This is a genomic window from Cellulosimicrobium cellulans (assembly GCF_016921195.1).
Classification (GTDB): domain Bacteria; phylum Actinomycetota; class Actinomycetes; order Actinomycetales; family Cellulomonadaceae; genus Cellulosimicrobium; species Cellulosimicrobium cellulans_F.
In genome coordinates, this window is the sequence record NZ_JAFGYF010000007.1 from 57,319 (window position 1) to 172,373 (window position 115,055).

The following is a 115,055-nucleotide window of genomic DNA, read 5'->3' on the forward strand; positions in this document are numbered from 1 at the left end:
TTCTCCGTGCCGTCGTGAGCACCGGCGGCGCCGTGGTGTCGGAGGTCCCGCCGGGCTCCGTGCCCAGCCGGGTCCGCTTCCTGCTCCGCAACCGGCTCATCGCGGCGTTCGCGGGCGCGACCGTGGTCGTGGAGGCAGCGTGGCGCTCCGGGTCGTTGAGCACGGCGGTGCGCGCCGCCGAGCTCTCCCGACCGGTCGGCGCCGTCCCCGGGCCCGTGACGTCCATGGCGTCGACCGGCTGTCACCGGCTCCTGCGTGACGGCGCCGCCGTGTGCGTCACCGACGCCGACGAGGTCGCCGAGCTTGCCGGGGTGCTCGCGCGGGACGCGGCACCGGCGGCGCCGGTCGCGGGGACGCGCAGGGAGCCCCGCGAGGCCGCGTACGACGGGCTCGACGCCGTCGAGACCCGGACGTGGGACGCCCTGCCGTTGCGCTCGGGCGCACCGACGGACGCTGTCGCCCGGACGGCCGGGCTCGCCGTCTCGGAGGCCCTCGGTGCCCTCGGGCGTCTCGAGATCCGAGGCCTGGCCGAGCGGACGGCCGGCGGATGGCGACGCGTGCGCGCGGAGTGAGGAGGCCGGCCAGGTGCGGCGCGGCGGCGGGATCGGGGCGAGGAGGTGCGGAGTGCCTCCGGCGGTCCTGCGGCAGCGCGCGCGAGACTGGGGGAATGACCCGCTCGACCTGTCCCGACGACGCCGCCGACGCGCCGGGCGCGCGCCGGCCCGGCGCCCTGCCGCCCGCGCTCGACGCGGCGCTCGCGGACTTCGGGACGCATCTCGAGGTCGCGCAGGGCTCGTCCGCGCACACGGTGCGCGCGTACACGGGCGACGTCGAGGCGCTGCTGGGCCACGCCGCCTGCCACGGCGCGACGTCGCCGCAGGACGTCGACCTCGCCGCTCTTCGCGCCTGGCTGACCGAGCAGTCGGAGCGCGGGCTGTCCCGCGCGACGCTCGCACGGCGTGGCGCCGCGGCACGCGCGTTCTTCGACTGGGCGCGCCGGACCGGCCGCGTCACGGCGGACCCCGCCGCACGCCTCGCGAGCCCGCGCGTCCCGCGCACCCTGCCGACCGTGCTCACGGCCGACGCCGCCGGACGACTCCTCGACGCCGCCCGGGAGGCGGCGGGCGAGGGCGACCCGGCACGGCTGCGCGAGTGGGCCGCCGCCGAGCTGCTCTACGGGGCCGGGATCCGGGTGGGCGAGCTCGTCGGGGTCGACGTGGACGACGTGGACCTGTCGCAGCGGGTCGTGCGGGTGCTCGGCAAGGGGGACAAGGAGCGGGTCGTGCCGTTCGGGGTCCCGGCGGCTCGGGCCGTGACCCGGTGGTTGGACGCCGGTCGGCCGGCGCTCGCCGCGGAGCGGTCGGGTGCGGCGCTCCTCGTCGGGGACCGCGGCGGTCGGTGGGGGCAGCGGCAGGTGCGCGACGCCGTGCACCGGCTCGCGCTCGCAGCCGGGGTCGACGACGTCGCCCCGCACGACCTGCGGCACAGCGCCGCGACGCACCTCCTCGCGGGCGGCTCCGACCTGCGCAGCGTGCAGGAGATCCTCGGGCACTCGTCGCTCGCGACGACGCAGCGCTACACCCACGTGACGGCCGAGCGGCTGCGCAGCTCGTTCGAGCAGGCCTTCCCGCGCGCCTGAGCGCCCGCCGCGCTCGCGTCACGGCTCGCCGAGCGGGAGGAGCACGATCGGTGGACGCTCGCCGAGCATCGCGAGCGGGTCGACGTAGCGGTCGCCCCGCCGGACGCCCCAGTGCACGCAGGTGTCCGCGCAGTGGCTCGCGACGGCAACGCCGTCGGGGACCTGCACGGTACCGACGACGTCCCCCGCGGCGACGCGCGTCCCCCGGGGCGCCGACGCGGTGACCGGCTCGAGCGACGTGCGCAGGCCGTCGTCGTGCGTGACGACGACCACGCCGCGCCCCGCGACGGGACCGGCGAACGTGACGACCCCCGGCGCCGGGGCCAGGACGGGTTCCCCGGCGGCGGCGGCGAGGTCGACGCCCCGGTGACCGGGCAGCCAGTCCTGCAGCGGCGGGTCGAACGGCGCGAGCACGCCCAGCGCGTCCGGTGCGCGGTCGAGCGGCGGCACCCAGCCCGGAGACGCGGCCGAGTCGACCTCGGCACTCCCGCCCGTCGCGGCGGACGCCACCGGGGCGAGGACGAGCAGGAGCGCGGACACCGCGAGGGCGGCCGCACGTGGTCGGGTCGTCGCGGGGGTACGGTCGAGAGCCATCGCGCCAGGGTGCCCGACGCGAGCCCGCGTCGGTCGGCCCGGTGCTGCGACCTGTGGACGACGGGCACCGGTGGAGCCACGGGCCGGCGGCTGTGGTCGGCCCTGCCGTCGGGTAGACTTGCCGCTGCGACCGGCGCGTTCGCCGTGCCCGGCCCGAGGTGATCATCTCGGCCGAGGACGGGGCCGGTCGACTTCGCGCGTCACGTCCTCGCCCGTCCCCCGGTTCTGCCGGTCCGGGCGGGGCCGCGTCCGGCGTCGGTCCTGCCCGCACCTGCTCGACGGTGCGTCGCAGGCGTCGGCACGGGTGGCGCCAGGGGTGCGACCACCAGGGTCGTCACCGACAACCGCACCGCGGCCCGTCCTCCGGGAGGGGTCGCCAGAAGCGTGCGCGCACCGGGTGGATCCCGGGCCGCACGGCGAAAGGACGTGTCATGGCCGTCGTGACCATGCGCCAGCTCCTCGAGAGCGGTGTCCACTTCGGGCACCAGACCCGCCGTTGGAACCCGAAGATGAAGCGCTTCATCTTCACCGAGCGCAACGGCATCTACATCGTCGACCTCCAGCAGTCGCTGTCGTACATCGACCGCGCGTACGAGTTCGTCAAGGAGACCGTCGCGCACGGCGGCTCCATCCTGTTCGTCGGCACCAAGAAGCAGGCCCAGGAGCCCGTGGCCGAGCAGGCCGCGCGCGTCGGCATGCCCTACGTGAACCACCGCTGGCTCGGCGGCATGCTCACCAACTTCACCACGGTGCACAAGCGTCTCCAGCGCCTCAAGGAGCTCGAGGAGATCGACTTCGACGACGTCGCGGGCTCCGGCCTGACCAAGAAGGAGCTCCTCGTCCTGCGTCGCGAGAAGGACAAGCTCGCCCGCACGCTCGGCGGCATCCGCGACATGGCGAAGGTCCCCTCCGCCGTGTGGATCGTCGACACGAACAAGGAGCACCTCGCGGTCGACGAGGCGCGCAAGCTCGGCATCCCGATCGTCGCGATCCTCGACACCAACTGCGACCCCGACGTCGTGGACTACAAGATCCCGGGCAACGACGACGCCATCCGCTCGGTCACGCTGCTCACGCGCGTGATCGCGGACGCCGCCGCCGAGGGTCTGCTCCAGCGCCACTCGGGCCGCTCGGGCTCCGAGGCCGAGGCGGGCGCCGAGGCCGAGCCGCTGGCCGAGTGGGAGCGTGAGCTCCTCGCCGGTGCCGAGCAGCAGCTCGAGGCCGACGAGGCGGCGGCCAACGCCGCGGCGACCGAGGGCGCCTCGGGCGCCGAGGAGGCCGTGGCGCCGGGTGCGGACGCCGCTCCCGCCGTCGAGGCCGCGGCCGACGCCGCCGCGACGGAGACCGGCGCGGCCGAGGCCGACGAGTCCAAGTGACGTCCCGGGGTGCGCGGCGGGCGACCGCCGCGCACCCCGTGCCGTCCCCCCGGCGCACCGGCACCCCGCGGTGCCCAGCACGTACCCGTGACGAAGAACCCGTGACGAACCACGAGTGAGGAACCACCATGGCGAACTACACCGCCGCTGACATCAAGGCCCTGCGCGAGCGCACCGGCGCCGGCATGCTCGACGTCAAGAAGGCTCTCGACGAGGCGGACGGCGACGCGGAGAAGGCGCTCGAGATCATCCGCGTCAAGGGTCTGAAGGGCGTCGCCAAGCGCGAGGGCCGCTCGACCTCCGAGGGCCTCATCGCCGTCGACATCCGCGACACCGAGGGTGGGCAGGTCGCGACGCTCATCGAGCTCAACTCCGAGACGGACTTCGTCGCGAAGAACGACACGTTCATCTCGCTCGCGGACCGCGTCCTCAAGGCTGCGGCCGACGCCGGCGCGCGCGACGCCGAGGCGGCGCTCGCCGCGGACGCGGACGGCGAGACCGTCCAGCAGGTCATCGACAACCAGGCGGCGACGCTCGGCGAGAAGATCGTCCTGCGCCGCGTGACCCGCGTCGCGGGCGAGCGCGTCACCGCGTACCTGCACCGCACCGCGCGGGACCTGCCGCCGTCGATCGGCGTCGTCGTCGCCACGGACGCCGCGGGCGAGGCCGTCGCGAAGGACGTCGCGCAGCACGTCGCCGCGATGTCCCCGACGTACCTGTCGCGCGACGAGGTCCCGGCCGAGACGGTCGAGAACGAGCGCCGCATCGCCGAGGAGACCTCGCGCAACGAGGGCAAGCCCGAGGCCGCGCTCCCGAAGATCGTCGAGGGTCGTCTCAACGGCTACTTCAAGGACGTCGTCCTCGTCGACCAGCCGCTCGCGAAGGACCCCAAGAAGACGGTCGGCCAGGTCGTCTCCGAGGCCGGCGGCACCATCACCGAGTTCGTGCGGTACCGCGTCGGCGCCTGACGCCCCCGTCGGCCCGGTCCCGTCGCCCGTGAGGCGGTGGGACCGGGCCGACCGCGCACCCGGCCCCGGGCGCGCGACGACCGGCGTCGTGCCGCACCATCGGGTGGGACGACGGCGGAGAAGGACCACCCCGCCCCACCGGGCCAGGACGAAGGACAGGTGTCGACAGTGACGGCAGGCGAGCAGACCACGCCCCGCGAGGGGACCGAGCACCGGCGGGTGCTCCTCAAGCTGTCGGGCGAGACGTTCGGCGGCGGGCAGATCGGTCTGGCGCCCGACGTCGTGCAGCGCGTCGCCCAGGAGATCGCGGACGCGGTCGCCCAGGGCGTGCAGGTCGCCATCGTGGTCGGCGGCGGGAACTTCTTCCGCGGCGCGGAGCTCTCCCAGCGCGGCCTGGACCGCGCGCGCGCCGACTACATGGGCATGCTCGGCACCGTCATGAACTGCCTCGCGCTCCAGGACTTCCTCGAGCAGGCGGGGGTGAAGACGCGCGTGCAGACCGCCATCACCATGGGGCAGGTCGCCGAGCCGTACATCCCCCTGCGGGCGATCCGCCACCTCGAGAAGGGCCGGGTCGTCATCTTCGGCGCCGGTGCGGGCATGCCCTACTTCTCCACCGACACGGTCTCCGTGCAGCGCGCCCTCGAGACGCACTGCCAGGAGGTCCTCATGGGCAAGAACGGCGTGGACGGCGTCTACACGGCCGACCCGCGCAAGGACCCCTCGGCCACGAAGCTCGACCACCTCACGTACACCGACGCGCTCGTCAACGACCTCGGGGTCATGGACGCGACGGCGCTGAGCCTGTGCCGTGACAACGACGTACGCATGCGCGTGTTCGGCATGAGCGAGCCGGGGAACGTCACCCGTGCCCTGGTCGGCGAGAATATTGGGACACTGGTCACGACCGACTGACGCCGTCGCCGCCCTCGGGCGCAGCGACGCGGCGGACCCCGTACGACCCCACCGACGAACGACGAAGGAGCACTGGTGATCGACGAGACCCTCCTCGAGGCCGAGGAGAAGATGGACAAGGCCGTCGAGGTGGCCAAGGAGGACTTCGCCGCGATCCGCACCGGCCGTGCGAACGCCGCGATGTTCAACAAGATCACGGTCGACTACTACGGCGCGCCGACGCCGCTGCAGCAGCTCGCGTCGTTCACGGTGACCGAGGCGCGCACGATCCTCGTCTCCCCGTTCGACAAGAGCTCGATCACGGCGGTCGAGAAGGCGCTGCGCGACTCCGACCTCGGCGTGAACCCCTCGAACGACGGCAACGTCGTCCGCGTCGTGCTGCCCGCCCTCACCGAGGAGCGGCGCCGCGACTTCGTGAAGCTCGCGAAGTCGAAGGCGGAGGACTCGCGCGTGTCGATCCGCAACGTGCGCCGCCGCGCCAAGGAGGAGCTGGACCGCATCGCGCGCGACGGCGAGGCCGGCGAGGACGAGGTCGCGCGCGCCGAGAAGGAGCTCGAGAGCCTCACCAAGGCGCACGTCGACCAGGTCGACGCGCTGCTCGCGGGCAAGGAGAGCGAGCTGCTCGAGGTCTGAGCACCTCCTGCGGCGAGCTCCTCCACGCACCGATGACCGACACCTCCTCGACGGCCGCCGGCGACGGCACCGCCGCGGCGCGTGCCCCCAAGGCGGGCCGCAACCTTCCCGTGGCGATCGCGGTGGGCCTCGGCCTGCTCGCGCTCGTCGCGGCGAGCCTCGCCTTCCGGCCCGAGTTCTTCGTGCTGCTCGCGACCGTGGCGGTCGGCGCCGCGCTGTGGGAGCTCGCCCAGGCGTTCAAGCGCCGTGAGCTTCATCTGCCGCTCCTCCCGCTCCTCGTGGGCACGGTGGGCATCCTCGTGTCCTCGTACTACTCGGGTCCCGAGGCGCTGCTCGTCTCGTTCATGCTCACGGTCGCGGGCGCGGTCGTGTGGCGGGTCATCGACGGCTCGGGCACGGCGGCGGTGCGCGACGCCGCCGCGGCGACGTTCGCGGCGGCCTACCTGCCCTTCATGGCCGGCTTCGTCATGCTCATGCTCGCCGCCCCCGACGGGCGCATCAGGGTCCTCATCTTCATCCTGCTCGCCGTCGCGAACGACGTCGGCGGGTACGTCGCGGGCGTCCTCTTCGGGCGCCACCCGCTGGCCCCCTCGGTGAGTCCCAAGAAGTCCTGGGAGGGGCTCGCGGGCTCGTTCGTCCTCGCGACGGCGGTCGGCGTGGTCGGGGCCGTCGTGGGCCTCGGGGCGAGCCCCCTCGTCGGCGTCGCGCTCGGCATCCTCGCCCCGCTCACGGCGACGGTGGGCGACCTCGCCGAGTCGATGGTCAAGCGCGACCTAGAATTGAAGGACATGGGGTCGCTCCTGCCGGGCCACGGAGGCATCCTGGACCGGCTCGACTCCATGCTCCTCACCGCCCCGTTCGTGTACGTGCTCCTCGCGCTGGCCGTCTGACAGCCCGTCGACGGTCCTCTCGCACCGCGGAGCGACCCGTCCGCACGACCCCCCCACGCTTGGACCTCCCCATGACCGTCCGTTCCGTCCGCCCCTCCGCGGAGTCGAAGCCGCTCCCGCTCGTCATGACCGCGCCGCGGCGCGGCAAGCCGCCGCGGCACTTCGCCGACCTCGCGCCCGAGGAGGTGCGCGACGTCGTCGTCGAGCTGGGGGAGAAGCCGTTCCGTGCCAAGCAGCTCGCGACGCACTACTACGCGCACCTCACGCGCGACCCGGAGGCGATGACGGACCTGCCGAAGGCGACGCGCGACGTGCTCACGGACGCGCTCTTCCCGCCGCTGCTCACGGCGGCGCGCCGCATGGAGGCCGACGGCGGGACGACCGTCAAGACGCTCTGGCACCTCTTCGACGGCGCCAAGGTCGAGTCGGTGCTCATGCGCTACCCGCAGCGCTCCACGCTCTGCGTGTCGAGCCAGGCGGGGTGCGGCATGGCGTGCCCGTTCTGCGCGACCGGGCAGCTCGGCCTGACGCGCAACCTGTCCGTGGCGGAGATCGTCGAGCAGGTGCGCTCCGCGGCCCGGTCGCTCGCCGACGGCGAGATCCCCGGCGGCCCGACGCGCCTCAACAACCTCGTGTTCATGGGCATGGGCGAGCCGCTCGCCAACTACAAGGCCGTCATGGGCACGGTGCGCCGTCTCGTCGCACCCACCCCCGACGGTCTCGGCATGTCGGCGCGCAACATCACGGTGTCGACCGTCGGGCTCGTCCCCGCGATGCGCAAGCTCGCCGACGAGGGGATCCCGGTCACGCTCGCCCTGTCGCTGCACGCCCCCGACGACGACCTGCGCAGCGAGCTCGTGCCGATCAACACGCGGTGGAGCGTCGACGAGACGCTCGACGCGGCGCGCCACTACTTCGAGGTCACGGGCCGGCGCGTGAGCATCGAGTACGCGCTCATCAAGGACATGAACGACCACGCGTGGCGCGCCGACCTGCTCGGCGAGAAGCTCGACGCGCGCGGCCGTGGCTGGGTGCACGTGAACCCGATCCCGCTGAACCCGACGCCGGGCTCGATCTGGACGGCCAGCGACCCTGCCGTCGAGGCGGAGTTCGTGGCACGATTGCGCGGTCACGGGATCCCGACGACGATCCGTGACACCCGCGGCAGCGACATCGACGGTGCCTGCGGGCAGCTCGCTGCAGAGGAGGACGAGTGAGTTCGCTGTTCACCACGGTGTCGAAGACCCGGAACGGGTACGACCCCGAGGAGGTCGACGACTTCTTCGAGCACGCCCGCGACGTGTACGAGGGTCGCGTCCAGGATCGGCTGACGAGCACCGAGATCCAGGCGTCGGTCTTCGACCTGGTCCGCGGCGGGTACGACACGCACGAGGTGGACGCCGCGCTGGACCGCCTCGAGGGCGCGTTCATCGCGCGCCAGCGGGCGGAGTACGTCGCCGCGCACGGCCAGCAGGCCTGGATGAACGCGCTCGCCGAGCGCGCGCGGACGCTCTACGGGCGCCTCGGCCGACCCGACGGCGAGAAGTTCGCGCTCGCGGAGCGGGGCAAGCCGGCGTACGACATCGACGACGTCGACGACCTGTGCGACCGGCTCGTCGCCTACTTCGACCGGCAGGTCCCGATCACGGCGGCGGAGATCCGCTCCGCGACGTTCGGCCGCGCCCGCGGTCGCGACGGCTACGCGGAGGGCCCGGTCGACGCGTTCTTCGCCCGCGCCATCGAGGTCCTGCTCGGCGTCGAGTGACGACGACGCCCACCCCTCGCCGCGCGTGAGCCCCGACCCCCGGACGTCCTCGAGCCCGTGGGTGCGGCGCGCCACGGAGTGGCTGAGCGAGGTCAACGCCCGGCACCCCTGGAACCACAACGAGCACTTCCACGGCTGGGTCGAGCGGCGCGTGCCGCGCGACGCCCGGGTCGTGCTCGACGTGGGTTGCGGCGCAGGCGTCCTCCTCGGCAGGCTGCGTCGCCGGGCGGACGAGGTCCACGGGATCGACGCCGACGCCGGCATGGTGGCCCAGGCCGGCGCGCGGCACGACGAGGACCCCGCCATCACCGTGCGGCGACTCAGGTTCGACGACGTCCGCTCGCCCGACGACGTCCGCACGCCTGACGACGTGCGCACGCCCGACGCGTGCGGCTCGCCGGGACGCCGGGCGGGCCCGGCCGACACCGCAGGCGGTGGCTACGACGCGGTGACGATGGTCGCGGTGCTGCACCATCTCGACCTCGACGAGGCGCTCCGGCACGCCCGCAGCCTGCTCGCCCCGGGTGGCCGGCTCCTCGTCGTGGGGCTCGCGCGCGTGGCGTCGGCGCGCGACCTCGCGGTCGACGTCGCGTCCGCGTTCCTCAACCCGCTCGTGGGCCTCGTGAAGCACCCCCGTCGAGCCCGGCCCGGCGACGCCGGGCCCGACGCTCCGGGCATGCCCGTGCGGGACCCGCGGCACTCGGTCGACGAGATCGCGCGCACGGCCCGGGCGCACCTGCCCGGGGTGCGGGTGCGCCGTCGGCTCTTCTTCCGGTACACGCTCGAGTGGACCGCCCCGCGGTGACGGGGCCACGACCGGCACGGTGCCCGCGCACCGCCCGCGGCCTGGGAGGATGGGAGCCATGCCCGACGGACCTGCACCCACCCCCCGCACCGTGACGATCCTCGGCTCGACCGGGTCGATCGGCACGCAGGCGATCGACGTCGTCCGGACCCACCCGGACCGGTTCCGCGTCGAGGCGCTCTCGGCGGGCGGTGGCGACGTCGACCTGCTCGCGCGCCAGGCCGTGGAGCTCGGGGTGCGCGCGGTCGGGGTCGCGGACGAGAGCCGTGCGGCGGCGCTCCGGGCGGCGCTGGCCGGAGCCGGACCCGGCCAGGGGGACGTCCCGGAGGTGCTCGCCGGACCCGACGCCGCGGCCGAGCTCGCCGGGCGGGGGAGCGACGTCGTCCTCAACGGCGTCACCGGCTCCGTCGGGCTCGGCCCGACGCTCGCCGCGCTGCGCGCCGGGTCCACGCTCGCGCTCGCGAACAAGGAGTCGCTCGTCGCCGGGGGAGCGCTCGTCCGCGCGGCCCAGCAGCGCCCGGACCAGATCGTCCCGGTGGACTCCGAGCACTCGGCCATCGCGCAGTGCCTGCGCTCCGGGACGAGAGCCGAGGTGCGGCGCCTGATCCTCACCGCGTCGGGCGGTCCCTTCCGCGGCTGGGACGCCGACGCGGTCAAGGCGGCCACGGTCGAGCAGGCGCTCGCGCACCCCACCTGGGCCATGGGGCCGGTCGTCACCGTGAACTCCGCGAGCCTCATGAACAAGGGCCTCGAGCTCATCGAGGCGCACCTGCTCTTCGACGTGCCCGCCGACGACATCACGGTCGTCGTGCACCCGCAGTCCGTCGTGCACTCGATGGTCGAGTTCGTCGACGGCTCGACGATCGCGCAGGCGTCGCCCCCCGACATGCGCCTGCCCATCGCGCTCGGGCTGTCGTGGCCCGACCGGCTCGACCCCGTGACGCCGCCGTGCGACTGGACGGCCGCGACGTCGTGGACGTTCGAGCCGCTCGACGACGCCGCGTTCCCCGCGGTGAGCCTGGCGCGCGCCGCCGTCGCGGCGAGCGCGACCCACCCGGCCGTGTACAACGCGGCCAACGAGGAGGCCGTCGCGGCGTTCCTCAGCGGACGCGCAGGTTTCGGTGACATCGTGACCACGGTCGAGCGCGTGCTCGCTGCGCACGACGGAACTCCCGCGGACGCGCTGACGTTGGAGCACGTGGTGGAGGCCGAGGCGTGGGCGCGCACGCGCGCCCACGAGCTGCTGGACCGCCGGTGACGAGCGACCGTCGCGGCGGGGCGACCGCCCGCGACGTCGAGAGGGAGCAGAGGGAACGATGGCCACGCTGATCGGCATCCTGGTGATCGTGGTCGGGATCGTCGTCTCGATCGCGCTGCACGAGGTCGGGCACATGGTGCCCGCGAAGAAGTTCGGCGTCCGCGTGAGCCAGTACATGGTCGGGTTCGGCCCGACCCTGTGGTCGCGCACCAAGGGCGAGACCGAGTACGGCCTCAAGGCGATCCCGCTCGGCGGCTACGTGCGCCTCGTGGGCATGTACCCGCCCGCGCCCGCGGGCTCCCGTCCCCGCGGCAGCGGGTTCTTCTCCCAGGTCGTGGCCGACGCGAGGGACGCCAGCACGGAGGAGATCCGCCCGGGCGAGGAGCACCGCGCGTTCTACAACCTCTCCGCGCCCAAGAAGGTCGTCGTCATGCTCGGCGGCCCCTTCATGAACCTCCTCATCGCGTTCGTCCTCATGGCGATCGTGTGCGTCGGCATCGGCCTGCCTGCGGTCACGACCACGGTGGGCTCGGTGAACGCGTGCGTCCCGTCCGCCGTGACGGCCGAGGAGCAGGAGTGCGCCGCCGGCGCCGCCCCGTCGCCGGCCGCCGCCGCGGGCCTCGAGCCGGGCGACACGATCGTGGCGTTCGACGGCGAGGACGTCACCTCGTGGGACCAGCTCTCCGGCATGATCCGCGGCGCCGCCGGGCAGGCGACGCCGGTCGTCGTCGAGCGCGACGGCGAGCGGGTGGACCTCACCATCACGCCCGTCGACGTGGAGCGCCAGGTCGTGGCCGAGGACGGGACGCCCGTCGTCGACGACGACGGCGAGCCGGTCACGGAGCCCGCCGGGTTCGTCGGGTTCGCGCCGACCGTCGAGCGGACGCCCGCCGGGATCGGTGTGGCCGCGGAGGCCACGTGGCAGCAGGTGAGCGGCACGGCGGGGATCATCGTCACCCTGCCGGTCAAGGTCTACGAGGCGGCTCAGGCCGCGTTCACCGACGCGCCCCGCGGGCAGGACTCCGTGATGAGCGTCGTCGGGGTCGGCCGCGTCGCGGTGGACGTCGCCGGCGCGGAGAGCCCGGTGCTCGACCGCGTCGTCACGATGCTGCTGCTGCTCGCCGCGCTGAACGTCGCGCTGTTCGTCTTCAACCTCATCCCGCTCCTGCCGCTCGACGGCGGGCACGTGGTCAACGCGCTCTACGAGGGCGCCAAGCGCACGGTCGCGCGCGTCCGCGGTCGCCCGCGGCCGGGGCCGGCCGACCTGGCGCGCATGATGCCGGTCGCGTACGTGATGTTCGTGGTCCTCGTCGGCGTCGGCGCCCTGCTGATCCTCGCCGACATCATCGACCCCGTCCGCCTCACGTAGCCGCGGCGCGTGGAGGGGCCGCGAAGATGTGCGGGACCGAGCGGGAAGGTGACGTCCCGGACAGCCTGGCGGTGCCGCGTCGGACGCCCGGCGGGGGATACTAGGGGCGTGAGCGTACCCATCAGTCTCGGAATGCCTGCCGCGCCGCCGCCGGTCCTCGCGCCGCGACGCAAGAGCCGCAAGATCAAGGTCGGCAAGGTGGACGTCGGCGGCGACGCGCCGATCAGCGTCCAGTCCATGACGACGACGCCGACGACGGACATCAACGCCACGCTCCAGCAGATCGCGGAGCTCACGGCGTCGGGCTGCGACATCGTGCGTGTCGCGGTGCCGAGCGCGGACGACGCGCTCGCGCTGCCGGCGATCGCCAAGAAGTCGCAGATCCCCGTGATCGCGGACATCCACTTCCAGCCCAAGTACGTGTTCGCGGCGATCGACGCGGGCTGCGCCGCGGTGCGCGTGAACCCCGGCAACATCCGCAAGTTCGACGACCAGGTCAAGGAGATCGCGAAGGCGGCGTCGGACGCGGGCGTGTCGCTGCGCATCGGCGTGAACGCCGGCTCGCTCGACCCGCGCCTGCTCGCGAAGTACGGCAAGGCGACGCCCGAGGCGCTCGTCGAGTCGGCCGTGTGGGAGGCGTCGCTCTTCGAGGAGCACGGCTTCCACGACTTCAAGATCTCCGTCAAGCACAACGACCCGGTCGTCATGGTGCGCGCGTACGAGCTGCTCGCCGAGGCGGGGGACTGGCCGCTGCACCTCGGCGTGACCGAGGCGGGCCCGGCGTTCCAGGGCACGATCAAGTCGGCGACGGCGTTCGGCGCCCTGCTGAGCAAGGGCATCGGCGACACGATCCGCGTCTCGTTGTCGGCGCCGCCGGTCGAGGAGGTCAAGGTCGGCAACCAGATCCTCCAGGCGCTCAACCTGCGCCCCCGCAAGCTCGAGATCGTCTCGTGCCCGTCGTGCGGCCGCGCGCAGGTGGACGTGTACTCGCTCGCCGAGAAGGTCACGGCCGGTCTCGAGGGCATGGAGGTGCCGCTGCGCGTCGCGGTCATGGGCTGCGTCGTCAACGGCCCGGGCGAGGCGCGCGAGGCCGACCTCGGCGTCGCGTCGGGCAACGGCAAGGGGCAGATCTTCGTCAAGGGCGAGGTCGTCAAGACGGTGCCTGAGTCGTTGATCGTGGAGACGCTCATCGAGGAGGCGCTGCGCATCGCGGAGACCATGACGCCGGAGAACGACGCGCAGGCCGGCCCGCCGGTCGTCACGGTCGGCTGACGCCCTCGTGAGCCGCTGGCGCCCGTCCGTCCCGGCCCTGCGAGCTCGCGCGCGGGGCGGATCGTCGGACCGGGCGCGCGTGCTCGTCGACGCGGACGTCCCGGAGGCGCTCGCGGTGTGCGCGGGCGACCCGGTCGCGTCGACGCTCGCGGCCGCGCGGCTCGCGGTCGCCCAGCAGGCGGGCCTGCACGCGGCCGGCGGCCAGGCGTGGGGGTTCCCGGCCGTCGGCCCGCTCGAGGCGGTGTGCTGGGCGGGTGCGAACCTCGTCCCGGTGGTGCCCGTGTCGCTCGACGCGTCGCGTGCGCGGGCGGCGGTCGCGGCGTTCGCCGAGCTCGCACGGCACGCGGGGCGGCGGTCGTCGTCGGTCGTGGGCGAGCGCGACGCCGTCCTCGCGCTGTGGGAGCTGCTCGCGCCGCACTGGCCGTCGCCGCGCGAGATCCGGGCGAACCAGCCCTCGCTCGCGATCGACCGCGAGCCCGACGTCGAGCCCGACCCCGGGGTCCGGCGCTCCGTCCCCGCCGAGGTCCCGGTCGTCCTGCCGGCGTGCGTGCGGATGTTCACCGAGGAGGTCGGCTACTCGCCGGTCGAGGGCGGCGGGCGCGCGTACGAGGAGCGCGTGCGGTCGCTCGTGCTCGCCGGCCGGTCGTTCGTCCGGCTCGCGGGGAGGGACGGCGCGCCGCACGTCGTCTTCAAGGCCGAGCTCGGCGCGGTGACGCCGCACGTCGCGCAGGTCCAGGGCGTGTGGGTCGACCCGCGGTACCGCGGACAGGGCCTCGCCGCGCCGGGGATGGCCGCCGTCGTGCACCTCGCTCGCCAGGGCTCCCCGGCCGAGACCACCCGCGGGGCCGCGCCGCCCGTCGTCTCGCTGTACGTCAACGACTACAACACGCGCGCCCTCGCGACGTACCGCCGCGTCGGGTTCGAGCAGGTCGGCACGTACGCGACCGTCCTCTTCTGACGAGCCACGACCGGTGCGCTACCTGAGCAGGCGCGACATCCGCCGGTCGGCGAGCACCTGCCCGCCCGTCTGGCACGTCGCGCAGTACTGCAGGCTGCGGTCCGCGAAGCTCACCTCGCGCACGGTGTCCCCGCACACGGGGCACGGCAGCCCGGTGCGCCCGTGGACGCGCATCCCCGCGCGCTTGGCGTCCTTGAGCTCGGCGGCCGGCTTGCCGGACGACGCCGCCACGGCCTCGGCGAGCACCTCGCCCACGGCAGCGTGCACCCGGGCGACCTCGTCCGGCGTGAACGAGCGCGTGAGCTTGAACGGGCTGGTCCGCGCCGCGTGCAGGATGTCGTCGGAGTAGGCGTTCCCGATGCCGGCGATCGACGACTGGTCGCGCAGCAGGCCCTTGACCTGCTGGTTGCGCGCCGCCATGAGCTCACCCAGGGCCTCGGGCGTGAAGCCCGGGTCGAGCGGCTCGATCCCGAGCGTCTCGATCGCCCGCACCTCGTCGGGGCGCCGGACGACGTGGACCGCGAGCCGCTTGCGCGTGCCCGCCTCGGTGAGGTCGAAGCCCGAGCCGTCGTCGAACCGCACGCGCAGCGCGAGCACCGCCGCCTTCCCGCCGCCGCTGCCACCGAGCCGGGGACGGACCGGCGTCGTCGGCGCCTTCTCGGACCACCGGAGCCATCCCGCCCGGGCGAGGTGGAAGACGAGGTGGATCTCCTCGTCGGGCCCCGGGGAGGGCGGGCCACCGACGGGCTGCGCGAGGACGAGGTCGAGCCACTTGCCGTGCCGGCGCGCGCCGGCGACGACGCGGCCGACGAGCGCGCCGACGGGCGGGTCGAACGTCTTGAGCGCGGCGATCTGGGCGACGTCCGCGGCGACGACGGTGCGTCCGGTCGCGCGGTCGTCGAGGAACCGGACCAGGGCCTCGACCTCGGGCAGCTCGGGCATGGGAACATCCTCCCCGCCGGTAGGGTGGGGCGCATGTCTTCCGTCACGTCCGGCGCGCCCGCCGCGGCCTCCACCCGCGTCCGGGGCGCCGACCTCCTGCGCCTGTCCACCCTGTTCGTCCGGACGCTGCGCGAGGACCCGGCCGACGCCGAGGTCGCGAGCCACAAGCTCCTCGTGCGAGCCGGCTACATCCGCCGTGCCGCCCCCGGCATCTACACCTGGCTCCCGCTCGGGCTGCGCGTGCTGCGCAAGGTCGAGGACGTGGTCCGCGAGGAGATGGCCGCGGCGGGCGCGCAGGAGGTGCACTTCCCGGCGCTGCTGCCCAAGGAGCCGTACGAGGCGACGGGTCGCTGGACGGAGTACGGACCCAACATCTTCCGGCTCAAGGACCGCAAGGAGGGCGACTACCTCCTCGCGCCGACGCACGAGGAGATGTTCACGCTCCTGGTCAAGGACCTGTACTCGTCGTACAAGGACCTGCCGCTGACGATCTACCAGATCCAGTCCAAGTACCGCGACGAGGCGCGCCCCCGCGCGGGCCTCATCCGGGGTCGCGAGTTCGTCATGAAGGACGCGTACTCGTTCGACACGACGGACGAGGGCCTCGAGCGCTCGTACGAGGTGCAGCGCGCCGCGTACCGGCGCATCTTCGACCGGCTCGGTCTCGAGTACGTCATCGTGGCCGCGACGTCCGGCGCCATGGGCGGCTCGCGCTCGGAGGAGTTCCTCACCCCGACCGCGATCGGCGAGGACACGTTCGTGCGCTCGCCCGGGGGCTACGCCGCCAACGTCGAGGCCGTCGTGACGCCCGTCCCGGAGGCGGTCGACTACGCGGACGCCCCGGCCGCGCACGTCGAGGACACCCCGGACACCCCGACGATCGAGTCGCTCGTCGCGCTCGCGAACGCGCGCTTCCCGCGCCCGGACCGCGAGTGGACGGCCGCGGACACGCTGAAGAACGTCGTGCTCGCCCTCACGCACCCGGACGGACGCCGCGAGGTCGTCGTCGTCGGGCTGCCGGGCGACCGCGAGGTGGACCTCAAGCGCGTCGGCGCGGCGTTCGAGCCGGCCGAGGTAGAGCCGGCGACGGACGCGGACTTCGCCGCGCACCCCGAGCTCGTCAAGGGCTACATCGGCCCGCAGGTCCTGGGCCCGAACGTCCGGAGGGACGCGCCGACGGAGGTCGCCGAGGGCGAGGTGCCCGAGCGGCACTCCGTGCGCTACCTCCTCGACCCGCGCGTCGTCGCGGGGACGCGCTGGATCACCGGTGCGAACGAGCCGGGCCGGCACGTGTTCGACCTCGTCGCCGAGCGCGACTTCTCCGCCGACGGCACCGTCGAGGCCGCCGAGGTGCGCGCGGGCGACCCCGCGCCCGACGGCTCGGGCCCGCTCGAGCTGGCGCGCGGCATCGAGATCGGCCACATCTTCGCCCTCGGTCGCAAGTACGCCCAGGCGCTCGGCCTCACCGTGCTCGACGAGAACGGCAAGCAGGTCGTCGTGACCATGGGGTCGTACGGCATCGGCGTGACGCGCGTGCTCGCGGCGCTCGCGGAGGCCAACCACGACGACGCCGGGCTCGCGTGGCCCGCGCACGTCGCGCCCGCGCACGTCCACGTCCTCGCGACGGGCAAGGACGCGAGCGTGTTCGACGAGGCGGAGCGCCTCGCGACCGAGCTCGCCGCCCGGGGCGTCGAGGTGATCTACGACGACCGCCCCAAGGTCTCGCCGGGCGTGAAGTTCAAGGACGCCGAGCTCCTCGGCGTGCCGCTGCTGCTCGTCGTGGGACGCGGCCTCGCCGACGGCGTCGTGGAGGTCCACCCGCGCGCGGGCGAGGCGGTCGAGGTCGCGGTCGCGGACGCCGTCGAGCACGTCACGGCGCAGGTGGCCGAGCTCCTCGGCTGACACGAGGCACGATCGGAAGGCGCCCCGGTCCCGGCACACGGGCCGGGGCGCCGTCGTCCCGGTGCGAGGGGTGGCGGCCGTGCGCGGCACGCGGACCGCGTGCCCGAACCCGGACGGTGGACGGCGCCCGCACCGCAGAGGCCGTGGGCGAGGCTCAGCCGGCCGACTGCTCCGGGAGCCCGGGGAGGGCGACGGGGGCCTCGCCCCACGCGACCGCGCTCGCCCACGAGTCGACGAGGAGGGCGACCGCCTCGGCCCGGGACGCAGGCGCAGCCATGGCGACGAGGCTCGCGTACGTCTGCGCGAGGCCGGACTCGACCTGGCGTGCCAGGGCGGCGACGTCCGCGTCGTCCGGGAGCACGTAGGCGACGCGACGGGGGTCCTGCGCGGTGCCGTCCGTCCCGGCGACGAGGGCCCAGGCCTGGCCGCGCGCCCGGTGCTCGGCGGCGCGCGCGACCGCCGCCGTCCGCGCGTCGTCCTCGGACTGCGCCGCGCGCACCTCGTACGCGTACCCGGCGGCGTCCTCCGTCTCGACGAGCGTCGCGAGGTCCGCGGCGCCGATCCCGGCCGGGGCCTCCTCGACGGGCGGGGCCGTCGTCACGAGCTCGTCGGCCGCAGCCGACCCGGTGAGCGCGGCGAGGCGCTGCGCCGAGACGTGCTCCGAGGCCGCGACGGACGCCAGGAGCCGCGCGAGCCCGGCGTCCGTCGACGCGTCGGCGGACGCGCTCGTGCGCCGCGCGGCCTCGACGAGCGCGACGACGACGTCGTCGGTCGTGACGGCGCCGTCGCCGGGGCCGTCCGTCGGGCCGTCCGTCGTGGCGTCCGTGGTGCCTGGTGCGTCGTCGGCCGTCTCGTCGGCGCCCTGCGCCGGGGCGGTCGTCGTCGAGCCGTCGTCCGGGCGGTCGAGGTCGTCCAGGCCGGAGTCGTAGACCCCGCCGAGGGCGTCGACGTGCCGCGCCGCGAACGCGGCGACCTCCTCGAGCGTCGCGAGGGTCGCCGGGTCGGTCACACCGGGCGTGACGTCCGCCACGAGGCCGGCGACCGTGAGCGCGTCGTCCACCGCGCCGGCGCGCAGCACCTCGACCGCGTCGGGGGAGGGCTCCGCGGGCGGCGGGGTCTCCAGCCGGACGCCGCACCCGGCCGCCAGGACGCCCGTCGCGAGCACCGTGAGGACCGCGAGCAGCCGGCCGCGGGGCCGGGGCGTCCGGCGCGGGCGGGAACGGGTCGCGGCGGGCACCGCGGTCGCGTGGGGGCTCATCGAGGGCGATGATGTCACGTCCGGGGGCCGTGAGTCGTTAGGCTGGTCCCCGGTCGAACGTCCCGACGAGCGGATCGTCGGGAGATCCCGAGACAACAACACACCGGTCGTCTTCCGTACCCGGCGTGGGACACGGACAGGAGCTGAGTCATGGCAGGGCAGGCGGGCGGTCAGCCCGGCAAGGCATCCGGAGGCGACGCGGCCACGCACGCGCTCCGCGAGAGCGTGCGCGAGGCCATCGAGCCGGTGGTCGTGGAGGCGGGTCTCCACCTCGAGGACGTCACGGTGTCCCGCGCCGGCGCCCGGTCCGTGGTGCGCGTCGTGCTCGACCTCCCCGACGACGTCGAGGGCAACCTCGACCTCGACACGGTGGCGGAGGCGACGCGCCCGATCTCCACGGCCCTGGACGCCGTGGACCCGCTCAGCGGCGCGTACACGCTCGAGGTCTCGACGCCCGGCACCGACCGACCGCTCACCGAGCCCCGCCACTTCCGGCGCGCCCGTGGTCGGCTCGTGCGCCTCGTGCTCGCCGACGGCGGCACGGTCGAGGGGCGCCTGCGGGCCGGGTCCGAGGTCGACCCCAACCTCGTCCTGGACGTGCCCGGCGCGCGCGGTGCCGTGACGGAGCGCGTCGTGCCGCTGGCCGAGGTGGTCCGCGGGCAGGTGCAGGTGGAGCTCAAGCGCGCCCTCGAGGCGGACCTGCCCGAGCTCGACGAGACCGACGGCTCGACCGACGACACGACCGCCCGCGACGAGGAGGCCTGACGATGGACGTGGACATGAGCGCGCTGCGCCTGCTGGAGCGCGAGAGGGACATCAGCCTCGACGTCCTGGTCGCCGCGATCGAGCAGGCCCTGCTGTCGGCCTACCACCGCACCCCGGACGCCTACTCGCGCGCCCGGGTCGAGCTCGACCGCAAGACCGGGCACGTCACGGTGTGGGCGCGCGAGGAGCTGCCCACTGCGGAGACCGACGACGAGGGCGCCCCGCGCGGCCCGGTCGAGTACGGCCCGGAGTTCGACCACACGCCCGCCGACTTCGGCCGGATCGCGACGTCGACCGCCCGCCAGGTCATCGTCCAGCGTCTGCGCGACGCCGAGGACGACCAGATCCTCGGCACGTTCCGCGGCAAGGAGGGCGAGGTCCTCGCGGGCGTCATCCAGCAGGGTCGCGACCCGCGCGTCGTCCTGGTCGACGTCGGCGGCACGGAGGCGGTCCTCCCGCCGCACGAGCAGGTCCCGACGGAGGAGTACGTGCACGGCGAGCGCCTGCGCGCGTACGTGCTCGAGGTCGCCCGGGGAATGAAGGGCGCGCAGATCACGTTGAGCCGGACGCACCCGAACCTCGTGCGCAAGCTCTTCGAGCTCGAGGTCCCGGAGGTCGCCGACGGCTCGGTGGAGATCACGGCCATCGCGCGCGAGGCGGGGCACCGCACCAAGGTCGCCGTCCGCTCGCGCGTCCCCGGGCTCGGAGCCAAGGGCGCGTGCATCGGGCCCATGGGCTCGCGCGTGCGCGCGGTCATGGCCGAGCTGCACGGCGAGAAGATCGACATCGTCGACCACAGCGACGACCCCGCACGGTTCGTCGCGAACGCGCTGTCGCCGGCCCGTGTGTCGTCGGTCACGGTCGTCGACGAGGCGGCTCGGGCCGCGCGTGTCGTCGTCCCGGACTTCCAGCTCTCGCTCGCGATCGGCAAGGAGGGGCAGAACGCCCGCCTGGCCGCGAAGCTCACGGGGTGGCGCATCGACATCCGCTCGGACGAGGGCGGCGCCCCGGCCGAGGGGACGGACGGTGCCGCTCCCGCAGGTCCCCGCGCTGCCGACCGGTAGCCGCGGGGCATGGGACGGTCACGGATGACGGACCGGCGCGGTAGACTGTCATCGACCGGGCCGCGAGCCCGCACCTCGACCATGCCCCCGGACTCCACGACCCGCCCCGTTCCCACGGGATCGGGTCCCGTCCGCACGTGCGTCGGGTGCAGGGAGCGCGACCTGCGGTCAGCTCTCCTCCGTCTGGTCCTCGACCGGTCCGGCGCGGGCACCGACGAGCCACGGCTCGTGGTGGACGCCGGGCGGTCGCTGCCGGGTCGCGGTGCGTGGCTCCACGCGTCGACCCGGTGCCTCGAGACGGCGGAACGCCGGCGGGCCGTCCCGCGGGCCCTGCGTGTCGCCGGGCCCCTCGACCTCGCCGCGGTCCGCGCCGCGATCGAGGCCCGTCCGGGAGAGCGCCTCTGAGCCATGCGTCACGGCCCCGTCCGTACGGGGTCGCAAGCACGACACGTCGACAAGGAAGCGGGTTAGAAGCCGATGGGCACCCGATGAGTACCCAGCGATGAGCACCCAGCACTAACGACGGTCCTCCCTGTCCGGGGCGGACCGAGACAGGAGAGTTGTGGCAAAGGTCCGCGTCTACGAGCTCGCGAAGGAGCTCGGGGTGGAGAGCAAGACCATCATGACCAAGCTGACGGAGCTCGGTGAGTTCGTCCGCTCGGCCTCCTCGACCATCGAGCCACCGGTGGTCCGCAAGCTGCGCGACGCCTTCCCCGCCGGGGGCGGCGGCGCGAGCAAGCCCGCGGCGGCGCCCGCCCCCGCGCGTCCGGCCGCGCCCAAGCCGGCCCCGAAGCCCGAGGTCAAGGCCGAGCCGGCCGCACCGAAGGCGGAGGCGTCCGCCCCCCAGCCGGCGGCGCCCGCCCCGGCGAAGGCCGAGTCCGCGAAGGAGCCCCAGGCTCCGGCCCCCGCCGCTCCGGCACCCAAGGCGCCGGCGCCCCAGGCCCCCGCGGCCGAGCGTCCCGCCCCCCAGAAGCCCACCGCCACGCCCAAGCCGGGTGGCGGCCAGAACGCCCCCGGCCCCCGTCCGGGTGGTTCGAGCGCGCGCCCCGGCGCCCCGCGCCCGGGCAACAACCCGTTCGCCTCCAGCCAGGGCATGCCCCGGCAGGGCGGCGGACCGCGTCCGGGTGCCCCGCGCCCGGGCAACAACCCCTTCGCGTCGAGCCAGGGCATGCCCCGGCCCGGCGCGCGTCCCGAGCGCACCGAGGGTGCGGCGGCGGCGTCCGGTGAGCGTCCGGGCGGTCCCCGTCCCGGTGGCCCCCGCCCGGCTCCGCGCCCTGGCGGCCCGCGTCCGAACCCGGGCATGATGCCCGGTCGTACCTCGATCGGTCGCCCCGGGGAGCGTCCTGCGCCCGGCGGTCGTCCCGGTGGGGGCGGCGGTCGTGGGGGCGGCGGCTTCGGCGGCCGCCCCGGTGGCGGCGGCGCTCCCGGTGGTGGCGGCGGTTTCGCCGGTCGCCCCGGCGGCGGCGGTCGCGGTGGCGCGGGTCGTGGCTCGACGCAGGGCGCCTTCGGGCGCGCCGGCGGTCGGCCGGTCCGTGGGCGCAAGTCGAAGCGCGCGAAGCGCCAGGAGTTCGAGCAGATGCAGGCGCCGTCGCTCGGCGGCGTGCAGGTTCCCCGCGGGAACGGCTCGACCGTCGTGCGGCTGCGTCACGGCTCCTCGCTGAACGACTTCGCCGACAAGATCGACGCGAACCCCGCGAGCCTCGTCACCGTCCTCTTCCACCTCGGTGAGATGGCGACCGCGACGCAGTCGCTCGACGAGGACACGTTCGGCACGCTCGCGGCCGAGCTCGGCTACGTCATCGAGATGGTCTCGGCCGAGGAGGAGGACCGCGAGCTGCTCGGGTCCTTCGACATCGACCTGGACGCGGAGCTCGAGGCCGAGGGCGACGACGAGCTCGTGGCTCGTCCGCCGGTCGTCACCGTCATGGGCCACGTCGACCACGGAAAGACCAAGCTCCTCGACGCGATCCGCCAGACGGACGTCGTCGCGGGCGAGGCCGGCGGCATCACCCAGCACATCGGTGCGTACCAGGTGCGCCACGAGCACGAGGGCACCGAGCGCGCGATCACCTTCATCGACACCCCGGGTCACGAGGCGTTCACCGCCATGCGTGCCCGCGGTGCGCAGGTGACGGACATCGCGATCCTCGTCGTGGCCGCGGACGACGGCGTGATGCCCCAGACGATCGAGGCGCTGAACCACGCCCAGGCGGCGAACGTGCCGATCGTCGTGGCGGTGAACAAGGTGGACAAGGAGTCGGCCAACCCGGCCAAGATCCGCCAGCAGCTCACCGAGTACAACCTGGTGGCCGAGGAGTACGGCGGCGACACCATGTTCGTCGACGTGTCGGCCAAGCAGAACATGGGCATCGACGACCTCCTCGAGGCCGTCCTGCTCACGGCCGACGCCTCGCTCGACCTGCGCGCGAACCCGGACAAGGACGCACGCGGTGTCGCCATCGAGGCGAACCTCGACAAGGGCCGCGGCGCCGTCGCGACCGTCCTGGTCCAGTCCGGCACGCTGCGCGTCGGTGACGCGATCGTCGCCGGCACGGCCCACGGCCGCGTCCGCGCGATGTTCGACGAGCACGGCAACGCCGTGACCGAGGCGGGCCCCGCCCGTCCGGTCCTCGTGCTGGGTCTCGCGTCCGTGCCGAGCGCGGGCGACACGTTCCTCGTGGCGCCCGACGAGCGCACGGCACGCCAGATCGCCGAGAAGCGCGAGGCCGCCGAGCGCGCCGCACTCCTGGCCAAGCGCCGCAAGCGCATCAGCCTCGAGGACTTCACGCAGGCGCTCCAGCAAGGCAAGGTCGAGACCCTCAACCTCGTCCTCAAGGGCGACGTGTCCGGTGCCGTCGAGGCCCTCGAGGACGCGCTGCTCAAGATCGACGTGGGCGACGAGGTCGAGCTGCGCGTCATCCACCGCGGTGTCGGTGCGATCACGCAGAACGACGTCAACCTCGCGACGGTCGACAACGCGATCATCATCGGCTTCAACGTGAAGTACGGCGAGCGCGTCGAGGACCTGGCCGAGCGCGAGGGTGTCGACGTCCGCTTCTACTCGATCATCTACCAGGCGATCGAGGACGTGGAGGCCGCGCTCAAGGGCATGCTCAAGCCGGAGTACGAGGAGGCCCAGCTGGGCACCGCGGAGATCCGCGAGATCTTCCGCTCCTCGAAGTTCGGCAACATCGCCGGTTCGATCGTCCGCTCGGGCGAGATCCGCCGCAACGCCAAGGCCCGCGTCCTGCGCGACGGCAAGATCATCGGGGACAACCTCACGGTCGAGTCGCTCAAGCGCTTCAAGGACGACGCGACCGAGGTCCGCGAGGGCTTCGAGTGCGGTATCGGACTGGGCTCGTTCAACGACCTCCAGGTCGGCGACACGATCGAGACGTTCGAGATGCGGGAGAAGCCGCGTTCCTGACGCTCGTCACGCCCGGGGGCGGTCACGGTTCGTGGCCGCCCCCGGGCGTTCGTCTCCCGGAGGTCCCGCCCGGCTGACGGGCACCGTTCGGCGTACGGTCGTCGGGACCGGAGCCGGAACGCTCGGCACGAAAGGAAGAAGCCATGGTCGACCACCCTCGGGCGAGGAAGCTCGCCGACCGCATCAAGGAGATCGTCGCGCAGCTGCTCGACACGCGGATCAAGGACCCGCGCCTCGGGTTCGTCACGGTGACGGACGTGCGCGTGACCGGTGACCTCCAGAACGCGTCCGTGTTCTACACCGTGTACGGCACCGACGAGGAGCGGGCCGGGACGGCCGCCGCGCTGGAGAGCGCGAAGGGGCTCATCCGGTCCGAGGTCGGCAAGCAGACGGGGATCCGCCTGACGCCGACGATCGAGTTCCACCTCGACTCCGTCCCCGAGACGGCGGCGCACCTCGACGCCGCGCTCGTCGAGGCGCGCCGACGCGACGCCGAGCTCGCGGCCCTGCGCGAGGGCAAGGCCTTCGCCGGGGAGGCGGATCCCTACCGCTCCTCGGAGGACGCGGACGCCGCCGCCGACGACGACCGGGCCTGAGCACGTGGGCGGACGATCGCCCAGGGAGGACCGTCGTGAGCGGCGGCCCGTCGCGCCCGACGGTCTGGTCGTCGTCGACAAGCCGGGCGGCTGGACGAGCCACGACGTGGTCGGTCGCGGACGCCGGCTCGCGGGCACGCGCAAGGTCGGCCACGCGGGCACGCTCGACCCCATGGCGACGGGCGTGCTCGTGCTCGGGGTCGGCCGGGCGACGAAGCTCCTCACGTACGTCGTCGGCGCGGACAAGGACTACGACGCGACGATCCGGCTCGGCGCGAGCACGACGACCGACGACGCCGAGGGCGAGGTCGTCGCGACCGCGGACGCGTCCGGCGTCGGGCGCCCCGACCTGGACCGCGCGATCGCCGACCTCACGGGGGAGATCCTCCAGGTGCCGAGCACGGTGAGCGCGATCAAGGTCGACGGGAAGCGCGCCTACGCCCGGGCGCGGGCGGGCGAGGACGTCGCGCTCGCGGCGCGGCCCGTCGTCGTCTCGCGCTTCGAGGTCCGCGACGTCCGTGCGGTCGCGCCGGGGAAGCCGTCGGGCCTGCCCGACGGCGCGTCCCCGGCCCTGGACGTGGACGTCGCCGTGACCGTCTCGTCGGGCACGTACGTGCGCGCGCTCGCGCGCGACCTGGGGGCGGCGCTCGGCGTCGGCGGGCACCTCACCGCCCTGCGACGCACGCGCGTCGGCGGGTACGGGCTCGACGTCGCGGCGACGCTCGAGGAGCTCGAGGCGCAGGCCGACCGCGACGGCGTCCTCGCGACGCTGCCGCTCGCCGACGCTGCGCGCGCGACGTTCCCCGTGCGCGAGCTCACGCCGGAGGAGGCCACGGCGCTGTCGTACGGGCAGTGGATCCCCGGGACCGGGGCGCCCGGGACCACGGCGGCGATCTCCCCGGCCGGCGAGCTCGTCGCCCTCGTCGAGGACACGCGCCGCGGCGGCGCGGACCTCGCGAGGCCCGTGCTCGTCCTGGCGCCTGCCTGACGCCCTCGGTTCGGCGCCGCGGCCGGGGCGTGGCAGTCTTGTCCAGCGGCGCCGACGACTCCCTGCCGGCGCACCCGACCCACCCCCTCACCGGAGGAGTTCTCGCGTGCACCTGTGGACGGACCTGAGCCAGGTTCCCCCGGGTTTCGGCCCGTCGGTCGTGACGATCGGCAACTTCGACGGCGTCCACCGCGGCCATGCCCAGGTGCTCGGCCGCATCGTCGACCTCGCGCGCGAGCGCCACGCGCGCGCCGTCGCCGTGACGTTCCACCCGCACCCGGCGGTCGTGCACCGCCCCGAGAGCGCGCCCGAGCTCATCACGGGCATCGCGGACCGGGTCGAGCTGCTCGCCGGGACGGGTCTCGACGCCGTCCTCCTCGTGGAGTACACGCTCGAGTTCGCGCGCCAGACCCCCGAGGAGTTCGTGCGGACGTATCTCGTCGACGGGCTGGGGGTGGGCACGGTCGTCGTGGGCCACGACGTGCGGTTCGGGCGCGACAACGCGGGCACGCTCGAGACCATGGTCGAGCTCGGGTCGCGGTTCGGGTTCGAGGTCGTGGCGATCGACGACGTCGGGCAGCACCAGGGCGTACCCGTCACGGAGGAGAGCGCGCCGGGCGACTCGCAGGTGCGCTGGTCGTCCACGGGCGTGCGGGCCCTGCTCGCGGCGGGCGACGTGCGCGAGGCGGCGCGGATCCTCGGCCGGTCGCACCGCGTGCGGGGCACGGTCGTGCACGGCGACGCCCGGGGCCGTGAGCTCGGCTTCCCGACGGCGAACCTCGGCTCGATCAGCGGCATGGTCCCGGCGGACGGCGTGTACGCGGGGTGGCTGGAGCGGCCGCAGCTCGCGGGCGCCGACCCCGAGCACGCCGACGTCCGGCTCCCAGCCGCGATCTCCATCGGCACCAACCCCACGTTCGACGGTGTCGAGCGCCGCGTCGAGGCCTACGTCCTCGACCGCGCCGACCTCGACCTGTACGACGAGGACGTGGTGCTCGAGCTCGTCGAGCGGCTGCGTCCCACGTTGCGGTTCGACGGCATCGAGCCCCTCGTCGCCCAGATGCACGACGACGTCGCGCGCGCCCGCGAGCTCCTCGCCGTCCGGGGCGGGGAGCAGGCCGCGACGCCCACGGGGGCCTGATCGTGGCGGCTCCCGCCCCGAGCCCTGCCCCCGTGCTGGAGGCGCGCGCGCTGCGCGTCGGCTACGCGGACGTCGCGGTGTGCGCGCCCGTCGACCTCGCCGTGGCCCCGGGCGACCTGGTCGTCGTCATCGGCGCGAACGGCAGCGGGAAGTCGACGCTCCTGCGCACGCTGCTCGGTCTCCAGCCCGCGCTCGGCGGCGCGGTGCGGGCGTTCGGGCGTGCCGTCGACGAGCGCGAGCGGGACTTCCGCGCGCGGGTCGCGGGCGTGCTCGACGACGACGCGTTCTTCCCCGCCCTGACCGTGCGCGAGCACCTCGTCCTCGTCGCGCGCGGGCACGGCGTGGCTGGTGCTGGCGCGGCCGTGGACGCGCTCCTCGACCGGTTCGGGATCGCGGAGCAGGCGGCGTCGCTGCCGTCGGCGCTCTCGTCGGGCCAGCGACGACGCTTCCTGCTGGCGTCCGGCTTCGTCCGGCCGCGCGAGCTGCTCGTGCTCGACGAGCCGGAGCAGCGCCTCGACCCCGGCATGCGCGAGCGGCTCGCGGGCCTGCTCGTCGACGACGCGCGCAGCGGCGTCGCGGTCGTCCTCGCGACGCACGACCCCGACCTGGTCGCGCGGACCGGTGCCCGTGGCCTGCTCGTCGGGGACGACGCGTGCGTCGCGCTCGAGCCGGCGGACACGCACGACGCGCTGCTGGCGGTGCGCTGACGGTGACCGGCGCGCACCCCGACGGAGCCCGCGGAGCGACCCGCGGTGCCGACCGCGACGACGGCCGCGACGACGGCCGCGACGGCGCGGTGCGCAGGCTGCGCACCGATCCCGACGAGCTGCTCACCGGCCGCGAGCTGCGGCGCCTGACCGCGCGCGCCGCGGCGGCGCGGGCCGATGCCGGGCCGGGGGAGATCGTCGTCGACGTCGCGTACGCGGTCGTGTCCGTCGCGCTCGCCACGGTCTGGGTGGTCGGGCTCGCCACGATGCTGCGCTCGTCGCTGGACACCGGCGCCGCGACCGGCTCGCAGCAGGTGCTCGGGCCGGGCGGGGTCCAGGCGCTCGGGACGGCCGCGCTGCTCGCGTTCCTCACGGGGACGGCCGTGCGCCTCGGTCCGGTGGGCGCGGGCAGCGCGGGCGTGCGCTGGTGGGCGCCCACACCGGCAGACCGGCGCGGGCTCGTCGTGCCGTCGTTCGTCCGAGCGGTGCTGCTCGGCGGCGTCCTCGGCGCGGTCGGGACCGCCGTCGTCGCGGTCGCCGCAGGGCTCGACGCCGGTGCGTCCCTGCGGGGCGCGCTCACGGGCGGCGTCCTCGGCCTCCTGCTGGTCTCCGTCACGGGCCTCGCCCAGCCGTCGCCCCGCGCGGCGGCGGCGCTCGCTCGTGCGAGCGACGTCGCCGTCGCGGCCGTGCCGGTCGTGGGCCTCGCGCTCGTCGTCGTCGGTCGCCCCGGGCTGCCCGCCCTCGCCGCGCCCCCGCTCGTCGCGGTCGGGCTCCTCGCGGTCGCCGCGGTGCTCGTGCTGCGCTGGTGGCGCGGACTGGAGTCGCTCGGCGCGACCGTCCTGCGCGCGCAGAGCTCGGTCGCGGACCAGGTGGGGGGCGCCGTGCTCTCCTTCGACACGCGCGATCTCGGCCGCGCCCTGCGCCGGGCGGGCGCGGCGCGCGTCCGCGTCCGGCGCCCGCGGCGGTTCGCGGCCGTGCGGGGCCCGTTCGGCGCGGTGGTCGCGGCCGACCTCGTGCTCCTCGGGCGGAGCCCCTCCGCGCTCGCGCAGCTCGTCGGCCTCGGCGCGCTGACCGTCGTCGCGCAGCAGGTCCCCGGCCTCGGCTCGGGGTTCGGCCTCTTCGCGGTGCTGGTCGTGGCCGGGCTCGGCGCCGCCGTGCTCGGTGCCGAGGGCGCACGTACCGCGGAGATGGCCCCCGTCGTCGACGCGCTCGTCCCGCTCGCCGCGCGCTGGACCCGCCTCGCCCGGGCGGTCGTCCCCACCCTCACGGCCGCCGCGTGCCTCCTCGCGGGCTCGGCACCGCTCGTCGTCGCGACGGGCGACGCGCGCTGGGTCGCCTTGGCCGCGCTCACCGCCGTCGTCCAGGGCGGAGCCGCCGTGCGCAGCGCCTACCGCGAGCCGCCGAACTGGGGCGGCCCGCTGCTCGCGACGCCCGCGGGCGGCGTGCCCACGGGTGCCGCCGCCGTCCTGCGCAAGGGTCCCGACCTCGCGGTCCTCGGCGCGGTCCCGCTCGGGGTCGCGCTCCTCGTGGGCACGGCGGGCTGGGTCGCCGTCGTCGCCCAGGCGCTCGCGGCCGTCGTGGCGCTCGCGGTCGCGACCCACGTGCGGGCGGTGCGCTGACCTCGACCTCCGCCGCGACCGCCGTACCCGGACGAGAGAGCACGTGCGGCGTACGAGGGGCCCCGCGCCCTGCGGGGCACCGCTGTCTCGGCTCCGGCGGCCTCAGACGGCTGCCGACGCCTCGACGAGGCGGCCGTCCACCAGGTGCACGCTGGCGGCGACCGGGCCGAGCGTCGCCTCGTCGTGCGTCACCAGATGGGCCACCGCGTCGAGCTCGCGCGCGAGCCGCACGACGAGCTCCACGACCTGCACGCCGCGGCCGTGGTCGAGCGCCGACGCGGGCTCGTCGACGAGGAGCGCCTGCGGGTCGTCCACGAGCCACGGCTGCTGGAACTCGATCGCGATGCGCCCGCGGCGCAGGGCCGCCGCCCGGTCCGCGGCGCGCCGGGACCGACGCCGACGCCGAGCACGGCGCCCGCGCGTGGCCGCCGTGCGCACCTCTCCGACGAGCGCGGCGCGCCCTCGCGCACCGCGGGGTCGCCGAGGCCCGACGGCGCGGCATCCTGCGCAGGTGGCCGGCGCCACGGGAGGCGCGTCCGGGGTCGGCCGACGTGTCACGGGTCCGGGCGCGCGGTCCCGCGGGCGGAGCCGGGCCGAGTCAGCACGTCCACCTGGTAAGATGGATGCGCCGTCTGACCGGCCGCGGATCCAGAGAGCCCGGGAGAACCGTCCCGGCGCACCGCGCAACGAACCCGAAGGAGAACCGTGCCGCTCGACACTGCCACGAAGCAGCGCATCATGACCGAGTACGCGACGAGCGAGGGCGACACCGGTTCGCCCGAGGTCCAGGTCGCGCTCCTCACGCAGCGCATCAAGGACCTCACCGAGCACCTCAAGGAGCACAAGCACGACCACCACAGCCGTCGTGGTCTGCTCCTCCTCGTCGGCCAGCGCCGTCGCCTGCTCGGCTACCTGCAGAAGGTCGACATCAACCGCTACCGCAGCCTCATCGAGCGCCTCGGTCTGCGTCGCTGACACGACACCGCCAGCCCGGTCCCTGCGGGGACCGGGCTGGTCTGGTGTGATGTACCCGTCACACCCCGGCTGAGCACCACCCAGCCGCACACCACCCACCGCGCCGCCGGCCTCTCGTTCGGTCCTCGGTAGTGGCTCACGGACCCCCACGGCCCCGTCCCGGACGGAGCCGGTACGGGAACCGCCGTGGACCTCGATCGAAGACCGCCGAGCGTCGAGTGCGACCGGAGCCCCCGCGCCACGCGCGCCGGGGCGCGGACCGGAACCCTCGACAGGGGCTACCCGGGCGGCGCTTCGAGAAAGGGAGGGCACCCGTGGAGGGTCCCGAGATCCAGTTCGCCGAGGCCACGATCGACAACGGTCGCTTCGGCACCCGCACCGTCCGGTTCGAGACCGGGCGCCTCGCCCGTCAGGCCGCCGGCTCCGTCGCCGCGTACCTCGACGACGAGACCATGCTCCTGTCGGCCACGACGGCCGGGAAGCACCCCAAGGACCAGTTCGACTTCTTCCCGCTGACGGTGGACGTCGAGGAGCGCATGTACGCCGCGGGTCGCATCCCCGGCTCGTTCTTCCGCCGCGAGGGGCGTCCCTCGACGGACGCGATCCTCGCGTGCCGCCTCATCGACCGCCCGCTGCGCCCGCTGTTCGTCAAGGGCCTGCGCAACGAGGTCCAGGTCGTCATCACGGTCCTCGCGATCCACCCGGACGACGCGTACGACACGCTCGCGATCAACGCCGCCTCGGCGTCGACGCAGATCTCCGGCCTGCCGTTCTCGGGCCCGGTCGGCGCCGTCCGCATCGCGCTCGTCGACGGCCAGTGGGTCGCGTTCCCCAAGTACTCCGACAAGGAGCGCGCGGTCTTCGACATGGTCGTGGCCGGGCGCGTCGTGGGGGACGACGTCGCGATCGCGATGATCGAGGCCGAGGCCACCGACGGTGCCTGGGGCCTCGTCAAGGACGAGGGCGTCGCCGCGCCGACCGAGGAGGTCGTCGCCGAGGGCATCGAGGCGGCCAAGCCGTTCATCAAGGCGCTGTGCGACGCGCAGTCGGCGCTCGCCGCCCAGGCCGCGAAGCCGGTCAAGGAGTACCCGGTCTTCCTGGACTACCAGGACGACGCGTTCGCCGCGGTCGAGGCCGAGGTCTCGACCGACCTGCGCGCCGCGCTCGCCATCGCGGACAAGCAGGACCGCGAGAACCGTCTCGACGAGATCAAGAACGAGATGGTCGGCAAGCTCCAGGCCGGGTTCGACGGCCGCGAGAAGGAGCTCTCCGCCGCCTACCGCGCGCTGCAGAAGAAGCTCGTGCGCCAGCGCGTCCTCACCGAGGGCGTGCGCATCGACGGCCGTGGGCTCGCGGACATCCGCACCCTGTCGGCCGAGGTCGAGGTGCTCCCGCGCGTGCACGGCTCCGCGCTGTTCGAGCGTGGCGAGACCCAGATCATGGGCGTCACCACGCTGAACATGCTCCGCATGGAGCAGCAGATCGACTCGCTCGGTCCGGAGACGCGCAAGCGCTACATGCACAACTACAACTTCCCGCCCTACTCGACGGGCGAGACCGGCCGGGTGGGCAGCCCGAAGCGCCGCGAGATCGGCCACGGCGCGCTCGCCGAGCGCGCGCTCGTGCCGGTGCTCCCGAGCCGCGAGGAGTTCCCGTACGCGATCCGTCAGGTGTCCGAGGCCCTCGGCTCCAACGGCTCGACGTCCATGGGCTCCGTGTGCGCCTCGACGCTCTCGCTCCTCAACGCGGGCGTGCCGCTGCGCGCCCCCGTCGCGGGCATCGCGATGGGCCTCATCTCCGACACGGTGGACGGTGAGACCCGCTACGCGGCGCTCACCGACATCCTCGGTGCCGAGGACGCGTTCGGCGACATGGACTTCAAGGTCGCCGGCACGCGCGAGTTCGTCACGGCCATCCAGCTCGACACGAAGCTCGACGGCATCCCCGCCTCGGTGCTCGCCGGTGCGCTGACCCAGGCGCGCGACGCGCGCCTGACGATCCTCGACGTCATCGCCGAGGCCATCGACGTGCCCGACGAGATGTCCCCGAACGCCCCGCGCGTCATCTCCGTGAAGGTGCCGGTCGACAAGATCGGCGAGGTCATCGGCCCCAAGGGCAAGATGATCAACCAGATCCAGGAGGAGACGGGCGCGGACATCTCCATCGAGGACGACGGCACCGTGTACATCGGCGCGACCGACGGCCCGTCGGCCGAGGCCGCCCGCGCGGCGATCAACGCGATCGCCAACCCGCACGTCCCCGAGGTCGGCGAGCGCTTCGTCGGCACGGTCGTCAAGACGACGTCGTTCGGCGCGTTCATCTCGCTCTCCCCGGGCAAGGACGGTCTGCTGCACATCAGCCAGATCCGCAAGCTCGTGGGCGGCAAGCGCGTCGAGAACGTCGAGGACGTGCTGTCCATCGGCCAGAAGGTCCAGGTCGAGATCGGGGAGATCGACCCGCGCGGCAAGCTCTCGCTGCACGCCGTGGTCGAGGAGGAGGCTCCGGCCGACGCCCCCGCGACCGAGGGCGCGGACGCCTGACGTGCCCTGGGACCTCCCGCTCGTCCCGGCGGGTGACGCCGGGGCCGAGCTGACCGCCGGGCAGGACGGCGCGACGATCCGTCGCTCCGTCCTGCCCGGCGGGGTCCGCGTGCTCACCGAGGCCATGCCGGGCCTGCGCTCGGCGACGGTGGGCGCGTGGGTCGGCGTCGGCTCGCGCGACGAGACCGACGGCCACTTCGGCTCGACGCACTTCCTCGAGCACCTCCTGTTCAAGGGCACCGCGCGCCGCTCCGCGATGGACATCGCCGAGGCGTTCGACGCCGTCGGCGGCGAGGCGAACGCCGCCACCGGCAAGGAGCACACGTGCTACTACGCGCGCGTGCTCGACGCCGACCTGCCCATGGCGGTCGACGTCATCGCCGACATGGTGACGTCCGCGCGCCTGGACCCCGACGAGCTCGAGACCGAGCGCGGCGTGATCCTCGAAGAGCTCGCCATGAACGACGACGACCCCTCGGACGTCGTGCACGAGGAGTTCGCGGCCGCCGTCCTCGGCGGGCACGCGCTCGGTCGCCCCATCGGCGGCACGCCGGACACGATCAACGCCGTCCCGCGCGACGCCGTCTGGGAGCACTACCGCTGGCACTACCGCCCCGAGACGCTCGTCGTCGCGGCGGCGGGCGGCGTCGACCACGACACGCTGGTCGCCCAGGTGGGTCGGGCGCTGCACGACGGCGGCTGGGCGCTCGACGCGGGCAGCGCGCCGCGTGCGCGGCGCGACCCGGCGGACCCCGCCCTGGTCGGCGTCGGGACCGAGGGCGTCGAGCTGTCGGTGCACCGGGCCGTGGAGCAGGCGAACGTCGTCGTCGGCGGCACGGGCCTGTCCGCGACCGACGACCGCCGCTTCACGCTCTCGGTGCTCAGCGCGGTGCTGGGCGGCGGCATGAGCTCGCGCCTGTTCCAGGAGATCCGCGAGAAGCGCGGCCTCGCGTACTCGACCTACTCGTTCGCGTCGGGCCACGGCGGTATCGGCACCTTCGGCCTCTACGCCGGGTGCGCGCCGTCGAAGGTCGACGAGGTCACGGCCCTGCTCCACGCCGAGCTCGACCGCCTCGCGGACGACGGCATCACCGGCGCGGAGCTCGACCGCAGCATCGGCCAGCTCTCCGGCGGCATGGTGCTCGGTCTCGAGGACTCCGGCTCGCGCATGAGCCGGCTCGGCAAGGCCGAGCTCGTCTACGGCGAGCTCCTGAGCGTCGAGGAGTCGCTCGACGCGGTCCGCTCGGTCACGGCCGACGACGTGCAGAAGCTGGCGGGCGAGCTCGCCTCGCGCCCGCGGTCCGTCGTCCGCGTCGGGCCCTTCGGCGGCTGATCCTCCGCCGGCCACGGCGTCTCGCGACGGCCGCCCTCCTCGCGGAGGGCGGCCGCCGTCGTGCTGTGGGCGGACCCACTGCCCGGTGCGGCGGACGGGCACCTGTCGGCCCGCGCACCGGCGATAGGGTGACGGGCGTGAGCGAGCAGAGCACCCCCGCGCCCGAATCCGCCCCGACCGCCCCCGGCCAGGAGCCCGGTCGCCCGCTGCGGGTCGCCGTCCTGGGCGCCGCCGGGCGCATGGGCGCCACCGTCTGCGGCGCCGTCGAGGGCGCGGCGGACCTCGAGCTCGTCGCGCGCCTCGACGCGGGCGACGAGGTCGCGGCCTCGACGCTCGGCGGCGCGGACGTCGCCGTCGACTTCACCGTCCCGTCCGCGACCGAGGCGAACGTCCACGCGCTGATCGACGCAGGCGTGCACGCCGTCGTCGGGACGACGGGCTGGACGGACGAGAGCCGCGGCCGCGTGGTCGCGCACCTCGGGCGCGCCGCCGCGGCCGGCGCACCCGGGCTGGGCGTGCTCATCGCACCCAACTTCGGCCTGTCGGCCGTCCTCGCGATGACGTTCGCCGCGAGGGCCGCGCGGTACTTCGAGTCGGCCGAGGTGATCGAGCTCCACCACCCGGACAAGGTCGACGCGCCGTCCGGGACCGCGCGGCACACCGCGGCCGCGATCGCCACCGCCCGGGCCGACGCGGGCCTGGGGCCGAGCCCCGACGCGACCGAGTCGGGCTGGGAGGCGCGCGGCGCCGACGTCGACGGCGTGCGCGTGCACGCGGTGCGCCTGCGCGGCCTCGTCGCGCACGAGGAGATCCTGTTCGGCAACGCGGGTGAGCAGCTCGTCATCCGGCAGGACTCGTTCGACCGCGTCTCCTTCATGCCGGGCGTCCTGCTCGGTATCCGCGAGGTCGTCGGCCGACCGGGCCTGACCGTCGGCCTCGAGAACGTGCTGGACCTGGCGTGAGCGCGCCCGGCGGTCCGGTCGGTCCTGATGCCGACGGCGACGACGGCGGTCCGGCGGGGACGACCGGGCGGTCGCGCGCCGTCCGGCCCTGGAAGGCGATCCTCGGCGCGGTGCTGGTCACGCTCCTGCTCGCGCTGTACGTGTGGCAGGTGGCCGGCCGTGCCGCCGCGCTGATCGGCACGGGCGAGCCGGTCGCCATGGTCATCGGCGCGGGCGTGCTCGTCCTGCCCCTGCTCGTGGTGGGCCTGGTCGGGCGCGAGTTCTCGCTCGCCGGGACCGTGCAGCGCATGGCCGACGACCTCGCCGCCCAGGGCCGGCTGCCGGTCGACGACCTCCCGCGCTCGCCCGGCGGGCGCATCGACCGGGACGCCGCGGACGCGGCGTTCGGCCCCTACCGCGACGCGGTCGACGCGGACCCGCAGAGCTGGGAGGCCTGGTACCACCTCGCGTTCGCCTACGACGCGGCGCGCGACCGCCGTCGTGCGCGCGAGGCGCTGCGCAAGGCGGCGGCCCTCTACCGCGCCCGGCGGTGACCGAGGCGGTCCACCGCGCCCCAGGTGCGGGCCTCATGGGCTGCCGCACACCTGGCGCCACTCGTCGGCGGGTCAGAGGCTGGTCCAGCAGTAGAGCCGGTGGCCCGCGTCGTCCGCCTGGACGCACAGGGTCGCGAGCCGGTGCAGGGCACCGGCCAGGTCAGCGGGGTCGGAGCCTTCCAGCTCCTCGGTGGCGGCCCAGCGTACGGCGACGGCGTCGAGGTCGGTCGGCGTCGCCGCGGCGAGCGCCGTCACGAGCTCCGCGGTGACCGCGACGACCCACGGGCCCTCGTCTCCCGCGCTCGCGACGAGCTCCCCGTGCCGGGGGTCGCGCTTCGCCTCGGCGTAGGGGCGGTCGGTGAGGAGGCCCGCGAGCGTGCCCAGCACGACGAAGGGGTCGATCCCCTTGAGCTCGACCGTGGGGAACACCGGCTGGTTCGTCAGCGGGTCGGGGCTGCTCGGGCCCCGACGTGCCGCGCTCCCGGCCTGCGCGTCGTCGGGTGCGGAGAAGTAGTCGGTGAGGATGCCCATGGCGGTCGATCCTCGCAGGTCGGGCGTCCGAACGGGTCACGACGGTGTCACGGCTGCGTGACGAACGGTCGCGCGAGCCCTCAGATCTCGGCCGTCCAGCGGCGCTCGACGACGTCGCGCACCCCGGTCGCGAGGGTGCGCGTCCGCCCGTCGGGCCCGAGCCCGGCGCCGGCGAGGAACGTCTCGCGCGCCGTGTCGCCGTCGAGCACCCAGGTGACGACCTCCGCGGAGCCGTCCCGCCGCAGCCGGTCGACCGCGGCCGCCAGGAGGCGCGACCCGTGCCCGCCGCGCTGGTGCTGCGGCTCGACCTCGAGCGCGAGCACCTGGCCGGGGGCGACCGCCGCGAAACCGACGACGTCCGCGCCCGCGCACGCGACGAGCACGCCGAACCCCGGCCCGGGCGGGGACGAGATCGCGGCGGCCCACTGCTCGCGCATGCGGACCGTGTCGAGCGCGTCGAGCACGTCGTCCCCGAGGACCTCCGCGTGGGACGAGCGCCAGGCCCCCACCTGGATCGCGGTCATCGCGACGTCGTCGCCGGGCACGGCAGGACGGACCGAGACGTCGGCGGTCTCGCGGAAGAGGCTCACGGGTCCACCCTACGAGACGCGGGCGGCGCCCCGGGCCGGCGGTCAGCCCCAGCCGAGGGCGCGCAGGCCCGCGGCCGTCGCGGCGGCGAGGACCACGACGACGATGAAGGGCGCGCGCAGCGCGAGCGCGACGGCGGCCACGCCGAGGGCAGGGAGCCGTGCGTCGACGACGAGCGCCTGCCCGTCGCCGACCGTCTGCACCGCGACGAGCGCGGCGAGGAGCGCCGCGGTCACGAGCGCTGCCGTGCGTGCCACGCGCTCGTCGGCGAGCCAGTGCTCGGGCACCAGGTGCCCCGCGAGCTTGAGCGCGAAGCACACCGCGGACGCGGCCAGCACGACGACCCACACGGTCGCTGACGTCATGAGGTCTCCTCTCCGCCGTTCCCGTTCCCGTTCCCGTTCGCGGACGGCGAGGAGGGCCCGGCCGCGGCGTGTCGGCGTCGTGCGTCCACCTGCCCGATGACGATCGCGACCGCGGCAGCCGCCAGCACCGGGACGCCGCCCGGCGCGACGGGGATGAGCAGGACCGCGACGAGGACGGCCGCCGCGGCGGTGAGCTGCATCGCGCGCGCCGCCAGCCGGGGCCACAAGAGGCCGAGGAAGGCGGCCGCCGCGGCGGCGTCGAGCCCCCACGCGCGCGGGTCGCCGAGCGCGTCGCCCGCGAGCGCCCCGACGAGCGTCATGGCGTTCCACAGCACGAAGATGCCGACACCCGTCCACCAGAACCCGGCCCGGACGGCGCGGCGCGAGCGCTGCGCGGTCGCGACCGCCGTCGACTCGTCGATCGTGAACTGCGCCGCGACGACCTTGTGCCACGACCGCAGCGCCAGCAGCGGGCCGAGCTGCGCCCCGTACAGGGCGTTGCGGACCCCGAGGAAGCCCGCGGTCGCGATCGCGGCGGTCGGCGCGCCGCCCGCGCCGACCACGCCGATGAGCGCGAACTGGGACCCGCCCGAGAACATGAGCAGGCTCAGCGCCATGGTCTGCGCGACGTCGAGCCCCGCGACCACGGACAGGGCCCCGAACGAAATGCCGTACAGACCCGTCGCGACGGACACCGAGACGGCCTGGCGGACCGCCGCGCGGACCTCGTCCTCGACCGCCTGCTCGACGGCGCCCTCCACCCCGACGACGCCGGCGGCCTCGGCGTCGAGAGCGGCGTCGCCGTCGGGGAAGGTGGCGTCGTCGGGCCGGCTCATGCGTGCGGGTCGGCCGGGCCCTCGCCCGCCGCGGCGGCGTTGGCCGCGCGCTGGTGCGCGGTGAGGGACATGCGGTCGATGAGGGCGAGCGAGAGCGCCGAGACGACGAACGCGAGGTGGATGATCACCTGCCACATCATGACGTCGCCCGTGATCCGGCCCGTGGACGACTCGATGAAGGTACGCAGCAGGTGGATGGACGAGATGCCGATGATCGACATCGCGAGCTTGGTCTTGAGCACGTTCGCGTTGACGTGGCTCAGCCACTCGGGCTGGTCCGGGTGGCCGTCGAGCCGGATGCGCGACACGAACGTCTCGTAGCCGCCGACGATGACCATGATGAGCAGGTTGGAGATCATGACGACGTCGACGAGTCCGAGGACGGCGAGCATGATCTCCTCGGCGCCGAACGCGTGCGAGACCATCTCGTGCGTCGCGGGGTCCTCGACCGTGTGCTCGCCCGTGAACCCGCCGACGATAAGGTGCCACAGCTCCTTGAGGAACTGCCAGACGTAGACGACCTGGGCCACGATGAGGCCGAAGTAGAGCGGTGCCTGGAGCCAGCGGGACGCGAAGATCATGTACCCGACGGTCGTGACGCGGGCGCTGGGCGAGGGGACGTTCGGGCTGATGGTCGACGCGGGCGACGAGGGCACGGGCGTGGGCTCTCCGGGAGTCGGTGGCAGGGGAGCGTCAGGCTACCAACGCGGGGTGACGACGCGACGATGCCGGTCACGCCCGCAGTCGCCCGAGCGAGGGGCGTCAAAGCGCCACGTAGACCGTCTCGAGGTACTCCTCCAGGCCCGCCTCGCCGCCCTCGCGGCCGAGGCCGGACTGCTTGACGCCGCCGAACGGCGCGCTCGCGTCGGACACCAGGCCCCGGTTGACGCCGATCATCCCGGCCTCGACCTCCTCCGACACGCGCACGGCACGGTCGAGCGAGGACGTGTACGCGTAGGCGGCCAGCCCGTACTCGGTCGCGTTCGCGAGCGCGATGCCTTCGTCGTCGTCGCCGAACGCGACCACGGGTGCCACGGGCCCGAAGATCTCCTCGGTGACGACGCGCGCGTCGGGGTCGACGCCGGACAGGACGGTCGGGGCGTAGAAGTACCCGGGCGAGCGCGGCCGGTCGGCGCCCGTGAGCACCTGCGCTCCGCCGTCGGACGCGGCGTCGACGAGCTCCGCGACCTTGTCCACGGCCTTCGCCTTGATGAGCGGGCCGACCTGCGTCCCGTCCTGGGCGCCCGGCCCGACGCGCAGCCCCTCGAACGCGGCGGCGAGGCGCTGCGCGAACTCGCGCGCGACGGCGTCGTGCACGAGGAAGCGGTTGGCCGCGACGCACGACTGGCCCGCGTTGCGCAGCTTCGCGACGAGCGCTCCCTCGACCGCGGCGTCCAGGTCGGCGTCCGCGAAGACGAGGAACGGCGCGTTCCCGCCGAGCTCCATCGACGTGCGGAGCACCTGGGGCGCCGCCTTCTCGAGCAGCGTGCGCCCGACGGCCGTCGAGCCCGTGAACGACAGCTTGCGCAGGCGCTCGTCGGCGAGGAGCGGCTCGGTGACGTCCGCGGCGCGCGAGGACGGGACGACGTTGACGACGCCGGTCGGCAGCCCGCGGTCGGCCAGCTCGGACCGGATGACCTCGGCCACGAGCGCCGTGGTCAGCGGGGTGAGCCGCGCCGGCTTGATCACGACGGTGCAACCGGCCGCGAGCGCCGGGCCGATCTTGCGGGTCGCCATCGCGATGGGGAAGTTCCACGGCGTGACGAGCAGCGCGGGGCCCACGGGCCGGCGGAAGACGAGCTGGCGGTTGCCGCCCGCGGGCGCGGTCCGCGCGAGCCCGTCGGCGCGCACCGCCTGCTCGGCGTACCAGCGCAGGAAGTCGGCCCCGTAGAGCACCTCGGCGCGTGCCTCCGCGAGCGGCTTGCCGCACTCGGCGGTGATGAGCGCGGCGACGTCGTCGGCCCGCGCGACCACCCGGTCGTAGACGGCGCGCAGCACCTCGCCGCGCTCCCGCGGGGGCGTCGCGCGCCACGCGGGCGCCGCCCGGTGCGCGGCGTCGAGCGCGCGCAGCGCGTCCGACGGGCTCGCGTCGGCGACGTCGAACAGCGACTCCTCGGTCGCCGGGTCCTCGACCTCGAAGGTCCGGCCGCCCTCCGCCGGACCCCAGTGGCCGTCGACGAGCAGCCCCGTCGGGACGTGCGCGACCAGCGCGGGGGAGAGGTTCGACGTCGAGGCGGGGCGGGACATGCTCCGAGTATCGCTCTCGGTGTCGCGGGGACGCACCCGGGCGGCGGTCGCGCGGTGCGGCCCCGGACGGGCGCGGTGCGGCGACGCGCCGCACGGTAGTTTGTGCACATGGTCCTTCCCGCCACCCCCGCGCGCCCGTTCGGTGCCGTCCTCACGGCCATGGTCACCCCGATGACGCCCGACGGCGCCGTCGACCTCGAGGCGGCGGCCCGGCTCGCGAAGCGCCTGGTGGACGACGGGAACGACGGCCTGGTGCTCAGCGGCACGACGGGCGAGTCGCCCACGACGCACGCGCCGGAGAAGCAGGACCTCGTGCGCGCCGTGGTCGACGCCGTCGGCGACCGGGCGGCGGTTCTCGCGGGCGCCGGGTCCAACGACACCGACCACGCACTGCGCATGGCCGAGCAGGCGGCCGAGGCGGGCGCCGACGGGCTCCTCGTCGTCTCGCCCTACTACTCGCGTCCGAGCCAGGAGGGCGTCTACCGCCACGTCGTGGCGATCGCGGACGCGACCGACCTGCCCGTCATGCTCTACGACGTCCCCGGACGCACGGGCGTGCGGATCGCGCCCGCGACGTACGCCCGGCTCGCGGCGCACGAGCGGGTCGTCGCGAGCAAGGACGCGACGGGCGACGTGTACGCGGCGGCCAAGCTCGCGGCTGCGACCGGGCTCGCCTTCTACAGCGGCGACGACGGCCTGCTGCTGCCGTTCCTCGCGCACGGAGCGGCCGGCATCGTCTCGGTCTCCGGGCACGCGGTGGCCGGGCCGTTCGCCGAGGTCGTGCGCCGCTTCGACGCGGGCGACCACGCGGGCGCGCTCGAGGTGTTCCTCACCACGACGCCCGTCATCGACGCGCTCAACGGCGCGGGCTTCCAGGCCGTGATGGCCAAGGCCGCCGTCGAGCTGCTCGGCGTCACCGACAACCGCTTCCTGCGCCTGCCGAACGTCGCGGCCACCGAGGACGACGTCGCGGTGGTGCGCGACGCCCTCGCCGCCGCGGGCGTGCTCGCGGGCGCGAGCACCGCGGCGCGCGCCGCCGCACCCACGAACTAGCGAGGGCAGGAGCCCTCGAAACCCCCGGCTCAGCCACGACAGGAGGCCCCGTGAGCCATCCCCACCCTGAACTCTCCCTGCCTCCCGAGCTCCCCACCGGAGGGCTGCGCATCGTCGCCCTCGGCGGGCTCGGGGAGGTCGGCCGCAACATGGCCGTCCTCGAGTACGACGGGCGCCTGCTCGTCATCGACTGCGGCGTCCTCTTCCCCGAGGACAACCAGCCCGGCGTCGACCTCATCCTCCCGGACTTCGACTACATCGCGGACCGGCTGGACGACATCGAGGCGATCGTCCTCACGCACGGCCACGAGGACCACATCGGCGCCGTCCCGTACCTGCTGCGCCTGCGCCGCGACATCCCGCTCGTCGGGTCGCAGCTCACGCTCGCGTTCGTCGAGGCGAAGCTCAAGGAGCACCGCATCTCGCCCGTGACCCTCGCGGTCAAGGAGGGGCAGGTCGAGCAGCTCGGCGTGTTCCGCTGCGAGTTCGTCGCCGTGAACCACTCGATCCCCGACGCGCTCGCGGTCGCGGTGACGACCGGCGCCGGGACGGTGCTGCACACGGGCGACTTCAAGATGGACCAGCTCCCGCTCGACGGGCGCATCACTGACCTGCGCGCGTTCGCGCGCCTCGGCGAGCAGGGCGTCGACCTGTTCATGGTGGACTCGACCAACGCCGAGGTCCCGGGCTTCGTCACGCCCGAGGTCGAGATCGGCCCCGTGCTGGACAACGTGTTCGCCGCGTCGGAGAAGCGCATCATCGTCGCGTCGTTCTCCTCCCACGTGCACCGCGTGCAGCAGGTCCTCAACGCCGCGCACCACCACGGGCGCCGCGTCGCGCTCGTCGGGCGCTCGATGGTCCGCAACATGACGATCGCGGCCGAGCTCGGCTACCTCCACGTGCCCGAGGGCGTGCTCATCGACCTCAAGAAGGTCGACTCGCTGCGCGACGACGAGATCGTGCTCATGTGCACGGGGTCGCAGGGCGAGCCCATGGCGGCGCTGTCGCGCATGGCCAACGGCGACCACAAGGTCCAGGTCGGGCACGGCGACACGGTGATCCTCGCGTCGTCCCTCATCCCGGGCAACGAGAACGCCGTGTTCCGCATCATCAACGGCCTCACGCGCCTCGGCGCGCGCGTCGTGCACGGCGGCAACGCCAAGGTGCACGTGTCCGGGCACGCGAGCGCGGGCGAGCTCCTCTACTGCTACAACGTGCTCAAGCCCAGGAACGTCATGCCGGTGCACGGCGAGGTCCGCCACCTCGTGGCGAACGGGGCGCTCGCGGTCCGCACGGGCGTGCCCGCCGACCGGGTCGTGCTGGCCGAGGACGGCGTCGTCGTCGACCTCGTGGACGGCAAGGCGTCGGTCGTCGGCGCGGTGCCGTGCGGGTACGTGTACGTGGACGGCTCGAGCGTCGGCGAGATCACGGACGCGGAGCTCAAGGACCGTCGCATCCTCGGCGAGGAGGGCTTCGTGTCCGTCTTCGCCGTCGTGGACTCCGCGACGGGCAAGGTGCTCGCCGGGCCGCAGATCCTCGCGCGCGGGTTCGCGGAGGACGACAAGGTCTTCGAGGACATCCAGCCCGAGGTCGTCAAGGCGCTCGAGGACGCGATCGCGGGTGGCGCGACGGACACGCACCAGCTCCAGCAGGTCATGCGCCGCGTCATCGGGCGGTGGGTCTCCAACCGTCTGCGGCGCCGCCCGATGATCGTCCCGGTGGTCGTCGAGGCGTAGCCCTCGCACCGCGCGGACCGAGGTCCCGGTGCAGGTCGGGGCGCCAGTATGCTGGCGCCCCGACCAGCGCAGGAGGCACTCGTGACCCACCCAGGCCCCTACGGGGTCCCGCCCCACGGGCAGCACCCCACGCCTCCGCCGGCGTACGGCCGGCGCGGGCCGGCGCCCGCGTACGGCCAGTACGCGCCGCCGTCGTACGGCCCGTACGGTGGGCCCCCGTCCGCCGGTTACGGCGACGTGCCGCGGCCGCCCGTGCCCGGTGGTCTCGCCACCGCCACGGCCGTGCTCGCGGTCGCCGTCACGGCCGTGCAGGTGCTGGCCTGGGCCACCTCCTTCGGAGCGGCGGGCGCGTTCGCGCGCGCCGCACGCGCGGGGACCCCGAGCGTCGACGTCTACACGGCCTACGACGCGGTCGGCCTGCTCCTCCTGCCCGTTCAGGTCGCGGCCGCCGTCGTCACGTGCGTGTGGCTCTGGCGGAGCCGCGTGCTCGCCGAGGCGGTCTCACCCGGCGTCCCCCATGCGCGGAGCCGGGTCTGGGTCTGGCTCGGGTGGCTGGTCCCCGTCGTCGCGCTGTGGTTCCCGTACCAGGTCGTGCGCGACGTCCGCCGGGCGACCGTCGCCGCGCCTCGCCCGGGGCTCGGCTGGTGGTGGGCGGGCTGGCTCACGTGGAGCGTCGCGTCGAACGTCGCCACGCAGGTGACGACCCTCTCCACGGCGGGACCTGCCGAGACGTTCTCGCTGCTGCCGGTCGCCGAGACCGTGGGAACGGTCGGCATCGTGCTGGCGCTCGTCTTCTGGGTGCGGACGGTGCGCGAGATCACGGCCGGGCAGCGAACCCTCGCCGGCGGCTGACCACCAGGCCGTCCTACGGCCCGGTACGCCGGACCAGGCCGGGGCCGACGGCGGCAAGCGTCGCGCCGTAGCGCGCGGCGCGCTCCGCGTCGTCGCCGGGCACGAGGCCGGCGAGCTCGAGCGAGACCATCCCGTGCACGAGCCCCCACAGGCCGAGCGCGACGTCGTCGGCGGTCGTCACGTCCGGCACGAGCCGTGCGACCGCGTCGCGCAGCACGAGGAACGTCGCCTCCTCGACGGCTCGCGGGCGGTCCGCGCCGGGCCGGACCCCGCGCGCGAACATCACGGCGTAGAAGTGCGGGTCCGCGAGGGCGAATCCCCGGTAGGCGCCGCCGAGCGCCGCGAGGTCGGCCACGGGGTCGTGGGTCCGCTCGACGGCCGCCAGGTGGGCCGCGAACCGCCGGAAGCCCTCCGCCGACACCGCGGCCACGAGGTCGTCGCGGCTGCCGAAGAGCGCGTACACGGCCGACGGGCTCGTCCCCGCGGCCGTCGCCACCGAGCGGACCGTCACGGCGCCCTCGCCGTGCTCGGAGATGGCTCGGGACGCCACGTCGAGGAGGCGGTCGCGCAGCGCGTCGTCGTGCAGTCGAGGTCGTGCCACGCGACGAGTCTAGATGTCTTGACACGCGTTTGCGAACGCTGTTCTATAACAGCGTTCGCAAACGCACGGCGCGCCGTGCGTCGAGTGTCCCGCCAGCCCAGGAGGTCCCGTGCTCGAGCTCACCGACGCCGCCCGCATCACCGCGGGCGTCGTCCTCCTCACGGTCGTCGGCATCGAGTCCGGCGGCGCGTTCCTCGTCAAGGTCGTCACGCGGCGCGTGCCGGCGACGGGCTTCCAGACGTCGTTCTTCCGGGCGGGGCACGCGCACGCGGGCGTGCTCGTGATCCTGGGACTCGTGTGCCTGCTGCTCACGGAGGCCACGGATCTCGCGGGCTTCTGGCGGTGGCTCGCGGCCACCGGGGTGCTCGTCGCCGCGATCCTCCTCCCCGCCGGGTTCTTCCTCTCCGCCGTGGGCCCGGGGCGCGACGCGCCCAACCGTGCCGTCGTGCTGCTCCCCGCGGGCGGCGTGGTCCTCGCCGCGGGCGTCGTGACGCTCGCGATCGGGCTCTTCCTCGGGTGAACCCGGTGGGGCTTCGGGCCTGGGCGGCGTCCCTCGGAGCGGTAGGGCGGCTTCAGCGCGAGCGCAGCGCCTCGAGCTGCGCGGCGTGCCACGCGTCGACGTAGCCCGTGAGCCGGCGGTCGTCGGGCGCGGTCCCGCCGCGGAGAGCCGCGCCCAGCGCGTCGAGGTAGGCGCGGTCGGCCGCGAAGCGTGCGGCGATCGCGGGGCGTCCGACGGCGGGGCTCCCGTGACCCGGGACGAGCACGTCCACGCCGCGCGCGGCGAGCTCGAGCGCGTCGAGCGCTCCCCGGTAGACGGCCACGGGGTCGCGGGCGTCCGTGTCGACGAGGGGCACCTCGACGTCGGACAGCATGTCGCCCGCCACGAGCACGCTCGCGTCCGGCGTGCGTACCACGAGCGCGCCGTGGCCCGGCGCGTGGGCGTCGTGCTCGACGACGGTCACCGTCCTCGGGCCGGTCGGTGCGGCGTCGGGCCAGGGGACCCGGCGTGCACCGCGGGGGAGCGGGGACAGCGCGCCCACGAGCGCGGGGTCGTGGCCGGGCGCCGCGGCCTCGGCCGACGCGAGCACCGCGGCGCGTTGCCGCCGCGTCGCGTCGGCGGTACGCGCCGTCGCCCAGCGAGGCGCGTCGCCGAGCCCGGGCGACCACAGCACGTGGTCCCAGTGCGCGTGCGTCGCGAATCCGGCGGTCACGCGCCATCCGCGTGCGCGCACGGCGGCGGCGAGCCCCTCGACCTCGGCGACCGTCACCGCCGGGTCCACGACCAGCGCCTCGCCGTCCGGCGTGGTGACGACGGTCGACGTCGTCGTCCAGATCGTCGCCGTCGCGACCCAGACCCCCGGCGCGGCCTCCACCAGGTCGCCGACCGGCGCTTCACCGGTCGCCCCGCCGGGGTCCTCGGCGCTCGGCCGGGCGGGCGGTGCGTCGCTCTGCACGGCGGGCGTGGGCTCGTGCACGGGTCCTCCGGTCATCGTCGATCATGGTCGTCGTTCTCGGGTCGTCGTTCTCGGGTCGTCGCGCGGTCGGTCGCGGGGTCGCGCGGCGGCAGCCCGGGCAGGACACGCGCCACGGGGTCCGCGTCCGTGCCGTCCCCCGCGGGTAGGTTAGGACCACTATGGCGACCCGCACGCCCCCGCAGGCACGTCGGACCGCGAGCAACCGCACGCCAGCGCCCCGCACCACGGCGCGCAGCGGTTCGTCCTCGGCCCGCGGCACGTCGCGCGCCGGGACGGGTCGGGGGAGGTCCACCTCCTCGAACGCGCGCCGGCCCGCCCGGCGACCGGTGTCGGGGCCGCCGTGGCCCGTCCGCGCGGTGCGCGCGGTCTGGCTCGGCGCAGCGCACGGCCTCGGGGCGCTCGTGCGCACCATCGGAAAGGGAGCAAGAGAGCTGGACCCGGCACACCGGCGCGACGGCGTCGCGTTCTTCCTCATCGCCCTCGCGGTCGTCGTCGCGGCCCGCGAGTGGTGGGGCATCGCGGGCACGTTCGGCAAGGTCGTGCACGGCGTCGTCGCGGGCACGTTCGGCCTCGCGGGCGTCGCCGTGCCCGTCCTGCTGCTCTGGCTCGCCGTGCGGATCATGCGGCACCCCGAGCGCGCGCAGGCGAACTCGCGCGTCGCGATCGGGCTCACGCTCATCGTCGTGTCGGTGTGCTCCCTCGTGCACATCTCGGAGGACCTGCCGGCGCCGCGCGACGGCTTCGAGCCGGTGCAGGACGCGGGCGGGATCGTCGGCTACCTCGCCGCGACGCCCGTGACCACGGGGCTCACGCCCTGGTTCGCCGTCCCCATCTTCCTGCTGCTCGGGTTCTTCGGGCTCCTCGTCGTCACGGCGACCCCGGTGCACCGGATCCCGAGCCGGCTGCGCGGCCTCTACGACGTGCTCACGGGCAACCACCGGGCGGACGACGAGGGGACGGACGCCGACGGGCTCGCGCTCGCGGAGGGCGTCTCGCGCCACGACGGCACGGACGTGCCGGCGGGTCGTCGCCCACGCAAGCCCCGGAAGACCAAGGCGCAGCGCGCGGCGGAGGCCGCCGAGATCGAGAAGCCCGAGGGCGGGTTCTCGGGCGACGAGGCGTTCGAGACGGCGGCGTTCCTCGACTACGAGGACGACTCTGCGCGCGGTCGGGGCAGGAAGCGCCGCGGGGACGACGCGGCGCCCGGCACCGCGCCGACCGAGGCGGTGCCGGCCGTCGGGCAGGGCACCGCGCAGGACACCGCGGCCGCCGCGATGGGCGCCGTCGCGCCCGACCCTGCGGACGGCGCGGGGAGCGTCCCGCCGCCCCCGCCCAGCAGCCCGCTGCCGCGCGGCGTGCAGCCGATGCTCGAGGGCGACACGGTCTACCTCCTGCCCAACGAGGACTCCCTCGTCAAGGGCGCGCCGCACAAGGTCCGGTCGGCCGCGAACGACCGGGTCGTCGAGGCCCTCACGCAGACCTTCGAGCAGTTCGAGGTCGACGCGAAGGTCACCGGCTTCACGCGCGGCCCCACGGTCACGCGCTACGAGGTCGAGGTCGGCCCCAAGGTCAAGGTCGAGCGCATCACGTCGCTCTCGAACAACATCGCCTACGCGGTGGCGAGCGCGGACGTGCGCATCCTCGCGCCGATCCCCGGCAAGTCGGCGATCGGGATCGAGATCCCCAACACCGACCGCGAGACGGTCGTGCTCGGCGACGTGCTCCGCTCGTCGGCGGCGCGGCGGACCGAGCACCCCATGGTCATGGGCGTGGGCAAGGACGTCGAGGGCGGCTACGTCGTCGCGAACCTCGCGAAGATGCCGCACATCCTCGTCGCGGGCGCGACGGGTGCGGGCAAGTCGAGCTTCATCAACTCGATGATCACGTCGATCCTCATGCGCTCGACGCCCGAGCAGGTGCGCCTGGTGCTCGTGGACCCGAAGCGGGTCGAGCTGACGATCTACGAGGGCATCCCGCACCTCATCACGCCCATCATCACGAACCCGAAGAAGGCCGCGGAGGCGCTCGACTGGGTCGTGCGGGAGATGGACGCCCGGTACGACGACCTCGCCGCGTTCGGGTACAAGCACATCGACGACTTCAACGCGGCGGTCCGCTCGGGCAAGGTCAAGCCGCTGCCGGGCTCTGAGCGCAAGATCGCCACGTACCCGTACCTCCTGGTCGTCGTCGACGAGCTCGCCGACCTCATGATGGTCGCCCCGCGCGACGTCGAGGCGTCGATCCAGCGCATCACGCAGCTCGCGCGCGCCGCGGGCATCCATCTCGTGCTCGCGACGCAGCGGCCGTCGGTCGACGTGGTCACGGGCCTCATCAAGGCCAACGTGCCGTCGCGACTCGCGTTCGCGACGTCGTCGCTCGCGGACTCGCGCGTCGTGCTCGACCAGCCCGGCGCGGAGAAGCTCATCGGCCAGGGCGACGCGCTGTTCCTGCCCATGGGCGCGGCCAAGCCCATGCGCGTCCAGGGCGCCTGGGTCTCGGAGTCCGAGGTGCACGCCGTCGTCGAGCACGTCAAGAGCCAGCTCAAGCCCGTCTACCGCGAGGACGTCACGCAGGCCGCCACCAAGAAGCAGATCGACGAGGACATCGGCGACGACCTCGACCTGCTGCTGCAGGCCGCCGAGCTCGTGGTGACGTCGCAGTTCGGCTCCACGTCGATGCTCCAGCGCAAGCTGCGCGTCGGGTTCGCCAAGGCAGGGCGCCTCATGGACCTCCTGGAGTCGCGCGAGATCGTCGGGCCGTCCGAGGGGTCCAAGGCGCGCGAGGTGCTCGTGACGCCGGAGGAGCTGCCGTCGGCGCTCGCGCTGATCCGCGGCGAGCCGGCACAGGAGGTCTTCGACGGCCAGGCGCCCGCCGCCGCGCCCGGTGGCGGCGCGGGGCACGACTACGGCGAGGGCACCGACGGGCACATGCCGCCGGTCGCGACCGACTACCACGACGGTGCGGACGTGGAGTCGGGCTGGCGCTGAGCCGGCACCAGGTTCGCCCCGTGCTCGCCCCGTGCCCGCCCGGAGCCGGCCCGCGGCGCCCGGTCGCGGTGCCGACGACGGCCGGGGCACCCCGGAGGACCCCCTAGGCTGGTGACGTGGTCACCGCCGTCCCCTCGCCGTGGAACTCCGCGAACCTCGTCACCATGGCGAGGATCCTGCTCGTCCCGTTCTTCGCGTGGGCGCTGCTCGTCGACGGTGGCGAGTCCGTCACCTGGCGGCTCGTCGCGACGGGCATCTTCGTGCTGGCGGCGACGTCGGACCGGCTCGACGGCTACCTGGCGCGCAAGTACGACCTCGTCACGGACCTCGGCAAGCTGCTCGACCCGATCGCGGACAAGCTGCTCGTCGGCACCGCGCTCGTGCTGCTCGCGTGGCCTCTGGGCGAGCTGCCCTGGTGGGTCCCCGCGGTCGTCCTGGCGCGCGAGCTCGGCGTCACGCTCCTGCGGTTCGCCGTCCTCAGGTACGCCGTCATGCCCGCGTCGCGCGGCGGCAAGCTCAAGACCGTGCTCCAGACGGTCGCGATCACGGTCTTCCTCCTGCCGCTGTCGCACCTGCCGGCGTGGATCGGCGTCGTGGCCTGGGTCGTGCTCGCCGCGGCGATCCTCGTCACGGTCGTGACGGGGCTCGAGTACGCGTACCAGGGCTGGCGGCTGCGGCGCGACGCGATCCGCGCGGCCCGCCTCGTCGAGCCGGGGCCGACGCCGGACGGCGCGTCGGCGTCGTGACCGCGACGTCGGGCGCGGGTGGGGTCGGGCGCGCCCCGCTGACGCCGGACGTCGCCGGTCTCCTCCGTGCCCTCGAGGCCCGGGGATGGACTCTGGCGACGGCGGAGTCGCTCACCGGGGGCCTGCTCTCCGCGACGATCGTCGACGTGCCGGGGGCCTCGCGCGTGCTCCGCGGCGCGGTCGTCGCCTACGCGACCGAGGTCAAGCGGTCCGTGCTCGGCGTCGACGGCCACCTCCTCGCCACCCACGGGGCCGTCCACCCGGACGTCGCCCGCCAGATGGCGGAGCGGGTACGGGAGGTGCTCGGCGCGGACGTCGGGGTCGCGACCACGGGAGTCGCGGGTCCCGACCCGCAGGACGGGCAGCCCCCGGGGACCGTGTTCGTCGCGGCGAGCGGCCCGGGCGGGACGCACGTCCGGTGCCTGCACCTCGACGGCGGGCGGGCCGACGTCCGAGCCGGCACCGTCGCGGCGGCGATCGACCTCGCGCGAGCCCTGGCGGACGGCGCGGTCCCGCGAGACCGCCGAGGGTGAAAACCACGGGTGAATCACGGTCGCCCGAGCGGCGTGCCGAGGCCCGGCCCGGGGCGCTCGTGGAGGGGTCGTGAACGTGCCGCGAGGGGTTCGACGGGCGGCCGGTCGCGGGAACAAGGCCCCACGTCGGGACGTTGCACAGCACGTGATCGCCAACAGGACCGTCAACCGACCGGTGGGCCGCACGGACAACGCGCCGACGGCACGTCCGACGCGCCGCACCGGAGACGTGAGCGGACCGCGGGCGGGGTACGGTAGGACGACCCCGTCACGCGGGGCAGTGAACAGGAAGACCGGCACGAGCAGTTCGCGCACCCAGGTGGGGGCCACTCCGGCTCCCGGGGGCGCACGGGACACGGAAGGGGGTCGCCAGATGATTGTTCTTCGACGAGAGATCGGGGACGTGCTGCGAGACGCTCGCCAGCGACAGGGGCGCACCCTGCGAGAGGTGTCCTCGGCCGCACGGGTCTCGCTGGGCTACCTCAGCGAGGTCGAGCGCGGTCAGAAGGAAGCGTCGTCGGAGCTCCTCGGCTCGATCTGCGAGGCGCTCGACATCCCGATGTCGTTGGTGCTGCGCGAGGTCAGCGACCGGGTCGCCGTCGCCGAGGGCCTGCTCATCCCGGACACCATCCCGGCCGACTTCGCGACCGCGGTGCTCGGACGGCAGAACCCCGAGGGCACGGCACGACGAGAGGACCTGCAGCCCGTCGGCTGACGGTCCGCGCCGGGGTCGCCCGGAGCAGGTGCCGGGGCAGCGACGCCGCGGTCACCGGTTCGCGGGCGGCGCCTGGCACGAGGGACACCAGAAGACCGGACGGTCGTACGGCGGCTCGTTCGCCGTACCTTCGACGACAGGCGTGCCGCACACGTGGCACGCCTTTCGTGTGCGCCCGTGCACGTGGCGCACGACGCCGGCGCGCGGGTCGAACCCGTGCCGCACGGTCCGCTCCATGAGCGCGCGAGCCGTGAGGAGGAGTCGTTCGAGGTCCGCGACGTCGCGCACGGGCGTCCAGGGGTAGACGTGCTCGGCGAAGAGCGACTCGGCCGTGTAGATCGTGCCGATCCCCGCGACGAGGTGCTGGTCGAGGAGGGCTTCCGCGACGGGGACGCCGGTCGCGGCCCGCTCCGGCCGGTGCCGGGGGCCGCTCCCGCCGGCCGCGTCGTCGGCCCGCATGCGCGCGACCGCCTCGGGCAGGCCGGTCTCCGGGAAGTCGTCGCCGAGCACGTCGGGTCCGAGAGGCCCGACGATCACCCGCTCGTCGGCGGTGCGCAGCACGTGCAGCATCCCGATGCGGTTCCCGAGGGCCGTCCACCACTCGTTCGCGAGCACCACGCGCACGTTCGGCTCCGCGCCGCGCGCGTCCCGCGCACCCGTGCGCGCGATGCGCCACGACCCCTCCATGCGCAGGTGGGTGTGCAGCGACCGGCCGTCGTCGAGGCGCGTGAAGAGGTGCTTGCCGTACGCGACGTTCTCGACGACCGTCCGGCCGGTCAGGACGACCTCGGCCGCGCTCGGCCAGCGCAGCTCGGCACGCACCAGGATCCGGCCGGCGAGGGCCTCGTCGAGCCGCGCGGAGACGAGCCGCAGGATGTCACCCTCGGGCACGGCGACACCCCCCGGCGGCGGCGCGGGGAGGGCGGCGCGCGCGACCCGCGCCCGGCGTCGTCACCTCAGGCCGCCCGCAGTCCGCGCGGGGTCGCGCGGAACCCGGCATCGAGGAGGGCGCGCACCGCGTCGTCGGCGGGGGTGGCCGTCGTGCCGGCGCCGGCCAGCGCCTCGACGCCGTCCACCCGCTGCACGACGACCTTGCCCAGCCGGCCGGCCCGGACCGCACGGACGAGCTCCGCGCTCGCCTCGGCGAGCCGGGGCCCGTCGACGAACGACAGAACGGACCGGCCCCCGCGCTCGACGTACAGCGCGAGGTCGCCGTCGCTGAGCACGACGACGGCGCCCGCCTTGCGCCCGGGACGGTGCCCACGCGAGGCGTCGGTGCCCGTCGTCGTGCTCGACGTCGCGGCGCTGCCGTGCGGCGACCCGTCGCCGGCCGGAGCCAGGACGCTCGCCGCTGCCGGTCCGCCGACGGCCGGTCGCGACGGCCACGGCAGCGCGGCGCCGTAGGGGTTGGCGGGGTCGGTCGCGGCGAGGAGGACGGCACCCGGGCGTGGACCGCTGCGCCCGGTCCGGGTGTCGTCGGGCGCCGGGGCGCCGGGCATCAGGTCGCCGTACGCCGCGGCGGGACCGTCGCCGGGCGCACGGCGGAGCCCGCGGGCTGCGGCCGCCTCGAGTGCGCGCTCGCGGTCCTGGCCGTCCGTCCGAAGCTGGTCGACCGCGCCCGGGAGGGCGAACTGCGAGCCGCCGAGGTGCTCGACGAAGTACCCGCGCCGCGCGGCCCCGGTCGCCTCCAGCTCGCTGAGGACCCGGTAAACCGCGCGGAACGATCCTGCCACGCCCTCGGCGGGCGCGACGGCGCGCGTGAGCACGCCGTGGCGGTCGAGCAGGACGCGCGCGAGCGCGTGCGCCCGGCGGGTCGGGTCGGCCTCGCGCGCGGGCAGCGCCGACCAGCGTCCGGCGCCCCCGCGCAGGGTGGTGTCGGGGGAGACCGGGGGGCGCAGCCCGGCGAACCGCCCGCGCCCGACCGGACGGGCGCGGGCCGCGGCGCGCGGGGCGCGATGGGCGCCTCCGCCGGCACCGAGCCGGGCGCGCAACGAGCCCAGCCCGTCGTTGGTCACGTGGCCGGACCACACGAGGTCCCACAACGCCTCGAGCGTCGGGCCGACGTCCGCGCCCGCCCGTTCCGCGAGCCGCGGGAGGAAATACCCGCCGGAGCCGTCGAGCAGGTCGAGCAGGGTCGCGTGCAGCCCGGTCTCGGGCGCCGGTCCGGGGTCGGGGAGCGTGAGGGGCGCCCACTCCGCGAGGTGCAGGCTGACGAGCCCGTCACCGCCACCGGACCCGGGCAGGGCCGCATGGCCGCACCAGACGACCTCTCCGGTCGTCGTCAGCTCGTCGAGCATCGTCGGGGTGTAGTCGGTGACGCGGGACGGCAGGACGAGCGTCTCGAGAGCCGAGGCGGGCACGGCTGCTCCGGAGAGCTGCTCGACGACGCGGAGCAGCCCGTCGACGCCGCGCAGCGCGCCGAGACCCTGCCACCGCGGGAGGAACACGCCCAGGGTCTCGGCCGGGACCGGCTCGACCTCGGCGCGCAGCGCCGCGAGCGAGCGGCGGCGCAGGACGCGCAGCACCTCGGCGTCGCACCAGTCGTCCCCGGTGCCGCCGATCGACTCTGGCCGCAGCCTCCCCCGGACGACGAGCCTCGCCGCCTCGAGCCGTTCGAGCGTCTGCACCACGACGGCGACGCCCAGGCCGAGGCGCGCGGCGAGGTCGGCGGCGGTGAACGGGCCGTGCGTGCGCGCGTGGCGGCGCACGAGGTCTCCCAGCGGGTCGGGGACCGGCTCCGTGAACACCTCGGGGATGCCGACGGGCAGTGCGACGCCCAGCGCGTCGCGCAGGCGTCCGGCGTCCTCGACGACCGCCCACCGCTGCGCCCGGTCGGCGTCGACGCCCGCGAGCCGGACACGCATCACGCGCCGCGCCGACTCGAGCTCGCGGAGCCATTCGGCCGCGGCGTCGCGCACGTCCTCCCGGGTGCGGGCCACGACCTCGGCGTCCGTGAGGGGCCCCAGCCGGCGCAGCACGTCCCACACGTCCTCGGCGTGCCGGGCCTGGCGCTCGGGCGCGAGCGAGCCGAGCTCGGCCTCGGTGCGCTCGATCTGCGCCGGGTCGAGCAGGTCGGCCAGCTGCGCCGCGACGCCGTCACCGCCCAGCAGCTCGGCGAGCAGGGTGGGGTCGAGGGACAGCGCCGCCGCGCGCCGCTCCGCGAGCGGGGCGTCGCCGTCGTAGAGGAACTGCGCGGTGTACCCGAAGAGCAGCGACTGCGCGAAGGGGGACGGGGTCGGGGTCGTGACCTCGACGAGGCGCACGCGCCCGGCGGCGAGGTCGCGCATGAGGTCGGTGAGCGCGGCGACGTCGAAGTCGTCCTGCAGGCACTCGCGCGCCGCCTCGAGCACGATGGGGAACTCGGGGTACTGCGACGCGACCGACAGGAGCTGGGCCGACCGCTGGCGCTGCTGCCAGAGCGGCTGCCGACGGTCCGGTCGCCGCCGGGGGAGCAGGAGCGCGCGCGCCGCGGCCTCGCGGAACCGGGACGCGAACATGACCGACCCGCCGAGCTCGTCGCGCACCGCGTCGAGCACGTCGTCCGGGTCGAGGAGCAGGTCCTCGACGGGTACGACGGGCGCGTCCGCGCCCAGACCGCCGTCGCTCGCCCCCTCCAGCCACGAGTCACCCGTGTCCGGCAGCCGCAGGACGATCCCGTCGTCGGCGTGCATCGCCGCGGCGTCGACCCCGTACCGCTCGCGCAGCCGGGCGGCGAGCACGAGCGCCCACGGCGCGTGGACCTTGGCCCCGTACGGCGAGTGCACGACGACGCGCCAGTCGCCGAGCTCGTCGCGGAACCGTTCGACCACGACCGTCCGGTCGTCGGGCACGCGTCCGGTCGCGACGCGCTGCTCGCGCAGGTAGGCGAGCAGGTTGTCGCTCGCCCACGCGTCGAGCCCGGCGGCGCGCAGCCGGTCGGCCGCGGCGTCGTGGTCGGCCGCGGCGAGCGCGTCCGTCTCGCGCACCCAGGCGCCGAGCGCCCGGCCGAGCTCGGCGGGCCGCCCGGGGGAGTCGCCCTTCCAGAAGGGCAGCCGTCCCGGGATGCCCGGTGCGGGCGTGACCAGCACGCGGTCGGGCGTGATGTCCTCGATGCGCCACGTGCTCGACCCGAGCGTGAACGTGTCGCCGACGCGCGACTCGTAGACCATCTCCTCGTCGAGCTCGCCCACGCGCTTGCCGCCGCGCGGCGCGCGCCCGCCCGCGGTGTCCGGGTCGCCCGCCACGCCGCCGGTCATCGAGCCGGTCGGGGAGTCCGTCGCGAGGAAGACGCCGTACATCCCGCGGTCCGGGATGGTCCCGCCGCTCGTCGCCGCGAGCCGCAGCGCGCCGGGTCGTCCCGTGAGCCGGCCCGACGCGCGGTCCCACACGATGCGCGCGCGCAGCTCGCCGAAGTCCTCGCTCGGGTAGCGTCCGGCGAGCATGTCGAGCACCGCGTGCAGCGACGCGTCGCCCAGGTGGGCGTAGGGGGCGCTGCGTCGCACGACGGTCGCCAGCTCCGCGACCGTCCACTCGTCGACCGCGACCATGGCCACGACCTGCTGCGCGAGCACGTCGAGCGGGTTCGCGAGCACGTGGAGCTCCTCGATGCCGCCGGTGCGCATGCGCTCGGCGACGACCGCGGACGGCACGAGGTCGCCTCGGTGCGTGGGGAACACCACGCCGTGCGACACGGCGCCCACCTGGTGACCCGCGCGACCGATGCGCTGCAGCCCCGAGGCGACCGACGGCGGGGCGCCGACCTGCACGACGAGGTCGACCGCGCCCATGTCGATGCCGAGCTCGAGGCTCGACGTCGCGACGACCGCGGGCAGCCGCCCGTCCTTGAGCTCGGTCTCCGTCCGCGTGCGCTCCGCACGGCTCATGGACCCGTGGTGGGCGCGCGCGATGACGGGCTCGACGCCCGAGCTCGCGCCCGACTGCGCCTGCACCTGCGCGGCCGTGATCGTGCCCGGGTCGAGCACGTCCTCGCCCTGGCGTTCCGCCCACACCTCGTTCATCCGTGCCGTGAGGCGCTCGGCCCCGCGCCGGGAGTTGGTGAACACGAGGGTCGAGCGGTGGTCGGCGACGAGGTCGACGACCCGCTCCTCGACGTGCGGCCAGACCGACGGACGCTGCGGCCGGACGTCCGGCGCCCCGGTCGGGCGGGACGTCGCCGGCCCGGACAGGTCGCGCTCGCCCGGCGGCAGAGGCGGAAGCGCGGTCCCGTCCGCCGCCCCGCGAGCCGCGCCCCGGCCCCCGGGCGCCTCCGTGCCCGGGCGCGCGCCGGCGTCGGGCACCAGAGCGGCAGTGCCGAGGTCCGCGAGGTCGGGGACGGGCACGACGACGTCGATCTCGATGCGCTTGGTCGCCGGGGGCTGCACCACGACGACCTCCCGGCCTCCCTCCGCCTCCGGGCGGTGGCCACCGAGGAACGTCGCGACCGCCTCGACGGGGCGGACCGTCGCCGAGAGGCCGATGCGCTGCGCCGGCGGGCGATCCTGCGCCTCGAGCAGCGCGTCGAGCCGCTCGAGCGACACCGCCAGGTGCGCGCCGCGCTTGGTGCCCGCGACGGCGTGGATCTCGTCCACGATGACGGTCTCGACCCCGCTGAGCCCCGCGCGCGCCTGCGAGGTCAGCACGAGGAACAGCGACTCGGGCGTCGTGATGAGGATGTCCGGCGGGTGCGTCGCCAGGCGGCGGCGCTCGCTCGTGGGCGTGTCCCCCGTACGGGTGCCGACGACGACGTCCGGCACCTCGAGCCCCAGCCGCACCGCCGCCTGGCGGATGCCCGCGAGCGGGGAGCGGAGGTTGCGCTCGACGTCCGCCGCGAGCGCCTTGAGCGGCGAGACGTACACGACGCGGCAGCGCTGCTCGCGCGCGACCTCGCCGGTGGGCGCGCTCATGATCCGGTCGAGCGACCACAGGAACGCGGCGAGCGTCTTGCCCGACCCGGTCGGCGCCACGACGAGTGCGTGCCGGTCGCTCGACACCGCGTCCCACGCGCCGGCCTGCGCCGCGGTCGGGGCGTCGAACGCGCCCGAGAACCAGGCGCGCGTGGGCGCGGCGAAACGCGCGAGCGGGTCGGTGGTCACGGGCCCATTCTCGCCGCGACCACCCACACGCGCCGCGCGACGGCGGACGGCCCCTGGCCGCGCGAGCCCGGCCAGGGGGCCGGACCGGCCGTCCGTCCGTGGGAGGCTGGTGCCGTGCGCTACCGCGAGTTCTCCGAGCTGGTCGACGAGGTGTTCGGCGCGTCCCTGGGGCGCGCCTACGTCCGCGAGCAGGTGCTGTCCGCGCTCGACGACCGGACGGCCGCCCAGGCGCTCGAGGACGGCGTCGAGCCGCGCGTCGTGTGGCACGCCCTGTGCGACGCGCTGGACGTGCCCGACGCGCGACGCTGGGGCCACGACGACCACCGCCAGGCTCCGCCGCGCCGCTGATGCCCGCCGGTCGGCCGGGGAGCGCCGAGGGGCGCGACGGGCCGCGGGCCACGATGATGACGGCATGAGCGCTCCCGCCCCCGGCCGTGCCGCGGTCCGCGTCACCGTGGCCGACGTGCGCGGAGCCGTCTGGTCGCTCGTCTCGACCGCCGCCGGGCTCGGCCTCGCGATCTGGGTCGTCCCGGGGGTCGAGGTGACCAACCTGTGGTCCCTCCTCCTCGCGGCGCTCGCCGTCGGCCTCGGGGACGTGCTCCTGCGCCCCGTCCTGCGCCGGATCGCGCACCGGTCCGGCGCCGTGGGCGCGCTCGTGTCGGGCGTGCTGACGCAGCTCGCGGTCGCGTGGGCGGCGCTGACGTACCTGCCGGGGTTCCGGAGCGGCTCGTGGGTGGACGTGCTCGCGGTGCTCGTGATCGCCGCGGTCCTCATGGCGCTCGGGCGATGGGTCGTCGGGGCGAGCGACAACGAGTACGTCCTCGGCGACCTGCTCCGGCGGGCGCGCCGGCAGGCCGGCGTGCCCCGGCGCGATCCGAGGGCGGCGGGGGCGACCGAGCGACCGGCGGGCCTGCTCGTCGTCCTGCTCGACGGCGTCGCGCGTCCCACGCTCGACTACGCGCTCCAGGCCGGGCTCGCCCCGACGCTCGCGCGCTGGCTGGGCAGCGGGAGCCACCACCTCACGACGTGGTGGGCGCGCGTCCCCGCGACGACGCCCGCCTCCACGATCGGCCTCCTGCACGGCTCGACCGAGCACGTGCCCGCGTTCCGCTGGTGGTCGCGCGCGCTCGGGCGGCTCGTCGTGACCAACCGGCCTGCGGACGCGGCGGCGGTCGAGGCGCGCACGAGCGACGGTTCCGGGCTCCTCGCGGGCGGGGGAGTCGCCGTCTCCACGATGTTCTCGGGTGACGCGGCGACGAGCCTGCTCGTCATGAGCCGGGCCCGCGAGGGTCTGGGGCCGGGCCAGATGTTCGTGCACTTCTTCGCGAGCCCGTTCGTGCTCGTGCGCGCGGTCGTCGTCGCGCTCGGCGAGCTCGTCAAGGAGCTCTACCAGGGCTGGCAGCAGGCCGTGCGGGGCGTCGAGCCCCGGGTGTCGCGCCTCGGGTGGTACCCGGTGCTGCGCGCGGTGACGAACGTCGTGCTGCGCGACCTCAACACGACACTCGTCGCGGAGCAGCTCGTGCGCGGCGCGCCGGTGGTGTGCGTCGACCTCGTCGACTACGACGAGATCGCCCATCACGCCGGGCCGCTGCGCCCCGAGTCGCTGCGCGCGCTGGAGGGGCTCGACCGCGTCGTCGGGCTCTGGGAGCAGGTCGCCGCGGTGGCCCCGCGCCGCTACGACGTCGTCGTGCTGTCCGACCACGGGCAGTCGCTCGGCTCCACGTTCGAGCAGGTCGAGGGCCGGTCCTTCCTCGACGAGGTCCGGCGCCTCATGGCGCTCGGGCGGCCCGGCGGCGCGGCCCGCCCGGACGACGACCGCGTGCGGGACGGCGCCGCGTCCGCCCGGGGAGAGGGGCGGCGTCGGGCGACGGCCCCGGACAGCGAGGCGTGGGGCCCCGCGAACACGGCTCTCAACGCCCTGCGGCCCGGGGCGTCGGGCGACGAGGCCGCAGGCCCGGGGCGCATGATGGTCGGCCCGGACCGGACCGAGCGGCGCCCGGGTGGTGCCGAGGACGCCGCGGTCCCCGAGCTCCCCGAGGTCGCGGTCGTGGGGTCGGGCAACCTGGGCATGGTCTGGTTCCCGCGCGAGCCGCGTCGCCTCACGGGCGACGAGATCCGCGAGCGGTGGCCGGGGCTGCTCCCGGGGCTCGTCGCGAACGCGGCCGTCGGCGTCGTCGTCGAGCGCGGGGCGGGTGGGCAGGTGCGGGCGCACGGGCGCGGCGGCTCGCGCGACCTGCGGACCGGGGAGGTCGTGGGCGAGGACCCGCTCGCGGGCTACGGGTCACGCGCGGCGGCGGACCTGCTGCGCGTCGCCGGGCTGGATGACGCGGGCGACCTCGTGCTCGTCTCGCGCGTGGACGAGGTCGGGATGGTCCACGCGTTCGAGGGCCTGGTCGGGTCGCACGGCGGCCTCGGCGGGGCGCAGAACCAGGCCGTGCTGCTGCACCCCGTGCGCCTCGCGGTGCCCGACGACGAGCTCGAGGACGTCGACGGCACCCCGATGCTCGTCGGGGCGGAGGCGGTGCACCGCCGGCTCGTCGCATGGCTCACGGACCTCGGGGTACGGCCGCCGGTGGCCGAGGACGCGCCGGGCCGGGGGAGCGGCGCGTGAGCGTCACCGTGACGTGGCTCGGCCACTCGAGCGCGGTCCTCGACCTCGCCGCGACCGCCGACGGGCCGAGGGTGCGGCTCGTGACCGACCCACTCCTCCAGCGGCACGCCGGGATGCTCCGCCGGCGCGGCGAGCAGCCGGCCCCGGTGTGGCGGGGCAGCGACGCCGTCCTGCTGTCCCACCTCCACCACGACCACGCCGAGCTGCGGTCGCTGCGGCTCCTCGGCGACGTGCCCGTCCTCACGGCGCGCGCGAACGCGCGGTGGCTGCGGGGCAAGGGCCTGCGCGGCGTCGGGCTGGGCGAGGAGTGGCACGCCGTGGGGCCGCCGGGGGCCGGGGTCGACGCGCGGCTCGTCACCGCGGTGCACGGGCACCGGCCGATGCCGCACCGGCCCAACGCCGCGAACGGTCACCTCGTGCGGACCGCAGGTCCCGCCGCCCTGCGCGTGTGGGTGGCGGGCGACACCGAGCACCACCCCGGGATGGTGCACCTCCCGGCGCTCGCGGGCGGTCCGGTGGACGTCGCGCTGGTGCCGGTCGGCGGGTGGGGCCCCCGGCTCTCGGGCGGGCACCTGGGCCCCGTGCAGGCCGCCCGCGTGTGCGCCGAGGTCGGCGTGCGGGTCGCGGTCCCGGTGCACTGGGGGACGCTGCACGCGCCCGGCGGGCAGCACCTCCCGCGCGGCTGGATGGACCACGCGGGCGCGGCGTTCGAGGCAGCCGCGCAGCGCGAGGCGCCGGGGACGCGCGTCGTGGTCCTGCGCCCGGGGGAGTCGTGGTCGTCCGACGACGCGTGAGCGGTGCGGTCGTGACACGCCGGGACGGGTACCCGGGTCGAACAGGTGTTCGGCTAGAGTTGTGCACAGGGCGCGCTCCGGCGGGTCCAGGACGCCGGTCCGGCACGACGGTCCACAGGCTCGAGGGTCGCCGGAGCCGTGTGTCGGTGGCTGCCCGTAGCGTCGGGCCACAACGAACAGATGAACGTCGAACCGAAGGTGGACTGACATGCCCGCACCCGCAGACCGCGAGAAGGCGCTCGAGGCAGCCCTCGCCCAGATCGACCGGAGCTTCGGCAAGGGCTCCGTGATGCGCCTCGGCGAGGAGGGCCGCGCCCCCGTCGACGTGATCCCCACGGGGTCGATCGCGCTCGACATCGCGCTCGGCATCGGCGGCCTGCCGCGCGGGCGCGTCATCGAGGTGTACGGCCCGGAGTCCTCCGGAAAGACGACCGTCGCCCTGCACGCCGTCGCGAGCGCGCAGCGCGCGGGCGGCATCGCGGCGTTCATCGACGCCGAGCACGCCCTCGACCCGGAGTACGCCAAGAAGCTCGGCGTCGACACCGACGCGCTCCTGGTCTCCCAGCCGGACACCGGCGAGCAGGCGCTCGAGATCGCGGACATGCTCATCCGCTCGGGCGCGCTCGACATCATCGTCATCGACTCCGTCGCGGCCCTCGTGCCCAAGGCGGAGATCGAGGGCGAGATGGGCGACAGCCACGTCGGTCTCCAGGCCCGCCTCATGTCGCAGGCGCTGCGCAAGATCACCGGTGCGCTCAGCGCGTCCGGGACCACCGCGATCTTCATCAACCAGCTCCGCGAGAAGATCGGCGTGTTCTTCGGCTCGCCGGAGACGACGACCGGCGGCAAGGCGCTGAAGTTCTACGCGTCCGTCCGCCTGGACATCCGTCGCATCGAGACCCTCAAGGAGGGCACCGACGCGGTCGGCAACCGGACCCGCGTCAAGGTCGTCAAGAACAAGATGGCCCCGCCCTTCAAGCAGGCCGAGTTCGACATCCTCTACGGCGTCGGCATCTCGCGCGAGGGTGGCCTCATCGACATGGGCGTGGAGCACGGGTTCGTGCGCAAGTCAGGGTCGTGGTTCACCTACGGCGGCGACCAGCTCGGTCAGGGCAAGGAGAACGCGCGCTCGTTCCTGCGCGACAACCCGGACCTCGCCAACGAGCTCGAGAAGAAGATCAAGGAGATGCTCGGCGTCGGGGCCAAGGTCGACGCGCCGGCCGACCCGGCCGCGGGCGTGACGGTCCCGGCCGACGGCGCGGCGGCTCCCGCAGCGGCCAAGGCCCCGGCCGCGGCCGCCAAGGGGAAGAAGTCGCCGTTCTGATCGACGAGCGGGACGGCGAGGACGGCTTCGAACCGTCGGGCCGGTCCGAGGAGGACGACGGGCGTCGTGTCGGCCGCAAGGCCGCGCGGCGCCCGCGCCCGACCCTGCACGAGCTCGTGGAGCGCGGCGAGATCAGCGACGCCGACCTCGCCGAGCGCGCTCGGGAGACCGTGCTGCGCATCCTCACCACCGCGCCCAAGAGCCGCGCCGAGCTTGCGCAGTCCCTCGCACGCAAGGGTTACCCCGAGCACGTCGTCCTGCAGATCCTCGACCGGTTCGAGGAGGTCGGGCTCGTCGACGACGCGCAGTACGCCGAGATGATCGTCCGCACCCGGCACGCGGAGCGCGGACTGTCACGCCGGGCGATCTCGACCGAGCTGCGGCGGCGCGGCATCGACCGCGAGGTCGGCGCCGCGGCGCTCGAGCAGGTCGACGACGACTCCGAGGCCGACGCGGCACTGGAGCTCGCCCGCACGCGGCTTGCCCGCACGCGCGGCCTCGACCGCGACGTGCGGGTGCGGCGAGCGGTCGGAGCGCTCGCACGCAAGGGATACAGCGCGTCGCTGGCGTTCGAGATCGTCCAGCGAGAGCTCGACGCCGAGGCGGTCGAGCCTCCGCTGGACTGAGGGGCGTCAGCGGGTGACGGAGACGGCGGGTGCGTCCTCGGCCGGGGCACCCGCGACGACCGTCGGGTTACCGATGCCCGGGCCGGCGGCGGTCGCGCCTGCGGTGCGACCGCTGAGGAAGCGGGAGAGCCAGCGCGCCACGAGCGTGAGCAGCCAGTTGATGATGATGAAGATCACCGCGGCCAGCACGAGCGACTGGAGGATGTTGCCGTTGCCGACGCCGTAGAGCTGCGCGGCCCGCAGGAGCTCGTTGTAGGTGATGATCTGCCCGAGCGCGGAGTCCTTGAGCACGACGACGAGCTGCGAGACGAGCGCCGGGAGCATCGCGATGAGCGCCTGCGGGAGCTGGACCGAGCGCAGCGTCTGACCTTGGGTGAGCCCGATCGCGAGCCCGGCCTCGCCCTGCCCCTTGGGGAGGTTCCCGACGCCCGACCGCACGAGCTCGGCGATGACGGAGCCGTTGTACAGCACGAGCGCGAAGACGACGGCGAGGAACGGGGCGTCGTCGACGTTGTTGAATCCCAGGAGCAGCCAGAAGAAGATCATCATGAGCAGCACGGGCACGGCCCGGAAGAACTCGACGACGATCCCGCTCACGACGCGCACCGCGCGCAGGTGCGACAGCCGCCCCGTGCCGAACAGGAGCCCGAACGCGAGCGCGCCGACGATGGCGAACCCGGCGGCCCGCAGCGTGTTCTGGAGGCCCGGGAGGAAGTAGTACTGCCAGGCGTCGGCCGTGAACAGGGAGGACCACAGCTCGGGGGCGAGCTGGCCCTTGTTCCCGAGCGCCACGAGCACGAGCGCGAGGATGCCGAGGACCACGATCGCGCCGACCACGTTCCCGACCAGGATCGCGCGCCGCGCCCGAGGACCGGGGGCGTCGAAGAGGACGGACTGCTGGGTGCTCATCGGCGGACCGCCAGTCGGTTGGAGAGGGACGTGGTGAGCAGGCCGATGGGGATCACGAGGATGACGTAGCCGATCGCGAACGTCAGGAAGATCCCGTAGATGTAGTTCGAGTTGAACTCGATCATGGTCTTCATGAGGCTCGAGGTCTCGGTCGTCACGCTCGCCGCGGCCGCGACGGTGGAGTTCTTCAGGAGCGCGATGAGCGTGTTGCCGAGCGGCGCGATGGAGCCGCGGAACGCCTGGGGCAGGATGATGAGCCGCGCCGCGGGCAGGAACGACAGGCCGATCGCGCGCGCCGCCTCGGCCTGACCGATCGGCACCGTGTTCACCCCGGACCGGATCGACTCGCACACGAACGCGGCGTGGTAGACGGCCAGGCCGACGACCGCGAGCCGGAAGAAGTTCGCCGCGAAGTCGGGGGCCAGGGTGACGTTGAGCTGTCCCCACAGGCCCAGCACCATGAACGTCATGATGATCGTCAGCGGCGTGTTGCGGAACACGTTGACGTACGCCGTCCCGGCCCAGCGCAGGCTCGGCACGGGGGAGATCCGCATGAGCGCGAGCGCCGTGCCCAGCACGAGCGCCAGGATCGCCGCCCAGAACGTCAGCTGGATGTTGACCCAGAACGCGCCGAGCACGTCGTACTCCCGGGCCAGCGCCCAGGTCTGCGACAGGTAGTCACCCACGGTTGGTGGTCCTCCGGGAGGTTGGGGGCCGGGCCGGGACGACGGCCCGGCGGTCGGGGGAGCGGTGCACCGGTGCGCCGCTCCCCCGACCGTGGACGATCAGGCGCAGGGGTCGACCGTCGGCGGGTTCTCGCTCGCGTTCGGGGTGTACCCGGTGCCCTCGGTGTTCGAGGTGACGAACTCCTCCCAGGAACCGTCCTCGATCATCTTCTCGATCGCGGCATTGACGTCCTCGCAGATGTCGTTGTCCTGCGGGAGCCCGACGCCGTAGCGCTCGGTGGAGAACGGCGCCCCGACGACCTTGACCTTGCCCTTGTTGGCGGGCTGCGCGGCGAGGCCCGCGAGGATGATGTCGTCGGTCGTGACGGCGTCGACCTGGCCGGCGGTGAGGGCCGTGACGCACTCGGCGTACCCGGGACGCTCGAGGAGCTGCACGCCGGCGGCGTACTCGTCCTTGATGCGCTGCGCCGACGTCGAGCCGGTGACGGAGCAGAGGTTCTTGCCCTCGAGCGACTCCGGCCCCGTGATGTCGGTGTTGTCCTCGGCGACGAGCAGGTCCTGCCCGGCCACGAAGTACGGCCCGGCGAACGCGACGGTCTCCTTGCGCGTGTCGGTGATGGAGTAGGTCGCGAAGATCATGTCGACCTGACCCGTCTGGAGCATCGTCTCGCGCTGGGCGGACGGCGCCTCGACCCACTCGATCTGGTCCTCGCCGTAGCCGAGCTCGCCCGCCACGTACGTCGCGACGTCGACGTCGAAGCCCGTGTACGTGGAGCCGTCCTGGTACCCGAGACCCGGCTGGTCGAACTTGATGCCGATCTTGATCGAGCCCTCGGCGCCACCGCCGGTCTCGCCCGAGTCGGTGGCTCCGTCGGTCGCGGTGTCCTCGCCGCCGACCTCGCCGCCGCCGCACGCCGCGAGCGTGAGCGCGGTGAGAGCGGCCAGCACGGCGGCACCTGCGTGTCGTGTGCGCATCGTTCCTACCCTTCGTGAGTGGTGGCCGCCCGTCGAAGGTGTGCCTCGGCGGTCGACCGGGTTCTGGGGCTGTCGGGCCGGGCCCGTGGCTGCCCGGCGGTCTTCAGTGGGTGAGGATCTTCGAGAGGAAGTCCTTGGCGCGCTCGCTCCGGGGTGCCGTGAAGAACTCCTCGGGGTGGGCCTCCTCGACGATCTGGCCGTCGGCCATGAAGACGACGCGGTTCGCGGCCTTGCGGGCGAAGCCCATCTCGTGCGTGACGACGATCATGGTCATGCCCTCCTTGGCGAGGGCGACCATGACGTCGAGGACCTCGTTGATCATCTCGGGGTCGAGCGCCGACGTCGGCTCGTCGAAGAGCATGACCTTGGGCTGCATCGCGAGCGCGCGGGCGATCGCGACGCGCTGCTGCTGGCCGCCCGAGAGCTGGGCGGGCATCTTCTGGGCCTGGTTCTTCACGCCGACCCGGTCGAGCAGCGCGAGCGCCCGCTCCTTCGCGTCCCTCGACTTCTCGCGCCGTACCTTGACCGGCCCGAGCGTGACGTTGTCGAGGATCGTCTTGTGGGCGAACAGGTTGAACGACTGGAAGACCATGCCGACGTCGGAGCGCAGCCGCGCGAGCGCCTTGCCCTCCTCCGGCAGCGGCTCGCCGTCCACGAGGATCTCGCCGGAGTCGATCGTCTCCAGCCGGTTGATCGCGCGGCACAGGGTCGACTTGCCCGACCCGGACGGGCCGATGACGACGAGCACCTCGCCGCGCCGGACGGTCAGGTCGATGTCCCGCAGCACGTGCAGGTCACCGAAGTGCTTGTTGACGGCGCGCAGCTCGACGAGCGGATCCCCCAGGGGCTGCTCGGCGGGGCTGCGTGGAGCGTCCTGCGCGCTGCTCTGCGCGTCGGACGGCGATGAGGTCTCGTCGGCCATTCCTGGACACTATGTCCCTTCTGTTGCGCGGTGCCACCTGATCCGGCAACAGTCGGGCAACAGTTCAGTAACACGGCACCCGGCGCCGTACCCTGGACGGTGATGTCCACGATCGCCCCCGCCCCCGTCCCGGCCGCACTCGCACCCCGCGCCGTCCCCGCCGCGCCGGCCGACGACGCGCACCCGCGCACCTACGTCGTCCGCACGCTCGGCTGCCAGATGAACGTCCACGACTCCGAGCACATGGCGGGGATGCTGGAGCAGGCGGGATACACGCGCGCGAGCGCGGACGACGCGGCCGCGAACCGCGCCGACGTCGTCGTCATCAACACGTGCGCCGTGCGGGAGAACGCCGCGACGCGCCTCTACGGCAACCTCGGCCAGCTCGCCTCGGTCAAGGCCGCACGGCCCGGGATGCAGATCGCCGTGGGAGGCTGCCTCGCGCAGAAGGACCGCGGCGCGATCGTCGAGAAGGCGCCGTGGGTCGACGTCGTCTTCGGCACCCACAACCTCGACGCGCTGCCCGTGCTGCTCGAGCGCGCGCGCCACAACGAGGCGGCGCAGGTGGAGATCGCCGAGTCGCTCCAGGTGTTCCCGTCCACGCTGCCGACCAAGCGCGAGTCGGTCTACGCCGGCTGGGTCTCGATCAGCGTCGGCTGCAACAACACGTGCACGTTCTGCATCGTGCCGCACCTGCGCGGCAAGGAGCGCGACCGTCGTCCGGGCGAGGTCCTCGCCGAGGTCGGGGCCCTCGTCGAGGCCGGAGCCATCGAGGTCACCCTGCTCGGCCAGAACGTCAACAGCTACGGCGTCGAGTTCGGGGACCGGGGCGCGTTCGCCAAGCTCCTGCGCGCGTGCGGCACGATCGACGGCCTCGAGCGCGTCCGGTTCACGTCGCCGCACCCGGCCGCGTTCACCGACGACGTCATCGCGGCGATGGCCGAGACGCCGAACGTCATGCCCCAGCTCCACATGCCGCTCCAGTCGGGCTCCGACCGGATCCTGCGCGCCATGCGCCGCTCCTACCGCTCCGAGCGCTTCCTCGGCATCCTCGACCGCGTGCGGGCCGTCCTGCCCGACGCCGCGATCACCACCGACATCATCGTCGGGTTCCCCGGGGAGACCGAGGAGGACTTCGCGGAGACGATGCGGGTCGTCGAGGCCTCCCGCTTCTCGTCGGCCTTCATGTTCCAGTACTCGCCCCGCCCCGGGACGCCCGCGGCGACGATGGACGACCAGCTCCCCAAGGAGATCGTGCAGGAACGCTTCGAGCGGCTCCAGGCGCTCCAGGAGCGCATCGCCGGCGAGGAGTCGGCCCGCCAGGTGGGCCGCACGGTCGACGTGCTGGTCGGCGAGGGCGCCGGCCGCAAGGACGGCGCGACGCACCGTGTCACCGGTCGCGCTCCGGACAACCGGCTCGTGCACCTCGCGCTCCCTGTCGACGTCGTGCCCACGGCGCCCGACGACGCCGCGGTGTCGTCCGCTGCGACGCCCGGGTCCGCGGACCCGCGCCTCGCGGACGACCTCGACGCTCGCCTGCCGCGACCCGGTGACGTCGTGACGGTCGAGGTCACGCGCTCGGCACCCCACCACCTCATCGCCGACTCGGCGCTCACGGGCGGGACGTTCGCGGTGCGCCGCACCCGTTCCGGCGACGCATGGGCGAAGCGCGAACGCGCCCGCCTCGGCGGTGGCGACGACGACCACGGGCACGGGCACGGCGGCGGCACCCCGTCCGGCCCCGTCGTCCTGGGCCTGCCCACGATTCGCGCCTGAACGGCGGGCTCCGGGAACGAGGGGTAGGCGGGCGGGCGCCGTCCCGCTCACCCGACGACGGGTCCCACCGGGACGTCAGTCGTCCAGGGTCCCCGGGGGTAGCTGTGTACCGATGGCGTGGAAGAGCTGCACGGCGGTCCCGAGCCCGCACGACACGGTCTGGGCGAGCTGGTCGTCCGTCGCGCCGTGCTCGAGGTCCACGGAGACCTCGGCGTAGAGCGCGAGCCGACCCGCCTCCTCGCGGACGTAGACCTTGGGCCAGATGCGCTCGCGATTCCAGTCGTTGACGGCCTGGAGGGTCACGAGCCGTGACTCGAGGGGGAGCGACGTCGACCAGCGGCCCCGGACCTGGATGATCTCGGAACGGTCGCCGAGCAGCAGGAACCAGAACCGGTGCCCGTCCCACGTCCCGGTGATGTCGCCGTCGTCGTCCACGCGGAAGTGGTATCCGCGCCGCGTGAGGTGGTCGCCGATGCGCGCCATCGACAGCGCGCGCGGCAGCTCTTCCTCGCGCGGGAGCGAGTCGGGCGCCTTGGGGCGGCGGTTGCCGAACAGGCGCGTGAACCAGTTGGTGCGGGCCTGCGTCATGGCGCCTGCCTCGCGGGGTCGGGGTAGAACTCGTCGAGCGCGTCGAAGAACATCGACCCGGTGCTCAGCCCGCACTGGAGGAGCTGGTCGAGCTGGTCGTCCGTCACCCCGTGCTCGAGGTCCACGGTCACCTCGGTGAAGACCTGGATCATCCCGTTGTCGCGCACGCGCGTGTACGTCTTGGGCCAGATCCGGTCCGCGTTCCACTCGTTGCAGAACTCGAGGATCTCCTCCAGCCGCTCGAGCGCGAGGTCACGGTTCCACTGACCGCGGACCTGGAGGATCTCGTCGCCGTGGCCGAAGAGCAGGAAGTAGAAGAGCCGACCGTGCCACAGCCCGCCCACGTCACCGTCGGAGTCGACGAAGTAGCTGTAGCCGCTGTCCGTGATCCACTCGACGACCCGGGAGAGCGTCAGCGGGGTCGGGGGCCGCAGCACATCGGTCGCGACCTGACCGAGCTCCCTGGCCAGGAGGTCCTCGACCTGCGACTGCAGCTCGTCCCCTCCACGGCCTGGCACCGCCCGGCGGCCGACCGGAGCCCCGCCGGGATCACCGTCCCGCCGGTCGTCGTCGTCCCGCGCCCCGAAGAACCTCACTCACCCACCGTACTCGCGCGCGCCCCCGGACGTCGCATCGCGGACCTCGCCCGCGCCGGCCGAGGGAGCCCATGGGGGTCGTGCGGGGCACTGCAGGCCACGGCGTGCTCCCGCCGCATCGCCGGGTGCGCTCCGCGCGCTGCCGTCCGCGACGAGCCGAGGCCGTGCCGACGGTTACCGTGGGGCCGTGACCGTCCGCGCCGTCGTCCTGCCCGGTACCCCGCTGCTCGTCCCCGGTGCCGCAGGCGCCGCCCCCGTGCTCGACGAGACGCGCGCCGCGGCGCTCGCGGCGCTGAGCCGACTCGTGGACGGTGTCCGGCCCGTTCGGGCGGACGGGACAGCGCCCGTGGTCGTCGTCGCGCCGGGAACCGCGCCGACGCGGGGGCCGGCGCGGGCATCGCTCGCGCCGGCGGGCGTCGCGGACGGCTGGCTCGAGCCCACCTGGGCCGTCGCGACACGTCCGGCCGGGCCGGACGCGTCGGTAGCGGGGACGGCCGCGTCGGTGGGGCTCCTCGCGCTGGCCGGCGCGGGCTGGACAGGCCCCGTCGAGGTCGTCGAGCTCGACGACGCCGACCCGCCCGCCGCGCAGGCGCTCGGCGCGAGCCTCGCCGGGCAGGGCGCCCGGCTCGTCGTCGTGCACGACCCGCGGGCCACGGCGCCGGACGCGGTGCTCACCGGGTTCGGCGCCGCGCCCGGCGCCGGGCACCGTCACGTCGCGACGGGGGAGTACGAGCAGCGCCGCTACGAGGTGCGCTGGTACGACGACGGCGCCCTCGCCTCCCTGGCCGGCGGGTCCGTCAGCCGCTGAGCCCCGCCCCGACGGCCGCGGCGTCCTGCTCGCGACCGAGGCGACGCAGGGTCGCGACGAGCTCGTTCGCGACCAGCGTCCGCGCGTCGCGGTCGTGGACGATCGCGAAGCCCTCCATCGCGGACTCGAGGAGGTCGACGGCCTGCGCGTCGTCACCGGCCTCGCAGCGGGAGCGGCCCGCGAGCCAGAACGCGTGGGCGGCGTCACCGACCTGCCCCGCGCGCGCGAACTCCTCCGCCACGGCCTCGGCGAGCGTGGCGGCGGCCTCGAGCTCTCCCGCGGTCGCCAGCAGCCGCGCTCGGGTGTCCCGCAGTTCACGGCGCTCCTGCTCGTCGGCCGCGGCGTCCCGCTCGACGAGGTCGGCAGCCCGGGGGACCTGCTCGCCGACGGCGGAACCCGCCGCGTCGAGGTCGTCCAGCGTGCGCTGCAGCTGTGCGAGCGCTCCGGTCACGTCACCGCGTCCGGCCTCCAGCCGGGCGTACGCACGGACGACCGGGCCGACGAACCGGGGCGCGACCCCACCCGCGCGCAGCAGCGCGAGGGCATGCACGAACGCCGGGGCGGCGCCCTCGTCGTCGCCCTCGACGGCGGCGAGCTGGGCCGCCTCGGCGAGCGCGAAACCGGCCCGGTCGAGGTGGCCCGCCGACTCCAGCAGCGCCGACGCGCGCCGCAGGAGCCGCGCGGCACGCACCGGGTCCTCGTCCGTGACGTCGTCGGCGAGCCGGAGCAGGCCCTCGGCGTCGGCGGGCTCGGCCCCGGCGTCCCCGGAGGGCTCGGTGCGGTGACCCGTGCCGAGGTCCGTTCCGGTCACGCCGCCGGTGGACGACGGGGTCGCGGCGTCCGACGCGGACGTCGCCAGGTCCTCGGCCGCGCCGGCACCGCCCAGTGCTGGGCCGCCCGGGGCGCGCGCTGCCTGCTCCGGCGCGGCCGCCAGGACCGAGAGGTCCACGGGCAGCGAGCGCGTCGCGCGGGCCCACGCGGCGCGCAGACGCTCGGACGCGGCGGGCGTGCCGTTGCGGGCGTCGAACGAGCCTGCGAGCTCGACCGCCTCGCGGCGGACCCAGTCGTCGAGCTGCCCGACGGTCGCCGCGGGCACGTCGCGCAGGGCGAGCGGCGCGTCCGCGTGCTCGGCCCGCAGCACGCCTGTCGCGACGCTCACGCTCGTGAGGAAGCCGAGGCGGTCGCCCGGCGAGTCGGCCTCCGTGAGGAACGCCTGGTGCTCGACGAGCAGGCGCAGCGCGCGCGACGCGTTGCCCGTGCGTGCGAGGAACTCGACGTGCCGGCCCTTCGGCCCGGTCATGGAGACGCCGGTGTCGAGGTGGCGCAGCGCCCGCCGGTGCGTTCGGGCCGCCGCCTGCGCGTCACCGACCTCCACGTACGCGAGCTGGAGGTGGGAGAGCATGTCACCGGGCTCGGTGGCGCACGAGGGCGAACCCTGGAGCACCTGCTCGAGGAGCCGGATGCCCTCCTCGTGGCGCCCTGTCTCGAAGAGGTACGCGGCACGGTCGCCCGGTTCGCAGGCCTCGCACTGGGAGTACTCGTCGCGCGGCGTCGCGACCCACGCGCGGTAGGCCTCCTCGACGTCTGCGCCCCCGAGCTCCCGTGCCCACTGGAAGCGCTCGAGGGCGACGGCGTTCGTGCCGTTGCCCGCGAGCGCGTACCGGCGCGCCATGTCGTCGAGCGTGCGCTCGATCTGTGCGGCCGGGACGGCGGGGAACTCCATGAGGTGCCCGACCATCCACTTGAACGACCAGAACAGCGAGTGCGCGTCCTCGGCGTCGAAGTGCTCGGGGTGCTCGTCCCACCAGCGCAGCATCTTGGTGAACGGCAGGTAGGCCTTGGTGACCTCGCCGCCCCAGACGTACGACTCCACGAGGACGAAGAGCGCGTACGCGCGCGCCCCGTCGGGCCCCTCGGCCTCGACACGCTCGACCTCGGCCGCGGCGGCCGTGGAGCGGGCGAGGCCGTAGGGCATGCGGCGGACGTCGTACAGCGCGGCGTTCACCTGGTCCACGGACCGGGTCATCGGTTCTCCTCGTCGGCGTTCTGGTCGGGTCGGGGCGGCGCTCCGGGGCCCGCGGCGAGCGCGCGGGCGAGCAGGAGCGACAGGGAGTCGTTCATCAGCGCGGCCTCGTCGGGCTGCAGCGCCTTGCCCGAGGCCAGCACCGCGGTCACGTACAGGGAGCGGGCGCCCGCGGCGCGGACCTCGGCGTCGGGGCTCGCGAGCAGGTCGCGCACCGTGTCGTTGGCGTCGTTGAGGACGAGCCGGCGCGGCCGGGCCGGGCCGCTGATGCCGGCAAGGATCTCCCCCCAGAGGTCGTCCGTCGCGGCGACGCGGGCCGCCTCGCGCGCGTGGTCGCCGTCGCGGTCGTGCAGCAGCATCGCGGGCAGGGCGTCCGGCTCGTAGCGGCGCAGCACGACGTCGCAGTCCTGGTCGGCGAGCGCGGCGTCGAGCGACGTGAGCGCGTCCGCGACCTCGAGCTCGCGCAGGGGCTCGACCTCGGCGAGGACGTGCGCGACGTCGGTGGCGGAGACCGGCGACAGCCGCCACAGGGGGAACCGCGCTGCGACATGCCCCAGCAGGTCCGCGTCGTAGACGTACCCGCCGTTGACGACGGGCAGCCCCTGGGCGGCCGCGACGGGCGCGATGCGGCGGAACTCCTCGACGCTCGACGTGTAGAGCAGGCGACCCTCGGGGTGGGCCTCGGCGAGGTCGGCGAGGGTGCCCGTCCCGGCGGTCGTCTCGAAGGGCAGCACGCGCGCGGCGACGTCGAGCATCTCGTCGTCGCTGAGCGCGAGCGCGCGGACCGCGAGGTGGTGGGTCTCGAGGAAGCGCCGTGCGAGCACGGAGTCCTCCGCGAGCGTCTCGAGGAGCCAGCGCCGCACCTGGGCGCCGAGGGCGTCCCGCGTCGCGAGCAGGATCTCGTCCTCGTACAGGCCCTCGCGGGACGCCGTGGGGCGCAGCGCGGACGCGTCGAGGACGCACCGGACGAAGAACGCCCACGGGGGCAGCAGGTCGTCGACCGCGCTCCCGAGCAGCATGCGCTTGAGGTAGACCCGGTGCCGTGCCGTGGTGGTCGGAGCGACCGCGGCCGGGAGGACGTACGCCACGCCGGACAGCCCCGCGACCGGCAGGTCGAGGTCGATGCGAGCGAGCGGCGTGAACCCGAGCGTCCGTTCCGCGTAGCCCGCGAGGGCCGCGTCGCGCGCGGCGGGCGTCGGGTGCGCGGCCCGCCAGGGGAGCTCGTCGCCGCTGAGCCGGCGCAGCACGACACGGGCGTCCGCGCCGTCCGCGTCCTGCTCGTCGAGACGCGTCTCGACGAGCAGCTCGACGGGCAGGAGAGAGCCGAAGTCCTGCGCGAGCGCGACCACCGTCTCCGGCGCGAGCCAGTGCTCGGTGTCTCGGCGCGCGTGCAGCCGCACGACGCTCCCCGGCCCCGCGGGCGCGTCCGGGTCGTCCGGGCCCAGCTCGACGAGCTCGTACCGCCCGTCCGCGCGGCCGCGCCAGCGGACCGGCAGGGCCGGTCCGCCGGAGGACGCCGGGCGGGCGGAGCGCGAGACGAGCTCGATCTCGTCGGCGACCATGAACGCCGAGAGCAGCCCGATGCCGAACTGGCCGAGGAACTCCTCGCGCCCGGTGCCGAGCTCGACGTCGCGCTTGGAGCTGCGCCCGATCGTCGCGAGCAGCTCCTGCGCCTCGTCGCGGGTCAGGCCGACGCCCGAGTCGTGCACCTCGAGTCCGCCGTCCCGGAGCGGGCGCAGCAGGATGCGGCTCGGGGCCGCCTCACCCTCCAGGGAGGCCCGCGCCGTGATCGCGTCGACCCCGTTCTGCAGGAGCTCGCGCAGGTACACGCGCGGGCTGGAGTACAGGTGCCGGGCGAGGAGGTCCACGACGCCCCGCAGGTCGACCTGGAACGCCGCCGTCGCCTCCCCGCCCGGTGCCGTGCCCGGCGGCTGGCTGCCGCCGTCGGTGCGCTCGTGCGCCGCGCTCACCGCGCGTCGACGTCGGCGCCGTCGGTGACCACGGCCTGCGCCGCCGTGCCGGGGAAGCGCTCGTCGAGCGCGTCGAAGAACTGGAGCCCCGTGAACAGACCGCACTCGACGAGCTGGCCGAGCTGGTCGTCCGCGACGCCGAACTCGAGGTCGGTCGCGACCTCGGTGTACACGGCGACCTGGTCGTCCTCGACCCGCGTGTAGACCTTGGGCCAGATCTTGTCGCGGTTGAACTCGTTGGCGACGAGCACGACCTGCGCCTCCGCCGCGGCCGGGAGCGTCCGGTTCCACCGGCCGCGGACCTGCAGGATCTCCTGCTTCTCGCCCATGAGGAAGAAGAAGAACACCTTGCCGTCCCAGTTGCCGCCGAGGTCCCCGTCGGAGTCGACGAAGTACTTCCAGTCGCGGCTCTTGAGGAACGCCTCGACCCGCTCGCGCGTCAACGGCGCGTTCTGGCTCGTCGGGGCGGCGTCCGGCTTGGTGAAGAAACCCATGTGCTCGAGTCCTTGTCGTCTGGGGGAGGGGCGTGCGCGCACGCCGCCCGGGCAGGTGGCGGCGCGTCGCCTGTCGGCAGTCGGCCCGCGAGGGCGGGCCGTCCACGGACACACTACGCATCCGCACCCACACCGCCCCAGGCCCGGACGGCCGGCCGGTACCGTTGCGCGGGTGAAAACCGAGCACGACCCGACCGGCGCACCGGCGGACGCGCCGACCGGCAGCCGCCGCGTCGTCGTCGCCGTCGTGGGCCCGACCGCCACGGGCAAGTCGGACCTCGCCCTCGACCTGGCCGAGCGGCTGTCCGTCCCCGGCGCGCCGGTGGAGATCGTCAACGCCGACGCCTACCAGCTCTACCGCGGCATGGACGTCGGCACGGCGAAGGTCCCCGTCGACGAGCGCCGCGGTGTGCGTCACCACCTGCTCGACGTGCTCGACCCCGTCGAGGACGCGTCGGTCGCGCGCTACCAGGCCGACGCCCGGCGCGCGCTCGACGAGATCGCCGCCCGCGGGGCGCGGGCCGTCGTCGTGGGCGGTTCGGGCCTCTACGTGCGCGCGCTCCTCGACGACATGCGCTTCCCCGGCACCGACCCCGCCGTGCGCGCGGCGCTCGAGGCGCGCGCCGAGGCCGAGGGGACGCGCGCGCTGCACGACGAGCTCGCGCGGCGCGACCCCGCGGCCGCCGCGAGCATCGGCCCCGCCAACACGCGGCGGATCGTGCGCGCCCTGGAGGTCATGGAGCTCACGGGGGAGCCCTTCACGGCGAACCTCCCGCGGCAGGTCTACGTGCGCCCGACCGTCCAGGTCGGCCTCGACTGCGACCGCGAGGTCCTCGACGCGCGCGTGGCCGGACGCGTCGAGCGCATGTGGGCGCAGGGCCTCGTCGACGAGGTGCGCCGCGTCGAGGCGCAGGGCATGGGCCGCACCGCGCGCCGCGCCGTCGGGTACGCCGAGGTCCTCGCCGCGCTCCACGGGGAGACGACCGAGGACGCGGCGCGCGAGGCGGTCACCGCCAACACGCGTCGCCTCGCGCGCAAGCAGATGGGCTGGTTCGGTCGCGACCCGCGCGTGCACTGGCTCGACGCGCAGTCCCCGACGCGCGTCGAGGACGCGCTCGCGCTCGTCGCCCGGGCCGACGAGCACGCGGCCGCCGTCGCACGGGGCGACGTCCCGGAGCCGGACGAAGCGGACAGCGCCGTCCCGGTGCGCCGTAGTCTGGGCTCATGACGCGCACCCGCTTCACCAAGGGCCACGGGACCCGCAACGACTTCGTGCTGCTCGCGGACACGAAGGGCGAGCTCGACCTCACGCCCGAGCTCGTGCGCGCGCTCGCCGACCGCCGCGGCGGGATCGGTGGCGACGGCGTCATCCGCCTCGTCCCGACGGCGCTCGTGCCCGAGTCGCGCGAGGTGCTGGCCGAGGACCCGCACGCCATCTGGTTCATGGACTACCGCAACGCCGACGGTTCGGTGGCCGAGATGTGCGGCAACGGCGTGCGCGTGTTCGCCGCGTTCGCCGAGCGGCTCGGGCTCGTGAGCTTCGCGGGCGGGACCGAGGTCCCCGTCGGGACGCGCGCGGGCGTCAAGCGCGTGCGCAAGGAGGCCGACGGCTGGTTCGCGGTCGACATGGGGCGCTGGTTCCTGCCCGGCGGCCGTCCCGCGCTGCACGACGGCTACGACGCGACGGTGGTCGTGCGCGGGTGGGAGGTCCCGCGCCCCGCGCTGAGCCTCGACCTCGGCAATCCCCACACCGTGCTCGCCGTCGCGCGCGAGGACCTGCTCGACCGCGCCGACCTCACCGAGGCACCCGTCGTCGAGCCGCACCCGGCGCACGGGACGAACGTCGAGCTCGTGGTGCCGCTCGGCGAGACGACCGCGGACGACGGGACCGTCGTCGGGCACGTGCGCATGCGCGTGCACGAGCGCGGCGTCGGGGAGACGCCGTCGTGCGGGACCGGCGCGTGCGCGGCGGCGCTCGCGGTGCGCGTCTGGGGCGGCCCCGACGCGCCCGAGACCTATCTCGTCGACGTCCCGGGCGGCACCGTGCGCGTGCGGGCGCTCGAGGGCGACCGCGTCGAGCTCGCGGGCCCGGCCGAGCTCGTGTACTCGGGCGAGGTCGACCTCGCCTCGTTCGCCCCCGTGGACACCGGGTCGGAGCCTCACGACGGCGGCCCCGTCCCGGCGCCCGGGTCCGCCGAGCCCGACGACGCGCCGCCGACGGCCGAGCCCGAGCCGGTCGCGGACCCGTCCGCCGAGGACCGGGCGTCGGTCTGACGGCCTCTCAGGCCGGCGCCACGACCTCCAGGACCCGGAAGCCCTTGGCGCTCGCGGCCCGCTCGACGACCGCACCCGGAAGAAGGGGCGGCAGGGCGTCGGCGAGCCAGCGCTGGAGCGAGTCCGAGCCGAGGTTGCGCTGCACGACGAGGTGCGCGCTCGCGCCCGGCGCGAGGCGCGGGAGCCAGCGCAGCAGCATCGCGTGCAGCACCTCCTTGCCGACGCGGATCGGCGGGTTGGACCACAGCGCGGCGAACGCGACGTCGCCGGGCACGTCCTCCGGCACGACCGCGCGGACGTTCGTCAGGCCCAGCCGCTCCGCGTTGCGCCGCACGAGGTCGAGCGCCCGCTCGTTGACGTCGACCGCCCAGACGGTCGCGCCCGGGGCCTCGAGCGCCATCGTCAGCGCGACCGGCCCCCAGCCGCAGCCGAGGTCGAGGACGTGCGCCGGACCGGTGTCCTTCCGGGCGGCGAGCACGTCGTCGAGAGGCGGGGTGGTGCGGAGCAGGACCTGCGTGCCGAGGTCGAGGCGACCGGGGGAGAAGACGCCCGACGCGACCTCCACCTGGACGTCCCGGCCGGCGAGGCGCACCGAGATCGTGCTGCGCTCGGCCGCGGACGCCGGCCTCGCCGTGAAGTAGTGGTCGTGCGAGCCGTCGCTCGCGGCGTCGACGGCGGGGTCCTGGTCCTCGGTCACGTCGGCCGATCCTACGCGGGCGCGCCCGGGAGGAGGGCGGACGGAGAGCGCCCGACCGCCGCTCGTGCGCTTAACCGCTGGCCTCGGGACGATTTCGCGTGCCACGCTTGTTGTCACACCTGGACGCACGAGCGCCCACCACCGACGGAAGGCGGCACATGAGCCCAACCCCTGCGAACACCCCGAACCCCACCTCGGCTCAGGACGAGCCGACCGGCGCGACGCGGGACATCGCGAGCGACGTCGTGGCGCGGGTGCTCGCTCGGGCCGGGACGGCACGCGCCGAGGGTGGCACGGTCCACGCCGAGCACGACGGCGAGCAGCTCGAGCTCGAAGAGCGCAGCGCGCTGCGCCGCGTGGTCGGCCTGTCGACCGAGCTCCAGGACGTCACGGAGGTCGAGTACCGGCAGCTGCGCCTCGAGAAGGTCGTGCTGGTCGGGCTGTGGAGCCCCGGCTCGGACCCGCGCGAGGACGGTGCGCCCACGTCTGCGGAGGAGGCGGAGATCTCGCTGCGCGAGCTCGCGGCGCTCGCGGAGACCGCGGGCTCCCAGGTGCTCGACGGCGTCATCCAGCGCCGCGCGAAGCCCGATCCGGGCACGTACCTCGGCTCCGGCAAGGCGGCGGAGCTCGCCGACGTCGTCGCCGCCAGCGGCGCGGACACCGTCGTGATCGACGGCGAGCTCGCGCCCTCCCAGCGGCGCGCGCTCGAGGACATCGTCAAGGTCAAGGTCATCGACCGGACCGCCCTGATCCTCGACATCTTCGCGCAGCACGCCAAGTCCCGGGAGGGCAAGGCGCAGGTCGAGCTCGCCCAGCTCGAGTACCTCCTCCCGCGCCTGCGCGGGTGGGGCGAGTCGATGTCCCGGCAGGCCGGTGGTCAGGTCGGCGGCGCCGGTGCGGGCATGGGGTCGCGCGGTCCCGGTGAGACGAAGATCGAGCTGGACCGTCGCCGCATCCGCAACCGCATGGCCAAGCTGCGCCGCGAGATCCAGGCGATGGCCCCGGGGCGCGAGACGAAGCGCGCGTCGCGCAAGCGGCACGCGATCCCGTCCGTCGCGATCGCGGGCTACACGAACGCGGGCAAGTCGAGCCTGCTCAACGCCATCACCGGCGCGGGCGTGCTCGTCGAGAACGCGCTGTTCGCGACGCTCGACCCCACGGTGCGCCGCACGCGCACCGAGGACGGCCGGGTCTACACGCTCGCCGACACGGTCGGGTTCGTGCGCGCCCTGCCGCACCAGCTCGTCGAGGCGTTCCGCTCGACGCTCGAGGAGGTCGGCGACGCCGACCTGCTGCTGCACGTCGTGGACGCGTCGCACCCGGACCCGGAGGGCCAGATCGCGGCGGTGCGCCACGTCCTGGCCGACATCCCGGGCGTGGAGGACGTGCCCGAGGTGATCGTCCTCAACAAGGCGGACCTCGCCGACCCGGAGACGATCGCGAGGATCCGGCTGCGCGAGCGCCGCACGGTCGTCGTCTCGGCGCACACGGGCGAGGGGATCGAGCACCTGCGCGAGCTCATCGCGCACGAGCTCCCGCGTCCCGACGTCGAGATCGACGTCGTGGTGCCCTACCACCGCGGCGACCTCGTGCACCGCGTGCACACCGAGGGCGAGATCGACCACGAGGAGCACACGCCCGAGGGCACGCTCCTGCGCGGGCGCGTCGCTCAGGCGCTCGCGACCGAGCTCGTCGGAGCCTCGGCTCAGGGCTGAGCCCTCGCGCGCCGGGCGCCGCCCGACGCGCGACCCCGTACGGCACGAGCCGTGCGGGGTCGTGCGCGTCCGGCCCGTCGTCCACAGGGCGGTCGGACCGTGGGCGGCCGACCGTAGACTCCTCGGGTGCCCCCCTCCACGCGACCCGCCCCCGACCGTGTCGACGCCGAGGAGCCGGGCACGACGGCCGGCGCCTCGGGAGGAGACGTCCCCGACGTGGACGAGCTCCTCGACGTCGCCGTCTCACGCCTGGGCGGTGCGCGCCGCGACGGGCAGCACGCGATGGCACGCGCGGTGACCGAGGCGATCGAGAGGTCCGAGCACCTCGTGGTCCAGGCGGGCACGGGCACGGGGAAGTCGCTCGGGTACCTCGTGCCGGCCGTGCGGCACGCCGTCGCGACCGACGAGCGGGTGATCGTCTCGACGGCGACCCTCGCGCTCCAGCGCCAGGTCATCACGCGCGACCTGCCCCTCGTCGCCGACGCCGTGGCGGACCGCCTCCCGCGCCCCGCGACGATCGCGCTCCTCAAGGGGTGGCACAACTACCTGTGCGTCCACAAGATCGCAGGCGGGTACCCGGCCGACGAGCCGACGCTGTTCGACCTGCCGGGCGAGTCGGCGGGCGCCGCCGACCACCCGGCCGCCCGCGGCGGGACCAGCGCGGCCGCGCTCGGCGAGCAGGTCGTGCGTCTGCGGGAGTGGGCCGACGAGACGTCGACCGGCGACCGGGACGACCTCGTGCCCGGCGTGAGCGACAAGGCGTGGCGGCAGGTCTCGGTCACCGCTCTCGAGTGCCTCGGGCAGCGGTGCCCGATGCTCGCCGAGTGCTTCCCCGAGAAGGCGCGCGCGACGGCCCGCGAGGCGGACGTCGTCGTGACCAACCACGCGATGCTCGGGATCGCCGCGATGGGGTCGCCCGGCGTGCTGCCCGAGCACGACGTGCTCGTCGTCGACGAGGCGCACGAGCTCGCGGACCGCGTCACGGCGGCCGCGACGGTCGACCTGTCGGTGCCCGCGATCGAGAGCGCGGCGCGGCTCGCGCGCCGGCACGGCGGCGTCACGACGGACACGCTCGACGCGGCGTCGGCGGCGTTCGGGACGGTCGTCGGTGCGCTGCCCGCCGAGCGGTTCCCGGACGGGCTTCCCGACGGTGCACGCTCGGCCGTCGCGGCGGTGCGCGACGCCGCGCGGGAGGTCCTCTCGACGCTCAAGCCCGAGACCGGGGTGACCAAGCCTGCCCAGCCGGACTCCGGGCTGAAGATGGCGCAGTCGACCATGCTGCAGCTCTTCGAGGTGGCCGAGCGCATGGCCGCCGACCCGGCGGGGCACGACGTGCTCTGGTGCTCGCGGCCCGGTGATGGGGGCTGGTCGGCCGACCGGTTCGGCGAGGGCGCGAGCCGCCTGCACGCCGCCCCGCTCGGCGTCGCCGGCCTCATCCGTACGCACCTGCTCGCCGAGCGGACGGGGGTGTTCACGTCCGCGACGCTCGCGCTCGGCGGGAGCTTCGACGCCGTGGCGCGCACCTTCGGGCTGGGCGGTGCGGCCGACGGCGGCACGGACGCGGACGCCGTGGGCGCGCCGCGGTGGCGCGGTCTCGACGTCGGGAGCCCGTTCGACTACCCGCGTCAGGGGATCCTCTACGTCGCGAAGCGACTGCCGACACCCGGCCGGGAGGCCTCGACCGAGCACCAGCTCGACGAGATCGCGGCGCTCGTCGAAGCCGCCGGGGGACGCACCCTCGGCCTGTTCTCCTCGCGGCGCGCCGCGGTGGCCGCGGCGGAGGCGATGCGCGAGCGGCTGGACGTGCCGATCCTGTGCCAGGGCGACGACCAGCTCCCGACGCTCGTGCGCGAGTTCGCCGCCGACCCGGCGACGTGCCTGTTCGGCACCTTGTCGCTGTGGCAGGGCGTCGACGTGCCGGGACCGTCGTGCCAGCTCGTGCTGATCGACCGCATCCCGTTCCCGCGCCCGGACGACCCGGTGAAGTCCGCCCGGGCCCGCGCGGTCGAGGCCGCGGGAGGCAACGGGTTCATGCAGGTCTCCGCGACGCACGCCGCGCTGCTGCTGGCGCAGGGCGCCGGTCGGCTGGTCCGGTCCATGACCGACCGCGGGGTCGTCGCGGTCCTCGACCCGAGGCTCGTGACCGCGCGCTACGGCACGTTCCTCACGCGCTCGATGCCGGAGTTCTGGCAGACGACCGACCGTGACGTCGCTACCGCTGCGCTGCGGCGCCTCGCCGCCCTAGGCTGAGGCCTTCCAGCGAAACTCCACGGAGGCGAGATGACGACGAGCACGTCCCCGCAGGGCACCGGTGACACGACCGCGGCCGGTCCGGGAGGGGGAGCGCGGACCACGAAGCTCGCGATCGTCGGGGCCGGGGCGGTCGGGTCGACGCTCGCGTACGCAGCCCTCATGCGCGGCGCCGCGCGCACGGTGGCGCTCCTGGACGTCAACCGGGCGAAGGTCGACGCAGAGGTGCTCGACCTCCAGCACGGCATCCAGTTCATGCCGATGGCGCGCGTCGAGGGCTCGGACGACGTCGCGGTGTGCGCCGGGGCGGACGTGGTCGTCGTGACGGCCGGGGCGAAGCAGAAGCCGGGCCAGACGCGGCTCGACCTGGCCGAGGGAACGATCGGCCTCATGCGCAGGATCCTGCCCGGGCTCGTGGAGGTGGCCCCGGACGCGGTCTACGTCATGGTCACCAACCCCGTCGACATCGTCACGTACGCGGCGCTCACGTTCTCGGGCCTGCCGCCCACGCAGCTCTTCGGCAGCGGGACGGTGCTCGACTCGTCGCGGCTGCGGTTCCTCGTCGCGCAGCACTGCGGCGTCGCGGTGCAGAACGTGCACGCCTACATCGCCGGCGAGCACGGCGACAGCGAGATCCCCCTGTGGAGCTCGGCGACGATCGGCGGCGTGCCGCTCCTCGAGTGGCCCGGTCTCGGAGGCCGCGGCCCGCTCACGGCGGAGGCGCGCGGCGACATCGCGCGCGAGGTGGTCCAGTCGGCGTACCGGATCATCGAGGGCAAGGGCGCGACGAACTACGCCGTCGCGCTCGCCGGTACGCGCATCATCGAGGCCGTGCTCGCCGACGAGCACCGCATCCTGCCCGTCTCGACGCTCCTCGACGGCGCGTACGGCCTCCACGACGTGTGCCTCTCGCTGCCGACGCTGGTCGACCGCCGGGGTGCCGCGGAACGCGTCGAGGTCCCGCTGGCCGACGACGAGCTCGCCGGCCTGCGCGCGTCCGCCGAGTCGCTGCGCGCGGTCGCCCGACGCTTCGGGCTCTGAGCCGGCGGACCTGCGGACGCCGAGAGCCGGGGGCGTCGGCCCACCCGGCTCTCGGCGTGCTCACCTCCGACGGGGCGACGACCGGGCTCAGAGGCTGCGCAGCACCGAGACGACGCGTCCCAGGACCTGGGCGTCGTCGCCCGGGATCGGGTCGTACGCGGCGTTGTGCGGCATGAGCCAGACGTGGCCGTCCGCACGGCGCAGGGACTTGACCGTGGCCTCGCCGTCGATCATCGCCGCGACGATCTCGCCGTTCTCCGCCACCGGCTGGCGGCGGACCACGACCCAGTCGCCGTCGCAGATCGCCGCGTCGATCATCGAGTCGCCCTGGACGCGCAGGAGGAAGAGCTCGCCCTCCCCGACGAGCTGTCGGGGGAGGGGGAACACGTCCTCGACGACCTGCTCCGCGAGGATCGGTCCGCCGGCGGCGATGCGGCCGACGACCGGGACGTACGACGGCGCCGGGTGCGCCTCGTCGTGCACGGGCTCGGGCGCGGTGCCGGCCGCGGTCAGCGGAGTCGCGCGCCGTGCGTCGTCCGGCTGGACGACCTCGATCGCGCGCGGGCGGTTCGGGTCCCGGCGCAGGAACCCCTTGCGCTCGAGAGTCGTGAGCTGGTGCTTCACGGACGACGGGCTCGTGAGGCCGACGGCCTCGCCGATCTCGCGCATGCTGGGCGGGTAGCCGCGCTGCTCGACGCACGCGCGGATGGTCTCGAGGACGAGGCGCTGCCTCGGGGTGAGCCCGTCGCCCCCGGCCGACCCGTCCGGGAGCTCGCGCACCTCGGCGAGCCCCCGTGCCCTGTCCGTGCCTCGTCCCGCCATGGTCGCTCCGCCCTCGTCCGTCGCGGCCGCCGGCGCTTCCCGGCCCACGGCCTCCCCTCCCCGGGACGTGCGCCCCGGGACCTCGGTCGCCCCACCGGGTCCGAGCGGACATGTCCGGCGAACCGACCTGACCCCAGGCTAGGGGAGGTTGCGACACGAATCAAACACCTGTTCGAGCATGTCTCGACTCTGTCGGCCGTTCGTGATAGACCTTCGTACAGATGTTCTACGTACACGTGTTCGACCGGTCCGGTCGACGCGGAGGGTGACGAGGCCTGCGGGTCCGATCGACCGGGGAAGGCGATCGAGTCCGCAGGCCGGGACGGAGCGGGCATGGGTGCGGTGGCGATCACGACGACGGGGCGCGTCGGCTCGACGGGCGGCGGTGCGGCGCCGGAGCGTGCGGGCGAGGCGCCCCTGCGGCTGACGCGACGCGGCCGCGCCGTCCTGGTGCTCCTGGCGGTCGCGGTCCTCCTGCTCGCGGCCCGCGTGGGCGTCGCCGTCGCGAGCGGCCCGGGCGAGCCGACGGAGGTTCGCGTCCACGTCGTCAGCTCGGGCGAGACGTTGTGGGAGCTCGCGCGGGGCGTCGCGGCGCCGGGCGAGGACCTGCGTGACGTCGTGGGCGCGCTGGTCGAGCTCAACGGGCTCGAGTCGTCGGGTCTCGACGCGGGCCAGAAGATCGTCCTCCCGGTCGCGCGGGGATGAGGTCCGCCGGCCGTCGTCGTGCTCCCGACGGCGCGACCGGGCGGCGTCAGCAAGGGACGCTGTGACGCAGGCCACGGCTCGGATCGCGTCGGCCTGCGCTCGAGGGGTTGCGCAGAGATTTAGGTCGACCTAAGTTAGTGTCACCTCACACGCCGGCTGGGGGGCTGGGCGGTCGAGGCGGGGAGTACGCGGTCCACCGCGACTCCCGTGCACGTCACCGCGCGTGAGGCGAGTCACGCGCGAGATGGGGACGGGGGCGTCCCGACGGGGGCGGTCGATCACGACCGCCCCCGTTCTGCTGCCTCCCGCCGGCTGCGGCCGGGCGTGCTGTGTGCGCCGGGACCTGTCGCGTGTTGCACCTGCCCGCGGTGACGGCATACGTTCGTCGCGCCGACCTGTCGGCGAGACCCGCGGAGGAGCCCGCCATGCACTGCCCGTTCTGCCGTCACGCGGACTCTCGCGTCGTCGACTCCCGCACGTCGGACGACGGCGCGTCGATCCGGCGCCGTCGTCAGTGCCCGGAGTGCAACCGTCGCTTCACGACGATCGAGACCGCGAGCCTGTCGGTGGTCAAGCGGTCGGGCGTCACGGAGCCGTTCTCTCGCGAGAAGATCGTCAACGGCGTGCGCAAGGCGTGCCAGGGGCGGCCCGTCAACGAGGACGACCTCGCCGTGCTCGCCCAGCGCGTCGAGGAGACGATCCGCGCCAGCGGCAGCGCCGAGCTCGACGCCTACGAGATCGGGCTCGCGATCCTCGGCCCTCTGCGTGAGCTCGACGAGGTCGCCTACCTCCGCTTCGCGAGCGTCTACCAGGCGTTCGACTCGCTCGAGGACTTCGAGAGCGCCATCACCTCGCTGCGCGTCGAGCGCGAGGAGCGCGAGTCTGCCGCACGCGCCGAGGGCGCCGCGCTCGACGCGGCTCCGGCAGCGGACGCGCGTGAGGAGCGCGCACCGCACGCCTGAGTCGCGCGGGACGGCGCGGCGGCCGGAGCCGACCTCGCACGCCTCGACGGGCGGCGGGCGGACCGGCGCGGTCTCCTGACGGTCTACAGGTCGCTGGACCGCGATGCCCAGATGTTGATGCCGGTGTCTGCGGGCAGCGAGTCCACGGCGGTGAGCTCCTCCGCGGAGAGGTCCGGGGCGGCGAGCGCGGCGAGGTTCTCGTCGAGCTGCCGGGTCGAGCTCGCGCCGAGCAGGACCGAGGTCACGCGCTCGTCCCGCAGTGCCCAGAGGATCGCCGTCGCGGCGAGGCTGCGCCCGTGGGCGCGGGCGAGCTCGTCGAGGCGGCTGACACGGGCCAGGTTCGCCTCGGAGAGGAACGCCGGGCGCAGCGGTCCGCCGCGCGCGGCGCGCGAGCCCGCCGGGACACCCTGGAGGTAGCGGTCGGTGAGCATGCCTTGCGCCAGCGGGGAGAAGGCCACGACGCCGACACCCTCGGCGGCGGCGACGTCGAGCACGGAGGCGCCTGCGGGGTCGTTCGGATCGGGCACCTCGATCCACCGGTTGAGCATCGAGTACGACACCTGGGTCACGACGAGCTCGACACCGACCTGCTCCGCGACGCGCAGCGCCTCCCGCGTGCGCCGCGCGGAGTAGGAGGAGATGCCCGCGTAGCGCGCCCGTCCCGAGCGCACCGCGGTGGCGAGCGCGCCGATCGTCTCGGTGAGCGGCGTCGTCGGGTCGAAGCGGTGGGAGTAGAAGATGTCGACGTGGTCCCGCCCGAGGCGGCGCAGCGAGGCGTCGAGCGAGGAGAGCAGGTACTTGCGCGAGCCGCCCTCCCCGTAGGGTCCGGGACCCATGCGGTAGCCGGCCTTGGTCGTCACCACGAGCTCGTCGCGGACCGGGCGCAGCTCGCGGGCGAGCAGGCGCCCGAGCGACTCCTCGGCCGCTCCGCCCGGCGGGCCGTAGTTGTTCGCGAGGTCGAGGTGCGTCACGCCCCGGTCGACGGCGTGCAGGACGATCTCGCGCTGGGTGGAGACGGGGTCGGCCACGCCGAAGTTCTGCCACAGGCCCAACGAGACCGCGGGTAGCCGGATCCCGGTCCGGCCGAGCCGACGGTGCGGCAGCGGGGCTCGGTCCGGGGCGGTCGACGCGGGGCGCGCGGTTCCGGTGGGCGTGGTGGACGGCTCGAGCGGCACGTGGCCGACGCTACCCGACGCCGCCGACCCGGCGAGCCGTGCCCGGGACAAATCAGGTGGCGTCCGCTGCTGCCGTGGGGGAGGCTGGCGAGGTGCCCGTCCCGCCGGGCCGACCGCAGTGCAGAACCGAGTTCCCCACCGACGAGGAGAGCGCCATGGCGTCCGACCAGCAGCGACCCGCTGCAGACACCGCACCGACCGAGGAGGCCAAGGCGAAGTTCCGGGAGGCGCTCGACCGGAAGAACGCGGCACGCCACCGCACGGCGGACGGCGAGACCAACACCGGGTCGGTGCACGGCTCCGAGACCGTCGGTCCGGTCCAGCGCACGTTCCGCCGCAAGTCCGGCTGACCTGCGTTCCGTCGTCCGGCCGTCCCGCACGGGGCGGCCGGACGACGCACGTCCGGGGTCAGTCCTCCGGTCGCGCGAAGCGTCGTCCCGTGAGCTCGCGGGCCTCGACCACCACCCATTCCTCGGTCGGCACGTCGACCGTGGGGACCAGCGGGTCCGCACCGTCGCGGACGGCGTCCACCTCGTGCTCGCTCCCGACCCGGTGGGCAGTCCCCCGGGCGACGACGCTCCACGCCCCGTCGTCGTCGACGTGGTCCCACTCGAGCGCGACGCGCTCGTTGGTCACGAGCGTCGCCAGCTTGGTCCCCGGTATGGTGCGGAACGCGAGCGTGCGCTCGTGCGCCCGCACGGTGACGGGGTAGATGTCCGGCTCGCCCCGCACGCTCACGGCGAGGCGTGCGACGTGGGTCCCCTCCACGAGGTCCCACGACGCGTCGGCGTCGAGGATCTGCGGCCCGTCGTGCGTGTATCCGGTCATGCCTCATCGTGGCACCACCGCGCGCAGGGCGCTCAGCGGCGAAGGTCATGGCACCCGAGGACCTTCGCCGCGTGCGCCGAGCAGGGCCGGGCACGCGGCGAAGGCGCTCGGGCCGAGCGTCAGTCGAGGACGCGCAGGGCGATCGTCTGCTCCATCGCGGCCAGCGCGTCGATGACCGCGGGCTCGACGCGCGAGCCGACGTCGGTGACGACGTACCCGATCTCGCCGCGCGTCGCGAGGAGCTGACCCTCGATGTTCGTGCCGTGCTCCGCGAGCGTCGCGTTGACGGCGGCGAGGACACCGGGCGTGTTGCGGTGCAGGTGCGTGATCCGGGTGATCCCGGTCGTCTGCTCCAGCGCGAGGTTGGGGACGTTGACGCTCAGCGTCGTGGAGCCCGTCGTGAGGTAGTCGCGCAGCTTGGCCGACACGAACTGGCCGATCGCCTCCTGCGCCTCCTCGGTGGACCCGCCGATGTGCGGGGTGAGGATGACGTTCGGCAGGCCGCGGAGCTCGGAGTCGAACGCGTCGCCCTTGCGCTTGGGCTCGTGCGGGAAGACGTCGACCGCCGCGCCGGCGATGCGGCCCTCGACGATCGCCTCGCGCAGCGCGCCGTAGTCCACGACGAACCCGCGCGACAGGTTGAGGAAGATCGAGCCCTCGCGCATGCGGGCGAACTGCTTGGCCCCGAACAGCCCGGCGTTGCCCTGGCGGCCGTCGACGTGCAGGGTGACGACGTCGGCCTGCTCGAGCAGCTCGTCGAGCGTGTCCATGCGGCGCGCGTTGCCGAGCGCGAGCTTCTCCGCCGTGTCGTAGAAGACCACGGACATGCCGAGGTTCTCCGCCACGACCGAGAGCTGGGTGCCGATGTTGCCGTAGCCCACGATGCCGAGCGTGCGGCCCCGGACCTCGTGCGCGCCCTCCGCCGACTTGTCCCAGCGGCCCTCGTGCAACGCGCGGTCGCGCTCGGTGAGGCGGCGCGTGAGCGCGATGATCTCGGCGAGCGCGAGCTCGACCACGGAGCGCGTGTTCTGGAACGGGGCGTTGAACACGGCGACGCCCTGCGTCGCGGCGGAGCGCAGGTCGATCTGGTTCGTGCCGATGCAGAACGCGCCGAGCGCCACCAGGTCGGGGGCGTTCTCGAGCACGTTCGCGGTGACGTTCGTCTTGGACCGGATGCCGAGCAGGTGGACCCCGTCGAGGGCCTCGATCAGCTCGGACTCGTCGAGGGCGCCGGTGCGGACGGTGACGTCGATTCCCGCCGCCTCGAGGTTCGAGGCAGCGAGAGGGTGCAGGTTTTCAAGGAGGAGGGCGCGTAGCACGCTCCCATGGTGCGCCCGGTCCGCGGTCCGGACCAAACGGGTCTTGACCCTCGGGACGAGGTGAACGGCCCTCTCCCGTCGACCGACCGCCCGTCAGCGGGCCGTGTGCGGCACGTCTCCCGTGCCCGTCGCGCCGCCGGTGTCGGCGATGCCCGCGGGAAGCGCGCGAGCGTGCACGACGACCAGGCGCTGGGTCGGGCGGGTCATGGCGACGTAGAGGTCCGACGCGCCGGACGGGACGGTCGCGACGTCGGCCGGCTCCACGAGCACGACGGCGTCGAACTCCAGCCCCTTCACCTGGACGGGGTCGAGCACCGCGACCGGGGCGTCCGGACCGGCGTCCTCGAGGTCGAGAGCGGCGCGCAGGTCGGCGACGGCCGGCGCGGCGGCGACGACGGCGACGCGTCCGGACTCCGCGGCGACGAACTCCGCGCGCGCCGCCTCGACCTCGGCACGGACCCGGGTGTGCAGGTCCTCCGACGCGACCGCGACCACGCGCAGGGCGTCCTCCACCTCGCGCGCCGACGTGAGCGGGGAGACGGGGAGCCCCGAGGCGAGGGCGGCGCGGCGTGCCGCGTCGGCGACGGAGGCCGGCGTGCGGTAGTTGACGGTCAGCTCGGCGAGACGCCACGCGTCGCGGAAGACCGGGTCGAGCATGCCCTTCCAGGACCGTGCCCCGGCGAGGGACGACGTCTGCGCGACGTCGCCGACCACGGTGAACGAGCGCGTCGGGCACCGGCGCACGAGCATGCGCCACGCCATGGCCGAGAGCTCTTGCGCCTCGTCGACCACGACGTGACCGTAGGTCCACGTGCGGTCCTGCGCGGCGCGCTCCGCCGTGGTCAGGCGGGGCCCCGTCGCGGCGAACCGCTCGGCGAGGATGTCCGCGCCGACGATGCCGCCGCCCGCGCCGGACGACTCGAGCACCTGCCGCGCGTACTCGAGGTCCTGCGCGCGCTGCGCCGCCCGTGCGGCGGCCTCGGCGCGCTCCGCCTGGTCGTCCTCGCCGAGCAGCTCGGCGGCCTCGTCGAGGAGCGGGACGTCCGCAGGCGTCCACGGCGAGCCCTTCGGCCGCTCGAGCAGGCGCCGGTCGCCCGACGAGAGCTCGGGCGCCGCCTCGGCGAGCCGGTGCGGCTTGGTCCAGAGGTCCTCGACGAGCCGCTCCGGGGTGAGCGGCAGCCACGCGAGGTTGAGCGCCACGCGCACGTCGCGGTGGGAGCGCAGGTCCTCGAGCGCGAGCGCGCGGTCCTCGCCGACGAGCGGCTCGCCGAGCTGGCGCCCGTACTGGTCGACGAGCCGCGAGAGCATCTCGCGGACGAAGGTCACGCGCGCGAGGTTGTGGGGCTTGTGGGTGCGCCGGGCCTTGGCGATCGCGTCGCGCACGTCGCGGCGCCGGATCAGCAGGTCGTGCCCGTCGAGACGGACGGGCACGTCCGCGGCCGGGACCCGCTCGCGCGCCCGCACGGCCCGTCGCACGGCGCGCGCCATGACCGCACGCCCCTTGACGCGCGCGACGCGCGGGTCCTCGGCGGCGTCGGCGACCACGCCGGGCAGGAGGTCGGCGATCGTCGTGCTCACGACCCCCGTCTCGCCGAGGGACGGCAGGACCTGGTCGATGTAGCGCAGGAACGAGTGGCTCGGGCCCACGAGGAGGACGCCGGAGCGCTCGAGCAGGCGGCGGTGCGCGTAGAGCAGGTAGGCGGCGCGGTGGAGCGCGACGGCCGTCTTCCCCGTCCCGGGACCGCCCTGGACGACGAGCGCGCCCGCGAGCCCGGAGCGGATGATCGCGTCCTGCTCCGCCTGGATCGTCGCGACGATGTCGCCCATGCGTCCGGTGCGGCCCGCCGCCATCGCGGCGAGGAGCGCGCCCTCGCCCGAGAGCGTCGTGCCGGTCACCGCCTCCGGTGCGTCGAGGTCCAGGAGCTCGTCCTCCAGGCCCGTCACCTCGCGCCCGCGCGTCACGAGGTGCCGGCGCCGGACGACGCCGTCGGGGTGGGCGGCCGTCGCGCGGTAGAACGACTGCGCCGCGGGTGCGCGCCAGTCGGTGAGGAGGCTCGTGTGCTCCTCGTCGGTCAGTCCGATGCGCCCCACGTAGCGGCGCGTGCCGTCGTCCAGGTCGAGGCGGCCGAACGCGAGACGGTCCTCGACGGCGTCGAGCTGCGCGACGCGGTCCTCGTAGAGCGTCGCGAACGCGTCGCGCTCGCTCCGGTTCTGCGGCGAGCCCGAGGGGCCGGACCGCCGCACGTCGTCGAGCCGCGCCCGGGCGCCGGCCCGCAGCTCGTCGAGGCGCGCGTAGAGGGTGTCCACGACCTCCTGCTCGAGCCGGAGCTCGTCGTTGCGTCCCACGCTGTCCCTTCCCTCGACCGGGCGTCGGGCCCGGGCTCCCGCCCGTGACACGGCCGTCCATTATGGCGTACCGCCGCGGGCCACCGGACAGGTCCCCGGCGCGTCCCGGGCTCGTGACCGGGACCGACACGCGCCGGACGCTAGGATCGTGGGCCATGGCGACCAGAGGGCAGCGGGCGTCGTGACCGGGACCGACCGCCGGGTCCCCGTGCGACCCTCGGCGCGGGGCGACGATGCCGCCGCGCGCGACCAGGCGCTCTCCGAGCGTGCCGTCCTGTCCCCGACCGACGAGCTGCGCATCCTCCTCGTGGAGGACGACGACGGCGACGCGATCCTCGTCGAGGAGCTCCTGTCCGACGGCGACCTCACCGTCGAGCTGCACCGTGCGACGACGCTCGACGCCGCTCTCGAGGAGCTCGTCTCGCGGGACGTCGACTGCGTGCTGCTGGACCTCGGGCTGCCCGACTCGGTCGGGCTGTCGGCGGTGGAGCGCGTGCGGACCGGCACCCACCCGCCCGCGCTGGTGGTCCTCACGGGGCACGCGGGCATCGACCTCGGCGTCCAGGCGGTCGCGGCGGGCGCCGACGACTACCTGGTGAAGGGGGAGGTCGACGGGGACCTCCTGGGCCGGTCGGTGCGCTACGCCGTCCAGCGGCGCAGGTCCGTCGAGCAGCAGCGCGCGCTGTACCGCAGCGAGGTGCGGGCGGCCGAGACCGCGCGCCTCGAGCGCGCGCTCCTGCCCACGCCGCTCGTCCGGGACGACCGCCTCGACGTCATGGTGGGCTACGTCCCGGGAGGCAACGGGCTGCTCGGCGGCGACTTCTTCGACGCCGTCGAGCGGCCGGACGGGACGGTCCTGTGCGTCATCGGCGACGTCGCCGGCCACGGCCCCGACGAGGCCGCGCTCGGCGCGACGCTGCGCACGGCCTGGCGCACCATCGTGCTCTCCGACACCCCGCCGGAGGGCATCCTCCCGCTCCTGGAGCGCGTCCTCGTGCCCGAGCGCTCCCGCCCCGAGGTCTTCGTCACGCTCTGCCAGGTCGTGGTCTCCGCGGACCGCCGACGTGCGGAGGTCTACCTCGCGGGGCACCTCGCGCCGCTCCTGCTGCGCGACACCGCGACCGAGATCACGCCCACCGCGCGCGGCCGCGCTCTCGGGATCCCCGTCCAGGGAGGGTGGACGTCGCAGCCCGTCGACCTCGGCGAACGCTGGGCGCTCATGCTCTACACGGACGGTCTCGTCGAGGCGACGGTCGCGCGGCCGGGGGACTCGACGGGGCCGCGCGCCCGCCCCGAGCGCGTCGGCGTCGACGGCCTGCGCCGTGCCGTCGACAGCGCGCTCGAGCAGGGCGTCGAGGGGGTCGTGGAGCGCGTCTTCCGCCGAGTGCGCGACCTGCACGGGGGCCCGCTGGCGGACGACGCCGCGCTCCTCGTGATCGGCTGGGGCGGGGACGAGGGCAGCCCCGGTGAGCGCACGGCGACCCTCGCGGACTCGGACGAGTGGGCCCGGTGACGGCCGCGGTGAGCGAGACGACCGGCGCGGGGCGCGTCGGGCGCGGGCGCGCCCCGACCCTTCGCCGCCGGCTCGGCTGGGCGCTCGTCGTCGCGGGCGTGATCCTGCTCGGCGTGCTCGCGACGTCGGCCATCGCCCTCTCGCGCGTGCTGACCATCCAGGGCGAGGTCACCGGGCCGTTCTTCGACGCGGTGACCGAGGCGGACGCCGCGTACGTGGGCCTGCTCGACGCCGAGGTCGCGGTGCGCGCGTACGTCGCGACGGGGGACGACACGGCGCTCGAGGCCTACACCCGTGCCGTCGGGACGGAGGCGGAGGGCGTCGTCCCGGACCCCGCGCTCGTCGACCTGCTCGGGCTCGACGAGGAGCAGGCGGCGACGCTCGCGCAGGCCGACGCGTCGGTGCGCGCCTGGGTCACCGACTACGCCGAGCCCGCGATCACGACCACCGAGGACGACGGCCCGGGGCGGGTGCGCGCCGTGGACCAGGCGCACGGTGCCGAGCTGTTCGCCCATGCACGCGCCGACACCGCCCGGTACGTGGACGCGATCCGCGCCGAGCGCGTGGAGCGGCTCGACGCGCTCGACCGCTGGAGCAGGGCGCTCTTCGGGAGCGTCCTCGTCCTCGTCGGCTCGGCGCTCGCGGTCGGGATCATCCTCTGGGTGTGCCTCAAGCGGTGGGTCACCGAGCCGATGGCGGAGCTCGCGCACCGCGTGCGGCTCGTGAGCTCCGGGAGCCTGGACGAGCCCGTCGTGACCTCCGGCCCGGCGGAGATCGCGGACCTCGCCCAGGACGTCGAGCACATGCGCGTCGAGCTCGTGAACCAGGTCGCCGAGATCAAGGCGTCGCACGAGGACGCCGCGCGCTCGCACGAGCTCCTCGCGGAGCAGGCGCGTGAGCTCGAGCGGTCCAACCGCGACCTCGAGCAGTTCGCCTACGTCGCGTCCCACGATCTCCAGGAGCCGCTGCGCAAGGTCGCGAGCTTCACACAGCTCCTCAAGAAGCGGTACGGCGGCGAGCTCGACGACCGCGCGGACCAGTACATCGACTTCGCGGTCGACGGCGCCAAGCGCATGCAGCGGCTCATCCAGGACCTGCTGGGCTTCTCACGGGTCGGCCGGACGGGCAACGAGCGCGTCGACGTGGACCTCGAGCGCGAGCTGGAGGGCGTGCTCGAGGACCTGTCCGAGAAGGTCACGGAGACGGGGGCGAGCATCACGCACGACCCGATGCCCGTCGTCGTCGGGGAGCGCGCGCTCCTGCACCAGCTCCTGGCGAACCTCCTCGGCAACGCGCTGAAGTTCCGCGACCCCGACCGGACGCCCACCGTGCACGTCGGCGTGCTGGCGCGGGACACGCACTGGGAGATCTCCGTCGAGGACAACGGGATCGGCATCGACCCGCAGTACGCCGAGCGCGTGTTCGTCATCTTCCAGCGCCTGCACGCCAAGGACGTGTACGAGGGCACCGGCATCGGACTCGCGCTGTGCAAGCGCATCGTGGAGTACCACGGCGGCCGGATCTGGATCGAGCCGCGCGAGGGCGGGACGACCGTGCGCTTCACGCTCGCGCACGCGTACGTGCACGCGCAGGTCGGCTACGCTCGCTCCGACCACGACGGCGCGGAGCAGGTCGCCCCTGACCGCGCGCGCCACGACGACGAGGAGAGCCCCGCATGAGCCACGGCAGCAAGCCGATCGACGTCCTCCTGGTGGAGGACGACCCCGGCGACGTGCTCATGACGCGCGAGGCGTTCGAGGACCACAAGGTCACCAACCGCCTCTCGGTCGTCTCCGACGGGGTGAGCGCGCTGCAGTTCCTGCGCAAGGAGGGCGAGCACGCGGGCGCCCCGACGCCGGACCTGATCCTGCTCGACCTCAACCTTCCCCGGATGGACGGGCGCGAGGTCCTCGCCGAGCTCAAGGCCGACGAGGCGCTGCGCAAGATCCCGGTCGTCGTGCTGACGACGTCGGAGGCCGAGGAGGACGTCGTGCGCAGCTACTCGCTGCACGCGAACGCCTACGTCACCAAGCCGGTCGACTTCGACCGCTTCATCGACGTGGTGCGCCAGATCGACGACTTCTTCGTCTCGGTAGTGCGGCTGCCGGGTCGCTGACCCGCGCGCGGGCCGGTCCGGGACCCGCCGAGGACCCGAGCCGGTCTCGCCGGGTCGGGAAGAACCGCGGGACGAGCCGTGTTGTCCTCGTCAGGCCCGTCGCGCCGTCGGCAGCGCACGGGCGAAGGACGTCACGAGGAGGATGCATGCTGGACCCTCGCGGGATCTACGAGCTCGACGAGCAGGCCGTGGCACGTCTGTGGCCCACCCCGCCCGAGCCGGGCGCGGGCCCCGTGCTGCTGCACGCCGTCGCGGGGTTCATCGACGCGGGCAGCGCGGGCGAGGTCGCGGTCGAGCACCTGCTGGAGATCGGCGAGGTCACCCGTGTGGTGACGTTCGACGTCGACCAGCTCCTGGACTACCGCTCCAAGCGCGCGACGATGACCTTCAGCACGGACCGCTGGTCCGACTACGACGAGCCGCACCTGGTGATCGACCACGTGCGCGACGCCGAGGGGACGGGCTTCCTGCTCCTGCACGGCGCCGAGCCCGACGTGCAGTGGGAGCGCGTGGTCGCCGCGGTGCGCGACGTCGTCGAGCGGCTCGGGGTGTCGCTCACGGTCGGCTTCCACGGCATCCCGATGGGCATCCCGCACACGCGCCCGCTCTCGGTCACGGCGCATGCGACCCGGCCGGAGCTGCTGGGGGAGCACACGTCGTGGTTCGGCACGGTCAAGGTCCCGGCCAGCCTGGCGGCACTCCTCGAGCTGCGGCTCGGTCGGGCGGAGCACGACGCGCTCGGCATCACCGTGCACGTGCCCCACTACCTGGCGCAGTCGTCGTACCCGCCCGCGGCGGTGGTCGCGCTCGAGCACGTGCAGCGCGTCACCGGTCTGGACCTCGCGACGAGCGGGCTCGCGGAGGCGGTGCAGGACGCGAAGACCGAGGTCGAGCGTCAGGTGCGCGACTCCGAGGAGGTCGCCGCGGTCGTGCGCGCCCTGGAGGAGCAGTACGACGCGTTCGCGCGCTCCGTCGGGCGCACGAGCCTGCTCGCCAAGTCCGCGCCGATCCCGACGGCCGACGAGCTCGGCGCCGAGTTCGAGCGCTTCCTCGCCCAGCAGTCGGGCGACTGAGCCGCGGGCCGGGGCAGCGCGCTGCCCGCGCGGCGGGGCGGAATGTGCCGACAAATCACCACGAGAGGTGGCGAGTTTCCGTGGCGTACCGGACGTGGTCCGTGCCACACTGTCACCCGTTGCAGTGACGTACTTGCGCACGACCCGGTGCAGGGCCGGTACGTGGGTCCGCCCGGCGGGGTGGTCCGGCGTCGGTCTCGGCGGCCGCACACGGCCAGCCGCCGGCGAAGGACGTGGGACATGGCATTGCGGCGCACGGGGGTGGACGAAGGGTCCGCTCGCTGATGTCCCCGGATGGACAGAAGGTCAGAGGAAGAGCATGGCGCAGGGTTCTGTGAAGTGGTTCAACGCCGAGAAGGGCTACGGCTTCATCGCGCAGGACGGCGGCGGTGCCGACGTCTTCGTTCACTACTCGGCGATCGAGACGAACGGGTACCGCACGCTCGACGAGGCGCAGCGGGTCGAGTTCGAGATCACCCAGGGGCCGAAGGGCCCGCAGGCGGAGAAGGTTCGTCCGCTCTGACGTCGTCGACGTCGCACGGCCGGGTCGTCCGGCCATAGCAGCAGCGCAGGAGCCGCGCCCGCGGGCGCGGCTCCTGTCGTGTCTCCCGGGTCGTGCCTCGGGTCCGCGTCTCACGGCCGGCGTGCCGGTGCAGTGACCTCCTCCTGCTCCGGCGGCGGGTCGGTCAGCGGGGCGGCGGAGCCGACGAACGCCCGGAGCTCGTCACCCGTGAGCACGCGCGCCGGCACGGCGAGCGAGCGGACGGCGCGCGCCAGCGCCGGGCTCGACAGGCAGGGTGCCGCTCGACCGTCGCCGGCGCCGGCCCGCACGGCGGCGAGCACGACGTTCCCGTAGCGACGTCCCTTGAGCTGTGCCGGCTCGGCGATCGCCGCGATCCGGTCCCCGTCCCCGGGCGCTGACCCGCCGAACACGGACGCCAGGGTCGCGAGCTCGCGCCGCACGACCGTGAGCGGCGGGCGGTCGGCGCAGTTGACCAGGTAGACGCCGCCCGGACGCAGGACGCGGTGCACCTCCCCGGCCATGCCGAGGGTCACGAGGTGGTCGGGCGTGCGGTCGCCGTCGAACACGTCGCGCACGACGACGTCGTACGAGGCGTCGGGAAGGCTCGCCACCGCGCGTCGCGCGTCGTCGGGACGCAGCCGGAGGCGCGGTGCCCTCGGCAGGTCGAACCACGTGCGCACCAGCTCGAGCAGCCGTGCGTCGAGGTCGACGCCGAGCTGGGTCGAGCCCGGCCGGGTGTGCTCGACCCAGCGGGGCAGGCTGCACCCCGCCGCGCCGAGGTGCAGCGCGCGCAGGGGCCCGGGGCCGAGCTCGTCCACGACGGCGGCCATCTGTTGCATGTACTCGAACGCCAGCATCCCGGGGTCGTCGAGGTCGAGGTACGAGCTCGGGACGCCGTTGACGTGGAGCGTGACGGCCGACGGGCGGTCCAGGTCTCGCTCGACGTGCGCGGTTCCCGTCGACGTCGGGACGGGCCCGGTCGGGAGCTCCGGTCCCGCGGTCCCGCCGCGGGCCCCGCCGCCCCGGCGCCGGGCCGGTGTGGGTGGCGCGGAGGACCCTGGTGAACGTCGGGAGGTGCGGCGAGCCATGTGCTCACCGTACGGGCTGGAGGGCGCCCGACGTTGACAGGATCGAACAGGTGTTCGATAGTGGAGGAGGAGGTGCGCGATGTCGAACGATGCAGGCGCGAGGGGTCAGGTCGCCGTCCCGGCCGAGGTCCGTCGGCTGCTGGACCGCGCGGACGCGGAGCTCGTCGCGGCGGCGCTCGCGCAGGACGCGGGCGAGCGGTTCGTGCACGCCCACCTCGGAGCACTCCGTGCGGCGGCGGCGGTCGTCGCCCTGCGCGCACGGCCGGCGCGCCGGGGACGCGCCCGATCCGTGTGGGACCAGCTCGCGGACGCCGAGCCAGGGCTCGCGGCGTGGTCCGGCTACTTCGCGAGCGGGGCGCGCGTCCGCGCCGCCGTCGACGCGGGTCGGTTCGACGCCGTGGACCCGCGCCGCGCCGACGAGCTCATGGCGTGCGCCGAGGACTTCCGTGACGAGGTCGCGATGCTCGTCGACCCGGACGCCGGGTTCGTCCGGCTGCCCGGTCTGCGGACGGTGGCGTCGTGACCCCGGCGCGGCCCGCGCCGAGCGTCCGGTGAGGCAGGGATGAGCCGCGGGCCGCGCGCTGTCGTCCGCCGTGACTGGGGCGACGACGAGGAGGGGTGCTCCATCCTCCACGTCGACATGGACGCGTTCTTCGCGTCCGTCGAGCTGGCCCGGCGACCCCAGCTCGTGGGGCGACCGGTGATCGTCGGCGGCGCGGAACGAGGCGTCGTCCTCGCGGCGACGTACGAGGCCCGGGCGTTCGGCGTCCACTCGGCGATGCCGATGGCGACCGCACGCCGCCTGTGCCCGCAGGCGATCGTCGTCCCGCCGGACCACACGCGCTACCACGAGGTCTCCCGGTCCGTCATGGCGGCGATCGGGGAGATCACGGCGCTCGTGGAGCAGGTGAGCGTCGACGAGGCGTTCCTGGACGTGAGCGGCGCGCGCCGACGCCTCGGGCCCCCGACGCGGATCGCCGCCGAGCTACGGCGTCGCGTGCGCGCCGAGCACGGGATCACGTGCTCGGTCGGGATCGCGACGACGAAGTTCGTCGCGAAGCTCGCCTCGACGCACGCGAAGCCCGACGGCGTGCTGCTGATCCCGGCGGCGGCGACCGTCCCGTTCCTGCGCACGCTGCCGGTCGGTGCGCTGTGGGGCGTGGGGGAGCGGACCGAGAGCGCGCTCGCGCAGTGGGGCATCCGCACCGTCGCGGAGCTCGCCGACACGGACGTGGCCTCGCTCCAGACGGCGGTCGGCAAGGTCGCGGGCGCACACCTGCACGACCTCGCGTGGGGCCGTGACCCACGCCCGGTCGAGCCGGAGCGGTCCGAGCGGAGCATCGGTGCCGAGACGACGTTCGCGCACGACCTGCGTGACCTCGCGGCGGTCCAGTCGCGCGTCCTCGAGCTGGCGGACCGGTGCGCCGGCCGCCTGCGCCACCAGGGCCTCGTGGCGCGCACCGTGAGCGTCAAGGTCCGCACGAGCGACTTCCGCACGGTCACGCGGGCGCGCACGCTCGGCGCACCGACGGACGTCGCGCGAGAGATCTACCTGGTGGCTCGGGAGCTCGTCGCGAGCGTCGACCTGCGGGGCCTGGCCGTCCGGCTCGTGGGCGTGCGCGCCGAGAGCCTCGAGCCGCGTGCGGACGCGGTGGTGCAGCCCACGCTCGAGGAGGCGGTCGAGGAGACGGGTGCCGCTCGGCGCCGGGCGGAGGAGGCCGTCGACGCGGTCCGCGGGCGGTTCGGGGTGACATCCATCGCGATGGGCCCCGCCAGGGCCCGCTCGACTACCACCCCCGCGGATGTCGATCTATCCTGAGGGTGACACACGACCACGTGGAGAAACGGGGTGCTCATGCCTCTGTCTGAGTACGAGCAGCGGGTATTGGAGCAGATGGAGCGCGCGCTCACCTCGGACGATCCGCGGTTGGCCAACACGCTCCAGGCGCCACGACGACGTTCGGCGCTGCGTTACGTCCTGGCCGGGGTCGGCGTCGTCGGCGGCCTTCTCCTGCTGGTCCTCGGAGCTGCGCTCTCGCAGACCTGGCTCGGGGTGATCGGCTTCGTCCTCATGTTCGCGGGCGTCGTCCTGGTCTTCCAGTCGCCGCGCTCGTCGCGCAAGGGACCGCTCGGGACCGTCGAGGCCGACGGCACCGTCCGCCCGGCCACGGCGAGCAAGCCGGCGCGCAAGCCGCTCCTCAGCCGACTGGAAGAGCGCTGGGACCGTCGGCGCGAGCAGGACGGTCGCTGAGCGAGTCCGCGACGGCGTCGACCGCCTCGTCGACGAGCTCCTGGAGCCGGTCGGGGCGGGCGACCGTCCGCGGCTCCGGGGCGTAGCGCTCGGCCTCGAGGGCTGACGCGAGCCCGGCGACCGCCTCGGCGACGTCCTCGTCGCGGGCGTGCGCCCCGCGGCGGGCCTGGAGCGCCGCGACGACCGCCGCGGGAACGCGCCGAGGTGTCGTCGACGTCGGCCAGCGGATCTCGAGCGCCCCGAGCCGGTCGGTGAGCTCGGCCCACGCGTCCTCGGCGTCCCGCAGGGTCTGCGCCTCGGACCGTCGCCGGAGCACGAGCCACAGAGCCCCGCCGAGGACGAGCGAGACGACGAGCGCGACGCCCACGACGAGCGGCCACGGTGCGCCCTCGTCCTCGGCGCCGCCGGTCGTCCCACCCGTGCCGGGCGTGGTGGGCGCAGGGCTCGCGGGCGCGGAGGGTGCCGCGGTCGTCGCGCCCGGCGTCGGCACGTTGCCCGGGTCTCCCGGGCCCCCCGGTGTCACGGCCACGGGCGTGGCCCACCGTGGGGTCGGGCCGGTCTGCTGGGCCGGGGTCGGCTCGAACCGCACCCAGCCCTGGCCGGGGAACCAGAGCTCCGGCCAGGCGTGGGAGTCGCGACCCGTGACCTCGAAGCTCGAGTCGTCGACGCGTTCGCCCGGCAGGAACCCGACGCCGAGACGCGCGGGGATCCCGAGGGTCCGCGCCATCATCGTCATCGAGGTCGCGAACTGGACGCAATAGCCCGTCCGGTCCTGGAGGAAGTCCCAGACCGCGTCCCCGGAGTCGCCCGGCGGGACCTCGGTCGAGTAGGTGAACTGCGAGGCGTCGCGGAAGTAGGTCTGCAGGGCGAGCGCCTGGTCGTAGCGCGTCGGCGCCCCCTCGACCACGGCGGTGGCCAGGTCGCGGATGTCCTGCTCGTGCTCGGTCGCGGGGACGTCGAGGTAGTTGGGGTCGTCCGGGTCCGCGCCCGTCGCCTCGCGCAGCGACACCGCGTCCAGCGGCCGGGGGAAGACCGCGAGCTCGTACGCGGTGCCCGCACCGGTGGGCTGATCCCCGAGCACCTCGTCGCGGACGTCGTCGTACGACCAGTCGCCGTCGATGTCCACGGTGCGGGGCTCGGTCGGGACGGGGAGCTTGGTGTCCCGCAAGGACTCGAGCGTGACGCGCACGGAGGTGGGCTCCTCGACGCCGGCCGGGTCGGTGGGCCACAGCACCTGGTCCGCGCCCTCGATCGGGGTCCCGTCGCGGTCCGCGCCGCGCCGCCAGTTCGTGCCGTCGAAGCCCGTGAGGGTGAACACGCGGAGCGGACCGACCTCGTCCGCGTCGGTCCGGTAGCGCAGCACCACTTCGCCCGAGCGCTCGGCGAGGTCGCGCCGCATGTCGAGGTCGTCGGAGAGCCGCACCGTCTGCCCGGTCGAGGAGAACAGCCGCGACCACGACGAGGACGCCACCTCGGGGAGCGAGGCGCTCGCCGAACCGAGACCCAGGGCGACGACGGCGACGGCGACCGCCACGACGAGCGCGCCGGCGGCCCGCAGGCCGCCGGCCGCGCGGCCGTCCGCGCGGCGGGCGGACGCGCCGCGCCGCACGGTGCGGTGCGGGTTGTCGACCGCGAGGAGCAGGACGAGCGCGGCCACGGTCACCACGAACGCCAGGGGCGGGATCTCGCCCATGATGACGAGACCCGGGATCCACAGGGCGAGGAGCGGCAGCGCGACCCCGGCGCTGAGCCGGAGCCCGCCCGCCATGAGGTCGGCGACGAGGAAGACGACGACCGCGCCCCCGACCGCCATGAGCGCGATCGGCAGGCTCGGGTCGATCGGGGCGACCTCGGCGAGCGTGAGATCCCGCGCGGTGGAGAGGCGGGACAGGATCCGGTCGACGTTGGAGAGGCCGATGAGGAGGGAGAAGCGGTCGGTCGGGCCGCCGTAGAGACCGAGCAGGGCCCAGAGGCCGACGACCAGCCCCGCGAGCGAGGGGAGCAGCGCGGCCGGCGGGGCGAGGGCCTCGCCCCGTACCGCGTGGCCCCGCTCCAGGGCGTAGCGCGAGATCCCGGTCACCAGCGCCAGGACCGCGACGGTGCGCACCGCGGTGCCGCTCCAGCCACCCGGTCCGATGACGCTCCCGAGCGCGTAGGTCGACGCCGTGACGGCGACGGCGACGAGCGTGCTCGTCGCGAGCACGCGGAGGCCCACGGGGGCGGCGGTGTCCGGGCGGGACGCGGTCATCGTGAGCCCTCCACGAGCAGGGTCCAGGCGTGCTCGAGGGACGCGGACGGGTCGACGAGCGCCGCGTGCCACCCGGTCGAGCGCAGGGCCGCGACCGTCTCGAGCGCGTCGGCGTGCTCGGGAGCCCACGGGCGGGCGCTCACCACGAGCGCACGGTGCAGCCCGTCCCCGGCCATCGCGGCGACGGTGTGCCGGGCGACGGAGCCGAGCGGTCCGAGGACGGCGACGGTGATCTCCCCCGGTCGGCGGTCGCGGCGCAGAGCCTCGGCGGTCGCCGCGACCGACCGGTCGGCGTCCGCGACGACGTGGTGCCCGTGCAGGTCGACGGTCGCGTCGAGGAGGTCGGCGGGACCCTCGCCCGAGCGGTTGACGCGGAAGCCCGTGCCCGACACGACCGGTGCGAGCGACGTCGGGACGAGCCGGACGGGGTGCCCGGCCTGGAGGAGGGACACGCCGATCGACGCCGCGCACTCGACCGCCCACTCGCCGTCGGCGAGGGCGTGCGGGCTCGACGCCGCGAGCTCCGGGTGGGGCAGGAGCCCGCGGTCCAGGAGGACGCTGACGGGCGGCAGGCCCGCGCTCTCGTCCGCACGGACCATGAGCTGGCCGTGGCGTGCGGCGCTGGGCCAGTGCACGCGCCGCGGGTCGTCGCCGGCGACGTAGTCGCGCAGCACCGAGTCGTCGCTCGACGCGAGCCGAGCGCCCGACGCGGAGCGCTCGTGCTCGCCGAACGCGCGCGACCCCCGGACGGGCAGCTCCACCGTGCGCGGCCACACCGCGACGGCGGTCGGGTCGCCGAGCTCTTGGGTCGCGCTGACCAGGCCGAAGAGGTCGACCCGCGTCGTGAGGAGCGGACCGAGGGGCCACCGGCCGCGGCGGAGCGGGCGCAGCCGGTAGCGGACGGCGATGTGGTCGCCCACCGTCGCGACCTGGGCGCGCAGCGAGCCCTGGTCGCACAGCTCGTGCGCCGCCTGCTCGCTGATCCGCAGGCGGGCGAGCGTCGTCGCGGTGGACGACGTGGCCCGCGTGGCAGCGACCGTGAGGCGCGCGGTGGTGTACTGCCCGCGCACGGCGGGGTTCGGTTGGACACGGCGCGTCACGTGCAGCGCGCCACGACCGCGGTCGATCCGGCGGACGGCCATCCAGCACCAGGCGGCGCCGACGGCGAGCGCCCCGGCGACGCCGAGCCCGACGAGGTCGGGGAGCCCGAGCGTGACGCCCAGGACCGCGAGCGCGACGCCGGCGCCCAGCACCGCCGTCCCGCGGCGGGTGAGGCGGGCGCTCGCGAGGCTCCTGCTCCTACCGCGGAGCCGGCCGAGGAACGACGGGGCGCGCACGTCAGCGACGCTCGGTCGCGTCCAGGGCGGGGATCGGCGTCTGCGCCACGATCGACGCGACGACGGCCTCGGCGTCCTGTCCCGAGAGCCGGGCCTCGGTCGTGATGACGAGCCGGTGCGCGAGCACGGGGACGGCGAGGTACTGCACGTCGTCGGGGAGCACGTGGTCGCGCCCGGCCATCGCCGCGAGGGACTTCGCCGCGCGCAGGAGCTGGAGCGTCGTCCGGGGGGAGGCGCCGAGCCGCAGGCCGGGATGCTCGCGTGTCGCGGTGACGAGGGCGAGCACGTAGCGCTTGACGGCGGTCGACGCGTAGACGGCGCGCGCCACCTCGGCGAACCGCAGGACGGCCGCCCCCGTGGTCACGGGGCGGAGGTGGGCCAGCGGGTTGTCCGACTCCTGCCGGTCGAGCATCCGGAGCTCGGCGTCGACGTCGGGATAGCCGACGGTCAGCCGCGCCATGAAGCGGTCGCGCTGCGCCTCCGGCAGCGGATAGGTGCCTTCCATCTCGACCGGGTTCTGGGTCGCGACGACGAGGAACGGGCTCGGGAGCATGTGGGTCGTGCCGTCGACGGTCGTCTGGCCCTCCTCCATGCACTCCAGGAGCGCCGACTGGGTCTTGGGGGAGGCGCGGTTGATCTCGTCGCCGATGACGATGTTGGAGAAGACGGGCCCCGGACGGAACTCGAACTCGTGGTTCGCCGCACGGTAGATGTTGACGCCGGTGAGGTCGCTCGGCAGGAGGTCCGGCGTGAACTGGATGCGGCCGACCTTGCAGTCGATCGTGCGGGCCAGAGCCTTGGCGAGCGTCGTCTTGCCGACACCGGGGACGTCCTCGATGAGGAGGTGGCCCTGGGCGAGGAGGACGGCGACGGTCACGGTCACGAGGTCGGGACGGCCCGTGACGACGGACTCGATGCCGGAGCGGATCCGGCTCGTGGTCTCGACCAGCTCGTCGAGGCCGGCGAGGGCGCCGCCCCCGGGCTCGTCGGAGGGCGCGACAGGGGCGATGTCGGGGAGCACGGAGACCTCCGTCGTCGGTGGCGCACTGCCGCGGACCAGGGGGACCGCGGGTGGGAAGAGCCTAGTGGACCGTGGGCGCTGCGCGAGCGTCGGCGCGAGGGGCGGGCGCCGCGCGGGCCGTGCGGCCGCTGCGCGCCCCCGGACGACGTCGCGACGCGCCATGGGGAGTGTTCCCCTCCACCCCGCTCCACCCCTCGCGACCTGCGGAGATCCTGCGAAGGCGGGTGAAAGCCCGCCGATTCACCGAGAGCGGTGGAGGGAAGTGGAGTACCGTGGAGGAGAAGGGAGCAGGAGGGGAGGTGCCAGGTGCATGTCCGGCTTCGTGGACGACGTGCTCGGCGGTTCCTCCGGCCTGCTCCTGGGCACCTTCACGCCACGCCTGGACGACAAGGGGAGGCTCATCCTCCCCGCGAAGTTCCGGTCGCGGCTCGCACCGGGTCTCGTCATGACGCGGGGGCAGGAGCGCTGTCTGTTCCTGCTGCCGATGGACGAGTTCCGGCGCATGTACGACCAGATCCGGCAGGCGCCGGTGACGAGCAAGCAGGCCCGGGACTACCTGCGCGTCTTCCTCTCGGGGGCGAGCGACGAGATCCCGGACAAGCAGGGACGCGTCTCGATCCCCGCGCCCTTGCGGGCGTACGCGGGGCTCGACCGCGACGTCGCCGTGATCGGCGCCGGCACGCGGGTCGAGATCTGGGACGCGCAGGCCTGGGAGACGTACCTCGCGGAGCAGGAGTCGGCGTATTCCGACACCGCGGAGGAGGTGTTCCCTGACCTGCGCTTCTAGCGCACGACCCACGGCTCCCGCACGGTGAGGCCTCCTCCCGCCCGGTCTGACGCACTTCCCCGGCGTCAGAAAGGACGCGGAGGGAGACCTGACCGTACGGGGCCGGGTCGACGAGCAGCACGGACCAGCACGGAGAGGAGACGGACATGACGAGCACCCCCGACGACGCCGCCGAGCGGCACGTCCCGGTCCTCCTCCAGCGCTGCGTCGACCTCCTCGCCCCCGCCCTCGCCGGTCCGGACGCGGTCCTCGTGGACTGCACGCTCGGCATGGGCGGACACACCGAGGCCGTCCTGGAGCAGGTCCCGACGGCGCGCGTCGTCGGCATCGACCGCGACCCCGAGGCCATCGCCCGGGCGTCGCGCCGTCTCGAGCGGTTCGGCGAACGGTTCCGGGCCGTGCACGCCGTCTACGACGAGATCGGCGACGTCGTGGCCGACGTCGTCGGCGCGCCGGTCCAGGGCGTGCTCATGGACCTCGGGGTGTCCTCGCTCCAGATCGACGAGGCCGACCGCGGGTTCTCCTACGCGCACGACGCGCCGCTCGACATGCGCATGGACCCGACGACCGGCCGGACGGCCGCCGACGTCCTCAACACCTACGACGAGCGTGCGCTCACCCGGATCCTGCGCGACTACGGCGAGGAGCGGTTCGCGCAGCGCGTCGCACGGGCGATCGTCCGACGCCGCGAGCAGCGCCCGTGGGAGCGCAGCGCCGAGCTCGTCGAGGTCGTGCGCGGCGCGATCCCCGCCGCGACGCGGACGACGGGCGGGAACCCCGCCAAGCGGACCTTCCAGGCGCTGCGGATCGAGGTGAACGGCGAGCTTGAGGTGCTCGAGCGCGCGGTCCCGGCCGCCGTGGACGTCCTCGCCGTGGGCGGGCGCCTCGTCGTCGAGTCGTACCACTCGCTCGAGGACCGGATCGTCAAGCGCGTGCTCGCCGCGGGGGCGACGATCAGCGCGCCGCCCGGGCTGCCCGTCGTGCCGGAGGAGGACCAGCCGTACCTGCGGCTCCTCACCCGGGGCGCGGAGGAGGCGTCGACCGCCGAGCGGGAGTCCAACCCGCGCTCGGCGTCCGTCCGGCTCCGCGCCGCCGAGCGCACCCGGCCCACACCGCCGCACCGCCGTCCGCACCGACCGACCGACCGACCGCACGACCCGGAGCAGAGGACACGATGAGCGCACAGAGGTCGACCGCCGCCCGCCCGCTCCCGCGCACGGCGCGCCCGACGCCCGCCCCGCGCCCGTCGCTCACGGCGCTCCCCGGCGGCGCGTCCGAGCGCGCGCTCCGCTCGCGTCTCGAGCTCGTCCGGGCACCTCTCCAGGCGCGGTCCAAGATCCCGTTCCTCGTCGTCTGCATGTCGATCCTCGGCGCGGCCCTCCTGTGTGCTCTCCTGGTGAACACGACGATGGCGCGCAACTCCTACGAGATGTCGGAGCTGCGCCGGGAGGTGAGCCGCGTGGCCCAGGACACGCAGAGCCTGCAGGCGCAGGTCGACGCCCGGAAGACCTCGCTGCCGGACACCGCGGCCTCCCTCGGCATGGTGCCTGCGGAGGACCCGGCGATGGTCCGGCTCTCCGACGGCACGGTCCTCGGCGGCGCGCAGGAGGGGGCCGGGCAGTGACGGGTCAGACCGGAGCCGGACGCGACCGCCGGCCGCGCCCCGCGGCGAGCACGCAGCGGTCCCGCCCCGCCCCTACGGCCTCCCGGCCCTCGCCGGGAGGCCGTGGCGCTTCCGGCGACGGGCGCCGGGCCGCCGGCACGGGCACGCGCGTCGCGGCGACCGCCCGCACGTCGAGGACCGCAGCCTCCCGGTCGCCACGGAGCGGCGGCCGCCCGCCGGCACGCCCCGCCCGGGTGCCCCGCGAGCCAGGCCGCCCCGAGCGGCGCCAGCGCTGGCTCATCGTGGTCGCCGGCGTGATCACGGCGGTCTTCGTGGGCCAGCTCGTCAACGTCCAGGTGCTGCGCGGGCCGGCGCTCGCGGCGGACGCGCGCGCCGACCGTACGCGCAGCTCGACCCTCCTGGCGCACCGCGGCGACATCACCGATGCCGACGGCGTGGTGCTCGCGACGTCCGTGGACCGGTACACGGTCGCGGCGGACCCGAAGGCGATCGCCGAGTTCGAGCCACGCGCCGCCGACCTCGTCGACGGGGAGCCGCTCGAGGAGGGCGGCGCCGTGGGCGTGGCCAAGCTGCTCGCCCCGATCCTGGGGAAGTCCTCCCCGGAGCTCGCCGCGCAGCTCAACGGGTCGTCGCGGTACGTCGTCCTGGCCAAGGACGTCACCCCCGAGGTGCAGCGCCAGATCGCGGACCTCCAGCTCTCCGCCTACGTGCGCACCACCATGACGAGCGAGCGGACGTACCCCGCGGGCACGGTCGCGGGCAACCTCGTGGGTTTCGTCAACGAGGAGCAGGCGGGCGGCGGCGGTGTCGAGGCGTCCTACGACGACGTCCTCGCCGGCGTCTCCGGGTCGCGCGAGTGCGAGGCCGGGCTGGGCGGCCAGGTCATCCCGACGGGCCGGTGCGAGGTCGTGGACGCCGTGCCGGGGCGGAACGTGCAGCTCACCATCGCGCGGGACGTGCAGTGGAAGGCGCAGGACTCGGTGGACCGCGCGGTGAGCGAGACGGGTGCGGAGTACGCGATCGCCGTCGTGCAGGACGTCCGCACGGGCGAGGTCCTCGCGCTCGCGGACTCCGGGACGGTGAACCCGAACGACCGCACGACCGACGCCGTCTCCCGACCGAGCCGGGCCGTGTCGAACGTCTTCGACCCGGGGTCGACGGGCAAGGTCGTCACGATGGCCGCGGCCATCGAGGGCGGCTACGCCGACCCGTCGACGCAGTTCGAGGTGCCGTACCTCTACACCACGCCCAACGGCGAGACCTTCCGGGATTCGCACGAGCACCCCCTGCAGCGGCTCACGCTCGCGGGCGTCCTCGCGGAGTCCTCGAACACCGGGACCGTCCAGGTGGGGGAGAGGATCCCGAAGCAGGTGCGCTACGACTACCTGCACAAGTTCGGGTTCGGGCAGAAGTCGGGGCTCGGTCTGCCGGGCGAGTCCGCCGGGATCCTGCACCCCGCCGACGCGTGGGACGGACGCACCGAGTACGCCGTGCTGTTCGGCCAGAGCGTGTCCGTGAACGCGATCCAGGCCACGAGCGTCTTCTCGACCATCGCGAACGGCGGGGTGCGCACGACGCCGACCATCGTCGCGGGGACGACGGACGAGCGCGGTGAGCTGGTCCCGGCGGAGCGCCCGGAACCCGTGCGCGTCGTCTCGCAGGAGACGGCGGACACGGTGCTGCACATGATGGAGTCCGTTGTCGAGGAGGGCACCGGGTCGAGCGCGTCGGTGCCCGGCTACCGGGTCGCGGGCAAGACGGGCACGGCGCAGATGGCCGGCCCCGACGGGAGCCTGTCCTCGATCATGGCCTCGTTCATCGGCGTGGCCCCGGCCGACGACCCGCGATACACCGTCTCGGTGTTCCTCAAGGACCCGCACTCGTCGATCTTCGGCGGCGTCGTCGCGGCGCCCGTCTTCAGCGAGATCATGGGCTTCACGCTCGAGCACGAGGGCGTGCTGCCGAGCACCGAGCCGTACGTGCCGCTCCCGACGACGTGGTGAACCTCACCCGGTCGGCCGACCGCGAGCCACGAGGCCGCCGCGTCGTCCGTGGCGGTCTCGGTGAAGGTCCGGTGAAGCGCGCACCGCTGCGGTCGCCGGGGCACGACGGCTTGCGAGCGTGGCGGCCCCGGCACGGTAGGTTCTACACGTGACATCCCCGATCGACCGCCTTCGTCCCGCCGCGACCACCCCTCGGTCGGTCGAGGACCTGGCAGCACGGTTCGGTCTCGACGTCCGCGCAGGTCGTGGGCCCGGCGGCTCGTCCGCACCGGGCGCGGTCGAGGTGTGGTCGGTGGCCTCCGACGACCGGACGGCGGACGCGGGCGACCTCTTCGTCGCCCTCCCCGGTGCCCGCGCGCACGGGGCACGCTTCGCGCCCGCTGCCGTCGCGCGCGGGGCGCACGCCGTCCTCACGGACGAGCAGGGCGCCGCGCTCGTGGCCGACGTGGGCCTCGAGGTCCCCGTGCTCGTCGCCGCGGACCCGCGTGCGCTGCTCGGCCCGGTCGCCGCGTGGGTCTACGGCAGCCCCGCGCAGGACCTCACGACGTTCGGCGTGACCGGCACGAACGGCAAGACCACCACCACCTACCTGGTCGACCACGTGCTGCGCGCGCTCGGCTGGAAGGGCGGGCTCATCGGCACGGTGGAGATGCGGTCGGGCGACCGCGTCCTGCCGAGCCGGCTCACGACGCCCGAGGCCGCCGACCTGCAGGCGCTGCTCGCGGCGATGCGGGAGGACGCCGTGCGCACCCTCGCGATGGAGGTCTCGTCGCACGCGCTCGCGCTGCACCGGGTCGACGGGCTCGTGTTCGACGTCGTGGGCTTCACCAACCTCAGCCAGGACCACCTCGACTTCCACGGCGACCTCCAGGAGTACTTCGAGGCGAAGGCGCTGCTGTTCACGCCCGAGCACGCGCGCCGCGGTGTCGTCGTCGTCGACGACGCGTGGGGCGAGCGCATGGTCGCGGCCGCGCGGATCCCGGTCGCGACGCTGCGCGTGAGCCCGCAGGACGCGGCGGACGAGCAGCCGGGCGCGGACTGGACCGTGCACGGCGTCGAGCCCTCGGCAGCGGGCGGCTCCGCGTTCACGCTGCGGCACCGCGACGGCCGGAGCGTGCGTACGACGACGGCCCTGCCGGGCGCGTTCAACGTCGCCAACGCGGCCCTCGCCCTCGCGCTCGTGCTCGAGGCGGGGACCGACCCGCGCGACGTGGAGACGGCGCTCGAGGCGGCGGGCGGGCTCTCCCCGGCGGTCCCGGGGCGCATGGAGCTCGTCTCGCGCCCGCCGCACCGCCCGCGCGTCGTCGTGGACTTCGCCCACAACCCGGACGCGCTGGCGCTCGCCCTCGACGCGCTGCGCCCGACGACCCCGGGTCGCCTCGTCGTCGTCTTCGGCGCCACGGGCGACCGTGACCGGGGCAAGCGCCCCACGATGGGCGGCGTCGCGGTCGAGGGGGCCGACGTCGTCGTCGTGACGGACGACGACCCGCACGGCGAGGACCCGGCCGCGATCCGCGCGGAGGTGCTGCCGGGCGCGCACGCCGCGCGCGAGGCGGCGGCCGCCGCGCCCGAGCCGCGCGACGTCGTCGTGCTCGAGGTCGCGCCGCGCGCCCGGGCGATCCGCGAGGCGATCGCCGCCGCCGGCCTCGACGACACGGTGCTCGTCGCGGGCCGGGGTCATGAGGTGTGGCAGGAGATCGCCGGCGTCGACCACCCCCTGGACGACCGTGTCGAGGCGCGCGCCGCGCTCGCGGAGCGGGACACCGGCCGCGCACCCCACGACACCCCCGACGACCTGAAGGAGCACCACGCATGATCGAGCTCACTGCGGCGCAGGTGGCCGCAGCGACCGGCGGACGGCTGTCCGCCGACCCGGAGGTGCGGGTCGGGGGGCCCGTCGTCGTCGACTCGCGCAGGGTCGCGCCGGGATCGCTCTTCGTCGCGCTGCCGGGCGAGCACGTCGACGGGCACGACTTCGCGGCCGGGGCCGTCGCCGCCGGCGCGACCCTGGTCCTCGCCGCGCGCGAGCTCGACGTGCCGTGCGTCGTCGTCGACGACGTGCAGACCGCGCTCGGCGAGCTCGCGCGGCACGTGCTCGCGACGCTCCGCGAGCGTGGCGACCTCCGCGTGGTCGCCGTGACCGGCTCGGTCGGCAAGACGACCACCAAGGACCTGCTGGGGCAGCTCCTGCGGCCCGAGGGCGAGACGGTCGTGCCGCGCGGCTCGTTCAACAACGAGATCGGGCTCCCGCTCACGGTGCTCGAGGCGGACGAGTCCACGCGGTTCCTCGTGCTCGAGATGGGTGCGAGCGGCGTCGGTCACCTCACCTACCTCACGCGGATCGCGCCGCCCGACGTCTCCGTCGTGCTCGTCGTGGGCAGCGCCCACCTCGGGGAGTTCGGCGGGATCGAGGCCGTGGCCCGTGCCAAGTCCGAGCTCGTGACCGGCCTGGCGCCGGGCGGGGTCGCCGTGCTCAACGCGGACGACCTGCGCGTCGCGGCGATGGCGGACGTCGCGCCGGGCGAGGTCGTGACGTTCGGGACGATCCCCGCGGCCGACGTGCGCGCGGAGGACCTGGGCATCGACCGCACGGGCCGTGCGTCGTTCACGCTCCGCGTGCGCCCCGGCGCGTCGGACGACGCGACGCGCGGCGACGGCACGAGCGCGCGCGTGACCCTCGGTCTCGTGGGGGAGCACCACGTGACGAACGCCATGGCGGCCGCGACGGCGGCGCTGCGCCTCGGCGTCGCGCTGCCCGACGTCGCCGCGCGGCTCTCGGACGCGCGCGCGCTGAGCCCGCACCGGATGCAGGTCACCGAGCGGCCGGACGGCATCACGGTGATCGACGACTCCTACAACGCCAACCCCGACTCCATGCGGGCCGCGCTCAAGGCACTGGCCGTGATGGCGGGTCGCGACCGGCGCTCGGTCGCCGTGCTCGGCGAGATGCTCGAGCTCGGCGAGGACTCGCGCGTCGCGCACGACGACATCGGCCGGCTCGTGGTCCGATTGAACGTCAAGCTGCTCGTCGTGGTCGGCGAGGGCGCGGGCGGGATCCACGACGGCGCGACCCAGGAGGGGTCGTGGGGCGACGAGACCCGGTTCGTGCCCGACGTCGAGGCGGCGTCGGCGCTGCTGCGCGACGAGCTGCGGGAGGGGGACGTCGTGCTCGTGAAGGCCTCGAACGGGTCCGGGCTGTGGCGGCTCGGCGACGAGCTCGCCGCGGCCGGCGCGGACGCGCCCGGAGGTGACCGCGCATGATCGCGATCATCGTCGCGGCGGGCGTCTCACTGCTCGTCGCCCTCTTCGGGACGCCGTTGTTCATCCGGTTCCTCGTCCACCGCAACTACGGGCAGTTCGTCCGCCAGGACGGCCCGACGGCGCACTTCACCAAGCGCGGGACGCCCACCATGGGCGGGGTCGTCATCATCGGCGCGACGCTGCTCGGCTGGGCGATGTCGTACGTCGTCTCGGGGCGGTTCCCGAGCGTGTCCGCGCTGCTCGTGCTCTTCCTCATGACCGGGCTCGGGATCGTCGGGTTCCTCGACGACTTCACGAAGATCCGCAAGCAGCGCAGCCTCGGCCTCACGGCGCGCGCCAAGATCGTCGGCCAGGGGGCCGTCGGGATCGCGTTCGCGGTGCTCGCGCTGCAGTTCCCCAACGAGCACGGCCGCACGCCCGCCTCCACGCGCATCTCCTTCCTGCGCGACACGAACCTCGACCTCGCGTTCGCGGGCGCGACGGTCGGGCTCGTCCTCTTCGTCATCTGGGCCAACTTCCTCATCACGGCGTGGTCGAACGCGGTGAACCTCACCGACGGCCTCGACGGCCTCGCGACGGGCGTGTCGCTCATCGTGTTCGGCTCGTACGTGCTCGTGGGGATCTGGCAGCTCAACCAGACGTGCCAGCGTCTCGCCTCGGCGGGTCCCAGCTGCTACGAGACGCGAGACCCGCAGGACCTCGCGATCGTGGCCGCGGCGATCGTCGGCGCGTGCTTCGGCTTCCTGTGGTGGAACGCGAGCCCGGCGAAGATCTTCATGGGCGACACCGGCTCGCTCGCGCTCGGCGGCGCGCTCGCCGGTCTGTCGATCCTCACGCGGACGGAGTTCCTCGCGCTCATCATCGGCGGCCTGTTCGTCATCATCGTGCTCTCCGACGTCATCCAGATCGGCTTCTTCAAGATGACCGGTCGGCGCGTGTTCAAGATGGCCCCGCTGCACCATCACTTCGAGCTGTCGGGCTGGGGCGAGGTCACGATCGTCATCCGCTTCTGGCTCATCGCCGGGCTGTTCGCCGCGCTCGGCATCGGCATCTTCTACGCCGAGTGGGTGGTCGGCTAGTGGCACGCGACCGTCACGACCTCGCGGTCCCGCTCGAGCAGGCGCGCGTGGTCGTCGCCGGCCTCGGCGTCTCGGGCCGCGCGGCGGCCGCCGCCCTCGCGCCGCGGGCCGCCGTCGTCGTCACGCTCGACGACCGCGCCGAGGACGCCGACCTGCGCGACGCGGCCGACGTCGACCTCGCGGCGACCGACCTCGTCGTCGTCTCGCCCGGCTGGCCGCCATCCCACCCGCTGCTCGTCGCGGCGGGCGAGCGGGGCGTGCCCGTGTGGAGCGAGGTCGAGCTCGCGTGGCGGCTGCGCGTGGACGGCCCGTCCGGTCGGCCCGCGCCCTGGCTCGCCGTGACCGGGACGAACGGCAAGACGACGACCGTCGAGATGCTCGAGACGATCCTGCGGACCACCGGGCTGCGCGCCGCGGCGGTGGGCAACGTCGGCACACCGGTCGTGGAGGCCGTGCTCGACCCGACGCTCGACGTGCTCGCCGTGGAGCTCTCGAGCTTCCAGCTGCACTTCACGCACTCGACGTCGCCCCAGGCGGGCGCGGTGCTCAACGTCGCGCCCGACCACCTCGACTGGCACGGCGGCCTCGACGCGTACGCCGCGGACAAGGGCCGCGTCTTCGAGGACGCGCAGGTCGCGTGCGTCTACAACGCCGCGGACCCACGCACGGAGGCGCTCGTGCGCGAGGCCGACGTCGTCGAGGGCGCGCGCGCCGTCGGCTTCACGCTCGGCGCCCCGGCCCGCGGCCAGCTCGGCGTCATCGAGGACGTGCTCGTGGACCGCGCGTTCCACGCGCCGGCGGACGCGCCCGACCGGCACTCGCACGCCGCGGAGCTCGCGACGCTGGGCGACCTCGCCCACCTGGCCGGGGCAGACGGCGTCGTGCCCGCCCACGTGGTGGCGAACGCCCTCGCCGCGGCCGCCCTGGCCCGTGCGCACGGCGTGCCCGCCGTGGCCGTGCGCGACGGGCTGCGCGCGTTCCGGACGGGCTCGCACCGCATCGAGCGGGTCGCCTCGGTCGACGGCGTCGCCTACGTCGACGACTCCAAGGCGACGAACGCGCACGCGGCCTCCGCGTCGCTCGCCTCGTTCGCGCCCGGGACGGTCGTGTGGGTCGCGGGCGGCCTCGCCAAGGGCGCCTCGTTCGACGAGCTCGTCGCCGCGCGCGCCGACCGGCTGCGGGCCGTGGTGCTCATCGGCGTCGACGCCGAGCCGTTCGAGGGTGCGCTCGCCCGACACGCGCCCGATATCCCGGTCGTCCGCGTCGATCCTGGCGACACTGGGACCGTGATGCCCCGCGCCGTCGACTCCGCCCGCCGCCTCGCGCAGGCCGGCGACACCGTGCTGCTCGCCCCGGCCGGTGCGTCGATGGACCAGTTCCGCTCGTACGCCGCGCGCGGCGACGCGTTCGCCGCCGCGGCGCGCGCGCTGCGCCCCGACCGCGGGTAGGCCGGTCCGGCAATGACACAGACCGCGAACGGACGAGGGGCGCCGTCGGCGCGCACGACCCCTCGCACGGGCGTGGGCCGCAGCGCGGCGCGAGGCCGGACGACGACTCCGACGGGCCGTCGCGCGCGCCCAGGCGCGACCCCGCCGCCGACCGAGCGGCCCTGGCTCGGGCAGTGGAACAGCACCGTCACGAGCTACTACCTGCTCGTCGGCGCGACGACGCTCCTGACGATCATCGGGCTCGTCATGGTGTTCTCGAGCTCGGCCGTCACCCAGATCGCGGCGGGCAAGTCCCCGTTCGGTGCGTTCGTCGAGCAGGCGCGGTTCGCGCTCATGGGACTTCCCGTCCTGCTGATCGCCACGCGCATCCCCGTCCGGTGGTACAAGCGCCTGGCCTGGCCCGGCCTGGTCGTCGCCGTCGGACTGTTGGGAGCCGTCGTCGTGTTCGGCGAAGCGACCGGCGGGAACCAGAACTGGCTGCCGATCGGGTCGTTCCGGTTCCAGCCCTCCGAGCTCGCGAAGCTCGCGCTCGCGCTGTGGCTCGGGGTGGTCCTCGGCCGCAAGCAGCGACTGCTCGGGGAATGGCGGCACGTCCTCGTGCCGGCCGTGCCGGGAGCGTTCGCGGTCGTCGGTCTCGTTCTCGCCGGCCATGACCTCGGCACGGCGCTCGTCATCATGATGCTCGCGGCCGGTGCGTTCGTCGTGTCCGGTGCGAGCGCCCGCCTGCTCGGGCTGGGCGCGGCGGTCGCGGCCTTCGCTGTGGGCTACGGGTTGATCTACCTCCAGGAGGGCGGCGACCGGCTCGGCCGGATCGCGTCGGCGTACGGGGAGTGCACGGACCCGCTCGGCGAGTGCTACCAGTCCCTGCACGGCCAGTGGGCGCTCGGCACGGGAGGGCTGACGGGCGTGGGGCTCGGCGCGAGCCGGGAGAAGTGGCTGTACCTGCCCGAGGCGCACAACGACTTCATTTTCGCCGTGATCGGCGAGGAGCTCGGGCTCTTCGGGACGCTGCTCGTCCTCGGCCTGTTCGTGGTCCTCGGGCTGGCGATGAGCCGGATCGTGCGACGCCACCCGGACCCGTTCGTCAAGATCGCCACGGCGGCCATCGGCTGCTGGATCGTCGGGCAGGCTTTCATCAACATCGGCGTCGTGATCGGGCTCCTGCCCGTGATCGGCGTCCCGCTGCCGCTCGTCTCCGCCGGAGGCACGGCGCTCGTGACGACCATGGCCGCCCTCGGCGTCGTGATCTCGTTCGCGCGCACCGAGCCCGGCGCGGCCGAGGCGCTGGCGGCGCGGGGGAGCGTCGTGCGGCGTTCGCTCGCCGTCGTCGGCCGGGCGGCCCGCCCCCGGCGCCGGGCGCGATGACCCCCCACCCGGGGACCGGGCGACGCCCGGCCCCCGCGGCCCACAGCTTCAGACCACAGCCAGGACGCGGCACCCGCCGCAGGGAAGGACGACGAGGTACGTGACGACGATCGGTTCGGTGGTGCTCGCAGGCGGCGGGACGGCGGGGCACGTGAACCCGCTCCTGGCGGTGGCGGACGAGCTGCGGGCACGTGAGCCCGGCGTGGTGGTGACCGCGCTCGGGGTCGCGGGCGGGTTGGAGGACGACCTCGTCCCGGCGCGCGGCTACCCGCTGCGGCACGTGCCGCGCGTCCCGCTCCCGCGGCGGCCGAGCGCGGAGTGGGTCAACCTCCCGGGGCGCCTCAGGTCGGCCGTGGACGCGGCGGGCGCGGTCATCGACGAGACGGGGGCGCGCGTCGTGGTGGGCTTCGGGGGCTACGTGTCGACGCCCGCGTACCTCGCGGCGCGCCGCCGGGGCGTCCCGGTGGTCATCCACGAGCAGAACGCGCGGCCCGGGCTGGCCAACCGGCTCGGCGCCCGGTGGGCCGCGCGCGTCGGCGTGACGTTCGAGGG

103 protein-coding genes (2 of these 103 only partly in view) are annotated in these 115,055 nt (G+C 74.7%); 70 read left to right on the forward strand and 33 right to left on the reverse strand.

Annotated features, from left to right (window positions below; translation table 11 throughout):
• Together dprA and JN535_RS14765 are read left to right on the forward strand one after the other, a co-directional pair.
• Window positions 1-572, forward strand: partial view of a DNA-processing protein DprA gene (dprA, locus tag JN535_RS14760; protein ID WP_307868763.1) — the end only. Its footprint begins 769 nt before the window's first position; 572 of the gene's 1,341 nt are visible here — the last part of the coding sequence; its start codon lies off the left edge, out of view; it ends in the stop codon at window positions 570-572.
• 95 nt (window positions 573-667) lie between these two features.
• Complete coding sequence (locus tag JN535_RS14765; RefSeq protein ID WP_205206326.1) at window positions 668-1,639, forward strand: tyrosine recombinase XerC; 972 nt, start codon at window positions 668-670, stop codon at window positions 1,637-1,639.
• 18 nt (window positions 1,640-1,657) lie between these two features.
• Here the strand turns inward: JN535_RS14765 and JN535_RS14770 are convergent, their stop codons facing one another.
• Window positions 1,658-2,233, reverse strand: coding sequence for a M23 family metallopeptidase (locus JN535_RS14770; RefSeq protein WP_205206328.1), 576 nt, complete (start codon window positions 2,231-2,233; stop codon window positions 1,658-1,660).
• Window positions 2,234-2,664: 431 nt separating this feature from the next.
• Between JN535_RS14770 and rpsB the strand changes: the two genes are divergently transcribed.
• The 12 genes from rpsB to JN535_RS14830 all read left to right on the forward strand — a co-directional run bounded on the left by rpsB (window position 2,665) and on the right by JN535_RS14830 (window position 14,442).
• Entirely contained in the window at window positions 2,665-3,609 is a 945-nt protein-coding gene (rpsB, locus tag JN535_RS14775; protein ID WP_205206330.1) for a 30S ribosomal protein S2, read from the forward strand.
• Window positions 3,610-3,737: 128 nt separating this feature from the next.
• On the forward strand, window positions 3,738-4,577 hold the full coding sequence (tsf, locus tag JN535_RS14780; RefSeq protein ID WP_205206331.1) for a translation elongation factor Ts: 840 nt from the start codon (window positions 3,738-3,740) through the stop codon (window positions 4,575-4,577).
• Between the two features lie 159 nt (window positions 4,578-4,736).
• Window positions 4,737-5,492, forward strand: coding sequence for a UMP kinase (gene pyrH / locus JN535_RS14785; protein WP_087471737.1), 756 nt, complete (start codon window positions 4,737-4,739; stop codon window positions 5,490-5,492).
• A gap of 75 nt (window positions 5,493-5,567) precedes the next feature.
• Complete coding sequence (frr, locus tag JN535_RS14790) at window positions 5,568-6,125, forward strand: ribosome recycling factor (protein WP_205206333.1); 558 nt, start codon at window positions 5,568-5,570, stop codon at window positions 6,123-6,125.
• 32 nt (window positions 6,126-6,157) lie between these two features.
• Window positions 6,158-7,015, forward strand: coding sequence for a phosphatidate cytidylyltransferase (locus JN535_RS14795; protein ID WP_205206335.1), 858 nt, complete (start codon window positions 6,158-6,160; stop codon window positions 7,013-7,015).
• 125 nt (window positions 7,016-7,140) lie between these two features.
• Window positions 7,141-8,232, forward strand: coding sequence for a 23S rRNA (adenine(2503)-C(2))-methyltransferase RlmN (gene rlmN, locus JN535_RS14800; RefSeq protein WP_240201241.1), 1,092 nt, complete (start codon window positions 7,141-7,143; stop codon window positions 8,230-8,232).
• Window positions 8,229-8,780 (forward strand): DivIVA domain-containing protein, encoded by a 552-nt coding sequence (locus JN535_RS14805; RefSeq protein WP_205206337.1) that lies wholly within the window; start codon window positions 8,229-8,231, stop codon window positions 8,778-8,780. The genes rlmN and JN535_RS14805 overlap by 4 nt, the downstream gene beginning before the upstream one ends.
• Before the next feature lie 25 nt (window positions 8,781-8,805).
• On the forward strand, window positions 8,806-9,585 hold the full coding sequence (locus JN535_RS14810; protein ID WP_307868767.1) for a class I SAM-dependent methyltransferase: 780 nt from the start codon (window positions 8,806-8,808) through the stop codon (window positions 9,583-9,585).
• 58 nt (window positions 9,586-9,643) lie between these two features.
• A complete protein-coding gene (gene dxr / locus JN535_RS14815; RefSeq protein ID WP_205206338.1) occupies window positions 9,644-10,843 on the forward strand; it encodes a 1-deoxy-D-xylulose-5-phosphate reductoisomerase in 1,200 nt (399 codons plus the stop codon).
• A gap of 58 nt (window positions 10,844-10,901) precedes the next feature.
• Window positions 10,902-12,212, forward strand: coding sequence for a M50 family metallopeptidase (locus JN535_RS14820; protein WP_205206339.1), 1,311 nt, complete (start codon window positions 10,902-10,904; stop codon window positions 12,210-12,212).
• Window positions 12,213-12,344: 132 nt separating this feature from the next.
• Complete coding sequence (gene ispG, locus JN535_RS14825) at window positions 12,345-13,484, forward strand: flavodoxin-dependent (E)-4-hydroxy-3-methylbut-2-enyl-diphosphate synthase (protein ID WP_205206481.1); 1,140 nt, start codon at window positions 12,345-12,347, stop codon at window positions 13,482-13,484.
• A gap of 7 nt (window positions 13,485-13,491) precedes the next feature.
• A complete protein-coding gene (locus JN535_RS14830) occupies window positions 13,492-14,442 on the forward strand; it encodes a GNAT family N-acetyltransferase (protein WP_374100514.1) in 951 nt (316 codons plus the stop codon).
• Between the two features lie 18 nt (window positions 14,443-14,460).
• On the opposite strand, the gene JN535_RS14835 is transcribed toward JN535_RS14830, so the two are convergent.
• The gene (locus tag JN535_RS14835) at window positions 14,461-15,384 is read right to left on the reverse strand and encodes an Fpg/Nei family DNA glycosylase (RefSeq protein ID WP_205206340.1); all 924 of its coding nucleotides are present in this window, start codon (window positions 15,382-15,384) and stop codon (window positions 14,461-14,463) included.
• A gap of 33 nt (window positions 15,385-15,417) precedes the next feature.
• Here JN535_RS14835 and JN535_RS14840 point away from each other — a divergent pair, with 33 nt between their 5' ends.
• Window positions 15,418-17,286, forward strand: a complete 1,869-nt coding sequence (locus JN535_RS14840) for a proline--tRNA ligase (RefSeq protein ID WP_205206341.1) — start codon at window positions 15,418-15,420, stop codon at window positions 17,284-17,286.
• A gap of 154 nt (window positions 17,287-17,440) precedes the next feature.
• Here JN535_RS14840 and JN535_RS14845 read toward each other — a convergent pair whose 3' ends face one another.
• Window positions 17,441-18,544, reverse strand: a complete 1,104-nt coding sequence (locus JN535_RS14845) for a DUF4439 domain-containing protein (RefSeq protein WP_205206343.1) — start codon at window positions 18,542-18,544, stop codon at window positions 17,441-17,443.
• 150 nt (window positions 18,545-18,694) lie between these two features.
• Between JN535_RS14845 and rimP the strand changes: the two genes are divergently transcribed.
• The 9 genes from rimP to JN535_RS14890 all read left to right on the forward strand — a co-directional run bounded on the left by rimP (window position 18,695) and on the right by JN535_RS14890 (window position 28,851).
• Window positions 18,695-19,309 carry a ribosome maturation factor RimP gene (gene rimP, locus JN535_RS14850; protein WP_205206344.1) on the forward strand — a complete coding sequence of 205 codons (615 nt, stop codon included), beginning with the start codon at window positions 18,695-18,697 and terminating at the stop codon, window positions 19,307-19,309.
• Between the two features lie 2 nt (window positions 19,310-19,311).
• Window positions 19,312-20,373, forward strand: a complete 1,062-nt coding sequence (gene nusA / locus JN535_RS14855; RefSeq protein WP_205206346.1) for a transcription termination factor NusA — start codon at window positions 19,312-19,314, stop codon at window positions 20,371-20,373.
• Between the two features lie 81 nt (window positions 20,374-20,454).
• Complete coding sequence (locus JN535_RS14860; RefSeq protein WP_240201218.1) at window positions 20,455-20,778, forward strand: YlxR family protein; 324 nt, start codon at window positions 20,455-20,457, stop codon at window positions 20,776-20,778.
• Window positions 20,779-20,935: 157 nt separating this feature from the next.
• Window positions 20,936-23,800, forward strand: coding sequence for a translation initiation factor IF-2 (gene infB / locus JN535_RS14865; protein WP_205206349.1), 2,865 nt, complete (start codon window positions 20,936-20,938; stop codon window positions 23,798-23,800).
• Window positions 23,801-23,943: 143 nt separating this feature from the next.
• On the forward strand, window positions 23,944-24,396 hold the full coding sequence (gene rbfA / locus JN535_RS14870; protein WP_205206351.1) for a 30S ribosome-binding factor RbfA: 453 nt from the start codon (window positions 23,944-23,946) through the stop codon (window positions 24,394-24,396).
• Window positions 24,397-24,400: 4 nt separating this feature from the next.
• Entirely contained in the window at window positions 24,401-25,384 is a 984-nt protein-coding gene (gene truB / locus JN535_RS14875; RefSeq protein WP_205206352.1) for a tRNA pseudouridine(55) synthase TruB, read from the forward strand.
• A gap of 106 nt (window positions 25,385-25,490) precedes the next feature.
• Window positions 25,491-26,525, forward strand: coding sequence for a bifunctional riboflavin kinase/FAD synthetase (locus JN535_RS14880; protein ID WP_205206353.1), 1,035 nt, complete (start codon window positions 25,491-25,493; stop codon window positions 26,523-26,525).
• A 2-nt stretch (window positions 26,526-26,527) separates the two neighbouring features.
• Window positions 26,528-27,232: an ABC transporter ATP-binding protein gene (locus tag JN535_RS14885; RefSeq protein ID WP_205206354.1), complete on the forward strand. Its 705-nt coding sequence runs from the start codon at window positions 26,528-26,530 to the stop codon at window positions 27,230-27,232.
• A gap of 2 nt (window positions 27,233-27,234) precedes the next feature.
• Window positions 27,235-28,851, forward strand: a complete 1,617-nt coding sequence (locus JN535_RS14890) for a DUF6297 family protein (RefSeq protein ID WP_205206356.1) — start codon at window positions 27,235-27,237, stop codon at window positions 28,849-28,851.
• A gap of 102 nt (window positions 28,852-28,953) precedes the next feature.
• Here JN535_RS14890 and JN535_RS14895 read toward each other — a convergent pair whose 3' ends face one another.
• Window positions 28,954-29,289 (reverse strand): hypothetical protein, encoded by a 336-nt coding sequence (locus tag JN535_RS14895; RefSeq protein WP_205206357.1) that lies wholly within the window; start codon window positions 29,287-29,289, stop codon window positions 28,954-28,956.
• A 267-nt stretch (window positions 29,290-29,556) separates the two neighbouring features.
• On the opposite strand from JN535_RS14895, the gene rpsO reads away from it, so the two are divergent.
• From rpsO to JN535_RS14920, 5 genes are all read left to right on the forward strand, one after another.
• On the forward strand, window positions 29,557-29,826 hold the full coding sequence (rpsO, locus tag JN535_RS14900; RefSeq protein ID WP_021479897.1) for a 30S ribosomal protein S15: 270 nt from the start codon (window positions 29,557-29,559) through the stop codon (window positions 29,824-29,826).
• Between the two features lie 314 nt (window positions 29,827-30,140).
• Window positions 30,141-32,366 carry a polyribonucleotide nucleotidyltransferase gene (locus JN535_RS14905; protein ID WP_205206359.1) on the forward strand — a complete coding sequence of 742 codons (2,226 nt, stop codon included), beginning with the start codon at window positions 30,141-30,143 and terminating at the stop codon, window positions 32,364-32,366.
• 1 nt (window position 32,367) lies between these two features.
• Window positions 32,368-33,699 (forward strand): M16 family metallopeptidase, encoded by a 1,332-nt coding sequence (locus JN535_RS14910; RefSeq protein WP_205206361.1) that lies wholly within the window; start codon window positions 32,368-32,370, stop codon window positions 33,697-33,699.
• 206 nt (window positions 33,700-33,905) lie between these two features.
• Complete coding sequence (dapB, locus tag JN535_RS14915; protein WP_275892244.1) at window positions 33,906-34,661, forward strand: 4-hydroxy-tetrahydrodipicolinate reductase; 756 nt, start codon at window positions 33,906-33,908, stop codon at window positions 34,659-34,661.
• Between the two features lie 98 nt (window positions 34,662-34,759).
• Window positions 34,760-35,194, forward strand: a complete 435-nt coding sequence (locus JN535_RS14920; protein WP_205206483.1) for a hypothetical protein — start codon at window positions 34,760-34,762, stop codon at window positions 35,192-35,194.
• A 72-nt stretch (window positions 35,195-35,266) separates the two neighbouring features.
• On the opposite strand, the gene JN535_RS14925 is transcribed toward JN535_RS14920, so the two are convergent.
• The 6 genes from JN535_RS14925 to JN535_RS14950 form a co-directional block, all read right to left on the reverse strand.
• A complete protein-coding gene (locus tag JN535_RS14925) occupies window positions 35,267-35,725 on the reverse strand; it encodes a hypothetical protein (protein WP_205206365.1) in 459 nt (152 codons plus the stop codon).
• Window positions 35,726-35,805: 80 nt separating this feature from the next.
• Window positions 35,806-36,315: a GNAT family N-acetyltransferase gene (locus JN535_RS14930; protein ID WP_205206367.1), complete on the reverse strand. Its 510-nt coding sequence runs from the start codon at window positions 36,313-36,315 to the stop codon at window positions 35,806-35,808.
• Window positions 36,316-36,357: 42 nt separating this feature from the next.
• Window positions 36,358-36,678 (reverse strand): AzlD domain-containing protein, encoded by a 321-nt coding sequence (locus JN535_RS14935; RefSeq protein ID WP_047232680.1) that lies wholly within the window; start codon window positions 36,676-36,678, stop codon window positions 36,358-36,360.
• Window positions 36,675-37,514: an AzlC family ABC transporter permease gene (locus JN535_RS14940; RefSeq protein WP_205206369.1), complete on the reverse strand. Its 840-nt coding sequence runs from the start codon at window positions 37,512-37,514 to the stop codon at window positions 36,675-36,677. Before JN535_RS14940 ends, JN535_RS14935 begins: the two co-directional genes overlap by 4 nt.
• Window positions 37,511-38,170 (reverse strand): TIGR00645 family protein, encoded by a 660-nt coding sequence (locus JN535_RS14945; protein ID WP_205206371.1) that lies wholly within the window; start codon window positions 38,168-38,170, stop codon window positions 37,511-37,513. Before JN535_RS14945 ends, JN535_RS14940 begins: the two co-directional genes overlap by 4 nt.
• A gap of 106 nt (window positions 38,171-38,276) precedes the next feature.
• Window positions 38,277-39,761, reverse strand: coding sequence for an NAD-dependent succinate-semialdehyde dehydrogenase (locus JN535_RS14950; protein WP_205206372.1), 1,485 nt, complete (start codon window positions 39,759-39,761; stop codon window positions 38,277-38,279).
• Between the two features lie 108 nt (window positions 39,762-39,869).
• Here JN535_RS14950 and dapA point away from each other — a divergent pair, with 108 nt between their 5' ends.
• The 3 genes from dapA to JN535_RS14965 all read left to right on the forward strand — a co-directional run bounded on the left by dapA (window position 39,870) and on the right by JN535_RS14965 (window position 43,402).
• Window positions 39,870-40,814 carry a 4-hydroxy-tetrahydrodipicolinate synthase gene (dapA, locus tag JN535_RS14955; protein ID WP_205206373.1) on the forward strand — a complete coding sequence of 315 codons (945 nt, stop codon included), beginning with the start codon at window positions 39,870-39,872 and terminating at the stop codon, window positions 40,812-40,814.
• A gap of 50 nt (window positions 40,815-40,864) precedes the next feature.
• Complete coding sequence (locus JN535_RS14960; protein ID WP_205206375.1) at window positions 40,865-42,550, forward strand: ribonuclease J; 1,686 nt, start codon at window positions 40,865-40,867, stop codon at window positions 42,548-42,550.
• A gap of 81 nt (window positions 42,551-42,631) precedes the next feature.
• Entirely contained in the window at window positions 42,632-43,402 is a 771-nt protein-coding gene (locus JN535_RS14965; protein WP_205206376.1) for a DUF4328 domain-containing protein, read from the forward strand.
• 13 nt (window positions 43,403-43,415) lie between these two features.
• Here the strand turns inward: JN535_RS14965 and JN535_RS14970 are convergent, their stop codons facing one another.
• Window positions 43,416-44,003 (reverse strand): TetR/AcrR family transcriptional regulator, encoded by a 588-nt coding sequence (locus tag JN535_RS14970; RefSeq protein ID WP_205206377.1) that lies wholly within the window; start codon window positions 44,001-44,003, stop codon window positions 43,416-43,418.
• Window positions 44,004-44,112: 109 nt separating this feature from the next.
• On the opposite strand from JN535_RS14970, the gene JN535_RS14975 reads away from it, so the two are divergent.
• Complete coding sequence (locus JN535_RS14975) at window positions 44,113-44,523, forward strand: hypothetical protein (protein ID WP_205206383.1); 411 nt, start codon at window positions 44,113-44,115, stop codon at window positions 44,521-44,523.
• A 52-nt stretch (window positions 44,524-44,575) separates the two neighbouring features.
• On the opposite strand, the gene JN535_RS14980 is transcribed toward JN535_RS14975, so the two are convergent.
• Window positions 44,576-45,493 carry an MBL fold metallo-hydrolase gene (locus tag JN535_RS14980; RefSeq protein WP_205206384.1) on the reverse strand — a complete coding sequence of 306 codons (918 nt, stop codon included), beginning with the start codon at window positions 45,491-45,493 and terminating at the stop codon, window positions 44,576-44,578.
• 143 nt (window positions 45,494-45,636) lie between these two features.
• Here JN535_RS14980 and JN535_RS14985 point away from each other — a divergent pair, with 143 nt between their 5' ends.
• From JN535_RS14985 to JN535_RS15000, 4 genes are all read left to right on the forward strand, one after another.
• Complete coding sequence (locus tag JN535_RS14985) at window positions 45,637-48,465, forward strand: DNA translocase FtsK (protein ID WP_240201220.1); 2,829 nt, start codon at window positions 45,637-45,639, stop codon at window positions 48,463-48,465.
• 116 nt (window positions 48,466-48,581) lie between these two features.
• On the forward strand, window positions 48,582-49,211 hold the full coding sequence (pgsA, locus tag JN535_RS14990) for a CDP-diacylglycerol--glycerol-3-phosphate 3-phosphatidyltransferase (protein WP_205206386.1): 630 nt from the start codon (window positions 48,582-48,584) through the stop codon (window positions 49,209-49,211).
• Window positions 49,208-49,744: a CinA family protein gene (locus JN535_RS14995; protein WP_374100515.1), complete on the forward strand. Its 537-nt coding sequence runs from the start codon at window positions 49,208-49,210 to the stop codon at window positions 49,742-49,744. Before pgsA ends, JN535_RS14995 begins: the two co-directional genes overlap by 4 nt.
• 373 nt (window positions 49,745-50,117) lie before the next feature.
• Window positions 50,118-50,459, forward strand: coding sequence for a helix-turn-helix domain-containing protein (locus JN535_RS15000; protein ID WP_047234712.1), 342 nt, complete (start codon window positions 50,118-50,120; stop codon window positions 50,457-50,459).
• Window positions 50,460-50,510: 51 nt separating this feature from the next.
• Here JN535_RS15000 and JN535_RS15005 read toward each other — a convergent pair whose 3' ends face one another.
• Together JN535_RS15005 and JN535_RS15010 are read right to left on the reverse strand one after the other, a co-directional pair.
• Window positions 50,511-51,350, reverse strand: a complete 840-nt coding sequence (locus JN535_RS15005; RefSeq protein WP_205206387.1) for a DNA-formamidopyrimidine glycosylase family protein — start codon at window positions 51,348-51,350, stop codon at window positions 50,511-50,513.
• A 65-nt stretch (window positions 51,351-51,415) separates the two neighbouring features.
• Window positions 51,416-56,530 (reverse strand): Lhr family helicase, encoded by a 5,115-nt coding sequence (locus JN535_RS15010; RefSeq protein WP_205206388.1) that lies wholly within the window; start codon window positions 56,528-56,530, stop codon window positions 51,416-51,418.
• Window positions 56,531-56,644: 114 nt separating this feature from the next.
• Between JN535_RS15010 and JN535_RS15015 the strand changes: the two genes are divergently transcribed.
• From JN535_RS15015 to JN535_RS15035, 5 genes are all read left to right on the forward strand, one after another.
• Window positions 56,645-56,878, forward strand: a complete 234-nt coding sequence (locus JN535_RS15015) for a DUF3046 domain-containing protein (protein ID WP_087471778.1) — start codon at window positions 56,645-56,647, stop codon at window positions 56,876-56,878.
• A gap of 64 nt (window positions 56,879-56,942) precedes the next feature.
• A complete protein-coding gene (locus tag JN535_RS15020; protein ID WP_205206389.1) occupies window positions 56,943-59,141 on the forward strand; it encodes a phage holin family protein in 2,199 nt (732 codons plus the stop codon).
• A complete protein-coding gene (locus JN535_RS15025; RefSeq protein ID WP_205206390.1) occupies window positions 59,138-59,935 on the forward strand; it encodes an MBL fold metallo-hydrolase in 798 nt (265 codons plus the stop codon). The genes JN535_RS15020 and JN535_RS15025 overlap by 4 nt, the downstream gene beginning before the upstream one ends.
• 208 nt (window positions 59,936-60,143) lie before the next feature.
• Window positions 60,144-61,259, forward strand: coding sequence for a recombinase RecA (gene recA / locus JN535_RS15030; RefSeq protein ID WP_205206391.1), 1,116 nt, complete (start codon window positions 60,144-60,146; stop codon window positions 61,257-61,259).
• A gap of 116 nt (window positions 61,260-61,375) precedes the next feature.
• Window positions 61,376-61,885, forward strand: coding sequence for a regulatory protein RecX (locus tag JN535_RS15035; RefSeq protein ID WP_307868774.1), 510 nt, complete (start codon window positions 61,376-61,378; stop codon window positions 61,883-61,885).
• A gap of 6 nt (window positions 61,886-61,891) precedes the next feature.
• On the opposite strand, the gene JN535_RS15040 is transcribed toward JN535_RS15035, so the two are convergent.
• From JN535_RS15040 to JN535_RS15055, 4 genes are all read right to left on the reverse strand, one after another.
• The gene (locus JN535_RS15040; RefSeq protein WP_205206392.1) at window positions 61,892-62,794 is read right to left on the reverse strand and encodes an amino acid ABC transporter permease; all 903 of its coding nucleotides are present in this window, start codon (window positions 62,792-62,794) and stop codon (window positions 61,892-61,894) included.
• Window positions 62,791-63,480, reverse strand: coding sequence for an amino acid ABC transporter permease (locus JN535_RS15045; protein WP_205206393.1), 690 nt, complete (start codon window positions 63,478-63,480; stop codon window positions 62,791-62,793). Before JN535_RS15045 ends, JN535_RS15040 begins: the two co-directional genes overlap by 4 nt.
• 99 nt (window positions 63,481-63,579) lie before the next feature.
• Window positions 63,580-64,455: a glutamate ABC transporter substrate-binding protein gene (locus tag JN535_RS15050; RefSeq protein WP_205206394.1), complete on the reverse strand. Its 876-nt coding sequence runs from the start codon at window positions 64,453-64,455 to the stop codon at window positions 63,580-63,582.
• A gap of 103 nt (window positions 64,456-64,558) precedes the next feature.
• On the reverse strand, window positions 64,559-65,377 hold the full coding sequence (locus tag JN535_RS15055; protein ID WP_205206395.1) for an amino acid ABC transporter ATP-binding protein: 819 nt from the start codon (window positions 65,375-65,377) through the stop codon (window positions 64,559-64,561).
• A gap of 102 nt (window positions 65,378-65,479) precedes the next feature.
• Between JN535_RS15055 and miaB the strand changes: the two genes are divergently transcribed.
• On the forward strand, window positions 65,480-67,153 hold the full coding sequence (miaB, locus tag JN535_RS15060) for a tRNA (N6-isopentenyl adenosine(37)-C2)-methylthiotransferase MiaB (protein ID WP_205206396.1): 1,674 nt from the start codon (window positions 65,480-65,482) through the stop codon (window positions 67,151-67,153).
• A 75-nt stretch (window positions 67,154-67,228) separates the two neighbouring features.
• Here the strand turns inward: miaB and JN535_RS15065 are convergent, their stop codons facing one another.
• Complete coding sequence (locus tag JN535_RS15065) at window positions 67,229-67,741, reverse strand: YbjN domain-containing protein (protein WP_205206397.1); 513 nt, start codon at window positions 67,739-67,741, stop codon at window positions 67,229-67,231.
• Window positions 67,738-68,337, reverse strand: a complete 600-nt coding sequence (locus tag JN535_RS15070) for a YbjN domain-containing protein (protein WP_374100516.1) — start codon at window positions 68,335-68,337, stop codon at window positions 67,738-67,740. The genes JN535_RS15065 and JN535_RS15070 overlap by 4 nt, the downstream gene beginning before the upstream one ends.
• A 187-nt stretch (window positions 68,338-68,524) precedes the next feature.
• Here JN535_RS15070 and JN535_RS15075 point away from each other — a divergent pair, with 187 nt between their 5' ends.
• A complete protein-coding gene (locus JN535_RS15075; protein WP_205206398.1) occupies window positions 68,525-69,145 on the forward strand; it encodes a hypothetical protein in 621 nt (206 codons plus the stop codon).
• On the opposite strand, the gene JN535_RS15080 is transcribed toward JN535_RS15075, so the two are convergent.
• The 3 genes from JN535_RS15080 to JN535_RS15090 are packed head-to-tail and all read right to left on the reverse strand — an operon-like array spanning window position 69,135 to window position 73,632.
• Window positions 69,135-71,171, reverse strand: coding sequence for a hypothetical protein (locus JN535_RS15080; protein WP_205206399.1), 2,037 nt, complete (start codon window positions 71,169-71,171; stop codon window positions 69,135-69,137). The two genes, JN535_RS15075 and JN535_RS15080, sit on opposite strands and share 11 nt — an antisense overlap.
• Entirely contained in the window at window positions 71,168-73,138 is a 1,971-nt protein-coding gene (locus tag JN535_RS15085; protein WP_205206400.1) for an HSP90 family protein, read from the reverse strand. The genes JN535_RS15080 and JN535_RS15085 overlap by 4 nt, the downstream gene beginning before the upstream one ends.
• On the reverse strand, window positions 73,135-73,632 hold the full coding sequence (locus tag JN535_RS15090) for a YbjN domain-containing protein (protein WP_205206401.1): 498 nt from the start codon (window positions 73,630-73,632) through the stop codon (window positions 73,135-73,137). The genes JN535_RS15085 and JN535_RS15090 overlap by 4 nt, the downstream gene beginning before the upstream one ends.
• 172 nt (window positions 73,633-73,804) lie before the next feature.
• Here JN535_RS15090 and miaA point away from each other — a divergent pair, with 172 nt between their 5' ends.
• Both miaA and dapF read left to right on the forward strand, forming a co-directional pair.
• Window positions 73,805-74,860 carry a tRNA (adenosine(37)-N6)-dimethylallyltransferase MiaA gene (miaA, locus tag JN535_RS15095; protein ID WP_307868777.1) on the forward strand — a complete coding sequence of 352 codons (1,056 nt, stop codon included), beginning with the start codon at window positions 73,805-73,807 and terminating at the stop codon, window positions 74,858-74,860.
• The gene (dapF, locus tag JN535_RS15100; RefSeq protein ID WP_205206403.1) at window positions 74,857-75,906 is read left to right on the forward strand and encodes a diaminopimelate epimerase; all 1,050 of its coding nucleotides are present in this window, start codon (window positions 74,857-74,859) and stop codon (window positions 75,904-75,906) included. The genes miaA and dapF overlap by 4 nt, the downstream gene beginning before the upstream one ends.
• Before the next feature lie 7 nt (window positions 75,907-75,913).
• Here dapF and JN535_RS15105 read toward each other — a convergent pair whose 3' ends face one another.
• Window positions 75,914-76,603, reverse strand: coding sequence for a class I SAM-dependent methyltransferase (locus JN535_RS15105; RefSeq protein ID WP_205206404.1), 690 nt, complete (start codon window positions 76,601-76,603; stop codon window positions 75,914-75,916).
• Window positions 76,604-76,761: 158 nt separating this feature from the next.
• On the opposite strand from JN535_RS15105, the gene hflX reads away from it, so the two are divergent.
• From hflX to JN535_RS15120, 3 genes are all read left to right on the forward strand, one after another.
• Complete coding sequence (hflX, locus tag JN535_RS15110) at window positions 76,762-78,318, forward strand: GTPase HflX (RefSeq protein WP_205206405.1); 1,557 nt, start codon at window positions 76,762-76,764, stop codon at window positions 78,316-78,318.
• A 126-nt stretch (window positions 78,319-78,444) separates the two neighbouring features.
• Window positions 78,445-80,568: an ATP-dependent DNA helicase gene (locus JN535_RS15115; RefSeq protein WP_374100517.1), complete on the forward strand. Its 2,124-nt coding sequence runs from the start codon at window positions 78,445-78,447 to the stop codon at window positions 80,566-80,568.
• Between the two features lie 30 nt (window positions 80,569-80,598).
• On the forward strand, window positions 80,599-81,609 hold the full coding sequence (locus JN535_RS15120; RefSeq protein WP_205206406.1) for an L-lactate dehydrogenase: 1,011 nt from the start codon (window positions 80,599-80,601) through the stop codon (window positions 81,607-81,609).
• A gap of 87 nt (window positions 81,610-81,696) precedes the next feature.
• Here the strand turns inward: JN535_RS15120 and lexA are convergent, their stop codons facing one another.
• Window positions 81,697-82,431: a transcriptional repressor LexA gene (gene lexA, locus JN535_RS15125; protein ID WP_205206407.1), complete on the reverse strand. Its 735-nt coding sequence runs from the start codon at window positions 82,429-82,431 to the stop codon at window positions 81,697-81,699.
• Window positions 82,432-82,764: 333 nt separating this feature from the next.
• Between lexA and JN535_RS15130 the strand changes: the two genes are divergently transcribed.
• Together JN535_RS15130 and nrdR are read left to right on the forward strand one after the other, a co-directional pair.
• Complete coding sequence (locus JN535_RS15130) at window positions 82,765-83,136, forward strand: LysM peptidoglycan-binding domain-containing protein (RefSeq protein WP_205206408.1); 372 nt, start codon at window positions 82,765-82,767, stop codon at window positions 83,134-83,136.
• 425 nt (window positions 83,137-83,561) lie between these two features.
• The gene (nrdR, locus tag JN535_RS15135) at window positions 83,562-84,098 is read left to right on the forward strand and encodes a transcriptional regulator NrdR (protein WP_205206409.1); all 537 of its coding nucleotides are present in this window, start codon (window positions 83,562-83,564) and stop codon (window positions 84,096-84,098) included.
• 83 nt (window positions 84,099-84,181) lie between these two features.
• Here nrdR and JN535_RS15140 read toward each other — a convergent pair whose 3' ends face one another.
• Window positions 84,182-85,273, reverse strand: a complete 1,092-nt coding sequence (locus JN535_RS15140; RefSeq protein ID WP_205206410.1) for an aldo/keto reductase — start codon at window positions 85,271-85,273, stop codon at window positions 84,182-84,184.
• 155 nt (window positions 85,274-85,428) lie between these two features.
• Between JN535_RS15140 and JN535_RS15145 the strand changes: the two genes are divergently transcribed.
• Complete coding sequence (locus JN535_RS15145) at window positions 85,429-85,623, forward strand: DUF5302 domain-containing protein (protein ID WP_205206411.1); 195 nt, start codon at window positions 85,429-85,431, stop codon at window positions 85,621-85,623.
• Window positions 85,624-85,681: 58 nt separating this feature from the next.
• Here the strand turns inward: JN535_RS15145 and JN535_RS15150 are convergent, their stop codons facing one another.
• From JN535_RS15150 to JN535_RS15160, 3 genes are all read right to left on the reverse strand, one after another.
• Window positions 85,682-86,101 carry a pyridoxamine 5'-phosphate oxidase family protein gene (locus tag JN535_RS15150; RefSeq protein WP_205206412.1) on the reverse strand — a complete coding sequence of 140 codons (420 nt, stop codon included), beginning with the start codon at window positions 86,099-86,101 and terminating at the stop codon, window positions 85,682-85,684.
• A gap of 119 nt (window positions 86,102-86,220) precedes the next feature.
• Entirely contained in the window at window positions 86,221-87,420 is a 1,200-nt protein-coding gene (serA, locus tag JN535_RS15155) for a phosphoglycerate dehydrogenase (protein WP_205206413.1), read from the reverse strand.
• A 93-nt stretch (window positions 87,421-87,513) separates the two neighbouring features.
• Window positions 87,514-89,766, reverse strand: a complete 2,253-nt coding sequence (locus JN535_RS15160) for a HelD family protein (protein ID WP_205206414.1) — start codon at window positions 89,764-89,766, stop codon at window positions 87,514-87,516.
• Window positions 89,767-89,914: 148 nt separating this feature from the next.
• On the opposite strand from JN535_RS15160, the gene JN535_RS15165 reads away from it, so the two are divergent.
• The 5 genes from JN535_RS15165 (at window position 89,915) to JN535_RS15185 (ending at window position 94,991) form a co-directional block, all read left to right on the forward strand.
• Entirely contained in the window at window positions 89,915-91,279 is a 1,365-nt protein-coding gene (locus JN535_RS15165; protein ID WP_307868779.1) for a PP2C family protein-serine/threonine phosphatase, read from the forward strand.
• An 8-nt stretch (window positions 91,280-91,287) separates the two neighbouring features.
• The gene (locus tag JN535_RS15170; protein WP_205206415.1) at window positions 91,288-92,958 is read left to right on the forward strand and encodes a sensor histidine kinase; all 1,671 of its coding nucleotides are present in this window, start codon (window positions 91,288-91,290) and stop codon (window positions 92,956-92,958) included.
• On the forward strand, window positions 92,955-93,395 hold the full coding sequence (locus JN535_RS15175; protein ID WP_087471801.1) for a response regulator: 441 nt from the start codon (window positions 92,955-92,957) through the stop codon (window positions 93,393-93,395). Before JN535_RS15170 ends, JN535_RS15175 begins: the two co-directional genes overlap by 4 nt.
• A 146-nt stretch (window positions 93,396-93,541) precedes the next feature.
• Window positions 93,542-94,468: a proteasome assembly chaperone family protein gene (locus JN535_RS15180; protein ID WP_205206416.1), complete on the forward strand. Its 927-nt coding sequence runs from the start codon at window positions 93,542-93,544 to the stop codon at window positions 94,466-94,468.
• 319 nt (window positions 94,469-94,787) lie between these two features.
• Window positions 94,788-94,991 carry a cold-shock protein gene (locus tag JN535_RS15185; protein WP_024840614.1) on the forward strand — a complete coding sequence of 68 codons (204 nt, stop codon included), beginning with the start codon at window positions 94,788-94,790 and terminating at the stop codon, window positions 94,989-94,991.
• Between the two features lie 110 nt (window positions 94,992-95,101).
• Here JN535_RS15185 and JN535_RS15190 read toward each other — a convergent pair whose 3' ends face one another.
• A complete protein-coding gene (locus JN535_RS15190; protein ID WP_205206417.1) occupies window positions 95,102-96,079 on the reverse strand; it encodes a spermidine synthase in 978 nt (325 codons plus the stop codon).
• A 79-nt stretch (window positions 96,080-96,158) separates the two neighbouring features.
• Here JN535_RS15190 and JN535_RS15195 point away from each other — a divergent pair, with 79 nt between their 5' ends.
• From JN535_RS15195 to JN535_RS15205, 3 genes are read left to right on the forward strand one after another with little or no spacing between them, the layout of a single operon-like run.
• The gene (locus JN535_RS15195) at window positions 96,159-96,602 is read left to right on the forward strand and encodes an SAV_6107 family HEPN domain-containing protein (protein ID WP_205206418.1); all 444 of its coding nucleotides are present in this window, start codon (window positions 96,159-96,161) and stop codon (window positions 96,600-96,602) included.
• A gap of 39 nt (window positions 96,603-96,641) precedes the next feature.
• A complete protein-coding gene (locus JN535_RS15200) occupies window positions 96,642-97,898 on the forward strand; it encodes a DNA polymerase IV (protein ID WP_205206419.1) in 1,257 nt (418 codons plus the stop codon).
• 36 nt (window positions 97,899-97,934) lie between these two features.
• On the forward strand, window positions 97,935-98,330 hold the full coding sequence (locus tag JN535_RS15205) for a DUF3040 domain-containing protein (protein WP_205206420.1): 396 nt from the start codon (window positions 97,935-97,937) through the stop codon (window positions 98,328-98,330).
• On the opposite strand, the gene JN535_RS15210 is transcribed toward JN535_RS15205, so the two are convergent.
• From JN535_RS15210 to JN535_RS15220, 3 genes are read right to left on the reverse strand one after another with little or no spacing between them, the layout of a single operon-like run.
• Window positions 98,278-100,578, reverse strand: coding sequence for a transglutaminase family protein (locus JN535_RS15210; RefSeq protein WP_205206421.1), 2,301 nt, complete (start codon window positions 100,576-100,578; stop codon window positions 98,278-98,280). The genes JN535_RS15205 and JN535_RS15210 overlap by 53 nt on opposite strands.
• Window positions 100,575-101,915, reverse strand: coding sequence for a DUF58 domain-containing protein (locus JN535_RS15215; protein WP_205206422.1), 1,341 nt, complete (start codon window positions 101,913-101,915; stop codon window positions 100,575-100,577). The genes JN535_RS15210 and JN535_RS15215 overlap by 4 nt, the downstream gene beginning before the upstream one ends.
• Before the next feature lies 1 nt (window position 101,916).
• Window positions 101,917-102,924 (reverse strand): AAA family ATPase, encoded by a 1,008-nt coding sequence (locus tag JN535_RS15220; protein ID WP_374100520.1) that lies wholly within the window; start codon window positions 102,922-102,924, stop codon window positions 101,917-101,919.
• Between the two features lie 364 nt (window positions 102,925-103,288).
• Here JN535_RS15220 and mraZ point away from each other — a divergent pair, with 364 nt between their 5' ends.
• The 10 genes from mraZ to murG form a co-directional block, all read left to right on the forward strand.
• Window positions 103,289-103,723 carry a division/cell wall cluster transcriptional repressor MraZ gene (mraZ, locus tag JN535_RS15225; RefSeq protein WP_031316739.1) on the forward strand — a complete coding sequence of 145 codons (435 nt, stop codon included), beginning with the start codon at window positions 103,289-103,291 and terminating at the stop codon, window positions 103,721-103,723.
• A gap of 146 nt (window positions 103,724-103,869) precedes the next feature.
• Window positions 103,870-104,901, forward strand: a complete 1,032-nt coding sequence (rsmH, locus tag JN535_RS15230) for a 16S rRNA (cytosine(1402)-N(4))-methyltransferase RsmH (protein WP_205206424.1) — start codon at window positions 103,870-103,872, stop codon at window positions 104,899-104,901.
• Window positions 104,898-105,347 carry a hypothetical protein gene (locus JN535_RS15235; protein ID WP_205206425.1) on the forward strand — a complete coding sequence of 150 codons (450 nt, stop codon included), beginning with the start codon at window positions 104,898-104,900 and terminating at the stop codon, window positions 105,345-105,347. The genes rsmH and JN535_RS15235 overlap by 4 nt, the downstream gene beginning before the upstream one ends.
• Before the next feature lie 233 nt (window positions 105,348-105,580).
• Window positions 105,581-107,350: a peptidoglycan D,D-transpeptidase FtsI family protein gene (locus tag JN535_RS15240; RefSeq protein WP_307868780.1), complete on the forward strand. Its 1,770-nt coding sequence runs from the start codon at window positions 105,581-105,583 to the stop codon at window positions 107,348-107,350.
• 148 nt (window positions 107,351-107,498) lie between these two features.
• A complete protein-coding gene (locus JN535_RS15245; RefSeq protein WP_205206427.1) occupies window positions 107,499-109,166 on the forward strand; it encodes a UDP-N-acetylmuramoyl-L-alanyl-D-glutamate--2,6-diaminopimelate ligase in 1,668 nt (555 codons plus the stop codon).
• A complete protein-coding gene (locus JN535_RS15250; protein ID WP_205206428.1) occupies window positions 109,163-110,611 on the forward strand; it encodes a UDP-N-acetylmuramoyl-tripeptide--D-alanyl-D-alanine ligase in 1,449 nt (482 codons plus the stop codon). The genes JN535_RS15245 and JN535_RS15250 overlap by 4 nt, the downstream gene beginning before the upstream one ends.
• Window positions 110,608-111,690, forward strand: coding sequence for a phospho-N-acetylmuramoyl-pentapeptide-transferase (gene mraY / locus JN535_RS15255; protein WP_205206429.1), 1,083 nt, complete (start codon window positions 110,608-110,610; stop codon window positions 111,688-111,690). The genes JN535_RS15250 and mraY overlap by 4 nt, the downstream gene beginning before the upstream one ends.
• Entirely contained in the window at window positions 111,690-113,138 is a 1,449-nt protein-coding gene (gene murD / locus JN535_RS15260; protein WP_205206430.1) for a UDP-N-acetylmuramoyl-L-alanine--D-glutamate ligase, read from the forward strand. The genes mraY and murD overlap by 1 nt, the downstream gene beginning before the upstream one ends.
• Before the next feature lie 12 nt (window positions 113,139-113,150).
• Window positions 113,151-114,503, forward strand: a complete 1,353-nt coding sequence (locus JN535_RS15265; RefSeq protein ID WP_205206431.1) for an FtsW/RodA/SpoVE family cell cycle protein — start codon at window positions 113,151-113,153, stop codon at window positions 114,501-114,503.
• 100 nt (window positions 114,504-114,603) lie between these two features.
• Window positions 114,604-115,055 carry the beginning of an undecaprenyldiphospho-muramoylpentapeptide beta-N-acetylglucosaminyltransferase gene (gene murG / locus JN535_RS15270; RefSeq protein WP_205206432.1) on the forward strand. It continues 700 nt past the right edge of the window, so the window shows 452 of its 1,152 coding nt (coding positions 1-452); it begins with the start codon at window positions 114,604-114,606; its stop codon lies beyond the right edge, outside the window.

Coding starts and splice junctions, on each gene's coding strand:
- dxr (WP_205206338.1), top strand. CDS start 9,644: ATGCCCGACGGACCTGCACCCACCCCCCGCACCGTGACGATCCTCGGC.
- JN535_RS14820 (WP_205206339.1), top strand. CDS start 10,902: ATGGCCACGCTGATCGGCATCCTGGTGATCGTGGTCGGGATCGTCGTC.
- JN535_RS14985 (WP_240201220.1), top strand. CDS start 45,637: ATGGCGACCCGCACGCCCCCGCAGGCACGTCGGACCGCGAGCAACCGC.
- rimP (WP_205206344.1), top strand. CDS start 18,695: ATGGCAGGGCAGGCGGGCGGTCAGCCCGGCAAGGCATCCGGAGGCGAC.
- JN535_RS15090 (WP_205206401.1), bottom strand. CDS start 73,632: ATGGGTTTCTTCACCAAGCCGGACGCCGCCCCGACGAGCCAGAACGCG.
- JN535_RS15235 (WP_205206425.1), top strand. CDS start 104,898: ATGAGCGCACAGAGGTCGACCGCCGCCCGCCCGCTCCCGCGCACGGCG.
- JN535_RS14835 (WP_205206340.1), bottom strand. CDS start 15,384: ATGCCCGAGCTGCCCGAGGTCGAGGCCCTGGTCCGGTTCCTCGACGAC.
- JN535_RS15080 (WP_205206399.1), bottom strand. CDS start 71,171: ATGACCCGGTCCGTGGACCAGGTGAACGCCGCGCTGTACGACGTCCGC.
- JN535_RS14765 (WP_205206326.1), top strand. CDS start 668: ATGACCCGCTCGACCTGTCCCGACGACGCCGCCGACGCGCCGGGCGCG.
- JN535_RS15180 (WP_205206416.1), top strand. CDS start 93,542: ATGCTGGACCCTCGCGGGATCTACGAGCTCGACGAGCAGGCCGTGGCA.
- dapA (WP_205206373.1), top strand. CDS start 39,870: ATGGTCCTTCCCGCCACCCCCGCGCGCCCGTTCGGTGCCGTCCTCACG.
- JN535_RS14860 (WP_240201218.1), top strand. CDS start 20,455: ATGCCCCCGGACTCCACGACCCGCCCCGTTCCCACGGGATCGGGTCCC.
- JN535_RS15195 (WP_205206418.1), top strand. CDS start 96,159: ATGTCGAACGATGCAGGCGCGAGGGGTCAGGTCGCCGTCCCGGCCGAG.
- JN535_RS15065 (WP_205206397.1), bottom strand. CDS start 67,741: ATGACGCAGGCCCGCACCAACTGGTTCACGCGCCTGTTCGGCAACCGC.
- JN535_RS15190 (WP_205206417.1), bottom strand. CDS start 96,079: ATGGCTCGCCGCACCTCCCGACGTTCACCAGGGTCCTCCGCGCCACCC.
- JN535_RS14840 (WP_205206341.1), top strand. CDS start 15,418: ATGTCTTCCGTCACGTCCGGCGCGCCCGCCGCGGCCTCCACCCGCGTC.
- JN535_RS14845 (WP_205206343.1), bottom strand. CDS start 18,544: ATGAGCCCCCACGCGACCGCGGTGCCCGCCGCGACCCGTTCCCGCCCG.
- rlmN (WP_240201241.1), top strand. CDS start 7,141: ATGACCGCGCCGCGGCGCGGCAAGCCGCCGCGGCACTTCGCCGACCTC.
- JN535_RS15000 (WP_047234712.1), top strand. CDS start 50,118: ATGATTGTTCTTCGACGAGAGATCGGGGACGTGCTGCGAGACGCTCGC.
- JN535_RS15185 (WP_024840614.1), top strand. CDS start 94,788: ATGGCGCAGGGTTCTGTGAAGTGGTTCAACGCCGAGAAGGGCTACGGC.
- JN535_RS15145 (WP_205206411.1), top strand. CDS start 85,429: ATGGCGTCCGACCAGCAGCGACCCGCTGCAGACACCGCACCGACCGAG.
- lexA (WP_205206407.1), bottom strand. CDS start 82,431: ATGGCGGGACGAGGCACGGACAGGGCACGGGGGCTCGCCGAGGTGCGC.
- rpsB (WP_205206330.1), top strand. CDS start 2,665: ATGGCCGTCGTGACCATGCGCCAGCTCCTCGAGAGCGGTGTCCACTTC.
- JN535_RS14935 (WP_047232680.1), bottom strand. CDS start 36,678: ATGACGTCAGCGACCGTGTGGGTCGTCGTGCTGGCCGCGTCCGCGGTG.
- JN535_RS14980 (WP_205206384.1), bottom strand. CDS start 45,493: ATGACCGGAGGACCCGTGCACGAGCCCACGCCCGCCGTGCAGAGCGAC.
- nusA (WP_205206346.1), top strand. CDS start 19,312: ATGGACGTGGACATGAGCGCGCTGCGCCTGCTGGAGCGCGAGAGGGAC.
- JN535_RS15040 (WP_205206392.1), bottom strand. CDS start 62,794: ATGAGCACCCAGCAGTCCGTCCTCTTCGACGCCCCCGGTCCTCGGGCG.
- mraY (WP_205206429.1), top strand. CDS start 110,608: ATGATCGCGATCATCGTCGCGGCGGGCGTCTCACTGCTCGTCGCCCTC.
- dapF (WP_205206403.1), top strand. CDS start 74,857: ATGACGCGCACCCGCTTCACCAAGGGCCACGGGACCCGCAACGACTTC.
- JN535_RS15210 (WP_205206421.1), bottom strand. CDS start 100,578: ATGACCGCGTCCCGCCCGGACACCGCCGCCCCCGTGGGCCTCCGCGTG.
- JN535_RS15050 (WP_205206394.1), bottom strand. CDS start 64,455: ATGCGCACACGACACGCAGGTGCCGCCGTGCTGGCCGCTCTCACCGCG.
- JN535_RS15130 (WP_205206408.1), top strand. CDS start 82,765: ATGGGTGCGGTGGCGATCACGACGACGGGGCGCGTCGGCTCGACGGGC.
- JN535_RS14770 (WP_205206328.1), bottom strand. CDS start 2,233: ATGGCTCTCGACCGTACCCCCGCGACGACCCGACCACGTGCGGCCGCC.
- hflX (WP_205206405.1), top strand. CDS start 76,762: ATGAGCCCAACCCCTGCGAACACCCCGAACCCCACCTCGGCTCAGGAC.
- JN535_RS14950 (WP_205206372.1), bottom strand. CDS start 39,761: ATGTCCCGCCCCGCCTCGACGTCGAACCTCTCCCCCGCGCTGGTCGCG.
- nrdR (WP_205206409.1), top strand. CDS start 83,562: ATGCACTGCCCGTTCTGCCGTCACGCGGACTCTCGCGTCGTCGACTCC.
- tsf (WP_205206331.1), top strand. CDS start 3,738: ATGGCGAACTACACCGCCGCTGACATCAAGGCCCTGCGCGAGCGCACC.
- rbfA (WP_205206351.1), top strand. CDS start 23,944: ATGGTCGACCACCCTCGGGCGAGGAAGCTCGCCGACCGCATCAAGGAG.
- JN535_RS14795 (WP_205206335.1), top strand. CDS start 6,158: ATGACCGACACCTCCTCGACGGCCGCCGGCGACGGCACCGCCGCGGCG.
- JN535_RS15120 (WP_205206406.1), top strand. CDS start 80,599: ATGACGACGAGCACGTCCCCGCAGGGCACCGGTGACACGACCGCGGCC.
- recA (WP_205206391.1), top strand. CDS start 60,144: ATGCCCGCACCCGCAGACCGCGAGAAGGCGCTCGAGGCAGCCCTCGCC.
- JN535_RS14925 (WP_205206365.1), bottom strand. CDS start 35,725: ATGGGCATCCTCACCGACTACTTCTCCGCACCCGACGACGCGCAGGCC.
- JN535_RS15250 (WP_205206428.1), top strand. CDS start 109,163: ATGATCGAGCTCACTGCGGCGCAGGTGGCCGCAGCGACCGGCGGACGG.
- miaB (WP_205206396.1), top strand. CDS start 65,480: ATGTCCACGATCGCCCCCGCCCCCGTCCCGGCCGCACTCGCACCCCGC.
- JN535_RS15200 (WP_205206419.1), top strand. CDS start 96,642: ATGAGCCGCGGGCCGCGCGCTGTCGTCCGCCGTGACTGGGGCGACGAC.
- ispG (WP_205206481.1), top strand. CDS start 12,345: ATGCCTGCCGCGCCGCCGCCGGTCCTCGCGCCGCGACGCAAGAGCCGC.
- JN535_RS15175 (WP_087471801.1), top strand. CDS start 92,955: ATGAGCCACGGCAGCAAGCCGATCGACGTCCTCCTGGTGGAGGACGAC.
- JN535_RS15055 (WP_205206395.1), bottom strand. CDS start 65,377: ATGGCCGACGAGACCTCATCGCCGTCCGACGCGCAGAGCAGCGCGCAG.
- JN535_RS15265 (WP_205206431.1), top strand. CDS start 113,151: ATGACACAGACCGCGAACGGACGAGGGGCGCCGTCGGCGCGCACGACC.
- JN535_RS14940 (WP_205206369.1), bottom strand. CDS start 37,514: ATGAGCCGGCCCGACGACGCCACCTTCCCCGACGGCGACGCCGCTCTC.
- JN535_RS15205 (WP_205206420.1), top strand. CDS start 97,935: ATGCCTCTGTCTGAGTACGAGCAGCGGGTATTGGAGCAGATGGAGCGC.
- JN535_RS15020 (WP_205206389.1), top strand. CDS start 56,943: ATGAGCGCTCCCGCCCCCGGCCGTGCCGCGGTCCGCGTCACCGTGGCC.
- rsmH (WP_205206424.1), top strand. CDS start 103,870: ATGACGAGCACCCCCGACGACGCCGCCGAGCGGCACGTCCCGGTCCTC.
- JN535_RS15150 (WP_205206412.1), bottom strand. CDS start 86,101: ATGACCGGATACACGCACGACGGGCCGCAGATCCTCGACGCCGACGCG.